Origin of the sequence: Pseudoalteromonas sp. SG44-17 (genome assembly GCF_014164235.1) — a bacterium.
GTDB classification, from domain to species: domain Bacteria; phylum Pseudomonadota; class Gammaproteobacteria; order Enterobacterales; family Alteromonadaceae; genus Pseudoalteromonas; species Pseudoalteromonas rhizosphaerae.
In genome coordinates this window covers 57,672-147,556 of sequence record NZ_JACJEV010000010.1, presented here as the reverse complement: position 1 = coordinate 147,556, position 89,885 = coordinate 57,672, and the positions used below count along the sequence as shown (strand labels likewise).

General features: G+C 41.0%; 72 protein-coding genes, 2 tRNA genes and 1 pseudogene. 31 read left to right on the top strand and 44 right to left on the bottom strand.

Features of this window, described 5'->3' with window-relative positions:
- Window positions 1–87 precede the first annotated feature (87 nt).
- From H5182_RS09855 to H5182_RS09845, 3 genes are all read right to left on the bottom strand, one after another.
- Window positions 88–1,650, bottom strand: a complete 1,563-nt coding sequence (locus H5182_RS09855; RefSeq protein WP_182759948.1) for an AAA family ATPase — start codon at window positions 1,648–1,650, stop codon at window positions 88–90.
- A gap of 97 nt (window positions 1,651–1,747) precedes the next feature.
- Entirely contained in the window at window positions 1,748–2,074 is a 327-nt protein-coding gene (locus tag H5182_RS09850; protein ID WP_182759947.1) for a hypothetical protein, read from the bottom strand.
- A gap of 57 nt (window positions 2,075–2,131) precedes the next feature.
- Window positions 2,132–2,776 (bottom strand): hypothetical protein, encoded by a 645-nt coding sequence (locus tag H5182_RS09845; protein WP_182759946.1) that lies wholly within the window; start codon window positions 2,774–2,776, stop codon window positions 2,132–2,134.
- A gap of 256 nt (window positions 2,777–3,032) precedes the next feature.
- Here H5182_RS09845 and ylqF point away from each other — a divergent pair, with 256 nt between their 5' ends.
- The gene (gene ylqF / locus H5182_RS09840) at window positions 3,033–3,986 is read left to right on the top strand and encodes a ribosome biogenesis GTPase YlqF (RefSeq protein WP_145240293.1); all 954 of its coding nucleotides are present in this window, start codon (window positions 3,033–3,035) and stop codon (window positions 3,984–3,986) included.
- Between the two features lie 419 nt (window positions 3,987–4,405).
- Here ylqF and H5182_RS09835 read toward each other — a convergent pair whose 3' ends face one another.
- The 6 genes from H5182_RS09835 to H5182_RS09810 all read right to left on the bottom strand — a co-directional run bounded on the left by H5182_RS09835 (window position 4,406) and on the right by H5182_RS09810 (window position 14,672).
- A complete protein-coding gene (locus H5182_RS09835; protein ID WP_182739460.1) occupies window positions 4,406–7,354 on the bottom strand; it encodes a DUF3857 domain-containing transglutaminase family protein in 2,949 nt (982 codons plus the stop codon).
- An 88-nt stretch (window positions 7,355–7,442) separates the two neighbouring features.
- Window positions 7,443–8,726: a PAS domain-containing sensor histidine kinase gene (locus H5182_RS09830; RefSeq protein ID WP_182759945.1), complete on the bottom strand. Its 1,284-nt coding sequence runs from the start codon at window positions 8,724–8,726 to the stop codon at window positions 7,443–7,445.
- The gene (locus H5182_RS09825) at window positions 8,727–10,121 is read right to left on the bottom strand and encodes a sigma-54 dependent transcriptional regulator (RefSeq protein ID WP_182759944.1); all 1,395 of its coding nucleotides are present in this window, start codon (window positions 10,119–10,121) and stop codon (window positions 8,727–8,729) included.
- A 66-nt stretch (window positions 10,122–10,187) separates the two neighbouring features.
- Window positions 10,188–12,641 (bottom strand): ABC transporter permease, encoded by a 2,454-nt coding sequence (locus H5182_RS09820; protein ID WP_149982235.1) that lies wholly within the window; start codon window positions 12,639–12,641, stop codon window positions 10,188–10,190.
- A 1-nt stretch (window position 12,642) separates the two neighbouring features.
- The gene (locus tag H5182_RS09815; RefSeq protein WP_182735021.1) at window positions 12,643–13,398 is read right to left on the bottom strand and encodes an ABC transporter ATP-binding protein; all 756 of its coding nucleotides are present in this window, start codon (window positions 13,396–13,398) and stop codon (window positions 12,643–12,645) included.
- Window positions 13,395–14,672: an efflux RND transporter periplasmic adaptor subunit gene (locus H5182_RS09810; RefSeq protein ID WP_145240305.1), complete on the bottom strand. Its 1,278-nt coding sequence runs from the start codon at window positions 14,670–14,672 to the stop codon at window positions 13,395–13,397. The genes H5182_RS09815 and H5182_RS09810 overlap by 4 nt, the downstream gene beginning before the upstream one ends.
- A 303-nt stretch (window positions 14,673–14,975) precedes the next feature.
- On the opposite strand from H5182_RS09810, the gene H5182_RS09805 reads away from it, so the two are divergent.
- From H5182_RS09805 to H5182_RS09775, 7 genes are all read left to right on the top strand, one after another.
- Window positions 14,976–16,622: a methyl-accepting chemotaxis protein gene (locus H5182_RS09805; protein WP_182717510.1), complete on the top strand. Its 1,647-nt coding sequence runs from the start codon at window positions 14,976–14,978 to the stop codon at window positions 16,620–16,622.
- 279 nt (window positions 16,623–16,901) lie between these two features.
- The gene (locus H5182_RS09800; RefSeq protein ID WP_145240101.1) at window positions 16,902–18,143 is read left to right on the top strand and encodes an OprO/OprP family phosphate-selective porin; all 1,242 of its coding nucleotides are present in this window, start codon (window positions 16,902–16,904) and stop codon (window positions 18,141–18,143) included.
- Between the two features lie 12 nt (window positions 18,144–18,155).
- A complete protein-coding gene (locus H5182_RS09795; RefSeq protein ID WP_182759943.1) occupies window positions 18,156–19,139 on the top strand; it encodes a tripartite tricarboxylate transporter substrate-binding protein in 984 nt (327 codons plus the stop codon).
- Between the two features lie 11 nt (window positions 19,140–19,150).
- Window positions 19,151–19,618 carry a tripartite tricarboxylate transporter TctB family protein gene (locus H5182_RS09790; RefSeq protein ID WP_145240097.1) on the top strand — a complete coding sequence of 156 codons (468 nt, stop codon included), beginning with the start codon at window positions 19,151–19,153 and terminating at the stop codon, window positions 19,616–19,618.
- Between the two features lie 3 nt (window positions 19,619–19,621).
- Window positions 19,622–21,163 (top strand): tripartite tricarboxylate transporter permease, encoded by a 1,542-nt coding sequence (locus tag H5182_RS09785; protein ID WP_145240095.1) that lies wholly within the window; start codon window positions 19,622–19,624, stop codon window positions 21,161–21,163.
- Between the two features lie 12 nt (window positions 21,164–21,175).
- The gene (locus H5182_RS09780) at window positions 21,176–22,798 is read left to right on the top strand and encodes a sensor histidine kinase (RefSeq protein ID WP_182759942.1); all 1,623 of its coding nucleotides are present in this window, start codon (window positions 21,176–21,178) and stop codon (window positions 22,796–22,798) included.
- 93 nt (window positions 22,799–22,891) lie between these two features.
- Complete coding sequence (locus H5182_RS09775) at window positions 22,892–23,614, top strand: response regulator (RefSeq protein ID WP_149982231.1); 723 nt, start codon at window positions 22,892–22,894, stop codon at window positions 23,612–23,614.
- Here H5182_RS09775 and H5182_RS09770 read toward each other — a convergent pair.
- From H5182_RS09770 to H5182_RS09760, 3 genes are all read right to left on the bottom strand, one after another.
- Window positions 23,611–24,903 carry a DUF3472 domain-containing protein gene (locus tag H5182_RS09770; protein ID WP_182735022.1) on the bottom strand — a complete coding sequence of 431 codons (1,293 nt, stop codon included), beginning with the start codon at window positions 24,901–24,903 and terminating at the stop codon, window positions 23,611–23,613. The two genes, H5182_RS09775 and H5182_RS09770, sit on opposite strands and share 4 nt — an antisense overlap.
- Window positions 24,904–25,008: 105 nt before the next feature.
- Window positions 25,009–27,846 carry a TonB-dependent receptor gene (locus H5182_RS09765; RefSeq protein WP_182759941.1) on the bottom strand — a complete coding sequence of 946 codons (2,838 nt, stop codon included), beginning with the start codon at window positions 27,844–27,846 and terminating at the stop codon, window positions 25,009–25,011.
- 96 nt (window positions 27,847–27,942) lie between these two features.
- Entirely contained in the window at window positions 27,943–29,316 is a 1,374-nt protein-coding gene (locus H5182_RS09760) for a Gfo/Idh/MocA family protein (RefSeq protein ID WP_182730721.1), read from the bottom strand.
- A 263-nt stretch (window positions 29,317–29,579) separates the two neighbouring features.
- Between H5182_RS09760 and agaR the strand changes: the two genes are divergently transcribed.
- The 7 genes from agaR to H5182_RS09725 all read left to right on the top strand — a co-directional run bounded on the left by agaR (window position 29,580) and on the right by H5182_RS09725 (window position 37,989).
- On the top strand, window positions 29,580–30,350 hold the full coding sequence (gene agaR, locus H5182_RS09755; RefSeq protein ID WP_145240083.1) for a transcriptional repressor AgaR: 771 nt from the start codon (window positions 29,580–29,582) through the stop codon (window positions 30,348–30,350).
- Between the two features lie 42 nt (window positions 30,351–30,392).
- Entirely contained in the window at window positions 30,393–31,676 is a 1,284-nt protein-coding gene (locus H5182_RS09750; protein ID WP_149982228.1) for a D-tagatose-bisphosphate aldolase, class II, non-catalytic subunit, read from the top strand.
- A 17-nt stretch (window positions 31,677–31,693) separates the two neighbouring features.
- Window positions 31,694–32,830: an SIS domain-containing protein gene (locus H5182_RS09745; RefSeq protein ID WP_182759940.1), complete on the top strand. Its 1,137-nt coding sequence runs from the start codon at window positions 31,694–31,696 to the stop codon at window positions 32,828–32,830.
- Complete coding sequence (locus H5182_RS09740; RefSeq protein ID WP_145240076.1) at window positions 32,823–33,752, top strand: ROK family protein; 930 nt, start codon at window positions 32,823–32,825, stop codon at window positions 33,750–33,752. Before H5182_RS09745 ends, H5182_RS09740 begins: the two co-directional genes overlap by 8 nt.
- Window positions 33,749–34,912, top strand: a complete 1,164-nt coding sequence (nagA, locus tag H5182_RS09735; RefSeq protein WP_145240074.1) for an N-acetylglucosamine-6-phosphate deacetylase — start codon at window positions 33,749–33,751, stop codon at window positions 34,910–34,912. The genes H5182_RS09740 and nagA overlap by 4 nt, the downstream gene beginning before the upstream one ends.
- 165 nt (window positions 34,913–35,077) lie before the next feature.
- A complete protein-coding gene (gene fusA / locus H5182_RS09730) occupies window positions 35,078–37,162 on the top strand; it encodes an elongation factor G (RefSeq protein WP_145240072.1) in 2,085 nt (694 codons plus the stop codon).
- Between the two features lie 398 nt (window positions 37,163–37,560).
- Complete coding sequence (locus tag H5182_RS09725; RefSeq protein WP_145240070.1) at window positions 37,561–37,989, top strand: hypothetical protein; 429 nt, start codon at window positions 37,561–37,563, stop codon at window positions 37,987–37,989.
- Between the two features lie 79 nt (window positions 37,990–38,068).
- Here the strand turns inward: H5182_RS09725 and H5182_RS09720 are convergent, their stop codons facing one another.
- From H5182_RS09720 to H5182_RS09665, 12 genes are all read right to left on the bottom strand, one after another.
- Window positions 38,069–40,807 (bottom strand): ExeM/NucH family extracellular endonuclease, encoded by a 2,739-nt coding sequence (locus H5182_RS09720; protein ID WP_145240068.1) that lies wholly within the window; start codon window positions 40,805–40,807, stop codon window positions 38,069–38,071.
- Between the two features lie 142 nt (window positions 40,808–40,949).
- Entirely contained in the window at window positions 40,950–41,957 is a 1,008-nt protein-coding gene (gene hemB / locus H5182_RS09715; RefSeq protein ID WP_145240066.1) for a porphobilinogen synthase, read from the bottom strand.
- A gap of 9 nt (window positions 41,958–41,966) precedes the next feature.
- Entirely contained in the window at window positions 41,967–43,817 is a 1,851-nt protein-coding gene (locus tag H5182_RS09710; protein ID WP_182759939.1) for a diguanylate cyclase, read from the bottom strand.
- A gap of 2 nt (window positions 43,818–43,819) precedes the next feature.
- The gene (locus tag H5182_RS09705) at window positions 43,820–44,602 is read right to left on the bottom strand and encodes a TatD family hydrolase (RefSeq protein WP_182759938.1); all 783 of its coding nucleotides are present in this window, start codon (window positions 44,600–44,602) and stop codon (window positions 43,820–43,822) included.
- Entirely contained in the window at window positions 44,602–45,120 is a 519-nt protein-coding gene (locus tag H5182_RS09700) for a hypothetical protein (protein ID WP_145240061.1), read from the bottom strand. The genes H5182_RS09705 and H5182_RS09700 overlap by 1 nt, the downstream gene beginning before the upstream one ends.
- Window positions 45,121–45,864, bottom strand: coding sequence for a twin-arginine translocase subunit TatC (gene tatC / locus H5182_RS09695; RefSeq protein ID WP_145240059.1), 744 nt, complete (start codon window positions 45,862–45,864; stop codon window positions 45,121–45,123).
- A gap of 47 nt (window positions 45,865–45,911) precedes the next feature.
- Window positions 45,912–46,244 carry a Sec-independent protein translocase protein TatB gene (gene tatB / locus H5182_RS09690; RefSeq protein ID WP_182759937.1) on the bottom strand — a complete coding sequence of 111 codons (333 nt, stop codon included), beginning with the start codon at window positions 46,242–46,244 and terminating at the stop codon, window positions 45,912–45,914.
- Between the two features lie 5 nt (window positions 46,245–46,249).
- Window positions 46,250–46,489, bottom strand: coding sequence for a Sec-independent protein translocase subunit TatA (gene tatA / locus H5182_RS09685; RefSeq protein WP_064666784.1), 240 nt, complete (start codon window positions 46,487–46,489; stop codon window positions 46,250–46,252).
- Window positions 46,490–46,569: 80 nt separating this feature from the next.
- Complete coding sequence (ubiB, locus tag H5182_RS09680; protein ID WP_145240055.1) at window positions 46,570–48,174, bottom strand: ubiquinone biosynthesis regulatory protein kinase UbiB; 1,605 nt, start codon at window positions 48,172–48,174, stop codon at window positions 46,570–46,572.
- Window positions 48,175–48,191: 17 nt separating this feature from the next.
- Window positions 48,192–48,797, bottom strand: coding sequence for an SCP2 domain-containing protein (locus tag H5182_RS09675; protein WP_145240053.1), 606 nt, complete (start codon window positions 48,795–48,797; stop codon window positions 48,192–48,194).
- 40 nt (window positions 48,798–48,837) lie between these two features.
- Window positions 48,838–49,593 carry a bifunctional demethylmenaquinone methyltransferase/2-methoxy-6-polyprenyl-1,4-benzoquinol methylase UbiE gene (gene ubiE / locus H5182_RS09670; RefSeq protein ID WP_145240051.1) on the bottom strand — a complete coding sequence of 252 codons (756 nt, stop codon included), beginning with the start codon at window positions 49,591–49,593 and terminating at the stop codon, window positions 48,838–48,840.
- 108 nt (window positions 49,594–49,701) lie between these two features.
- Complete coding sequence (locus H5182_RS09665) at window positions 49,702–50,688, bottom strand: diguanylate cyclase domain-containing protein (RefSeq protein WP_145240114.1); 987 nt, start codon at window positions 50,686–50,688, stop codon at window positions 49,702–49,704.
- A 356-nt stretch (window positions 50,689–51,044) separates the two neighbouring features.
- On the opposite strand from H5182_RS09665, the gene H5182_RS09660 reads away from it, so the two are divergent.
- Both H5182_RS09660 and H5182_RS09655 read left to right on the top strand, forming a co-directional pair.
- The gene (locus tag H5182_RS09660) at window positions 51,045–52,820 is read left to right on the top strand and encodes a DUF885 family protein (protein WP_145240049.1); all 1,776 of its coding nucleotides are present in this window, start codon (window positions 51,045–51,047) and stop codon (window positions 52,818–52,820) included.
- Window positions 52,821–52,950: 130 nt separating this feature from the next.
- Window positions 52,951–54,332: pseudogene (locus H5182_RS09655) on the top strand (FMN-binding glutamate synthase family protein).
- A gap of 89 nt (window positions 54,333–54,421) precedes the next feature.
- On the opposite strand, the gene mtnK reads toward H5182_RS09655, so the two are convergent.
- Window positions 54,422–55,639, bottom strand: a complete 1,218-nt coding sequence (gene mtnK / locus H5182_RS09650; protein WP_145240045.1) for an S-methyl-5-thioribose kinase — start codon at window positions 55,637–55,639, stop codon at window positions 54,422–54,424.
- A gap of 132 nt (window positions 55,640–55,771) precedes the next feature.
- Between mtnK and mtnA the strand changes: the two genes are divergently transcribed.
- The gene (gene mtnA / locus H5182_RS09645; RefSeq protein WP_145240043.1) at window positions 55,772–56,797 is read left to right on the top strand and encodes an S-methyl-5-thioribose-1-phosphate isomerase; all 1,026 of its coding nucleotides are present in this window, start codon (window positions 55,772–55,774) and stop codon (window positions 56,795–56,797) included.
- Here the strand turns inward: mtnA and H5182_RS09640 are convergent.
- From H5182_RS09640 to H5182_RS09625, 4 genes are read right to left on the bottom strand one after another with little or no spacing between them, the layout of a single operon-like run.
- Window positions 56,794–57,132, bottom strand: coding sequence for a gamma-glutamylcyclotransferase family protein (locus tag H5182_RS09640; RefSeq protein ID WP_182759936.1), 339 nt, complete (start codon window positions 57,130–57,132; stop codon window positions 56,794–56,796). The genes mtnA and H5182_RS09640 overlap by 4 nt on opposite strands.
- A gap of 24 nt (window positions 57,133–57,156) precedes the next feature.
- Window positions 57,157–57,699 carry an acireductone dioxygenase gene (locus tag H5182_RS09635; protein ID WP_145240039.1) on the bottom strand — a complete coding sequence of 181 codons (543 nt, stop codon included), beginning with the start codon at window positions 57,697–57,699 and terminating at the stop codon, window positions 57,157–57,159.
- Complete coding sequence (mtnC, locus tag H5182_RS09630; RefSeq protein WP_145240037.1) at window positions 57,696–58,382, bottom strand: acireductone synthase; 687 nt, start codon at window positions 58,380–58,382, stop codon at window positions 57,696–57,698. The genes H5182_RS09635 and mtnC overlap by 4 nt, the downstream gene beginning before the upstream one ends.
- Window positions 58,379–58,996 carry a methylthioribulose 1-phosphate dehydratase gene (locus H5182_RS09625; RefSeq protein WP_149982209.1) on the bottom strand — a complete coding sequence of 206 codons (618 nt, stop codon included), beginning with the start codon at window positions 58,994–58,996 and terminating at the stop codon, window positions 58,379–58,381. The genes mtnC and H5182_RS09625 overlap by 4 nt, the downstream gene beginning before the upstream one ends.
- Before the next feature lie 90 nt (window positions 58,997–59,086).
- Between H5182_RS09625 and H5182_RS09620 the strand changes: the two genes are divergently transcribed.
- Together H5182_RS09620 and H5182_RS09615 are read left to right on the top strand one after the other, a co-directional pair.
- Window positions 59,087–60,229 carry a methionine aminotransferase gene (locus H5182_RS09620; protein WP_145240033.1) on the top strand — a complete coding sequence of 381 codons (1,143 nt, stop codon included), beginning with the start codon at window positions 59,087–59,089 and terminating at the stop codon, window positions 60,227–60,229.
- Complete coding sequence (locus tag H5182_RS09615) at window positions 60,217–61,005, top strand: amidohydrolase (RefSeq protein ID WP_182759935.1); 789 nt, start codon at window positions 60,217–60,219, stop codon at window positions 61,003–61,005. The genes H5182_RS09620 and H5182_RS09615 overlap by 13 nt, the downstream gene beginning before the upstream one ends.
- 1,333 nt (window positions 61,006–62,338) lie before the next feature.
- Here the strand turns inward: H5182_RS09615 and H5182_RS09610 are convergent.
- From H5182_RS09610 to H5182_RS09600, 3 genes are all read right to left on the bottom strand, one after another.
- Window positions 62,339–62,431 (bottom strand) — tRNA-Ser (locus H5182_RS09610).
- 51 nt (window positions 62,432–62,482) lie between these two features.
- A tRNA-Ser gene (locus H5182_RS09605) sits at window positions 62,483–62,573 on the bottom strand.
- Between the two features lie 211 nt (window positions 62,574–62,784).
- Window positions 62,785–62,925: a hypothetical protein gene (locus H5182_RS09600; protein WP_169019719.1), complete on the bottom strand. Its 141-nt coding sequence runs from the start codon at window positions 62,923–62,925 to the stop codon at window positions 62,785–62,787.
- A 323-nt stretch (window positions 62,926–63,248) separates the two neighbouring features.
- Here H5182_RS09600 and H5182_RS09595 point away from each other — a divergent pair, with 323 nt between their 5' ends.
- Window positions 63,249–64,103, top strand: coding sequence for a diacylglycerol kinase family protein (locus H5182_RS09595; RefSeq protein WP_220494565.1), 855 nt, complete (start codon window positions 63,249–63,251; stop codon window positions 64,101–64,103).
- 77 nt (window positions 64,104–64,180) lie between these two features.
- On the opposite strand, the gene H5182_RS09590 is transcribed toward H5182_RS09595, so the two are convergent.
- The gene (locus H5182_RS09590) at window positions 64,181–65,116 is read right to left on the bottom strand and encodes a DMT family transporter (RefSeq protein ID WP_145240025.1); all 936 of its coding nucleotides are present in this window, start codon (window positions 65,114–65,116) and stop codon (window positions 64,181–64,183) included.
- Window positions 65,117–65,232: 116 nt separating this feature from the next.
- Between H5182_RS09590 and H5182_RS09585 the strand changes: the two genes are divergently transcribed.
- Window positions 65,233–66,675, top strand: coding sequence for a PLP-dependent aminotransferase family protein (locus H5182_RS09585; protein ID WP_145240023.1), 1,443 nt, complete (start codon window positions 65,233–65,235; stop codon window positions 66,673–66,675).
- Between the two features lie 83 nt (window positions 66,676–66,758).
- On the opposite strand, the gene H5182_RS09580 is transcribed toward H5182_RS09585, so the two are convergent.
- Window positions 66,759–67,556 carry a YggN family protein gene (locus tag H5182_RS09580; protein ID WP_145240021.1) on the bottom strand — a complete coding sequence of 266 codons (798 nt, stop codon included), beginning with the start codon at window positions 67,554–67,556 and terminating at the stop codon, window positions 66,759–66,761.
- Window positions 67,557–67,962: 406 nt separating this feature from the next.
- On the opposite strand from H5182_RS09580, the gene H5182_RS09575 reads away from it, so the two are divergent.
- Entirely contained in the window at window positions 67,963–68,151 is a 189-nt protein-coding gene (locus tag H5182_RS09575; protein ID WP_145240019.1) for a PA3496 family putative envelope integrity protein, read from the top strand.
- A gap of 49 nt (window positions 68,152–68,200) precedes the next feature.
- On the opposite strand, the gene H5182_RS09570 is transcribed toward H5182_RS09575, so the two are convergent.
- The gene (locus H5182_RS09570; protein WP_145240017.1) at window positions 68,201–68,692 is read right to left on the bottom strand and encodes a glutathione peroxidase; all 492 of its coding nucleotides are present in this window, start codon (window positions 68,690–68,692) and stop codon (window positions 68,201–68,203) included.
- Window positions 68,693–68,787: 95 nt separating this feature from the next.
- Window positions 68,788–69,660: a LysR family transcriptional regulator gene (locus H5182_RS09565; protein ID WP_182730733.1), complete on the bottom strand. Its 873-nt coding sequence runs from the start codon at window positions 69,658–69,660 to the stop codon at window positions 68,788–68,790.
- A gap of 173 nt (window positions 69,661–69,833) precedes the next feature.
- On the opposite strand from H5182_RS09565, the gene H5182_RS09560 reads away from it, so the two are divergent.
- On the top strand, window positions 69,834–70,988 hold the full coding sequence (locus H5182_RS09560) for an iron-containing alcohol dehydrogenase (RefSeq protein ID WP_145240013.1): 1,155 nt from the start codon (window positions 69,834–69,836) through the stop codon (window positions 70,986–70,988).
- A 27-nt stretch (window positions 70,989–71,015) separates the two neighbouring features.
- On the opposite strand, the gene H5182_RS09555 is transcribed toward H5182_RS09560, so the two are convergent.
- Both H5182_RS09555 and H5182_RS09550 read right to left on the bottom strand, forming a co-directional pair.
- Window positions 71,016–71,315, bottom strand: a complete 300-nt coding sequence (locus H5182_RS09555) for an AzlD domain-containing protein (protein ID WP_145240011.1) — start codon at window positions 71,313–71,315, stop codon at window positions 71,016–71,018.
- The gene (locus H5182_RS09550) at window positions 71,315–72,019 is read right to left on the bottom strand and encodes an AzlC family ABC transporter permease (protein WP_145240009.1); all 705 of its coding nucleotides are present in this window, start codon (window positions 72,017–72,019) and stop codon (window positions 71,315–71,317) included. The genes H5182_RS09555 and H5182_RS09550 overlap by 1 nt, the downstream gene beginning before the upstream one ends.
- 123 nt (window positions 72,020–72,142) lie before the next feature.
- On the opposite strand from H5182_RS09550, the gene H5182_RS09545 reads away from it, so the two are divergent.
- Window positions 72,143–72,799: a cytochrome b/b6 domain-containing protein gene (locus H5182_RS09545; protein WP_182730734.1), complete on the top strand. Its 657-nt coding sequence runs from the start codon at window positions 72,143–72,145 to the stop codon at window positions 72,797–72,799.
- 68 nt (window positions 72,800–72,867) lie between these two features.
- Here H5182_RS09545 and H5182_RS09540 read toward each other — a convergent pair whose 3' ends face one another.
- Entirely contained in the window at window positions 72,868–73,320 is a 453-nt protein-coding gene (locus tag H5182_RS09540) for a cytochrome c (RefSeq protein WP_182730735.1), read from the bottom strand.
- 125 nt (window positions 73,321–73,445) lie between these two features.
- Entirely contained in the window at window positions 73,446–73,916 is a 471-nt protein-coding gene (locus H5182_RS09535) for a DUF2721 domain-containing protein (protein WP_145240002.1), read from the bottom strand.
- A 248-nt stretch (window positions 73,917–74,164) separates the two neighbouring features.
- Here H5182_RS09535 and H5182_RS09530 point away from each other — a divergent pair, with 248 nt between their 5' ends.
- From H5182_RS09530 to H5182_RS09510, 5 genes are all read left to right on the top strand, one after another.
- Window positions 74,165–78,220, top strand: a complete 4,056-nt coding sequence (locus H5182_RS09530) for a S8 family serine peptidase (RefSeq protein WP_145240000.1) — start codon at window positions 74,165–74,167, stop codon at window positions 78,218–78,220.
- Window positions 78,221–78,424: 204 nt separating this feature from the next.
- Entirely contained in the window at window positions 78,425–82,822 is a 4,398-nt protein-coding gene (locus H5182_RS09525; RefSeq protein ID WP_182759934.1) for a S8 family serine peptidase, read from the top strand.
- A gap of 168 nt (window positions 82,823–82,990) precedes the next feature.
- Window positions 82,991–85,171 (top strand): S9 family peptidase, encoded by a 2,181-nt coding sequence (locus H5182_RS09520; RefSeq protein ID WP_145239996.1) that lies wholly within the window; start codon window positions 82,991–82,993, stop codon window positions 85,169–85,171.
- A 185-nt stretch (window positions 85,172–85,356) separates the two neighbouring features.
- The gene (locus H5182_RS09515; protein WP_145239994.1) at window positions 85,357–85,728 is read left to right on the top strand and encodes a DUF4870 domain-containing protein; all 372 of its coding nucleotides are present in this window, start codon (window positions 85,357–85,359) and stop codon (window positions 85,726–85,728) included.
- Window positions 85,729–85,794: 66 nt separating this feature from the next.
- Window positions 85,795–86,229, top strand: a complete 435-nt coding sequence (locus H5182_RS09510) for a YqaA family protein (RefSeq protein ID WP_145239992.1) — start codon at window positions 85,795–85,797, stop codon at window positions 86,227–86,229.
- On the opposite strand, the gene folX is transcribed toward H5182_RS09510, so the two are convergent.
- The 3 genes from folX to folM are packed head-to-tail and all read right to left on the bottom strand — an operon-like array spanning window position 86,226 to window position 87,883.
- Complete coding sequence (gene folX / locus H5182_RS09505; RefSeq protein ID WP_145239990.1) at window positions 86,226–86,585, bottom strand: dihydroneopterin triphosphate 2'-epimerase; 360 nt, start codon at window positions 86,583–86,585, stop codon at window positions 86,226–86,228. The genes H5182_RS09510 and folX overlap by 4 nt on opposite strands.
- Window positions 86,586–86,589: 4 nt before the next feature.
- Window positions 86,590–87,144, bottom strand: coding sequence for a GTP cyclohydrolase I FolE (gene folE / locus H5182_RS09500; RefSeq protein ID WP_145239988.1), 555 nt, complete (start codon window positions 87,142–87,144; stop codon window positions 86,590–86,592).
- Between the two features lie 19 nt (window positions 87,145–87,163).
- Window positions 87,164–87,883: a dihydromonapterin reductase gene (gene folM, locus H5182_RS09495; protein ID WP_182735035.1), complete on the bottom strand. Its 720-nt coding sequence runs from the start codon at window positions 87,881–87,883 to the stop codon at window positions 87,164–87,166.
- A 218-nt stretch (window positions 87,884–88,101) separates the two neighbouring features.
- Between folM and H5182_RS09490 the strand changes: the two genes are divergently transcribed.
- Window positions 88,102–89,022 carry a sulfite exporter TauE/SafE family protein gene (locus tag H5182_RS09490; protein WP_259398269.1) on the top strand — a complete coding sequence of 307 codons (921 nt, stop codon included), beginning with the start codon at window positions 88,102–88,104 and terminating at the stop codon, window positions 89,020–89,022.
- Here the strand turns inward: H5182_RS09490 and nadE are convergent.
- Window positions 89,019–89,855, bottom strand: coding sequence for an ammonia-dependent NAD(+) synthetase (gene nadE, locus H5182_RS09485; protein WP_182759933.1), 837 nt, complete (start codon window positions 89,853–89,855; stop codon window positions 89,019–89,021). The two genes, H5182_RS09490 and nadE, sit on opposite strands and share 4 nt — an antisense overlap.
- Window positions 89,856–89,885 lie beyond the last annotated feature (30 nt).

Sequence of the window (89,885 nt, the reverse complement as noted above, 5' to 3'; positions counted from 1 at the left end):
GAACATCATCACATTGAGATAATGCTTTTTCAACAGCTTGAACTTTAAATTCTTGAGTAAATCGACGTCTCATTTTATCTGCCTCTATTAAAAGTTAGAGGCGACAACTATCCTGACACAGGGGGGTTTTCGCTTATTATAATCATTAAAAACATACCCTGTTATCGTATCCAGTGAACCGCCAAAAGTTTCTATTTCGGGTTTAATTACTTCACAATTACCTCTAATGATATTTACGTACTTACTTCTAACTTCTCTAACAATAATTGCAGAGTGGGTTGCTATAATAGCAAAAGATAAGGTTTCTCTTAGAATCAGATCTAGCATTGAGATCAAGCCAACCTCTAACTCTGGATGAAGATAAAGCTCAGGTTCATCAATTAATATTATAGATTCATTAACTATCTCGCTAGCTATTTGAGGTATCATTAATGAGTATATCTCTTGGCCAGAACTAAGATTCATTGGTTGGTGGTTTTGTGCTGATAGTAATACTATTTCTAGCTTTGGTTTGTCTAGTTCTGACATCGAACTAAACTTACTTGCAAATTCAGGAAGCTCTATAGTTTTTATTACTTCTCCAGAATTGAGCCTTATCGCAATTTCTTTAAAGTCGATAGCCAGCTTTAATGTCTTAAATATTAATTCAAACCTTTCAAAATTTCTTGACCAGCTATTTTCGAGATCATCTAGAATTGATTCTAAGATCGCAATAGCACTTTTGTGTCGGGCATTTTCGAAATCAATTCTAGATTCATCTGATTTTAAACCAATGTAGGAATAGCCATTGATATAATCAGAGCGTTCACTTCTTTCTTTTTTTTCTTCTTCACTATAATCGAGATGAGATTCGAAGTTTGATCTTCTTTTCTCAAAAGCTTCCTTTTCGGTTAGAAAGTTTTCAAAAGGAGAGAACGAAACTACGATCAGTTTCGTACGAAATGGTAAGTTTACTGCTTTGTTATTAAGCGATAAGAAGTCATTAGTTAATGATTGAAGAGTTTTTGTTTTTCCTTGACCATTTTTACCAACGAGAATATTAATTCTACCATTAAGGGGATCCTTTGTGTTGAAGTGAAAATTAATACGTGACTCTTCCGACAGCTTAGTTTCAAGGTCAAAGATAGTTAGCTTCTCATAAGTTCCATTAGCTGTAGGAAACCCATGCTGTAAAATTGAACTTTCACTCGCGTCTCTTAGCAAGGACTCCGAAAATCCTGGCCATTGACTGTAGTCATTCTTTTGAGCTATTAAGTAGCTTGCATCGCATAAATTACTTAATAAATCTCTAACGGTACTTTTATTTTTTATAATAATATTTAGTTTATTGTAATATTCTAACTTCTCACCTAGAGAGATGAATGGGTTATCTCCAGCTTTATTGATTTTGTATAAATTACTTTTTTTTGATTCTTTAAAGCTTTTCTTAATGTAATCATGACTATTGTTAATTCCCTTGAAGAGAAGTTTTATTTGACCTAATGAATGCTTTTTATTTTTGAAAAATAAAAAAGCCTTAAAGGTTGTTTTAAAATCATAATCATCCCATAGGTATGTATATGAAGTGCCATAGTAATCAGGCGTGAGTATTAGTGTGTTATCCAAATCGCTAGGTAAGGTGGAGTTTGAATCGCAATAAAATATTTTCATTAGAGAATAACAATTTTATAAAATTATATTTCTTAACATTACCAATTTTTTTTACTTATTACACATTAATTCGCGGCTCAACATTTTCTTGAGAGCTTTATCGAATCAGAGCTTTTTGTAAATATAGCTTTAAATCAGTGTAGCCTTCACACTCAAAAGTGATTTCATCATTATCAGCATAAATTTCTGGTTTTTCATTACTTCCTTCATTAATTGCTTCTAGAATTACATATCTAGCTGTATCTTCCTCTCTCTGCTCTATTTCAGCATAATCAACCCATAATACATAAAACTGTTCGCCTACTTTAAAATAGAAGCTAGGGCATTGATCATTGTGCCAGCTTTTATCTATTAGATAAGGGTGATTTTTTAAGTCAAAGCCTAGGTCAAAGTTTTGACCAAATTCTTGTTTGTATAATTCCATGTTGCTTCTCTTTAAAGTTAATAAGCCGATGCTTCAGCATCGGCTTTATGCCGCAATTTATAAACTAATACCTAAATCTTCTTCAGTTAGGTAGTAGCAGCTATCATCAGGTTCAAATCCACATTCATTCGCGTAAGTAGGCACGCCATTTTTAAAACTAATAGCCAAATGAGGTGTTGGGCTATCGTGACGAACTATCTGAGTTTCATGCTTAATCATTTGTTTATATGGAATATTTAGTGCAACGTTCACTGCTCTCAGTATGTGATTGCTTATACCAATGGTTTTTTCTATCACAGAGTTATAAGTGTTTAATTCGGCCTTGATAATTTTCTCCTCCTCCCAATCACTTAGATACTCAGACCACAAGTGCGCTCTCAAATCAGAGCTTTCATTAAAGTGTGAGGCATTCCATACATTTACCTTATGGCTACCATCGCGATAATGTATAACTACCTCTGCCATTTTTGATTTGATAAGCTCTTCTTTAAACTCACTCTCCGAATTATGGTGAAATGATAGTTCTGGTTTATTAGGCTTTTGTATTTTGATGTTTGTATCGTTAAGGTTCTCTATGAGGTCTAAGAGGCGAACAATTGTTTTATCAGGCGTATCATCAAAGCCTACAGCATACTTTTCAATACGCTTATAAGTGGTTTTAGTGATCGGAAAATCGATTAAGTCAGTTTCATATTCTTTCATGCGAGCTTTCCTTTGCTATGTATTTTCTTAAGTAGGTATGCGTAAAGTTATTATTTTTAATACATATATGATTCTAAAATGATTAATGGCTTTGGCTGGCATCGTTAAACATCTAATAACACAAGCACCTGCAATAACTTCAAGTAATGTAGTAAACTTACATCAATATCGAAAAGTACAAAAGCATAGTTTTACTTTTAGTACCCACATTAGTACCCATGGCCTACGGCCTGAAATTAAAGGTCATATAAATCAAATGAGTAGAGCAGGAATACAGTGGTTCCCTGGGCATATGAATAAAGCCCGTAATGAAATTAAAGAAATAATGCCACAAATGGATGTGATTATTGAAGTGCTTGATGCGCGCATTCCTTACAGTAGTGAAAACCCGATGGTGGCGACGTTGCGTGAAGGTAAGCCGGTCATCAAAATTTTGAATAAAGCTGATTTAGCCGATCCTAAAATGACGCAAACGTGGAAGGATTACTTTGAGCAAGAAAATGGCGTAAAAGCGATTGCGTTTGGTAATGATAAAGCGGCTGAAGTTCATCGTATTAATGAACTGTGTAAAAAATTAGTGCCGCATAAAGTTGGTGCTGATAAACAAATTAAAGCCATGATCATGGGTATTCCTAACGTGGGTAAATCTACGTTAATTAATGTGTTAGCGGGTCGTATTGTTGCGAAAACAGGCAACGAACCGGCGGTTACTAAAGCGCAGCAACGTATTAAGCTTGAAGACGGCATCATGCTTTACGACACACCGGGTATGTTGTGGCCAAAAGTTGAAAATGAAAACTCAGGCTACCGTTTAGGTGCTACAGGTGCGATACGTGATACCGCACTTGAATATGAAGAAGTCGCTAGTTACACCGCTGAATATCTATTGCGGGCGTATCCTGAACTTTTAAAAGCGCGTTATAAAATTGATGAATTACCTGAAAATGATTGGGAATTTGTTGAAATGGCGGGTAAAAAGCGTGGTTGTATTCGTGGTGGTAACCAAATTGATACTTATAAAATGTCAGAAATTCTAATTAATGAATTACGCGATGGCATAATTGGTCGTATCACTATGGAAACTCCAGCTATGCGTGAAGAAGAAGAAGTGATGGTTGCAGGGCTTCGTGCTGCGGCTGAGGCTAAAAAAGCCGCTAAAGAAGAAGAGAAAAAACAACGTCGAGCACGAGCACGTAAAAACCGCCGGTAATTGTTTTTCCACTGGTTAGCTCACTAAATTAAAGACATAAAAAAAGCCCGTAAGGGCTTTTTTAGTTTCATATCTACCGTCACCGATATGAGCAATGTAGCAAGTAAAATAGTAGGGCGGTTACCTGTCACCAACATCAAGGGGCGTTGCGGTTAGTAACAGGTAACCTTAGCTGTTTACGTGCGCCACACGTGTTTCAGGGTCGAGAAACAAATCAGTTTATTCCGTACAAGTCGTTGTGCTTTGCGTCTTGTTGATATTGATTATCAGTTAGATCTTATGATCTGTCAACACCCATTTGCAAATAATTCTCATTTATTTTATTTGCTGATAAAAACAACAAATAAAGCACTTTGTTGGCATTAATATTACACAGCCCGACTTCTTGCTGATATTAGATTATTTTGCATTGCTAATGCTTATGGCGTCTTATTACTTGCAATGCGGTTATTTATTTGTTCTACCAATTCTTTATCTTTGCTTCCTTCGCTATTAACTATAAGTAAAAAGTGCTCGCCTTGTTTGTCGATAACTTTAATCACTGTATTATCAAGTTGTGTTCTGCCATAAGTGACTTCGACGCTAGTAACATCCTTAAAGTGTTTTAAGTTTGATTCAAGTTGGCCTTGTTCATTTTGCCAATAGCTAAAAATGTAGTTGTCGCTTATACCATTGCCGTCGTTACGAAAATCTACCCACGCATCGCTGTAAAAATATAAAACATCTTCATCAATAGGTACTAATTGATGGCGTTTTAAGAATTGCATTTGAAATGACCACAATTTATCGCCTTTTACGATAGCGGTACTCGGTAATAAATAGACTTCTTCCAGTAAGCTTAAAAATAAAATAGGTACCCAGATTATGGCGATAACTATATTTCTTACTCGCCATTTAGAATTGTATGCAAGTGCGTCAGATGATTGGTTTAGGTGTTGAATGTAATTAACTAATGGCAGCCATAAAAATGGCAGGATACAAATAGCTATAGTAGTTGCTTCGTCAATACGGGTCATGAGACTTGCCAAAATAACCAGTAACCACGCAATAATTGCCAAGACGTTTGGCATGATTTTATTTTTATTGTGCTGCGTTTGGCTGTGTGCAACTAGCTCTAAATATAAAGAGTAATAAAAAAATATCGCGAAAATCCCGCGAGCAATCGGCATGATATGACTATTTTGCTGTATTTTAATTGCTTTCCAGTTGCGATAACTCCAGTAGTTAATAAAAAGTCCTAAAGTAAAAATACTATAAAGAATAAACTTTGCATTAGTAACTGGGTAAAACTGCGCATCACTAAATGTTGGGCGCTTTGCTGACTCGATACGCCATGCCACAATAAAAAATATCAGTGCGAGCAGGTAAGCAAGTAATACTACAATGATCCAATTATCGTTTAAATCAAAACTGCTAGTGGTATCTGCAGTTACATATTTAACAATGCCAAACTGCGCATTGTCGATTAGCTTGTCTCGTTCGCTCAGGTACAGTTTAATCTGATCAGCTGGAATATGATCTTGTTTGGCGCTAAATGAAAAATCGAGTGTTAATATATTGTCCGTAAAGTGGATATTCTTTTTGAAATTAAAGAACGCATTATCAATTTCACTTTGCTTATTATCAAAGTGCCAATTTGGTTCTTCAAATTTTATTTTAATCGTTGTTTCAATATTATTTGGGTACTTAAAATACAGCGGCGTTGTGCGATTAATTTGATCGGGTTCGTAAACGCTATTTTGTATCTCTGAGGCATAAAAGTCAGCTCTGAGTCCTTCGTCGTCAGGTTGCCAAAAATCATTAATAAGGTAAAACTCGTCACTTAACAGCTCGCCGTTATTTGTATTCTCAGTTACCGTCATCGGCTTATCAATGGTTATGCCTTGAAAATAGCCTTGGTAATATTCTAGGTAATCTTTCGCTATTTTATCGAGTCCATTGCGGGCTAATGAACTGCGTCTATTTACAGCATCAAACTGGCTATATATGTAACTAGTTTGAAATGTTGTTGGCTGTTCAGGTTTAAGAGCTATGGTGTAGTTATCATGCGTTTTAATTGTAATACCATCGACAGGGGGACTCATTTTTGTAAGCTGTTGCTCAAAAGGTTTAACAATCAATGCATAACCATAATTTGGTTGTGCTAAATGCGCTAAAGTTCCGGTTTGATAGTTTATTGTTGGATCTAGCCAATAACGTTGACCTGCATGCTCAAGCGTGACAATGACATGATCAAATATTTGTGCTGAGGCTGGTAGTTCAATTAACCGTTTACCTTCGTCAGTGTTCACTAATGCAGGATAGGCTTTGATCCCCATTGCTTTAAGTAATGAAATTAGCAGTACGGTTTTGTCTTTACAATCACCATAACGAAGTGCCAGAGTTTCAGATGCCGACGTTGGTTGGTGGGAGTTAGTACCCATCTCCAAGCCTAAATAACGAACCTCGTCTTGACTGAACTTTAATGCAGCGGCGATACGATCGGAGGCTTGTGGATTACGCATGGCTATTTCATCGGCAATGAGTGTTACAGGATCTGTTACTTCTATTGCGGATTGATATAAAGGGGCTGCCCAGTTAGCAACTTCCTGCCATGATTTTAATTCAGAGAAAAAAACCTGTTTATACGGGTTATACCAATATGGTGTTTGGCTTGAAGATGTGATTGTTGCTTGATTGTGTAAGCTGATTTGATAGTCATGACCAACAGCGAGCGGGGTGTCTTTTATGTCAACCTCGCCGTTAATTGTATTGATATAAAGTGGTGTGGGTTTTTGCCATAACACACGCATAAATTGTTGCGCCACCGGTACCGACCAGTTTAATGTGCGAGACGCGCTAAAATGTTGGTAAATAGGGTTGCGGCCAGTAATCGTAAAGCTGTAATCGAGCTGGTCGTTAATGCGCATATCATCAACAATAATATTTAAACTTAGGCTGCCGTTGTAAATTCCATTGGCTAATTCGGTTTCTCGTTGTAAGACCTTAAATTGTGCGCTAGCGAGTTTATTTATGTATTGCCCATCTCGGATAAGGCCAAGACTATTGAGTGTGAGGGTTTGATAACTGGGATCAAAGTCTAAATTAAGTTGGCTAATGTAATCGATGCCAGTTTGGTTCACCGCCTGCATCACAGTACGCGTGTAGCGCTGCTGAGGATGTTGAGCAGATACTTTTATTTGGGTATCAAGTAATCGGTAATAAGTACCATCGACGATTTGGTTGACTGGGATTTCCGTTTTAATCAGTGGCTGTTGTTTCACCCAATCATCTGCAGCTTGGATTTGGTATTCTTGGCTGGTGCTATAAAAACTTATAACTAAAAAACACACACTGAGTGTGAGGCTCGTTAATTGAGTCCATTTCATTATTGTTCTTCTTTTTGGCTGGTTTTAAGTGTCCCTATTGTTGTTAGATTACCAAGCTATGGCTTATAAGCCAATAAAATACAGGGCATTATCTTGGTAAGGTAACTAATACACGAGTACCTTGACCTTCAGGATTGGCTAATAATTGTAACTGACCACCTTGATTACGAATGAGTTCGCGGCTGATCACTAAACCGATCCCTGCGCCTTGCGCTTTTGTTGAATAAAAAGGCACAAATAGGTTTTCAGGATTTGTAATACCAGTGCCGCTATCGAGCAGCTTAATAACAACTTTATCTTTATGTTGTTGCCAGCTAAGAGTAGGTGCGCTTCTACCTCCGGCTTCAAAGGCATTTTTAATTAGGTTGATCAGTGCTTGTTCTAACTGGCCTAAATCTACATTGAAGTGCTGAGGTTCAGTTGCTTGAATAACTAACTGTGGAAATAAGGCATGTAATCTCAGATTGATTTGTTCTGTGGTTACGGCTTGCTTATTAGCGGCAGGCAGCTGTGAAAAGGCACTGTAACTGGCTACAAAGTCGAGCAAGTGCTGGGCGCGTTTTTCAATCACTTGTAGCATGTCGCTGGCTAAATCAGGTGCATTACTGATCTGTCCTTGCTGCTTCATGATCTGAAGAGACTGACTCATTGAGTAAATCGGTGTGAGGGAGTTTCTAACTTCATGATTAAGTACGCGTATTAATCGCTGCCATACTTGTTGCTCGTTGCTACGTAGTTGTTGCTCAATCGAAAATAATGTCAGTAATTCGTAGCTTCGCCCTGCACGCCAAAATGTTTGTGATGAGATATGAAAACGCTGCTCAAAACATGAATCATCATGTTGTTGCCACATGCCTTGGTTATATATGAGGCCGAGATTATTTGCTGTTAAACCTGCAACGTCAGGAGTGGTTAAACTATTTAAGAATGCTTGATTAGTGAAATAGACTAATCCGTGCGGGTCTAAAATAACAATGGGTAAATCAAGCATGCCAACAAACTCAAATACAAACTCTTCGGTTTGTATGTAATGACGTTTATTTTTAGCAATTTTGTTACTGAGTTTATTAAAGTCGGCTTTTAAGCTTGTAATGCGCCCACCTTGGTATTTGGCTAAGTGCCAGCTATTGCTTTCGTTATTCGCAAGGGCATCAAGTTGTAAGCCAAACCGATCGAGTACATCAGTAACTAGCCGATAACTTTTTAGCGCCGCAAGTACCGTTAGAGTGATCAACGGCAATAATATACTGATACTGGCAAACCAATCTAAATCCCAGCTGATCGTAAGCAAAATACATAACGTCAGCAGGATAAAAACCATCAAATAAAGGTAGCGTTTAAGGTGCTGTTCAAGTGACTGGTTGGTTGGCATTTAACTGTCTGCTTCTTTTAAATCAAGCTGATGCTTATCGATGCGCCTGTAAATAGCTGATTTACTTAATCCTAAAAATTCCCCAGCAGCAATAACATTGCCATTAAATTCAGCCAGTGCTTTTTGGATCATTTGTTTTTCTAGCTCCTCCAGCGGTAATAGCGGTAATAGCGGTAATGATTGATTGGCTGCTGCGCTATGGCTGATGCTTGCTTCACTACTGGGTTGTGCAAGAATTAAATCACAGGCGCCAATATTGTCGTTGTCGCTCATAATCACGGCTCGCTCAACACAATGGCTAAGCTCTCTTACATTACCAGGCCAATGGTACTGGGTAAGCGCCAGCGTCGCTTCGCCAGTCAGTGTCATGCCGCTGCGCTGATATTTTTTACTGTGTGTTGCCAACAAGTGATTAGCCAGCTCAACGATATCTTCCGGGCGTTCGCGCAGGGGCGGAATGTGTAGTTCAATGGTGTTGAGTCGAAACAGCAAATCGCGGCGAAATTCGCCTTCTTCAATGGCTTTGGCAAGCTCTGCATTGGTTGCAGCAATAATACGAACGTCGGCAATTTTGGTTTGACTGGAGCCGAGCACTTCAAATTCTTGGCTTTCGAGTACGCGCAGCATTTTACTTTGCAACTCCAGCGGCAAAGTGGCTATTTCATCTAAAAATAAGGTACCGCTATTGGCTATTTCAAAGCGGCCTAAGCGGTCTTCTTTGGCATCAGTAAAAGCGCCTTTTTTATGACCAAATAATTCACTTTCAAATAATGATGGGGCAATAGCACCAATGTTTACGCTAACGAAGCGTTGCTCACTGCGGTTTGAATGTTGATGTATGTAATGTGCTAAGAGGCTCTTGCCAGTGCCATTTTCGCCAGTAATTAAAATGCTGGCATTGGTTTGGGCTGCGCGTTTAGCTCGGGCTAATAACTGTTGCATAGTGGCTGACAGGGCAATGTAATTAGCATCGCTGGTGCTATGCAATGCTTTTAAACAAGCATTGTCGTGGTTGGTTTTTTGTTGTTTCAGCTGCTGTTGTACCACCGCAGTTAAGCGCAGGTTGTTCCATGGCTTTTCAACAAAATCGACCGCACCCAACTGCATGGCTTTTACAGCAACATCAACGCTTGCCCATGCGGTCATGACTACCACCGGGATATTAGCGCTCAGGGTCTGCAGTTGCTGTAAAAATCGCAGTCCTTCAGCGCCGGATGTGGTGTCGAGTTTAAAGTTCATATCAAGCAAAATAAGGCTTATAGCTGTGCTGCTGATTATTTCCAGCGCCTGCTCTGGGCCTTGTGCTTCAATGCACTGATAGCCAATTTGATTTAATGCCACGATGGCCGCCATGCGTACATCGGCTTGGTCGTCGATAACTAAAATTGTGTCCATTTTGTTCTTCTTGTTTCAAGCAAAAGCAAATTGCTTTACTTTTGCTTGGTTATCACATCATATTGCTTAGTCGTTACGAAGCGCAGCCATGGGTTTTGCTTTAATTAACAGTAATAATGGCCTAAAACACGCGAACATGGCAATAATTAAGGTAATTGTCCATGCCATTAATTGCAGCCGGACATCCATGATTAGCCATGACATTAGCTGTTCTTGAAGTATAAAATAACCAGCTAACACGGTTATTATTGCAAGGGCAAAGCCAACCAGCACAGGGATCACCGCCTCTTTGCTCATTAATTTAAATAAGCGTATCTTTTTAGCGCCGAGCGCCATGCGAATACCAAACTCATAACGGCGCAGACCTAGGTTATAGCTCAGCACGCCAAAGATACCTATTGCTGCTAATAATAGAGTAAATAATGCCAAGGTACTACACAGTGCTACTGTTAGGTGGCTCATATACAATAAATCATCGTACTCTTGTTGTAAGTCTCTAAATTGCCATAAAGTTAAGTGACTATTGGCTTTTCTTAATAAACTTAAAACTTGCTTGCTGGTCAGCTCAACACCTTGCTCTGTTTCAATAACAAACATATAGCTCCAAGGCTGTGCGGGCCACCACATGTGCCGACCAAATGATTCGTCGTAGTATTTAGGGTGGTTAAAGTCCTCCGTTATACCGACAATTTCAAACATTTTATCTTCAAGGCCTTTGTAGCTTTTACCGATAACATTTGTGTACTCCTGGTCGGGTAATAGCCATTTAGCGACACTGATAGATACCAATAACTCGTTAGTTTCACCGCGCATTGCTTGCTCACTAAAAGTACGCCCAGCGAGTATTTTTGTGCCCACTAAATCAAAGTAATCAGGCCCGACCCACTGGCTTGGAAAGAAGATTGAGCTTTTACCTGCAACATCGGTTAGGGTATTGGCATTTTGTCTTGCGGATACTGGGCTTTGCCCAAGAGCAACATCTTTAATGCCTTCGCTATTTTGTAATACTTTTTGATACTGCTTAATTTGCTCGTAGCGCTCAGCCAGTGTTGCATTGTTATTGGTTTGAAATAACTGTGCAAAGTACAGGTTTTCAGTGTCGCTACCCAGTGGGCGATTAATGGTGTCGAGTGCTTTGCTAACAATCATAATTGAAAAGCTAACTAATAAGGCTGCCACAAACATTTGTGTGCCAATTAGTATACGCACAGTACGACCAGATACTTGCGACACGCCGCCTTTGCCACTGTTTTGCATTTGGCTATTTAAGGTTTTGTAGTTAACTAAACGTGCAGTGATCACTGAGAATATGTACGCTAAAGCAATACACATAACTACCGCTATCAGCACCAAATTAAGGTCAACAGCCAAGCTGTTCACCAGTGGCAAGCGTCCTTCTGCAAGTACTTTGAATAACCGAATACCCCAAATAGATAAAAACAGTGCAATGCTGACCGATATACTCATTAAAATGAGTGATTGCAGTAAAATGCTGCTAAATAAAGTTTTACGTTTTGCGCCCAGTACAGCTTGCAGCGCTAAGGTTTTATGCTGTGCTAACGCGCGTGAAAAAAACAAGGTGCTGACGTTTAGTACAGCGATGACCAATAGCCCCACCGCGCCTGCAAGCATCATTAAACTAAGTTGATCGTTATTGCCAAGCTCAACTTCACGATACGGTGTTACAACGGGCTTTACATCAGTAATGCCGCCATTATTGAGCCACTCAGATTTAATGTTATCAATTTGGGCTTTTAAGTCGGTTTTTACTTGCTCGTTAGTGACGCCAGGCTTTAATACTGCAATCAGTTTTAAGTTTCTAAACGTGTTGGTCCACGGGCTTTGCCAGTCATCATTATGGAAAAATCGACGGTCAGAACTGGTTGGATACCACACATCAACAGAGCCCGCTTTAATCATGTAAGGTGGGCTGAAATTAGCCGCTACAACCCCCGTTATTATATGCCCATCACCTTCAATCTCACTGGCTGTTTTTAAGGGCTTACCAATTACATCAGGGTCACTATTAAAATGTTCTTTCCAGAACTTCTCTGAAATGACCGCGCTATTATCAGCTTCTTCTAAAGTTCCGCCCTTTTTAAAGCCATGTCCGAGTAAAAAAGGAGTATGTAGGAGCTCAAAATATTCACCACCGACATACAGCACATCCTTTTTTGGTTGGCCGTCTAAGTATAAAAAAACATTTTCAGCGGCATTCATCATAAAAGCTTGCTCAAAGCTTTGATTGTTTTTAAGCCAGTGCACCATCGATTGATAACTTTGAAAGCCAACCGCATCGTAGTCGTCATAGGTTAGGCTTTGCTCAACCACCACCATGCGGGTTTCGTCAAATACATCAAGGGGTTTTAAAAAGTAACTATTTACTAGGCTTAGCACTACAAATAAGGTCGCGAGAGTGAGCGCCAAGGTGGCTACAACGGCGGTAACAAACCCCGGTGCGTTCATCAGTGATGCCCACGCCAAGCGCAGTTGACTACGTGTTTTAGTTAAACGGCTCATGTTAAATCACCTCGGCAGTATCAGCGGATACAGCGCTGGTATTTTCAGTGTGCGTATCTTGGCGTGCTTGCGAATACGAGATAATTTCGCCATCGAGTAGTTTTAGCTGAGTTTTTGCGCGTCCTGCGTAACGTAAATCATGGGTTACCATACAAATGGTAGTGCCTTTTTGATTCAGTGCGTCGAGCAAGTCCATCACTGCATCACCATTTTTAGAGTCAAGGTTACCGGTTGGCTCATCAACCAATAAAATACTGGGTTTACCGGCAAGGGCGCGGGCAATAGCAATACGTTGTTGTTGCCCACCAGAGAGCTGATTAGGTTTATGTTGGGCGCGGTGCCCCATTTCAACCTCATCAAGAGCATGCTTTACTGCGCTCTGAATATCAGCTTGGCTCATAGCAGGCTCACGATAGGTCAGCGGCAATGCTACGTTATCAAACACCGAAAGTTCATCTATTAAATTAAATGACTGAAAAATAAAGCCAATATGTAAATTACGCAGCTCTGCCTGTTGGTCCATGTCGAGGGTGTTGGTATCGACGTTTTTAATAAAATATTGCCCCTCGGTAGGGCTGTCTAGCAAGCCAAGTAAAGATAACAGCGTTGATTTACCACAACCTGATGGGCCACTAATGCAAATATAATCGCTTTGATTTATTTCAAGGTCGATATTTTTGAGGGCGTAGGTTTCAACATTTTGGCTGCGATAAACCTTGGCGATATTTTTTAATGAGATAAGTGTATTGGTGTTCATAAACTTTCCTGTTCTATTTTTATAGTTGCCAAATGCTGCCATTTAGAGAGATCTGAAATGATCAGCTGTTCACCCACTTTAGCGCCGCTCAGCAGTTGAATTTTGTTATCACTGAGTGTACCAAATTCAATTTGCGTGGGGTGTGCTAAATGGGTAGTCGGGTTAAGTTTAAAAAGCGTAGCGTCAGTATCGGCTTGCACTTTGGTGGGTAAGTTAACGGTGAGTGCATTGGGTATGACGTGGCTTATTACATACCCTTCAATACTTAAATCTGGGCGTGCGTTAGCTGGCAACGAACCTGTTAAATCAAGTTCAATCATCACGCGGCCATCACTGACGATAGGGTCAATACGGGTGACAGTTGCGATTACTTCGCCACTATTACCCGTGCTAAACGTGTTTACTCTTGCTGGCATATTTAAAGCTATTTTTTCTGCATCGCTTTGTTGCACACTAAGCTCAGCCTTGAGAGCGGTATCTGAGCCTACTATGGCGAGGCGTGTACCTGGTGTAAGGTTTTGACCAAGCTCTACATTAAGCTCTTGCAGCATGCCGTCAATGCCGGCGGTGACCTGTAAGTCATCAAAGGCTTGCTGTTGTACTTGATAGTTCAATTCAAATTGGCTTAATAGCTCTTGTTGAATTTTACTGCGCTGATGGTGCATATCGGCTAATTGGACTAAGCGTTGCTTTTCAATATCAACACGTTGCTCTAGTTGCTTCACGGTTAATAAACTGCGCTTGTAATCAAGGCTTGAAACAATGCCTTGCTCGATTAATTTACTTTCGGCCTGTGCACGCAGTTGGGCACTTTCAAGCTCGCTTTTTAAAATAGTCAGGCTTGCTTGGCGCTCTAATAGCTGACTCTTTTGATTGATTATTTGTTCGTTAGCGCTGGCTTTTTGTCTTGCCAATTCGAGCCGTGCGACTGATAAACGTTGCGCTTGTAGTGGATTTACCAGGGTTAAAATAACGGTGTCTTTATTGACGCGGGTGCCGGGGTATACATGAATAGCTTCGACCATGGCGCTATCGGTATTGGTTAAATAACGCTGATACTTTGATTTTAAACGGCCAAAGCCACGTATTTTTATTACAAAATCAGCTTGAGTTACGGTGGCTATTTGCAGTTGATTAGCCGCCAATGTGGTAGGTGCTAGCCATGAGTAAATCAGCCAAATAATAAGCGCTATGCTAATAAGTAAGGTGCCAAATATGAGTTTTTTACGCTGACTCGGTTTGGTGCTGCGTTTTAAGGTGCTATCTATATCCATGGCATTGGTAATTTGTTGTTAAGGCAATTGAATAGCCTAAAGCGAATAACATGCCAAACTATAAGTGATTGAAATTGCTTGGTTTGCTTTTTTATTGTTAGAAGCAGTTTCCCAGCTTTGGGAAAATAAAATTAAAAGTGGGAGTGTGGCTTATAGGGCTTAATAAATATACTTGGAATGGTCGTGGCTATTAGGTTTTTTAATTCTTTTTGTTCATTTAGTTTATTTGTTTTTTCAGGTACATAGCGCTATTTTTCTTTTAAACACACCCTCCCATTGCCCGCAAACTGATAAGTGATAAAAATGAGCCAATTTATAAATAACCTTAGCTTTCGAGTTAAATTTGCTATTCCTGTCGTCGTCGCCTTAGTTATTTTTTCGGTGTTGTCGGGTTACGTGTTGTATACGTTTAAAGAGCAAGCTCGACTTAACAGTTTTATAAGCTTAGAGGTGCGAACGGTGCTGGACGATCTTGAAGACGGCTATCGTGATCTCTTTCAGGTGAAAACGGCAGGTTTGAGCATGGTGCTAGGACAAGGCGACAAACAAAACTATATAGTACAGCTTGCAGAGTACCGAGATAATATAGTCCGTATCGACGCGCGCCTTTCTAGCCCATTAAAGCTGGTGAAGTCTGGCTACATTGATGCGATCAATGCACAGCGGGTTACGAATATCAAAGCCGATGTCGCTATTTGGTCTCGTTACTACCAAGCACTTTTTAGTGATCACCAGCTTGCGGCTAGTTACTTAGCTGAGCATAAACAAGATATGGAAGCAGTGTTAGCGCGTATTCGCAAAAATGTTACTAGCATGCGTGATGAAATAGATGCCAAACTTACAAATTCTTTAATTGAAGTAACCGCTAATCAAGAGTCTGCTAGCTTTGCTTTGCAGTTTGGTATTGTATTGAGCTTTGTTTTATCAATAGCTGCAACTTGGCTGCTGTCTACCGTTATTTTGGCGCCGTTAAAGAAAATGCAGTTAGCATTAGAAAACATAGCTAGTGGCCAAGGCGATCTCACGCAACGGTTAAACAGTGAGTCAAACGATGAAATGGGTGCGCTTGCGCGTTCGTTTAATACCTTTATCAGTAAAATTCATAACACAGTATTGGCGGTTGTCGGCTCGGCTGAACAGGTGCGCAATGAAACTGAAAGTTTGCGCATTATTACTGCAAGTGTATTAAGTGAAGCCAGTAATCAGCAAATAGAAAGTGAGCAAGTGGCAGCTGCGGTAAATGAAATGAGCACGACCAGTGATAACGTAAGCCAAAACGCTAATGATGCGGCCAGTGCCACAAGTACTGCTAATAATGATGCCAATGTAGCAAAAGCCACAATTGAAGAAACCATTTCGTTAATTAATCAACTGGTGACCGACATTTCGGCATCGAGCGACGTAATAAACACCTTAGAGCAAGATGTAATGAATATCGCCACTGTGCTTGATGTTATCCGTGGTATTGCTGATCAAACAAATTTGTTAGCGCTAAATGCGGCCATTGAAGCCGCGCGCGCGGGTGAGCAGGGGCGAGGCTTTGCGGTCGTTGCTGACGAGGTGCGTTCATTAGCGAGTCGCACGCAAGATAGTACCGGAGAGATCAACGCCATGATTGAAAAGCTCCAACAAGGCACCAATCAAGCGGTTGGTGCAATGCAAGCCAGTACCAAAAGCGGTCAACAAACGATTGAGCACTCTCGCGGTGCCGCGCAATCGGTGCAGCGTATTAATGACGCAGTTACCATTATTAACGATATGAACATGCAAATTGCCACTGCTGCCACGCAGCAAAGCCAAGTGAGTGAAGATGTGAATATCAATGTGCAACGTATCGCGACATCAAGTGGCAATATGCTAGACAAAGTGGATCAGGCTGAGCGTGCATGCCAAGCATTGGCACAGCAGTGTCAACAGTTAGACAACCTAGTAAGCAACTTTAAAGTATAAGTATTATCAAGGGGGTGAATTATTTATCACCCCTTAAGATGCCTCTTTTAGCTAAACCTCAATAAATAATCAATTACAATCAACGAGTTATTAAACTGTAGTTTTGTGCATATTGTGCGTGATTTTTATGCGCTAAATGCATTTTAAGCAGATCAATGCAGCTTAAATTCTAAACATTTCGTTAATCTGACGTTAACACTATGCTCGAAGACAGATAGCAGTGTGTAGTCGCTCATCTAACGACAACAAAATCATCAACAGGTGTGGAGAGAACAACCAATGAAAGCAAGTAACACACAATTGGCTTTAGCCATTGCAGCAGCGCTAGCAAGTACCTCAGCATTCGCTGCCAATGACACTGAAAAATTACAGCAGCAACTAGATGAACTACAAAAAGAAGTCGCTGCGCTGAAGAAGTCTAGCGGCTTTAATTTGGAATTTGGTGGTCGAGTGCAACTTGATTACAACTATTTTGATGGTGCATATAACGCGAATAATGACGGTGATGCGGGCGGTGATTTTTTTGCGCGTCGTATCCGTACTTATGTTGAAAGTGAGCATGGTAACTGGGATCACAAGTTACTGCTTGAATTTGCCGAAGGTACAGCAGAAATCGTGATGGCGCGAGTTCGTTATAATTTCGATAATGGTCTAAAAATTAAAGCGGGTAAAATCCGTGAAGACATCACTTTAAATGGCTTAACGAGCTCTAAGCATACCAATACTATAGAGCGCAGTACGCTAGCCAATACTTTTTCGCCGTTCTTCCGTTGGGGAGCGTCAGCGTCTCAATACTTTAAAGACAGTGGTTTTCGTTATGCCGTTGGTGTTTATAAAAATGATGCCTTTGGTGCGACGGGTCATGACGAAGATGATCAACTAACACTCGCTGCAACGGGACGTGTTACTTGGTCAAGCGCAGCCCCAGGCGATGTGATTCATTTAGGTGCGTGGCATTCATACCGTGATATGGGTGGTAACGAGTTAGGTGCGCGCTTTGCCCGTGGCGAAATACGTGAAGCCAATGTACGTCTTGTTGATTATGCGGTGGGTGGTAATGCCGTGGCATTGGATAGTTTGTCGCAAAGTGGTCTTGAGTTTGCGTATCAAGCTGATGCATTAACGCTAGAGGCTGAATACGCAAGCCGCACACTCGATGCTGTTAATGGCGCCGACCCGCTTGATGGCGAGCGTTATGATGGTTTTCATGTATCAGCGAGCTACTTCTTAGGTGGTGAGCAACGCAGGTACAAAGCCGGTTCAGCATTATTTGTACAACCTAAAGGCATTAAAGATGCGTGGGAGCTTGTCGCCCGAGTATCACAAATGGATGCAACAAGTAGCACGCAAGGTACTGAAGTAACTACTTATACCCTAGGCACATCCTATTATATCAGCAGCGATATCAAATTTATGGGCAACTTGATCTACAGCGATGTAGAGGGTCCAGGCGCAACTGCGTTAGTGGGTGATGAAGACTCAGGTATGGGCTTTAGTGCGCGCATGCAGTATTTATTTTAGGAGTAAATTGAGATGAACTTACTTAAAAAATCATTTAAATCATTTAAAACTACGGTACTTGCGGCATCGTTAGTACTAAGCAGTCCGTTTGCTATGGCTGACATTCACTTTTTAGTACCGGGCGGCCCTGGTGGCGGCTGGGATACCACAGCACGCGGTGTGGGTGAAGGTTTAGTGAAAGCGGGTATTGAAGATAATGCGTCTTTTCAAAATATGTCGGGCGGCGGCGGTGGCCGTGCAATCGCTTATCTGATTGAGTCTGGTACTAAAAAAGGCGATATCTTAATGGTTAACTCAACACCTATCGTGTTGCGGGCACTAACCGGTAAAATTCCTTACAGCTACCGTGATTTAACTCCCGTTGCCAGTATGATTGCCGACTACGGTGCGTTTGTAGTACGTAACGATTCGCCATTTAAAACCTGGCAGGATGTGATCGCAGCAATGAAAGAAGATTCAGGCTCTGTAAAAGTAGCTGGTGGCTCTGCACGTGGCAGCATGGATCACTTAGTTGCAGCGCAAGCAGTTAAAGCGGCAGGCCTTGACGGACGTCGTTTGCGTTATATCCCTTATGACGCGGGTGGTAAAGCCAAAGCAGGGATGTTATCTGGCGAGGTTAACTTACTTTCTACCGGACTTAGCGAAGCGTTAGAAGTCGCTAATGGCGGTCAAGCCCGCATTCTAGCTGTGACCTCTGGTGAGGCACTACCAGATTATCCACAAATTCCAACCTTAAAATCACTTGGTTATGATATGGAGTTTGTTAATTGGCGTGGTTTCTTCGCGGCACCTAATTTACCGGCTGATAAACTTGCAGAATACACCGAGAAGTTACGTAAATTACAAACCACTCCAGAGTGGGAAGTAGTCCGTGCACGTAACGGTTGGTTAAACCTATTCCAAGAAAAAGATCAATTTATAAAGTCACTTGAACAGCAAGAAGCACAGCTTAAAGTTGTTATGGAAGAACTCGGCTTTATTCGTACGTCACGTTAATCGAGGCTTTTATGTTGAATCGCGAACTACTAGGGCCAAGTTTATTCTTGGCGCTATTTACCCTCTACGCCATTGTTGCATGGCAAATTCCGTTACTCCCATTTGAAGAGTATGAAACGGTTACTTCTGCCACCTTACCTAAAGTATATGCGGCATTTGGTATTATCGTTTGTCTGCTTTCTATCGGGGCTACTTTACTTAAACCAACTGCAGCCGTTGATGAAGATAATGCGCTCGAAAAGTCACATGTATTGCGAACAATCGGGTTGCTTATATTGATGGTGATATATAGCGCAGCGCTTGAGCCTATTGGCTTTTTAATCTCAACCAGTGCGTTTTTATTAGTTGGCTTTTTTGTTATGGGTGAGCGCCGCAAGGCTATTCTCTTATTGGCCTCTATCCCTGTTGCTGTAGTGTTTTGGTTTTTAATGACCCAAGTGCTCGGTATTTATTTGGTTCCTGGCAACCTGTGGAGTTAAGTTATGTTTGATGGAATTATGCTGGGCTTGTCGACCGTACTCGACTGGAACAATTTATTGTATGTCATAGTGGGTTGTTTTGTTGGTACCTTTATCGGCATGCTTCCGGGGCTTGGGCCAATTACTGCTATTGCGTTAATGATCCCAATTACTTATAGCATCGGTGCCGATTCGGGGATGATTCTGATGGCGGGGGTGTATTACGGTGCAATTTTTGGCGGTTCAACATCATCTATTTTAATTAATGCCCCAGGGGTGGCGGGTACAGTTGCGTCCTCCTTTGATGGCTATCCGCTGGCTAAACAAGGTCATGCTGGCAAAGCATTGGCGATAGCCGCTTACTCCTCCTTTATCGGCGGAACCATAGGCGCAATTTTATTGATGGTTGCAGCCCCCTTGTTGGCAAAAGTATCGCTGAGTTTTCAATCTCCAGATTACGTTGTACTGATGTTTTTAGGTTTAACAGCGATCGCGGCGTTTTCTAATAAAGGGCAATTTTTAAAAGCCATGATGATGACAGTATTTGGCTTAATGCTCGCGACTGTGGGGATTGATCCATCATCTGGTACTGAGCGTTTTACGTTAGGCCAAGCTGACTTACTTGATGGCATTAGCTTTTTATTAGTGGCAATGGCTACTTTTGCACTGGCTGAGGCGCTTATTAATGTAGTGCGTCCAGAGAAAAAAGAAACTAAGAGTATTAATGATTCAGACACACCGCAAATCGGTTCAACTAAATTGACCAAAGAAGAGATCAAAGACATTGCGCCAGTTATTGGCCGCTCGTCTATACTTGGTTTTATTGTTGGCGTATTGCCGGGTGCAGGTGCCACTATCGCTAGCTTTATGGCGTATGCGACGGAACGTAACTTAGCGCCTAAAGGCTTAAAAGAAAAGTTTGGTAAAGGTTCATTACGAGGCTTGGCAGCACCGGAGTCAGCGAACAATGCTGCATGTACCGGTTCATTTGTACCATTATTGACATTAGGTATTCCAGGCTCGGGTACTACGGCTATTATGTTAGGTGCCTTAATTGCTTACGGTATTCAGCCAGGTCCAATGCTGATGCAAGAAAACCCAAGTGTATTTTGGGCGGTTATCGTTAGCATGTACTTTGGTAACATCGTATTGCTGATTTTGAATCTTCCTTTGATACCATATTTTGCAAAAGTATTAGCGATGCCAAAATCAGTATTAACGATAATGATTTTGTTCTTCAGCTTAATTGGTGTGTATTTAGTTTCCTTTAATACCTTTGATTTATTTATGATGGTTGGCTTTGCTGTGGTGGCGTTGGTATTACGATTACTGGCTTTCCCAATGGCACCATTACTACTAGGCTTTATTTTAGGCGACATGATTGAGCGTAACTTCCGTCGTTCAATGATGATCTCGGATGGTTCATTAAGCTTCTTATGGGAACGCCCACTAACATTGAGCATTTTTATTATCTCAATATTAGTGTTGTTATTTCCATTAAAAGACTTTATAACCCAACGCCGGGCAGATAAAGCGGCGCTTAAAGTGAAGCAAGAGCATGCATAATTGAGGTAAAAAATGAGCTACACCAAGACGCAAAATCCGCTGCAAAACATAGTTAAAAAGCCTAAGCGTTTAGAAACGCGGTTAATAATTTGGGTTACAGGGCTGTGTGTATTACAAGCGGTGTTATTTGGCGGTTTGGTGTATCGAATTACCGCACAAAGTTTGCATGATCACATTGGTGACAAAGCACTCGCTGTGGCGACGAGTATTGCATCAAGCGATGATGTCGTTAAAGCTTTAAAGAACCCTAGTAACTTGGTGGCAATCAACCAAGAAATAGAAAATCTGCGCCAGCTAACTGGCGCAGATTTTATTGTTATTGGTGATAAAAATGCGCATCGAATCGTCCATCCAGATAGCAATAAACTCGGTAAAAAAATGGTTGGCGGTGATAGCCAAGACGCGTTACACGGCGAGCGTTATATTTCAGTGGCGCAGGGCAGCTTAGGTGAATCCATTCGCGGTAAAGTGCCGGTATACGATGAGCAACAAAATATTATTGGTTTGGTCTCGGTCGGTTTTTTAGTGCAATCGGTTGAGCCGTTGATCCGTGAGCGGATTGTTGAAATTATGATTTGGGGTTTGTTGTTAGTTGCTTTGAGTATTATTGCCGCTATCTTTATTGGTCAGCGAGTAAGAAATGCCATCTTTGGTTTGCAACCAGATGAAATAGCGAGGTTGTTTTCAGAGCAGGACGCTATTTTAAATACCATGCGTAGCGGTGTTATTGCACTTGATCCCGACGGACGAGTACGCAAACTGACTCAGCGTGCTTGCGAAATTTTAGATAAACCAGTTGTCTGTATTAATCAGTCATTAACTCTGAAAGATTTACTGCCAGAGCATGCTGAGTTTTTATTACGAAATCAGCGTCGTAAAATGGTTGGCTTTGAGTTGTTTGCTGCGGATAAACGTTTGGTGTTGTCGCGTTTTTCATTGCAAGTGCAAGGGCAGGCGGATGGTATTTTACTCACTCTGCGCCCAGCTGATGAGCTTGAATACTTGAGCCAGCAACTTACTAAAGTACAAGCATTTGCCGAGTTGTTAAGGGTGCAAACCCATGATTATTCGAATAAGCTAAATCTAATTGGGGCGCTTATTCAAATGGGTAAAAATGAGCAAGCAATCGAATTGATCGGCCAAGAAAGCCAAGGTTCACAAGCACAGATCCACCATTTATTAGAACGTATTCAAGATCCTGTGTTAGCCGGTTTGCTGGTGGGTAAATACCATAAAGCCCGCGAGTTAAACGTAGTATTGGAATTAAACCCAGAAAGTTTACTTGGTGCCATCGCACGTACTGAAATGTTAGAACGAGTAGTATCAATCTTGGGCAACTTAATTGATAACGCCATTGATGCGGCGATCAGAGCCAGTAAAGATCGAGAACCTCATGTACGAGTCACGGTTGATGAAACGAGTAAGACATTATTGTTTGATGTCGAAGACAGTGGTTTTGGCTTGGGTAACGACCATGAAGTGATATTTACCCCACAATACAGTTCAAAAGCAGGGGCAGAGCATGGCATTGGTTTATATTTAGTGAAAACTAATTTAGATTCGTGTGGTGGTAGTTTAGAAATTGGTGAGTCAGATTTAAAAGGCGCGAGATTAAGCGTCTATATTCCTAAATAACCCTAAGGTAATTTAGGCTAATAAGCAGTGGCCAAGCAAACAATAATAAAAGTAAATGGGCTAACATTGCAACGCTAAAATGAGTAATAAAAAATGACATATTCAGTAGTTATCATCGAAGATGAGCTCGAAGTTGCACAACTTCTTGCTCAATACCTGCTTTTACCGAATGGGGTTGCGGGGAATCAAACTGCCCGACAAAGCTTGCGTCAAGGTCAGTATCAAGTAGTTGGTATTGCAGCAAACTTAAGTACAGCTACCGCACTATTACAGGCGATAGAGCCCGATTTGATCTTACTTGATATCCATCTACCAGATGGCAATGGCCTTGAGTTATTAACAGACTTGCGTCGGCGCTCAATTAAAAGCGAAGTGATGCTACTGACTGCCGCCAAAGAAGTCGAAACTCTTGAAAAGGCAATGCAGTTAGGGGCGTGTGATTTTTTGGTTAAACCTTTGATGCTTAATCGACTTGATCAGGCGTTAGCGCGATTTGAGTCACGCCAGCAGTGTTTGTCTGATGCTAACGAGGTGACCCAATCTATGGTCGACACTTTATTTGGCTCAAGCGAACAAAGTAAAGCACCGGTTAGACTGCCTAAAGGGGTTGATCAGCTTACTTTAAAAAAGATTATTGATGCATTTAAAGAGCACAAAAAAACGCCTTTTACAGCACAGCAAATGGGCGATCTTGTAGGAGTAAGTCGCTCAACTGCACGCCGTTACTTAGAATATTTACTAGAGGCAGAGCAAGTCAGTGCCGACCAAAGCTACGGCAGCATAGGTCGGCCAGAGCGCTGTTATAAAATGGCTTAGTTATCTGGCAAAGCGCTTAAGTCTACCTCAGGCGCTTGACCAACTGGGCGTTCAAATTCACTGTGTAATTTAGTTGGGCCTGTAAAAAAGCCAGTGTTGCGTAAGTAAAAACCTGCGTTTTCAGTGCCTCCTTGATAATCCATTCTCGATTGCTTGGCAGCCGTTGCATCATAAGTAAATTGTGCTTTATCAAGCGAGTGCCATTGGCCTTGAGTATCTCTGAGCCACTGATTACTGTATAGCGCTTTGCGCTCGAATTGCCCTGCATCAGGGATGAAGTTTTCTAAGAAGCTGTGTGGCCTTGCCACATATGTATCTGTACTAGGGCGTCTAAATGAAGCAATGAACAGCCACTTTGCGGCGATAGGATCATAAAAATATGCGCTGTAGTCGGTATGATTAGCAAGGTTTTCAGTCGGATTTACTTTCAATAAAAAGCGGTAGGTTTGTTCTGCTTGCCAAGGGAATACTAAATAGCTTTGCCCGCCAGAACCTTCATTACCAAACTTACCGGTATACACATCATGTCCTTTAGCTAATTGCTGAATACGCATTTCCACAGGAATAGCAGCTGGATCATCGGTCTGAAAAGGACTCCATACTGAAAATAATACTCGGCGTTCAGTGTCAGAGTTTACTTGCATACCAAAGTAACCCTCAGCAAAACCATTGGCCATAAAATACGAGCCTTGATGATCATACCCTTGTGGTACGCTCAGCTCTGAATAGAACCATTGATAGTTTTTAGTCTTGTCAGGTATGGGATAGTTTAAATGCACGGAAGGCCCGCGACGACCCCAATAAATATCATCTTTTACATATAAAGGCGCCGCCGACTCTTTATCTAGCGTGACAATAAGACCTTGAATATCAGCAAAGGTGTCAGCTGTTTTAGCGATACCGGTAAGTTGCAATTGTTGGTATCCGATTTGATCTGGCAGAAACTCGCCAAGATCGATATCTTGAAATTGCTGATTAGTGAGCGTAATTAACTGACTCTGTTGATTAAAGTCGACTTTAAGCTGGCTGCGATCGCCTGCAACTTTTACGCGCAACTTTAAATTAAAAGCCGCTTTTGTTGGCAGGTAAAAGTAGTGATTAACTGGTATTGCAGAGTCTTGCCAGTGCGTGATCCCCACATCACTAATCAGTTTTTTATTTGCTGCGATACTATGGCTAGTAGCACTATTGCCATAACTGGGAATAAAGTAATCCGTGGTTTGGTTTGCCACTGCAAATGGCGAAAATGAAGTCCATAATAATGAACCAATAAATAGTAAAACTCTCATAGTGAGCTCCATAAAAAGCGCCGACAAACGGCGCTAATATAAGAGGGTATACCCAAGCCTCCTCAAGATGTGAATTCTGCATCTTGAGGTGGTTTGGGTATAAGCTTAAAATGATGCTGAAAAGCCAAGGCTAATCGAGCGACCATAGCGCGCTAAGCGACGAATTTGTTCTTCTGTTTTTACGTATGACCACTGTCTTTCATTGGTTAAGTTGGTTACGCTTAAATCAACTCGCACTTTCTCAGTGATATTGTAACTGGCACTGAAATCGTATTGGCCGTAGTCTGCCGCCCATTCTGGTCCGCCCCATGCATCAGGATAGACTAAGTAGTCGTCGCGCCAGTTATAAGCAATACGGGTTTGATAATCACCTTTTTCATAATAAATAACCGCGTTATACGAGTGCTCAGACATCCCCACAAATGGCAGATCATTTAGCTCTTCGTCGTCATAGCTGCTGTCTGTGAAAGTATAGTTTATTTGTACACCCAGGCCATCGAATGGTGCTGGAAGTATTTCGTCAAAAGACTGCTGATAAGCTGTTTCAAAGCCTAAAATTGTTGCGCCTTTTTCCGATGTAGGTGAGATTTTTGTAAAAACTGGGCCTTCTACAGCCACTCCATCTTTAAAATAATTACCCACTTGCGCAGTGCCTACTCGGCCGCGGGCAATCACTGATTCGATGTCTTTATAGTAGGCTGCAAAGGTTAGTGCACCATAGTCAGAGAAATACCATTCAATCGTCGTATCTATTTGATTGGCTCTTAGTGGCTTAATACCCGGGTTTGAGGCATGGTATTCGGCATTATTAAAATCTAAGTAGCTATAAGGCGATAGATAATCTAAGTTTGGCCGTGTGATTACTTTAGCCGCACTAAAACGATAGAGTAAGTCATCACGTAGATGCAATTTAAAGTTTAAGCTCGGTAGTACGTCGGTGTAGCTTTCTTCAGTGGTGGAGCGGGTGTAATAATCTTCAATTTCACCCTCAACGCGATAGCTTAATGCGCCATCTTTTTCGGTTATATTGTAACGAACATTATCAACATCAAAGATGTAACCATCTGATGTGACATCGGTTTGTATTACACGGACGCCCATGTTTAGTGCAAAAGGCAGTTTAGCAATATCGCCTTGTAGATTTGCTTCAACAAAAGCCGCTAAGGTCTGCTCAGTAAGGGCGAATGAATCCTTTGGGCTGTTCTTTGCGACAATTTTATCTTGCGCCGCTTGTGGATTAATTGATTCATAAAAAGCATACAGTTTGTCGTAATTAAAGCTTGCCCATGGATCCGGATGTTTACCAGGCTCACCATCTAAGAAGTTATCAAAGTTAGCTGGCACGAGTACATCTGCTGGTAAACGAAATAGGTTTAAGCCGCCTAGCTCTTCAACACTTGAGTCGTCAAAACTGTCGTATTCTGAGTTTTTAAAATAAGCGCCACCATTACTGAACATTGATGCATTTTTTGATTTATAAACACTGCGTTCTTTGGTTTGTTTGCCGTAATGAACGCCAAATTGAATATCTTTCACTAGTTCAAAAGAGGGAATATAGGTTGCTGCTAAGCGCACCTCTTCTATTTGGTCTTTCACATCGGTGCCTGAATTGTAGCTGTAATGCGCACCAAAAGGTTGTTCTGCACTCAGTGCTGGGGTCATGGTCACATCTGGCAGCATATTACTACCGGTTTGGTCGATAGTGATACCATCAACAAAACCACGTGCAACAATAAAACGATTGTTACCATTGCTGACATTTTTAGCTTGTGACTGTGAAATATCTAAATCAACCGTTAAGCTCTCAGTGGCATACCAAACCGTATTAAAACCCCATTGCCAAGTATCTGTATTACGTGGCACAGACACATTTAACAGCTCAGCCATTGCGCCATCAACTAGTTCTACATAATTAGCATTACCATCTTCATTGAACTTTACTTCACCGATAGCGGGGATCCCCGGTGTCCAAGATTCATCATAGGTTACAAATGAAATTTGATATTGCTCACCATTGGTTTCGTATTGTGAGTACATGCTGTCAAAGTTAACATCTATACTATCTGACGGGCGCCATTGCAGCGCTAAGCTTGCACCCAGTCGCTCACGCGTATCCTGCCAATTTGAATAACGTACGTAGCCTGGAATAATCGATGGGTATGATTGCTCATTATCTTCAAGCTTGCCGTTACCGTTACTATCGATTGGGATACGTACATCAACATTCTCGTCTGGATCATAAAAACCTTCACCTTCATAAGAGTCTTCACGCTGTGTACGTTCAGAATATACCGCTGTAAACAGCGCTCCAAAGGTATTATCAAAAAAGGTATCACTAATTAAAAACGAAGCTTGTGGATTGGTGTCGCCAGTACGTTCTTCATAAATGCCTTTGGCACTGCCTGATAAAGTGAAACCATCTAAATCCAAAGGTTTGCGGGTTTTGATATTGATAACTGAGCCAATGCCGCCTTCTTGTGTTTTACTTTGTGGGGATTTGTATACTTCGAGGGATTGGACTATTTCGGGGGCGATTAAATCAAAATTAAAGTTACGGCTAGAATGCTCTGATGCCATGCGTCGGCCATTAACGGTGGTAACGTTGTAGTCACCACCTAAACCTCGCACGGTAACATTTTGGCCCTCGCCGCCGTTACGCGTAATTGCAATCCCCGTCATCCGTTGCAATGCCTCGGCAATGTTTTGGTCGGGAAACTTACCGATATCTTCAGCAACGATAGCATCCATAACCCCCACAGCTTGTTGTTTTAAATACAGGGATTCTTTAATACTCGAGCGAACACCTCTAACTTCAATTATTTCGACTTGCTCTGCTTCGGCTTCTTTTTCTTTTTTTTTGTCTTCATCAGCTGCCAGCGAGGTGCCACTGAAGATGGCGCTCATAGACAAAAACAGTGTGGACAGTTTTAGTTGTGCTTTCATAATAGTTACCTGTATTTTACTTGTTGATGGTTGTTTTTTTATTGAGTTATTGCCACGCGTGTTGAGTGTATTTTTCTCCAACACGCGTGAGGTTAATTACGAAATAATGCCAAGTGGTTTTGCTTGCTGCCAAAGACCACGGGTGAAATCTGGGAAGTCTTTGCTGTTACTTCTATCGGCTACAGAATCAACAGATAGCGGGAAAACAGCTGACCATGCGGCTGCGTCATACACATCTTGATCAAGTGGTTCGCCATTGCGTAGGCAAAAAATAATCCGCCAAAACATCAAGAAGTCCATGCCACCATGGCCGCCGTTGCGTTCAGCCTCAGCGCCCATTTTTTGCCAGAGCGGATGATCGTATTTGTTATACCAATCAGCCATGTCGTAATCCCACTCGTGATAGCTTTTACTGCCACCTTGCTCAAGTGCGATCCTATTTGGAAAGCCAGCAAACACACCGTTAGTGCCTTGAATTAAGTTATGACGAGAATAAGGACGTGGGGTGGTGGTATCGTGTTGCACCATAATGCTGCGACCTTTAACCGTTTTAATAATGCTGGTATTCATATCACCCGCAATATAGTTAAGTTTGTTGCGGCTATGATCTGCGGGGAATTCTTTTTTAGCGTAGGCTGCACGGCCTAATGATGGCGAGCTCATCGAGCTTATATAGTCAAAACGATCGCCACGATTGATATTCATGTATTGTGAAACAGGGCCTAAGCCATGAGTTGGGTATAAATTACCATTAACCGCTGCATGCCATGGTGTACGCCAAGAACCTGTTTTATGGTCAATTTCTTTCATTTGCCAGCGTAGCTCATGGATATATGCTGCTTCACCATGCAACAATTCACCAAAAACGCCTTGGCGAACCATATTAAGAACCATTAATTCGTCGCGTCCGTAGCAAACATTTTCCAACATCATGCAGTTTTTTTGAGTTCGCTCAGAGGTGTTTACTAGTTGCCATGCCTCTTCTACAGTCACTGCTGCTGGTACTTCAACAAAAGCATGCTTGCCGCTTTCCATGGTATCGACAGCCATCGGCGTATGCCACTGCCATGGTGTTGAAATAATAACAATATCAATATCTTGGCGTTCTAGCATGCGACGGTAATCGTGATCGTTTTTGCCATAGGTATCTGGTTTTTTAAAACCTTTATCAACGACAATCTTCACGGCCCTGTCTACAACGGCCTGGTGGGTATCGCAAATTGCTTTAATTTCAACGCCATCGAGATGACAAAAATGCTTAACAGCACCAACACCACGTTCACCCACGCCAATAAAGCCAACCCTTACTACGTCCATTTTTGGCACTGTTAAGCCAAGGGTTGAACGTCCTTGTTGTGCGGTTCTTAATATTGATTTGGAATTGGTGGTAGAGGTACAACCCAAAGCCGCGCTGGTTGCTGCAATTGCGGCCATTGATTGTAAAAATCGTCTACGGTTGAGATCGCCCATAACATTGCCCTTATTGTTTATTATTTGTAAATTTGTTTTCGCAGGCTTTTATTTGTACACACAATGAAATGTCAATGCAAGATAAAAATCTTTCATTCACTTTCGTTTTGGTGGTGTTGTTTTTTATTTTTTATTTTAAAGTCTTTATTTACAATGGCTTAATTTCACTTTTTAATGTTTAAAGATAAATGTAAAAAAATTGAATTGAAAGTAAACGAAAGCTGCGTACAATGAATGAAAGTTAACAATGAAAGAGAGCGGGCATGCTTAACACTATCGAAAGGCGTCATGAGATTGTGCAATTGGTCTACAAACAAGAGCGGGTGCAGGTTCCTGAGTTAGCTCAGTTGTTTGGTGTTTCAACGGTAACTATCCGTAACGACTTAAATGAGTTGGATGAAAAAGGATTGTTGGTACGGTCCCGTGGTGGTGCAGTTGCCAGTAATCGCTTAACTCAAGAATTATCATTAAAAGAAAAACACGATGCAAATCGCGGTATTAAAGAGCGCTTAGGTAAATTTGCAGCGAGTCTAATTAAGGATGGTGAATCGATTATTTTAGACTCAGGGACAACAACTGAAGAAGTCGCTAAAAATCTAACCAGCCACCACGGCGTAGTTGTGATGACCAATGGCTTAAATGTGGCGCACTCACTACTTAATGCGCCATCGGTTGAAGTGTTAATGACTGGTGGCACGCTACGTAAAAAATCACTGTCATTTTATGGCCGCCAAGCTGAACAGCACTTACAACAATATCACTTTGATAAGTTAATTTTGGGTGTTGATGGCTTTGAAAAAGATATTGGTATTACAACGCACTTTGAGCTTGAAGCTCTGCTAAATCGGGTGATGTGTGAAGTATCGCGAGAGATCATAGTAGTAACAGATTCTAGTAAATTTAATCGTAAAGGCGTGCATAAGATTATTGCCGCCAGTGAAATAAACGTACTGGTTACAGACAGTGGAATTCCAGCAGAGATAAAAACCGCGCTCGAAGATGCAGGTGTGCGGTTACATATTCTCGATCTTTAACTTTCATAACTAAACAAAGATTATCTAACGAAGAGGCTTGCAATGACGATATTACAGCAATTAATCGCAGCGAATAAACGCGGCGAAAAACAGGGTATTTATGCCGTTTGTTCCGCTCATCCATTGGTGCTAGAAGCTGCCATATTGCAAGCCAAACAAGATAATAGTTATTTATTAATCGAAGCAACCGCTAATCAGGTCAATCAGTTTGGTGGTTATACGGGTATGTTACCTGCTGATTTTATGGCATTTATTGAGCAGCTTGCGACAAAGCAAGAGTTTGCAATTGATAAGCTGATCCTTGGCGGTGACCATTTAGGCCCTGTGTGTTGGTGTGATGAAAGCGCTGAATCGGCGATGCAAAAAGCTGAGCAGTTGATCGCCAGTTATGTTGGTGCAGGATTCAAAAAAATTCACTTAGACACCAGTATGCGCTGCGCCGATGATGAATTAATTTTAGCAGATGAAACAGTTGCAACACGTGCGGCGCAGTTGTGTGCAGTGGCTGAACAAACAGCATTAGATACCTTTGGCCGCAGTGACTTAGTCTATGTTATTGGTACTGAGGTGCCGCCGCCCGGTGGTGCCGATGAGCAAATAGATACGCTTGCAGTCACAGAAACTGACCATGTTGCTAGTACATTGGCATTGCATCACGATGCATTTTTACAGCAGGGGTTATCATCGGCATGGCAGCGAGTAGTTGGCTTGGTTGTACAGCCAGGTGTGGAATTCGATAACACGCAAGTATTTGATTATGATAGCGCTAAAGCGCAACGGCTAAAGCAATATATAAAGGCCGTTGATGGCATTGCCTTTGAAGCACATTCAACTGATTATCAAACGCCCATTGCGTATCAACAATTAGTAAATGATCATTTTGCGATTTTAAAAGTGGGCCCAGAGCTTACCTTTGCTTTGCGTGAGGCATTATTTGCATTAAGCCATATTGAAGATGCGCTAATAGACACCGAGCAATGTTCACATATACGCACTGTTATTGATGCCGATATGCAGCAGTTTCCGAAAAATTGGCAGCGTTTTTATCAAGTTGATAAATCAGTGCAGCAGCTTTATCGTCGCTTTAGTTTTAGTGATCGAATCCGTTATTACTGGGGACAACAAGGCAATCAAGCTGCCGTTGATAAGCTATTTTGTAATTTACAAAAACAACCGATACCACTGCCGTTACTAAGCCAATATATGCCATTGCAGTATCTTGCAGTGCGAAATAACACCCTGCAAAACAGCCCTAAATCTTTGGTACTTCATCACATAATGCAAGTAACCAGTCGCTACGCAGATGCGTGTTTTAAACAACAATAGACGTAAGTGAGGTAGTAATGTCTAGTTATTTAGCAATTGATGAAACCCTTTTAGAAGCTAAAAATAGTTTATGGACTGCAAAAGAAATTATGCAGCAGCCCGATTGTTGGCGAGCAACGCTCAGTATTGTAAAAGCTGCGCGAGCGCAGCTAGATAGTTGGCTTGCAGGCGTATTAGATAAGCCAAATGCGCAAATAATTTTTACCGGTGCCGGTACCTCAGCTTATGTTGGTGAGGCGGTTGTTGGTTATTTGAATCAACAATTGGATATTGCTTGTCGAAGTGTTAGTAGCACAGAGCTTGTTGCCTGCCCAGAGCAGTATTTACAGCCAAATAAGTCAACTTTATTAGTGTCATTTGCACGCTCGGGCAATAGTCCTGAAAGTGTTGCCGCTGTTGATGTAGTGAATAACTATGTAAAACACTGCGCGCATCTATTTATTACTTGTAACCCTGATGGAGCACTGCATAAACAAGCAGCGCAAGATGAAAACTATTTCTCGTTATTGATGCCTACGCAAACACTTGATCACAGCTTCGCTATGACCAGTAGTTTTACCTCAATGTTGGTGGCAAGTGTGGCAATATTTAGTGATGCAGATAACGCTGTTTTAACTATTGCAGAAGCGGTTGAAAAAAATATTGCTGGTAAATTAGCTGAACTAAAAACATTGGCTGAACTGCCTATGCATCGCTTAGTGTATTTAGGCGCAGGATCCTTAAAAGGCTATGCGCAAGAATCAGCATTAAAATTATTAGAATTAAGTGCGGGTCAAGTTATGGGGTATTTTGAATCCCCGCTTGGTTTTCGTCACGGCCCAAAATCATTGGTTGATGATAAAACTTTAATTGTTTTATTTGGCTCAACTAATACCTATACCAAGCAGTACGATATTGATTTGTTGAATGAGTTACGTCGCGATAATAAAGCTATTGATGTTCACGCCTTGACGCTGCCAGATGACGCGGTGATGCAGCAATTAGACGATGTATTTAATGGCTTATATTATATGGTCTGCGCGCAAATAATGTCGTTCTATAAAGCGTGGCAACTAGGCATTACAGTAGATAACCCATGCCCAACTGGTGAAGTAAACAGAGTGGTGCAAGGGGTGACGATTTACCCGCTAAAACAAGGTGATATTAATGACTAAGCAGTATATTTATGGCATTGATATTGGCGGTAGTAAAATTGAACTTGCTGTATTTGACGCTTCATTAAAGCAACTTGAATCATGGCGCATTGCGACTCCGCAAAATAGTTATCAAGACTTTCTAAATGCGTTAGTAGGTATGATTTTAAGTGCCGATCATAAATATCAATGTCACGGTGCGGTCGGTATTGGTATGCCTGGCATTGTTAATGCGAACCAACAAGTACTGTCGGCTAACGTGCCTCATGCGACCGGTAAAAATGCCGCGCAAGATTTAGCTCAGTTAATAAATCGCCCGGTTGCGATCGAAAACGATTGCCGCTGTTTTGCACTCTCAGAAGCGCGCAGCAGCGTTGGTTTGCAACATACCCGGGTGTTCGGTGCAATTCTTGGTACTGGTGCGGGTGGTGGGCTGTGTATTGATGGTCAATTGTATAAAAGCGCCCAAGGAATTGCAGGTGAATACGGTCATTACGCACTTTCTGCAGTGTTACAGCAGAAGTACCAGTTACCTATTTTAAAATGTGGCTGTGGTTTAACAGGGTGCATTGAAAGTTATATTGCAGGCCCTGGCTTGGCGAGAATTTACCAGCACTTTTCTGGCGAAGTATTAACTACTTTTGAAATTGTTGAAGGGTTGAGAAAAGGCGACGTATTTTGCCAACAAAGCTTTGCCTGTTATTTGGATTTAATTGGCAGTACTTTTGCGGCAATTATTATGGCCTATGACCCTGAGGTGATTGTAGTTGGTGGGGGTATGTCTTTAGTTGATGAACTAATGAGCAAGCTTGAAGAGGCAATCGTACCGTATGTATTTGCTGATATTCGGGTGCCAAAAATAGTGCTTGCTGAATTTGGCGATGCCAGTGGCGCTCGCGGTGCCGCTATTTTGGCCAAAGAACAAGTGGGAGCGCTGGCATGATTGGATCCGTGTTTTACGTCAAAGCTGATGTAATTTATTGTCAAGAACGAGTACTTAAAAATCACTTCATGTTAGTTGAAAATGGCATTATTAGTCATTTTACGCAAAACCCTACAGCCGGTGTGCCTATTGATGATTATGGTAATGCTGCAATTATTCCAGGCTTAATTGATTTACACATTCATGGTCGCGAAGGTTGTGATGTGATTGATTGTAAAATGAGTAGTATTGAAACGATTTCATGCTCACTTGCAGAGCATGGAGTAACAGGCTTTTTAGCAACGACTGTGACCACCGATTGGCAACAAACACTTAATGCTATGAGTGTAATTGGTCAGGCATACACGCAGCAACCTAGCGGTGCACAGGTGCTAGGTGGCTATAGTGAGGGCCTGTTTTTCAGTGAAGTTCATAAAGGCGCGCACAATCAAGATTACTTTTTAGAGCTATCGCAGTCGCATCTAGAAGCGATGATTAATGCAGCCACGGGTAGCTTAAAAGTGGTTGCGTTGGCGCCAGAAAAGCCAGGCGCAAATGTATTAATTGAATACCTGACAGCGCAAGGAATTAGGGTAATGCTTGGTCACTGTGATGCCAATTATGAACAAACTCAAAGCGCGCTTGAGCATGGCGCATGCGGTGGGGTGCATGTTTTTAATGGGATGCGTGGCATTCATCATCGTGATCCAGGTTGTGCCGGCGCGGTATTGATGAATGATGACGCACTTGTTGAAGTGATTGCAGATGGTGTACATCTTCATCCTACAATTTTAAAGCTGATCTATAAGCTAAAAGGTCCACAAAAAATCGCTTTGATCAGTGATTGTATCAATGCCGGTGGACTAAATGATGGTGAGTATAAATTGGGTAAAATGGATGTTGTTGTGCAACAAGGTGTGGCGAGAACTGCCTCCGGCTCGTTAGCTGGCAGCACTTTAACGCTTGAGCAAGCAGTTAAAAATATGCATCAATTAGGCAGTGTTGAGCTACGTGAGGCGATAAATATGGCCAGCATTGTGCCCGCGCAATTTCTTAATATTGCCAGCCAAGTTGGTTCTTTAGCGGAAGGTAAGCATGCGAATTTTGCTATTTTAAACAGCGATTTTAGTATTCAGGCGACCTATGTGAAGGGTCAGCGGTGCTTTTTTAAAAGTGCATAAAATGGCTAAAGCGCTCGGCTTTAGTGTGGCTATGCGCTTCAAAACCCATAGAAAGTAAAATATTATAAAATTGATTGCATTTTAAGCGACATGTATGGTGATGTTCGCTATAAGTAATGCTATACTCCCGCCGAATAATTTTTCGACTTTATTAAGAGTAAAATAATGGCAGATTTATCGAAGTACAGAAACATTGGTATTTTCGCGCACGTTGATGCGGGTAAAACCACGACTACTGAGCGTATCCTAAAGCTTACTGGTCAAATCCATAAAACTGGTGAGGTTCATGATGGTGAATCAACAACTGACTTCATGGAACAAGAAGCTGAGCGCGGTATTACTATCCAGTCTGCGGCTGTAAGCTGTTTCTGGAAAGATCACCGTTTTAACGTTATCGATACTCCTGGACACGTTGACTTCACAGTTGAAGTATACCGTTCATTAAAAGTACTTGATGGCGGCATCGGTGTATTCTGTGGTTCTGGTGGTGTTGAGCCACAATCAGAAACTAACTGGCGTTATGCTAACGAATCAGAAGTTGCACGTGTTATTTTCGTAAATAAATTAGACCGTATGGGTGCTGATTTTTACCGTGTAACAGAGCAAGTACGTAAAGTACTTGGCGCAAACCCACTAATCATGACGTTACCAATCGGTATCGAAGATGAGTTCTGTGGTGTTGTTGATGTTTTAACTAAAAAAGCATACATCTGGGACGAAACTGGTCTTCCAGAGAACTACACGATCGAAGACGTTCCAGCTGACATGGTAGACAAAACTGAAGAATACTATGAAATGCTAGTTGAAACTGCTCTAGAGCAAGACGACGAACTTCTTGAAGCGTATATGGAAGGTGAAGCGCCTTCTTTAGAAGATATCAAGCGTTGTATCCGTAAAGGTACTCGTGACCTTGCTTTCTTCCCTACATACTGTGGTTCTGCTTTCAAGAACAAAGGTATGCAATTAGTACTTGACGCTGTTGTTGACTACTTACCATCTCCTACAGAAGTTGATCCTCAACCTCTTATGGATGAAGAAGGTAACGAAAATGGTCAATTCGCAATCGTATCTACTGACGAACCATTCAAAGCGTTAGCGTTTAAGATCATGGATGACCGTTTTGGTGCATTAACTTTCGTACGTATTTACTCAGGTAAACTTAATAAGGGTGACACTATCCTTAACGCGTTTACTGGTAAAACTGAGCGTGTTGGCCGTATGGTTGAGATGCAAGCAGACGACCGTAACGAATTAACTAGCGCACAAGCTGGTGACATCATTGCAATCGTAGGTATGAAAAACGTGCAAACTGGTCACACTCTTTGTGATCCTAAGCACCCAGTAACACTTGAGCCAATGGTATTCCCAACTCCAGTAATCTCGATTGCTGTACAGCCTAAAGATAAAGGCGGTAATGAGAAAATGGGTGTTGCTATCGGTAAAATGGTTGCAGAAGATCCATCTTTCCAAGTTGAGACTGATGAAGATTCAGGCGAAACTATCCTTAAAGGTATGGGGGAGCTTCACTTAGATATCAAAGTTGATATCCTTAAGCGTACTTACGGCGTAGACCTTATCGTTGGTCAACCACAGGTTGCTTACCGTGAAACTATCACTCGTGAAATCGAAGATAGCTACACGCATAAGAAACAATCAGGTGGTTCTGGTCAGTTCGGTAAAATCGACTACCGCATCAAGCCAGGCGAAGTTGCTTCAGGCTTCACGTTTAAATCATCAGTTGTTGGTGGTAACGTACCTAAAGAATTCTGGCCTGCAGTTGAGAAAGGCTTCAAGTCAATGATGAGCGAAGGTGTGCTAGCTGGCTTCCCAGTGCTTGACGTTGAAGTTGAACTTTTCGACGGTGGCTTCCATGCCGTGGATTCATCTGCAATCGCATTCGAAATCGCTGCTAAAGGCGCTTTCCGTCAATCGATCCCTAAAGCGGGCGCACAACTTCTTGAGCCAATCATGAAAGTTGACGTGTTCACTCCAGAAGATCACGTTGGTGATGTAATCGGTGACCTTAACCGTCGTCGTGGTATGATGAAAGACCAAGAAGCTGGTTTAACAGGCGTTCGTATTAAAGCTGACGTTCCGTTATCAGAAATGTTCGGTTACATCGGTTCATTACGTACAATGACATCAGGTCGTGGTCAGTTCTCTATGGAGTTCTCACACTATGCACCATGTCCACAAAACGTAGCTGAAACTGTAATCGCTGCAGAAAAAGAGAAAAAAGCTGCTAAGTAATTAGCCTTTAAACTCTTAAAAAAACCCGCTCTTGTTGCGGGTTTTTTATTGCCAGAAATATTATCCCTCCAACAATCGAATACTTTTTTGTTGTTATGCTAGCAATGAGTCGTTAGCACTCTTAGTCGCTATTGAAGCAAACAGTTAAATAATAGAAAAGAATCAACTATTTATTACTGCAGCTTAAACGTTATTCCACTCATAAGTTGTAGTTTAAAAGCTGGCTGTCTTACTAATTAAACTAGTTATTTATAACTAGGTAAAAAGTAGTGCAATTACTTGAATCTTAGTTACTAATACAGGTAGAATACCCGCTTATGCCACCCATATACGCATATTAGAGAAATGGAAGTCTCTCGAATAAAGAGACATATATGTGTACTTTTTAGGACGTTTATATGAATTCAATTAAATTGAGCCCAAACTGGCTGTTGCAGTTAGTTATGATACTAACCCTTTGTGCTGTTGCTTTTTTGCTAACAATCATCTTTGCTGTAAATCAGACTTTTTTAGCCCTAATTATTGTTCCTGTTATATTTATTATCTCAATTTTGAGCATCATCAATTTACGCTTTTTACATTGTTATAAAGCGGGCATTTATTACTCTCAGGGGTTAGGTAAAAAATATATTAATGCAGATGAAATTATTGATATTCAATTTAACTCATTAAAATTACTGACTGTATTATCGGTTTCTTTAGAAGATAGCAAAGTAATCCACTTTTATAATTGGCAGTTTGATGATCAAGCTCAGCAGTCAATTATGTATTGGTATAGTAAGAAGAATAGCTGTAATAATTCACAGCATACCCAATGTAATGCATAAAAAAGGCCGCAGTTTAGCGGCCTTTTTACTAATCTGAACTCTGCTGAATAAACTTATTACAAGCAGAGTTTAGTTTATGCTACGCTTTTTTACGGCGTAGGAATGTTAGTGGTAACGCCAGTAACGTTAACCAAAATAATGAACCTGAGTCATCGTCTTCGTCATCAGTCTCATCATTAGCGATATTAATGTAAACAAGCTGCGCATTTGATAAATTACCAGCACTGTCTTTTGCTTGTACCATTAATGTGATTTTTCTTTCAAACTCATAGTCTAAATCACCAGCAACGATTAGTTGCCCTTGCTCATTTATAGTTACTGCATCGTGGCCAGATACAATGAAGCCAATAACGGGTGTGTACTGTGCATCGGCATCACTAAAACTCAATTGACCAATGACAGTGCCAATTGGACTATTTTCACTGATGCTAAAACTCTGCTCAGGCTCTAGAACTGGAGCTTGTGGCTCAGGAATTGGCTCTACAGCAGGGGCAGATTGAATATCAATAATTACAGGATCATGATCAGAGGCACGATAAGCACTCTCTGAATACAAGCTAGCAACTTGAGAATCAGATTTAAACTCTACGTTATAATCCAGACTGATCGGCTCATCAGCATTGATATGCCAATCTGTCGCTGCAACAACCTTCGCGAGTAAGCTTGGGCTGGCAACTGCATGATCTAGGCTGCCCATACGTCCAGAAAAACTATATGAATAGCCAAGAGTGTTACCATCTAATTCTGCAACGACATTTTTAAATCCTTTGTCTGCAAATGCACGTATTGGATCTTCCATCGCATAGGCATTCATATCACCTACTAATATGATGTCCTCATCGTCTATGCCTGTTGGCTTGCTATCAAGCCAGTCTGCAAAGCCATTAGCACCAGCAACGCGGATCTCATTCCAACATGCTTGCCCATCACCTAAATCGGCATTGTTGCCATCGGCACTGCCACAGCTACCTTTGGATTTTAAATGTGCTACAGCAACAGTAAATACTTCTTCTGATTCAAGTGATTTGAAGCTTTGTGCGATAGGTGTACGGTTACTATAGTCAAATGGATATTGGGTTGTGATAGCTGCGGTGCCAACTTGTGCGACTTTATTTGCACGGTAGATAAGTGCGGTGGTAATTTCATCAGTACCAATTTTATCTACGTTAAAATTAACAAAGGCGTATTCATTATTGCTATCTTCATCGTTTAACGCATTAACTAGACTAGCAATAGCGCTATTTGCACCGAAACCATCGTTTTCGATTTCCATTAAGCCGATAACATCAGCTTCTATAGCAACAAGTGCACTGACAATTTTCGCTTGTTGGCGAATAAATTCAGCTTCACTATCAGCGCCACGACTGGTTGGGAAACCAGCACCTTGACCATCACCATTAAAGTAGTTAAGGACATTAAAACTTGCAATTCGAATATCTGCATCAGCGTGCAGTTCTGGCGCATTTGTACGTGGGTTAGTTGCAACAAAAGTTGGTTGTACTGTTGGGTGAATACGATAGCGATCAAAGCTGTAACCCATTACACCAGTGATTGCGTTTACAGAATCACCTAAACGTAATGTGTTATAAGCGTCTAAGCCAGTACCAGGGTAAGAAACTGGGTCAAGGTTTTGCTTCGTTGAACCATCATCAAGTAAGATTTGTTTTTTTATGTTTTCGGCTTCAACAGCGTTAGCAGCATCACCAGGAAGGGCTATTTGTGTACCTTGATATAAGCGTTCTGTGGCAAGACCTACTTCACCATAACGGCCTAAACCATAGTTGTTGCTAACAACCAGCGGTTGTTCTAGTGAAACCAGCATGCCTTCATAAGCTTCTAAATCGGTTACATTATTAACAGGGAGAGTGATACTTGTTGCTGTTGGCGTTAAGCCTGTAGCACATACTTCCACTTGACTAACATCACCAATTTGGGTGGCATTAAAGTATTCTGCGACACTGCCTTTAACTCGCACGTGATCACCAACATTGACATCGGTATTAGCAAAATAAACAAAGATACCTTCAGAAGTAAGTGGGTTTGTATCAATATCTGCATCAAGTGATGTAATAAAGAAGCCACTTAATTGCTCACTACCTTGAAAATCAGCAGTTACTACGCCTTCCAGCTCAATTTCTGTGTTTAACAGAGGGCTATCACCACCTTCACCTTGTACTGCGCTGATAAGTGTTTTAGCTGCGCCGCATTCTAATGGAATAACTGGTTCTGGATCTGGGGTTGGCTCAGTACTCTCACCATGAAAACCGAGCCCTGAAAAGTCATCTTTATCAAATTGTAGCCATTGTTCACTTGGATCAAATGACGCAGTAGCATCGCTGCGACCTGCAGTAATACTTAGCTTGCGACGTAAGCTTTTGTCCTTGGTGCTAACACCTCCGGCTGACCATTCGCTACCAGGGTCAACGCCTAACTGACCAAAGCTATCAACAATAGTGCCGTCTTTCGTAAGTACCAATGCATCATCACCATTGAAATAAGTAACGGTTGCTTCAATATCAGCTTTAGCTTTAAGCTCGTCTACAGAGCCTGCATTTACGATTACATAGGTGCCATTGGCGGCTAAGCTACCGGATAGAGCAAGTGTATTATTTGGAGCTGTCAGGTCGCCATTGCCATTGGCGAAAAGTGAGATGTTATAGCCATCAAGCGATAGTGTTTCGCCAGAGGTATTAAAAAGCTCAATTGCTTTATTGTTACTACCACCTTCAACATATTCTGAAATTATTAAATTAGCAGAAGCTGGTGCACTGAGGCTTGCAATTACAAGCGCCAATGGCGTTATTTTTGTTTTAAACATTATTATTTTTTCCCGTGTATTGTGTCCCGAGTGGGACAAACAGTTTAAGGAAAATTTATGACAAAGAAAATACAAAATGTTAATAATATGGAAATAAAAAGGGCGCAGAATCGCCCTTTTCTAAATTAAAAATGTATAAGGCTTACCTTTTTAGCAGTTGTGCAGCCTGCTTTGCAAAATAGGTAAGAATACCGTCAGCGCCAGCACGTTTGAAAGCAAGCAAGGACTCCATAATTGTGGCTTCTTCAGCAAGCCAGCCATTATCAATCGCCGCTTTATGCATCGCGTACTCGCCACTCACTTGATAAGCAAACGTCGGCACACCAAATTCATCTTTAACTCGGCGTACGATATCTAAATAAGGCATACCGGGTTTCACCATCACCATGTCAGCACCTTCTTGTAAATCCAGCGCTACTTCACGAATGGCTTCATCGGAATTAGCTGGGTCCATTTGGTAGGTTTTTTTGTCCGCACCTTTTAAGTTACCAGCCGAACCGACTGCATCACGAAATGGTCCATAGTAACTTGAGGCATATTTAGCTGAATAAGCCATAATGCGTGTATGAATATGGCCTTCGGCCTCTAGCGCTTCACGGATCGCGCCAATGCGGCCATCCATCATATCTGAAGGGGCAACAATATCTGCACCCGCTTGTGCATGAGATATCGCTTGTTTAACTAATATTTCTGTCGTGATGTCGTTAATTACATAGCCATCATCGTCGATAATTCCGTCTTGCCCATGCACTGTAAAGGGATCAAGTGCTACATCGGTGATTACCCCTAATTCTGGATAGGCTTCTTTGAGTGCGCGTACAGTGCGTTGTGCCAGTGCATCATCATTGTAAGCTTCTTCAGCAAGCAATGATTTTTTGTCCGCAGGGGTGACCGGAAAAATAGCGATTGCAGGAATACCTAATTCAACCAACTCTTTTGCTTCAATCAGCAGTAAGTCAATCGATAAGCGCTCTATGCCTGGCATCGATGCAATGGCTTCTCGGCGATTGTTACCTTCAAGCACAAATACTGGGTAAATTAAGTCATTCACACTGAGTTGATTTTCAGCCATCAAGCGGCGAGAGAAATCATTGCGGCGCATTCTGCGCATGCGAGTATAAGGGAAAAGGTCGAGACCTGATTGGGCCATTATTTGCTCCTAGTCTAAAATTGGAAAACTAACTACACGATTACGCCCACTTTGCTTGGCATGATAAAGTGCTTTGTCGGCGCAGTCGGTGAATAATCCCGGATTGTGAATGTCTTCAGCGATGGCGCTATATACACCAGCACTAATAGTAAACTTTATCTCATTGTTTGCTACTGTAATTGTCGCATCCATGATTGCTTGGCGGATTTGCTCCGCTATTTCTACAGCACCACCGAGGGCGGTATTGGGGAGTAAGATAACAAACTCTTCGCCACCATAACGGGCTACTTCGTCAAGTGGGCGTTTTAAATGGCTTTTTATAATGTCAGCCACAGCACGAATAGTTTGGTCGCCAATTAAGTGCCCATAGGTGTCGTTAATGCTCTTAAAGTGGTCTATGTCGAGCATTATCACGCTTAAAGATGTTTGCTCCCGACGAGAGCGACGCAAGTCCATTACTAGCTTTTTATCGAAATAGCGGCGATTTTTTATTTGTGTTAATGGATCTTCCATATTGATTTGTTCAAGTGCGCGATTCTTTTCTTCAAGCTCACGCAGAGTGACCTGAAGTTCAAACGTTCGCTCTTCTATATTTGCTTCTAAATCTAACCTAGCTTGTTCTTGCAGCTCTAAACGTTCTTGTAAGATGGCATCTTGTGCTTCACTTTGGGCTATTTTACTCTGCTGTGCAGTAACTTGGGCATCGCGTTCGATTAAAAAGTGTTTGATGGTAGCAAAGCTTAAACTGAGTGAGCAGATTAAAAAGCTAAAAAATACAAACGGTAAACCACGCGCATTAAAATCATAGAAATTAAACACAACAATAATCATGTAAAGCTGTGCGGAAAAAAACATCAACGCTCCACATAGCAGCGCACATAGTGGCTGTGTTCGCTGTTGCTTAATATCGATCCCTAACGCCGCTATGTGTAATAACATCACTAGCGCGGGCAAGAGTAGACTGTAATAAAGCATGATATTTGTTGGTAATAACCAAATAAAAAATAGGCTGATAAAAAGTAACCAGTTACTCAATCTATGTAAGGGTTGCAGCCACATTTTCGTGGACAGTCGTAATTGTTCAAATAATAGTTTGAATAAGCAAGTGGTTAATATCAGCATGCTTGGAACTGCAAGCTGCTGCAGACTAGGCAAAGACGGGTGAAAATAGCGATAGCCAAAGCCATATAAGTAAATCAGTAATAACCATAAAGTCATTAAAATAGTGCCACAGAGTGCAAAGTAGCGCTTTCGTGAAAAACCAAACATAACCAAGCAAGTGATCGCTAAAGATAAAATAAACCCGACTAGCAAGCCATACATTAAATTAAACTTACTTTTATATTTTAAATATTCATCATATTGCCAAAGACTTAACGGCACTCTGACACCATCTAGACTTTTAATATGAAGTAGTAATGTTGAGTTACTTTTCGGTGGGAGTGTTAGCTTTACTAATAATGATTCTGTTTTAATTTGTCGGTTATTGAGTGGTAATGCATCACCAATTTCTTTAAACAATAATCTGTTTTGCTTAAAGTAATGGTATACAGCCACTTTATCTAATAACGGATTATCAATGGACAGTAAAATTTGTAGACCTGAATCCTCAGCGTTGACCAGTTGTAGGCGCAGCCATACGGCTTGATTGGTTAGTCCTAAATTGAGCGATTGCTCAGGAAGTTGTTGCCATTGCTGAGTAGGGGCTAGCTTAGCTTGCTCTATTGTTAAAGGTTGTTGAGAATATTCAAAAGGAATATTTAATATATGTTCAAAATGCTTATCTAAGGTGATCTGCGTTGCATTGGCTGAGAATGAAATAAGTACAAAGCTATAAAGCAGCAACCAAACACGCTTCATTATCAGCCCTTGTGGTTGAATAACTGTTGGAAGTTAAGTGTAGTTTGCTTTGCAACAGTTGCAAACTCTAGACCTTTTAAGGACGCAATTGTTTGGCATATATGTGGTAAATAGCTTGGTTCATTGCGATGCGATTTTGGTTTTGGAGTTAACGAGCGTGGGATCAAAAACGGCGCATCTGTTTCAATTAATAGACGCTCTAATGGCAGCATAGGCACTAGTTGTTGTAGTGATTTACCACGACGTTCGTCACAGACCCAACCAGTAATACCAATGTATAAACCGAGTGATAAGTATTGCTCTAAGGCGTGTTGATCACTGGTAAAACAATGTAATACTCCTCGCACCGAATACTGTTGCAGTATCGCCAGCATATCTTCGCTCGCATCTCGCTCATGTAAATATACCGGAAGATTTAACTCTACCGCTAAAGCGAGTTGTCGGTGTAACACAGAACGTTGAGTTTCACGAGGCGAAAAGTCGCGGTTGTAATCTAACCCGCATTCACCAATTGCTACAATCTCAGGATTTGCAGCAAGAGCGCACAATTGTATTTCTAGTTTTTCATCGACTGATTTTGCGTCATGGGGGTGAACACCGGCGGTAGCAAGTAGGTGGTACTGTTGTGCTAAGTGAAGAGCTTGCTGGCTGGAGTTTATATCGCAACCAATTAACAGCATCTGGCTAACATTTTGCGCTTTTGCACGAGTAATGATAGCCGAATGTTGAGCATCAAATTGATGATTGGTAAGATTTACGCCAGCATCAATAAGTGATGTGGTCATTAATTAGTGCGCTTAACGCGGATTGAGCGATTCTGACCTGCTTTTTTCAATAAAAATGAGTTGAACATACCGCGCTCAATAATTACAGTATCATCTTGGTCGATACGCAAGCTATCTGAGCCAATTTGGCGCCATTGTTGGCCGTTATTTAAACTAATTATTAACTCACCGTAAGGTGCTTCTTTTACGTTAGTCACGACGGCAGTAATTTCATTGTCGTTTTCTTTTACTAGTTCTTTATGCTCTAAGCCAAAATCTTCATTTTTAACTTTAACTATTTGCTTACTAGCAACAGCTACATCGGCTGTTGCGGTGACTGAACTTGCAGGTGGAGTTAAGGTTTTTGTTGTTTCTGGTTTAGTTAATGACTTGCCTGCCATGGTATTGTCGTAACAAAGCAAGCGATTGAAGTCATTTTCAATAAATGTACAGGCTTGTAAAGCTTGTAAGTTAACTTCATTGGCATGAACAGTTGGAATGCTTAACAAGGCAAGTATTGGTAAAAGTTGTTTTTTCATTTATTCCTCTGATTCATCTTGTTGAGGTTTAGCCTTATAAAAGGATGCTAAGATTAAACCCAATTCAAATAACAGCAGCATTGGAAATGCTAATAAAGATTGTGATAGCACATCAGGTGGCGTTAAAAACATTGCTACAACAAAAACCCCGACTACAATATAAGGGCGTTTCTCTTTTAAACTTTGTGTTGTGGTAGCGCCACTAAAACATAACAGCATAATAGCTACCGGAATCTCAAAAGCGACCCCAAAGGCAAAAAAGAGCTTCAATGCAAAACTTAAGTAGCTACTAATGTCTGGTGCCAAGGTCATCATTTCTGGACCAACGCTAGTAAAAAAGCCAAGAATAATGGGCAGCACTACAAAGTAACAAAATGCGATACCACTATAAAAAAGAATAATGCTTGATGCCAAAACAGGCATTAACATACGTTTTTCATGTTGGTATAACCCTGGCGCAATAAAGCCCCAGATTTGGTGTAAAATTAACGGAAACGCTGCAAATAAAGCGACAAATAAGGTTAACTTAAACGGCGCAAAAAACGGTGCAGTTACATCTGTAGCGATCATGGTTGCTGTACTTGGTAAGTGCGCAACTAATGGAGCCGCTACAAAACCGTAAATATCGTTTGCAAAGTAAACCAGCGCAATAAAAAATACTAATATGGCTAATAAGGCTTTCATGAGCCTATTTCGCAATTCAATTAAATGACTTACAAAGCCTGATTTAACTTGTTCAGTCATAATTTAACTCGTTACCGATATATAGACCATAGCTAACAAAAATAATTTCATTTTTGTTCATCAACATTCACTTTATCTGCTTGCTCAGGAGGATTTCTTTTATAACTATGGGTGACCGAGTCCGCAGCCTTTTGCAATTCGCTGACTGAATCTTTTATTGCAGGACTTAAGTTCTGCATGCCTTGTTGTTCGGCTTTTTTTAAATTTTGGTGTAACTCATGCACTCTTAATTCTTCATTAACTTCAGCCTTAACCGAATTAGCCAGCGATTTTATAGTTTTTATCCAACGGCTAACAGTACGAATAGCAACTGGCAACCGCTCAGGGCCAAGTACCACTAAGCCGACGATTAACACCACAACAAGTTCCCACATACCCATGCTAATTAAGCCTTATGGTCTTCTTTACTTTTATCAACAGACTCTTTGTTTTGTATTGGGTTATTTGCTTGTTCAATTGGTTCTGCTGGTTTATTTTGCTCATCTTCAGAGACTGCTTTTTTAAACCCTTTTACAGCGTTACCTAAATCACCGCCAATACCACGCAATTTTTTCGTACCAAAAAGTAACACTATGATTGCCAAAACAATTAACAATTGCCAAATACTAATGCCGCCAAAACCCATGATGTTCTCCACTTAATTAAATACTGTGAATTAAAATTATTGTACTGATTATACTCACCGAGCACTAAATAGCACTTAGTTTATGCAGCGCTGCGCCAAGCAAGTATAAAGCCGCTTAAAGAGCATATCGCAGCAATACCTGCAGCGACAAGGTCATGCTGCAAATAACATAACCCTGATACTATCATTGCTGAGCCAGCAAAAAGACCAAGTAATAATGGCTTGTGCGATGGCTGTGGCAGTGGTGCAGGACTGTTGCGCTGTTGTTTTAAGTTGTGGTAGATCAAATCAGGTAACTCGGGCATTTTTTCTGCCCAAAATGGTAAATTTGCGTATACCTGTTTAAATACCGACCAAGGACCAACCTGTTGCTTTACCCAGTCTTCTAAAAAGGGTTTAGCTGTTTTCCATAAATCTAGTTGCGGATATAGCTGACGCCCAAGGCCTTCAACATACAACAAGGTTTTTTGTAGTAGAACTAATTGGGGTTGAACTTGCATATTAAAGCGACGAGCGGTATTAAATAGATTAACTAAGACATGGCCAAATGAAATCTCTGCTAATGGCTTATTAAAAATCGGCTCGCAGACAGTGCGAATGGCAAACTCAAATTCTTCCACGCTGGTGTCTTTAGGTACCCAGCCAGAATCGACATGTAATTGTGCGACTTGACGATAATCGCGATTAAAAAAGGCAATAAAGTTTTCGGCTAAGTAACGTTTGTCTTCTTTGTTTAGCGTGCCCACGATGCCACAATCGATACCGATAAATTTGGGGTTTTCAGGGCTTTCATAGGATACAAATACATTACCAGGGTGCATATCAGCATGAAAAAAACTATCACGGAACACTTGGGTGAAAAACACCTCCACACCGCGTTCAGCCAGTAGTTTCATATTGGTGTTTTGCGCAACTAATGCCTCAGTATCAGACACTGGAATGCCGTAAATTCGCTCCATGACTAGTACATTTACGCGACTATAGTCACTGTAAACATAGGGAATATAAAGCGAATCAGAACCTTCAAAATTACGCTTTAATTGAATGGCGTTTGCGCCTTCACGCATCAGATCAAGTTCATCAAGTAAGGTTTTCTTATACTCTTTGACTACTTCAACAGGGCGTAACCTTTTCGCTTCATTGATTAACTTGGCCACTATTTTAGAAAATTGTTCCATTAATGCTAAATCAGCGTCAATTTGTTCTCTGATATCAGGGCGAATGACTTTGATAACCACCTTTTGTGGTTGATTATGCTCATCCACTAAAGTGGCTGTATGTACTTGGGCAATGGATGCTGAAGCTAAAGGGGTTTGCTCAAAATCACTAAAGTATTCACTGATATCATCGATTTCGAGTGCATTTTCAATTAGTTGTTGTGCTAACACACCATCAAATGGCTGTACTTGATCTTGCAGCAAGGCTAGCTCTAAAGCGATATCTAGTGGTAATAAATCGCGCCGAGTAGATAACATTTGGCCAAATTTGATCCATACTGGCCCCAATTGTTGTAATGCTAAACGCAGTCTTAACCCTGCTGGTTTTTCTGGGTGCTTATTGGTTAGCCAAAATAGACATGCACGGCCAACTTTGCCATACCAAGGTATTTTTTGTGATGGGATCAGTTCATCCAAACCATAGCTAAGGAGGGTTTTTGTGATGTTATAAAGCCGAGCAGCTGACACAGATAATCCTTACTGATTCATTTTGCTTGAAGTAGTTGGTTGATACGTAACTCAAGTTGCGCAACATGTGCTTTGAGTTGACGCGTGTGTTGCTTAAATTGCTCAAGCTCTAAAGGATGAATGGTCACTTTGAGCTCGTCTTGGCATAAAGTAGTTAGCGTTGTAGAGAGTTTCTTGTTGGCTTTTTGACTTTGCTGTTGAGTTTGTTTAACTAACTGCCATAGTTGCTGTGCCGCTGCGTCACCAAGATAATCAGATAAGTGTTCAGGCCAATCGATATTAAGCGCAGCGAAAGCATTACTAAACCCTTGTGCAATATTTAGATCACCTTGCAAATCGAGTTTATCTTGGCGGATTAACTGAGTCAGCATTGCAGGGTTTTTAAGTGCCATTAAAGTATTAATATCGGCGCTTATCATGCAGTCATATTGCGTTTCGGTAGTGTTGTATAAATGCAGTTGTTGGCCAGTAAACACCACTAAAAACTGCTGTTGCCAATCGCGTATATCAATTAATAAACGTTGTTGGGATATTGACGACAGTCTATCGCTAAGAGTGGGATCGAGTTTAAGCGCCGTATTTAAAACCCTTTCGACGAGTGCGACCATGAAATTATTTAACATACAATACCTTAGCAATAAACTTTACTAGCTAGTGTGACGCTTAATATTTAAAGCCACGATGTAATGCTACAATACCACCGGTGAGATTTTGATAGGTGGTTTGCTCAAATCCAGCCTCGTTCATCATTGCTTTTAGTGTTTCTTGATCTGGGTGCATACGAATTGATTCAGCTAAATATTTGTATGATTCACCGTCGTTAGCAACTAACTCACCCATTTTAGGTAGTAAGTTAAATGAGTAAAAATCATAGGCTTTACTTAATACTTGATGCTCTGGTTTGGAGAACTCCAATACCAGCAGACGACCACCAGGCTTTAAGATTCGGTACATCGAGCGAAGTGCTTTATTTTGATCTGTAACATTACGTAAACCAAAGGCAATGGTAATTAAATCAAAACTATTATCAGGGAAAGGCAGTGCTTCAGCATTCATTTGTACGTAGTCAATATTACCGACAAGACCTAGGTTATGTAGCTTTTCGCGCCCGACTTTAAGCATTGATGAGTTAATATCACCTAATACTACTTGCCCAGTATCACCAACTAGTTGACTAAACTTTGCCGTTAAGTCGCCGGTGCCACCGGCTAAATCCAGCACATGATGGCCTTTACGCACACCTGAACTAGCAATGGTTTGACGTTTCCATAAACGATGAATACCAAACGACATGAGATCATTCATTACGTCATATTTAGTAGCAACGGAATGAAATACATCGGCAACCATAGAAGCTTTTTCGGTTTCGGCAACGGTTTTATAACCAAAATGCGTGGTCTTTTCAGGATTCTCGTTCATGATTAATCTCTATCGTGGTAATAAAGACTAGTGTACTTGATTGTTACGCCATGGTGCAATTTGAATCTGGGGAAAATTGCTTGTGGATCAAGCTTTATGAGTTACGGCTCACTGTCCGGCAATAAAGCTGCTTTGGCCAAGCGATCTGGCTTTATGTGCTGCATTGGAGGCTTTACGGGCAAGATTATTAAAATCTTTTTCGTCTAAGTGCTTGGCAATCCCTAATGAAAGGTTGATTGCTGGAAGTTTAATACCGTTTTTAGAACTAACGAAACGTAATTTTTCGACTCCATTACGGACTTTTTCAGCAATTACATTCGCAGTTTCAGGGTCGATATCAGCCAGTAATACAGTAAAAGCATCTTTGCCTGTTCGCCCTGGTAGGCCACTTTCAAATACATATTTTTGAATTTGTTTAGCTACCTTGCTTAAAATTACTTCACCAATGATATCGCCGTAGTTATCAATAAAGTGATCTAGGTTATCTATTTGAATGGCAATCGCGCACACAGATTTTTTTTGGTCTAACCATAATTGTGTTTGCTGGTTTAAATAATGACGTTTAAAAAGGCCTGTTTGTTGATCGGTGATGTGTTGTTTGCGTAATTGTACGAGTTGTTGTTGAGTTTTTTCTTGTCGTCGCTTTGCTTTGATCAGCTCTTGTTTAAATTGTTTATGTTGAGTGAGCAAGTGAGCAGTTTGCTTATTTAATGTCTCAAGTGCGAGGCGAGTTTGGGCAATATTATTTTCATCTAAAGAATGTACACAGTCGCTGACTTGACTTGCAAAGCGGATAATATCTTTTTCGGTTGAGTGCGCGCTACGTGATAATGAATTAATAATACCATCAACATTACGAACCATATTGGTTTCAGCTTTATGGGCTTGATCCATGTAATCGAAATAAAGTTGTTCTACATAAACACAGTCAATTTCTTGGCCTTGGGCAATTGCACGATCGATAGTGGTATTTAAATCAGAATTAACTTGGCTAACGTAGGTGTAGACAACGTGATAATTAAGAGGAGTCGGTGGTAATATATGATGTTCTAAAAAGATACATACCTTGGTCATTTTTTCTTGAGCAATAGCCATGGAATCATGGAACATCATTGTATACACCAATTAAATACACGTAACAGCGAAATTAAATAACTCTCTCCGTGAGGTCTTGACGCAATCCTAGCGTATGGGATTGCCTTACATTAATCTGTATCGGGGATATTTAAAAGCAAAAATATGTAATTTGATAGCGAAATTTCTATTTTTATCGCTCAATAGCTGGTTTTCTCGACAATCTTATTAAGCAATAAAAAGTGCTGATTAACTACTAGTCAATAGTCGCGGTTAATTTAACCTTGTATTTATTGCCCTTGGTCGCATTTTTTTGGTTATTGTAGCAGTCTAGGTTAGGTTAACCCTCACGTTTTCAGTAGCAGATCCCTATTATTATGAAAAAATCACCTTCATCGGTTATGCGTCATTCTCTGTTAAGCATCGCCTTGGCATGTACATTAAGTGCTTGCCAAATGACCACCGTAGATAGCGATCAACAATTTACGCAAGTTGCGCAATCAATTGTTGATTATCGTAAAAGTATTAGCACGTATAGCAACCCCGAGGGTGTTGATGGTTATTTGTTAACTAATTTATCTGCTGAGTTTCTTGAAAAGAAATATCAACATAACACTGAATTATTAGCGCAGTTAGATGCAATAGATAAAGATAAACTCAGTGATGAAAACCGTATTAATCTCACTATAATTCGTGGACAAGTACAAAATAGTATCGATGAATATGTATTTAACAGCCACTACATGCCGCTTACTTCTGAATATGGCTTTCACTCTAGTTTATCTTTTATGGTGTCGAGTTCAGATTATAAAAAATTAGCTGATTACCAGCTTTATTTGCAACGTTTGCAGCAAGTTCCTCGATTTTTTCAGCAAAACATCGGCTGGATGCGCAAAGGTTTAGAAGTTGGTTTAACGCAACCGAAAGCGGTGCTTGTGGGTTATCAAGACTCTATCAGTGCATATATTGTTGATGACGCTACTGAGTCTGAGTTTTATAAACCATTTTTAAATAATACCGCTGGTTTGAGTGATGGTGAGTTTTTTGCTTTACAACAACAAGCAAAGAAAATTATTAAAGAGCAGGTGATTACTGCTTATCAAGATTATTTAACATTTTTTAATGAAGAGTATCAGCCAGGTGCGCGTACTGAAATTGGTATCTCTGCAACACCTAATGGTGCTGCGTTTTATGCCAATCGCGCCAAGTATTATACCACCACAGATATGACGCCAAAAGAAATCCATGAACTGGGGTTAAAAGAAGTGGCACGTATTCGTGCTGAAATGGATAAGATTATTGAGCAAGTTGGTTTTAAAGGCACGTTTGCTGAATTTGTGCACTTTTTACGTACTGATCCGCAATTTTATGCTAAAACACCGGAAGAGTTATTAAAAGAAGCATCGTACATAGCTAAAAAGATGGATGCACAATTACCTAAGCTATTTCATACCTTACCACGGATGCCTTATGGTGTTGCGCCGGTGCCAGCAAGCATAGCGCCTAAGTACACGACTGGCCGTTATTCTGGTTCGAGTCGTGATGATCAAGCGGGTTATTACTGGGTAAACACTTATGCACTTGATAAGCGCCCTTTATACGTATTAGAAGCTCTCACTTTTCATGAGGCTGTACCAGGGCATCATTTACAGATCTCCCTTAATGCTGAATTAGAAAACTTACCAAGCTATCGTCAGAATGCATACTTATCGGCATTTGGTGAAGGGTGGGGGTTATATTCTGAGTATTTAGGAATTGAAGCGGGTTTTTACCAAGACCCATACAGTAACTTTGGCCGTTTAACTTATGAAATGTGGCGAGCAGCTCGTTTAGTGGTTGATACTGGCATGCATATGTATGGCTGGAGCCGAGATCGCGCGATGAAGTTTATGAGTGAAAATACGGCATTGTCACTACATAACGTGAAAACCGAAACTGATCGTTATATTTCATGGCCAGCACAAGCACTATCATACAAAATTGGTGAGCTGACTATTAAGCGCTTACGTAAAGAAACCGAGCAAGCGCTTGGTCAAGATTTTGATGTACGTGAGTTTCACCATCAAATACTTCGCCACGGTTCTGTGCCAATGTCAGTATTAGAAGATCAAATCCATCAATATATTGAAACTGAGCTGGAAAAGCGCGGCTAAATTACAACGTTCAATTTATCTCGGTTCGTGCTGATTAGCGTGTAACCGAGCTTTCCTTACAAAACATTTGCTTGAAACTTGTTCTGCTTATATTCTCAAAGCTGGAAAAACAACCAGCAAGGGGCGCTGCATGAGTAATTTAATAGTTTTTAGCATTGATGTGTTTGCCAGCTTATTTATAGTGGTATTTGGGTGTTTAGTTTTAGTTGTTATTTATTTTTATATCAGTGATGTAACTCAATCTAAACAAGCGATTAGACGTAATTATCCGGTAATAGGTCGGTTTAGATACTTTTTTGAGCGCCAAGGTGAGTTTTTTCGTCAATACTTTTTCGCTATGGATCGCGAAGAAATGCCATTTAATCGCGCCGATCGTAGTTGGGTTTATAAAGCGGCTAAAAATGTTGATCGTACCACCGCCTTTGGCTCAACTCAGAGCCTAGAAGTTACCGGGACCGTGATGTTTATGAACTGCGCGTTTCCTACCTTGGACGAAGAAGCGCTTGAACCTAGTGCAGTTACGTTAGGGCCGCATTGTCGAAATCCTTATATTACTAAATCGCTATTCAATATTTCAGGTATGAGTTTTGGTGCGTTATCAAAACCTGCTGTACGTGCGTTATCGCAAGGTGCCAAACTCGCTGGTTGTTGGATGAACACTGGTGAAGGTGGTTTAAGCCCTTATCACTTAGAAGGAGGTGCCGACATTGTGTTTCAAATTGGCACAGCTAAATATGGTGTGCGCGATGAACAAGGTAAATTAAGTCATGAGAAGCTCAAGCAAATAGCTGCGCATGAACAAGTAAAAATGTTTGAAATTAAAATGAGCCAAGGTGCTACACACCAAAAGTTAAAAACCCTGCAGATTTACTTGATATGATTGCCTCGGTGCGCGAAACGACTGGCAAGCCAACCGGCTTTAAAGCGGTTATTGGCGCTTATGCATGGCTGGAAACCTTGTTTGCTGAGATCAATCATCGTGGTATTGAATCTGCGCCCGATTTTATTACTATCGATAGTGCTGATGGCGGTACCGGTGCTGCACCACAACCGCTGATGGATTCGGTGGGTTTACCACTGAAAGAAAGTTTACCTTTGGTTGTTAATATGCTCGAAAAGCATGGCCTGCGAGAGCGAATTAAAGTTATTGCGTCAGGCAAACTGATTGTGCCGTCTAAGGTTGCATGGGCGCTCGCGCTGGGCGCAGACTTTGTTGTATCGGCACGTGGTCATATGTTTGCTTTGGGTTGTATTCAAGCGCTGCAATGTAATAAAGACACTTGCCCAACAGGGATAACCACACACAACGAGCGGTTGCAACGTGGCTTAGATGTCGCCGATAAAGCGCAGCGCGTAGCAAACTACAATAAGTACATTCATTATGGTGCGGGTTTAATTGCTCACTCATGCGGGGTATTTAGTGCCCGTGAACTTGGCCGCCAGCATGTGCGCGTTGTGCAAGAAAATGGTTTATCAGAGCCGCTTGATAAAATGTATGAAAATTACCAGTAATTTAAAAGACTAGGTAATAGAAGCTAGGTCCCGCCCAAATAGGTTGATAAAAGGCACTAAATAAAGTGCCTTTTGCTATTTTTATAAATTTAATTTAGTTGGCTTATCAATAAAGAGAAAAACTCTTCTTTGTTATTGCAAGTGTGGGCGTTGAGTACTAACTGCTCACCCAGCGCTAAAGTGTGGCGTTGTACGTCTAAACGCGCCTGCGCATCTTCAATGCCATCAATGTCAGCAACGTGTGCTAAGCCGATAGTGCGGCGTATCAGTTCTGTCCCACAGTAACCAATCGCGTCTTGTAATACTTGTTGCATAAAATACTCGCCATAACCAGCGGCTTTTAAATTGTTATCTGTGGTTTGCTCTGCAATAAATGTCAGCCACTGTTGTTCAAACAAAGAATAACTCTCTTGCAGGCAAGTCAGTAAATGGGTGTGATAGTTACGGCGTGTAACAAATTCACTAATACGAGCATTTTGCGCGCAGTAGTTTAATAATAAATTGCCGATAAATGAGCCGATATCAAAGCCAACTGGGCCAAAAAAGCCAAATTCAGGGTCGATCATCTTAGTGGTTTTTTGATCGACAAAAATACTGCCGCTATGCATATCACCATGTAATAGCGTCTGCGGGCATGATAAAAACTTAGCTTTTAGTTTTGCGATCGCTAAATGTAATGCGGTGTTATTTTGTAGTTTATTGACTGTACTTTGCAACTCGCTTGGGTAGTTATTACGCTCATGTTCACGCAAGATATCGTTGAAAAACAAATCTTCAGTAATTTGGCACAACTCTGGATTAGTAAACTGACTGACTTTGGCTTTTTTATCTTGCGCGGTTAGGTAAAAGTCTGAGTTATAAAAACCAGTATGGCTTAAGTAGTGAGCCACATGTTGACCTAATAGCGGAAATTGCTCTGCGTTTATTTGTGCGCTACGCAAAATTTGTAAGTGACCAAGATCTTCTAAAATGGTCAGTGCTTGCTCTGGATTATGATGCAATACTTTTGCTGTGTAGTCAGGGCTTAATGCGCCGTGATTGAGTAAAACCTCAGCTTCAATGCGTGCTCGGTCAAGCGTTAATGGCCATGACTCACCCACACAGCGCGCATAAGGTAAGGCTTGCTTTAAAATAACGCTATTACTTTGCTCGTCGCTTATTCTAAAAACGAGATTTAAATTGCCATCTCCAAACTCATACGCCGATAACGTTTGGTCAGGATCAAACAAATCATACCCATCTTTAGTTACAAGATTTTTAATATAATCAATCGCATGCTGTGCATTAAAGGCAACGTATTCGGCCATCGGCGTACTCTCAGAAAATGATAAACAATAGCATTCTATACCTTCAACCGTTTAGATGTCTACACTTCTGGGTTGTGCGTTTTAAAAACTACTGTAAAATAACCTCAGCCTAACGATTATTCAGGATCAATCATGCAAGACCTCATAGCGAGCAGTTTAAAATATCAAAACAATACACTAAGCGTGTTAGACCAATACCTACTGCCGCATCAGCAGGTATGGCACGAATGTGATGATGTAGCCAGTATGAGGGATTTAATTCTAAGCTTAAAAATACGCGGCGCACCGCTGATTGGTTTAGGAGCAAGTTTGCTAGTTGCCCATTTGGCAGAGCAAGGCACAGCTAAAGTAGCATTAGCGCAGGCGATTGATGATTTAGAAGCCACTCGGCCAACTGCGGTTAATTTAATGCATTGTATGGCAAAGTTACGTATTGCATTACAACAAGATGATTATGTAACGGCAATTGTAAGCGCTGCTGTAACATTGTTTAATGAAGATATCGCCTTGTGTGAAAGCATGGCAAATCATGGTGCTGCATTGGTTAGCAGCGGCGATAATATTCTCACACATTGTAATACTGGTGCCTTAGCAACCGCAGGTATTGGTACTGCTCTTGGTGTTATTTATAAAGCGCAGCAACGTCATGGCGATATTCATGTATGGGTGGATGAAACGCGGCCATTATTGCAAGGCGGGCGTTTAACCGCGTTTGAACTTGAGCGCTGGCAAGTACCTTACACCTTAATTTGCGATAATATGGCAGCGAGTTTAATGGCTGCTGGCAAGGTTGATAAAATTTTTGTCGGTGCAGATCGTATTGCTGCAAATGGTGACTTTGCTAATAAAGTAGGCACTTATAACTTAGCAGTACTGGCGCATTTTCATGACATCCCATTTTATGTAGTAGCGCCGCTAACAACCCTCGATGTAAACACAGCATGCGGTGCAGACATTGAAATAGAACAACGTAACAGCGCAGAAGTGCGCGGTGTAAGCGGAAGCTTTGGTGAAGCGCTATGGGCACCTACAAATGCTAACGTATATAATCCCGCATTTGATGTAACCCCCGCTAAGCTTATTACCGGCTGGGTACTCGATACTGGCGTTTATGACCAACAACAAGTTTTAGTTGGTGAATTAAAAAGGCTGGTTTAACAGCCTTTTGCCACATACACCCATGCATTAATGCCGCTGCTAAATGACTCTTCAATACGGATGTAGTCATTAACTTCGTAGCTATCCGCGTTAGCAAGTTCCTCTAAGGTGATAGTAAAAATAGTGCCAGTTACTGTATCTGTTGGCAGGCCTGTTTTAATTAATGCTGGATGAAAACGCTGGCCGCTGCTTTTCAGCACGGCGGCGTCGGTGACCTCAACTTCGCCTACTACGTAACCTTGTAGTGTATCGGCTTGGCCTTCGAGCAAGCGGCCAAAGGTATCAAGCTGTACTTGCTCTAATTGCAGTGTGCCGTATGAAAACAACTTTTCCATTTAAACTCCATTATTAACAGATATCTAGTCCAATAAAGGAAACTGCTTAGCAATCTCAGATTCGGTGCTTTGTGCCACCCAGCCTTCGGTATTATTGAATAAACGGATCGCAGTAAATTCAGGATCGCTGCCCATATCAAACCAATGGGGAGTAAGCTCTGGTACTGAAATTAAATCACCCTGCTTGCAAAGTACTTGGTAAACCTTGTCGTTAATATGCAGGCAAAATAATCCTTGGCCTTTTACAAAAAAGCGTACTTCGTCTTCACTATGGGTGTGCTCAAATAAAAACTTAGCACGTAATTCTGCAGCGTTCGGATTGCCTTTTGCCAGCGAAATAACATCTACAGTTTGATAACCACCTTGTTGCTTTAAGCTTTCAATATCAGCGTTATAGGCGGAAATAATAGCTTCATGGCTAGTATCAGCAGTAATCATTTTTGTTGCTTGCCACTGCTCAAATCGTACATTTACTTTATTAAGCTCGGTGGCAATTTGTGCTGTATCTTGAGTGTTTAATAAAGCATTATTGCCGTTACAGTCAGCAAAAATAGTCAGTTGGCTCATGCTAAATGCTCCACAGTGAATTGGCTAAAATCGTTAATATAGTTATGCGCAGGCGAGCTTGCTTGACCATCACGGATCAGGTGCAAGGTTTTTAAACCTGCGGCTTTGGCGGCATCAAGCTCGGCTGCCACATCACTTAAAAATAACACTTCATTAGCGGCAAAAGGTAGTTGCTCAATAATATTGTGATATGAACGTTGCTCTTGTTTAGCGCCGACTTGAGTATCAAAATAATCAGTAAATAAGGAGCGAATATCACCAAAGTCAGAGTAGTTAAAAATTAAATGCTGTGCTTTTACTGACCCTGATGAATACACATACAACTGCTGGCCGGCTTGTTGCTGTGCAACTAAAAAGTGGTAGGCATCTGGGTATAAATGGCCGGTAAAATCGCCATTTTCATAGCCAGTTTGCCAAATCAAACCTTGTAACTGTTTTAATGGAGTGATTTTTTTATCGTCACGGATCCATTCAAGTAAAGTGTTAATTACGACATCAATACTGGCATCTGGCTGTTCAATAACCGCTTTTACGGCATAAATTTGTTCAGCTACAGCGCTTTGCTCTTGATGAGTTTTTACAAATTCGGGGAGCTGCTTTGCGGCATATGGAAATAGTACGTCTTTAACAAACGAAATACGGGTAATAGTGCCTTCAATATCGGTCAGCAGTGCTTTGATCATGATTCTAATCCTACTAATTTTAAGCGTTCTATCTCACATGCAAATAAAAACTCAAGGCCTTCTAATTGACGGCGTACTTCACCAATAGTGCGACCCACTACATACAAACCGTGGCCGCGAATAAGCACGCCGTGCTCAATAGGCGTGTGTAAGTGGTGATCGCTCACTAATAAACTCAAGCGATCAATATCTTGGTCGTTATCAAAGATTGGAATACTCAAGGTGTCTAAATGTGAAGTAATGCCGGTTAGTGACTTTTGCATTTCGTAGCCGTGTAAGTCTAGGCTGTGACCTTTAATAACCCGAGATAATACCGTCGCAGCAACGGAATGAGTGTGCAATACATAATTAGCAGCAGGAATAAGTTTATACATGCACAAATGCAATTCGGTTTCAGCTGAGGGTTTGGCGGCGCTAGCGCTACGATTACCGACATGATCCAGTTCAATAAAGGTATGCGACCCTAATTGACCTTTGTCAAAACCGCTGGCAGTAACCACAAAACCGGTGTTAGTTCGCGCTGAAAAATTACCACCCGTAGCTGGCACCCAACCACGTTGACTGATCCACTTTCCTGCTTCTATAAGTTCTGAAATAGCGGTATTGTTATGCATACATTCCTCATACTTTTTTAGACGGCTATACATCTGTTAACAGCAATGATAGCATCGCTTTGGGCGCAAAACCATCATTAAGGGTAACCAGTGTTTGAAAGTAAATTGCCAAATTTAGGCACCAGTATTTTTAGTCAAATGACTGCTTTAGCAAATCAATTCGAAGCGATTAATTTATCGCAGGGGTTTCCTGAGTTTGATGCGCCTGAGCTACTTAAAAAACAGCTTAATCATTATGTGCTTGAAGGAGTTAATCAATATTCACCTTCATCTGGTGTGCCGCGCCTGCAGCAACAAATTGCCCAGTTAGCAAAACGAAAATATGCAGCTGAAATAGATGCCGCGCAGCAAGTAACGGTAACCTCTGGCGCGACCGAGGCCTTGTTTGTTGCCATTCAGGCGCTGGTGCGCGAAGGTGATGAAGTCATTGTGTTTGACCCCGCTTATGATTCATACCAGCCAGCGATTGAATTGGCCGGTGGTAAGTCAGTCAATATTGCTCTGCATGCTCCGAGTTATGCAATTGACTGGCAAACGGTGGCTGCGGCTATCAATAGCAAAACGCGGGCTATTATAATCAACACCCCACATAACCCAAGTGGTAAAACGTTAAAACAGCACGATATTAATGCTCTAAAAGCCTTAGTAATTAAGCATGACTTATACCTGATAAGTGATGAAGTATACGAGCATATTACTTTTGATCAGCAACCGCATTTAAGTGTGCTGCGTGATAACGAATTGTTTGCTCGCAGCTTTGTGATCTCAAGCTTTGGCAAGACTTTTCATAGCACAGGCTGGAAAATGGGTTACTGCATCGCACCCGCTGCACTTGCGGTCGAGTTTCGTAAAATTCACCAATATGTGACTTTTTCAAGCTTTACGCCGGCACAACATGCATTAGCCGATATGTTAGAACAGCAAGGTGAGCATGTGGATGAGCTCAGTGAGTTTTATCAACAAAAGCGTGATGTACTTAGTAAAGCACTAAAAGATAGCCGCTTTACCATTTTACCAAGTGAAGGCACCTACTTTTTACTGCTTGATTACAGCGATGTATCGGATTTAAATGACGTAGAATTTTGCCAGTGGTTAGTAGAACAAGCAGGCGTTGCAGCCATTCCACTAAGCGTGTTTTATCAGCAACCAAGCAACGATAAAGTTATTCGCTTATGCTTTGCCAAAAATGACGCCACGCTATTACAAGCCGCGGAGATTTTATGTCAACTTTAACCATAGCACTGATACAAACATCGCTTAATTGGTTAGATAAAGACGCCAACTTGGCACACTTTGGCAATAAAATAGCTGATATAGATAAATCAGTAGAGCTTATTTTATTGCCAGAAACCTTTGCCACCGGCTTTGCTATTAACCTTGATTGCGCAGAGCCGGATCATCAGTTAAAGCAAGGCAAAGTGCTTGATTGGATGATCGCGTCGGCAAAATCAAGCAATGCGGTAATTGCAGGCTCGGTATTGGTAACTCAAGGCGATAAAAAAGCTAATCGCTTTTATTGGGCATGGCCCAATGGCGAAGTGAAATATTACGACAAACGGCATTTATTTTGCTTGGGCAAAGAGGGCGATTTTGTAACCGCAGGGCAGCAACGTGAAGTGTTCACCCTTAATGACTTTAGAATTCTACCGCAAGTTTGTTACGACTTACGTTTTCCGGTCTTTCAGCGCAATCGCAATGACTACGATGTGATGGTTAATGTCGCCAACTGGCCTGCTGCAAGGCGCAAAGTATGGGACACCTTACTAATGGCGCGGGCGATGGAAAACCAGTGTTATGTGATTGGCGTTAATCGTATTGGTGATGATGCTAATGGCGTCGCGCACAATGGCGGCACGGCAGTGTATGACTTTATAGGTGATACGTTAGCAGCCGCTACTGATAACAAAGCTGATGTTGTTATTATCACTTTGGACAAACAGCCGCTTGAGCTCTTTAAGCAAAGTTTCCCGGCGCATTTAGATGCCGATGGGTTTAGTTTGGGTTATTAAGATAAAGAGACTGTTTAGCCTCTTTACCCGTTTTACGCAGAAGCACTGTAGGTGAGTTTGATCGCAGCGAAACCCGACAACATACAACAAAAAAATAATCTACAGGCTTGTATCAATACAAGACCATTTATCTGCGATGAATTTTTACCTGCTCACCCAATCGTTACGAGAGAATACCTAGACTAGGTTAAAGTATTGATTTAATAGGTAGCAACCTATTGCATTACTATGATGTAACAGTTAGTTATCCGGTTTTTTATCTGCATTGTGATTATATGGTTGGCACAATATCTGAATTTCGTGATGCCCATCATATAATTTAAATAACTCATCGCCCCCAGTTTTGTTAAAAAATTGAGATAGGGTTATTTTGTCCTGCTCATACTCCATTAGTAACCAAAAGCCGTAAAAACCTTTAAACCAAAAATAATAGAATATCGCTGCGAAAAAAAATACTAGATAGGCTGCTTTACCTACTTTCTTTTTATATTTTAAACAACTAAGGAACAACCAAATACAACTCAACATTGCTAAAATTAAGAATGCTGAAAAAGGAGTAATAACTACTTCAATGTTGTCCCAGCGAGAGCTTAGACAAGGGGCATGTCGGTCTGAAACTATTGTGTAAATTAAAGTGATTTTGAAAAGGAAGTACAATAATACAGTTGTAAAAACTGCATATAAAATACCACTTTCTTTGTCCTCACTGTTATACCAATCGACTTAAATATTTAACCATTCTAGCGAGCTAAATAAAGCGCTAACTGCGTTATAATTTTTTTAAGTAGAACAACTACATGTCAAAATTTACGCCTTGTTATCACTCCATTTATCTGTCGCTATAAATGGTCAGTAACTTAACACGATTGGTATTATTCAACTTGTAGCCTTAGAAAATATTTTGGTGTTTTTAAAAAGAAAAGTCAGAACGATTTTTGAATTTGGTTTAAGAGCTGACTTATGTGTTCTATTTGATATTACATTACACAACTTAGCGGAAGGGATCTAGAGTTTAGTTTTCTGGCCGCACTGCGTGCGTTTAACTTTGTTCCAGACAAAGTTTGGTCGAACCCTAGTCGAGGGTTCTCACCCGCCTTCATTGGTGTAAAGGTTACGGACATAAAACAATAGGCTTTTCATTCTGAAATTTGTGTCAAACGTGGGGATGGGCTTGCTTACGTCCATGTAACTAATCGCTTCGCGACGCTTGCAGCGGCCTAAAATGTTCCTGACATTTTATCGAACCCTGGTCGAGGGTTCTCACCCGCCTTCTGCCATTTTTAACAACAAAAAAAGCCCCACAATAAATTGCGGGGCTTTTTTCGTTATTAAATGGCGGAGAAGGAGGGATTCGAACCCTCGATAGAGCTACAAACCCTATACTCCCTTAGCAGGGGAGCGCCTTCGGCCACTCGGCCACCTCTCCGGCGCATAAATTGTCATTTTGATAATCGAGTGAACCACCAAAACGTAATAATGGTGGAGAGATAGGGATTTGAACCCTAGAGGGGCTATAAACCCCTGCCGGTTTTCAAGACCGGTGCATTCGACCACTCTGCCATCTCTCCGTTGGGAAAGAATAATACGCAGGTGATTGGGGTGTGTAAATAGGAAAAAGATCGTTTGCTGTTTTTTTGTTCTAAAAAAGAGGTTTTTTTATAAAAAAGGAGTTTTTAGGGAGTTTAAAGAAGGGGTTGCAGCAAACGAGGGAGCTAAATAAGTAGTTTCATTTAGTGGTTGGGTATTTGCTGCACCGCTAAAGTAATCATGGTTGGGTGATTACTTGTATTGAACTGCGCCGCCAAGAGCTAGCTTTTTGCCGAAACGGTTAAGTCTGGCAAGCATTTTTGCTTTGCGGTTGGTCGGTTTTACTGCAACATGGGTAGCTGCATTTTCGTTTAATGTATTTACTGGGTTCATTACTTTGCTCCGGGTTATGTCTGTTTTGACAACACGGCTATTCTGAGCTTTTTTTGCACAAAAATAAAACGATAAAAATTAGGGTGGTCGGATAGAAATAACTAATCCGAATTGTTTTTATTAAGGTATGATTCAGATAGTAAGTACTGAGTATTATGCATGGTTATGAAATTTAAAGTCGCCTAAATCACTTGTTTAAAAGCAATATTACACTGCCGCTGATATTTTAATGCATTAGATGATAAATAAAGTGACTAATTATTCAGATTAATTTATTTTTTGAAAATGTCTATTTCCCTACTTTTGAATAGGCTGGTATCCAGATGCTAATAATTATTAAACCAAGTACGCAAAAAAAACATAAAAAAAATTGCACTTGGTTATTAGAGCAGTGTCAAAAACGTCAAATTAGTTACACTGTTTTTTACACCACAGGACATTTTACCAATGATTGCCAAAAAATAACGGTTTTGGCTCAGTCACAAAAGCGCGTTGTTGTGCTCGGTGGTGATGGCAGCCTGCATTTGGCTGTAAACGCATTGATGGGATTGAGTTGCTCGTTGGCGTTATTGCCTCAGGGGACGGGTAATGATTTTGCACGCGGCTTTGGCTGTTCAAACTCAGCTTGGCGTAATGCTATTTTTAGTGAGCATCAAGTAAAAATCGATATTGGCCAAATAAATAGCCGTTACTTTATTAATATTGCGGGGGTTGGCTTTGATGCGCATGTAGTACAGGCATTGCAAACCAAGCCTGCATTATCCGCTTTAAGTTATAGTTTAGCTGGCTTTAAGTGTTTATTCGTTTATCAGCCTTCTCGCTTGGCTGGGAGTTTTGCAGGGCAGCAATGCGAATATGGTAATTTGATTACTGTATTTGCAAATCATCATTATTTTGGTGGGGGGTTGATGATAGCGCCAAAAGCACAATTGAATAGTGGCTATTTAGAGTGCTATCGCGTGCCTACGCGTGGTTTGTTAGGTAACCTCTACAGTTTTGTGCGCTTATTGCTACGTAAGCACCACGGTATGAAAGAGCTCAACTACCAGCGCTTAGAAATTGCTTATATAAATACGCCTGATTTACCAATCGAAGCAGATGGTGAGTTGGTAGGCGTTACCCCAGCGGTGGTGACTATTCATCCGCTCGCGTTGCGTTTTTGTATGCCGCAATGTTAAATGACGAGTAATATGTTAGTAATAAAAAAGCGCCTAACAAGTAGGCGCTTTTGGCGTTAGTTGCGTATATACGCATTCTAACTGGGGATGGAGCGTTTATTAGCAAATGATGCTTTATTAGACTCAATAAACGCTTTAATTCTTTTTGTTGGAGTCAGTACAATAGCATTACCAAGCAGTACTAAACTAAAGCCGATAAACGTATTGGCTTGCCAACTAAAACCTTCAAATAATGTACTTAAAGTCACTGCAACTAATGGAAATAACACAATCACATAGCTGGCACGTTCTGGGCCGATATTTTTTAGTAGTGCAAAGTAACATGCAAATGCAATAACCGTCCCAAACACCGATAAATAAACTAATGAATACCAGTAGCTTGCTGGGGCCGACAGGCTAAAATCGGCACCGCTGATGATTACATATACAAATAAACCAATAGCGCTGTATAACATGCCCCATGCATTGCCCTGCATGACGCCAATACGTTGTTGAGAGTTACGTACGCTGATCATATTCCCTAATGAAGCCACAAAGGTGCCAGCTAAGGCAAGTAGCAAACCGACCAACGCCCCATTACTCAAGTCGAACTGCTGTAATTGTGGCCAAAACAGACTGATGATGCCCAATACCCCTATCAATGCACCCGTATAAATACGTTTAGCGATGGGTTTACCAAAAAATAATCGGGTATTTACAATGTTCATTAATAACAACATTGAAAAGGCGATTGATGCCATGGCTGACGTTAAATAATGTTGTGCCCAGTAAAGTACTAAGTAATTAAGGCCAAAGTTACACAGTGCTAGTAATACGAAAAAGCCATGATCGCGACGACTATAATTCATCGGTAATTTTTTAATATTCACCCATACCCACATTAGAATTGCAGCCAAACTAAAGCGATAAAATAGTGAAACTTCAACGGCGATATCGCCAAGTTGAAATTCGATTGCGAGCCAGGTAGAGCCCCAAATTAAAACGGTTAGTGCATAAAGCACGATACTTTTCATGGCCTTGGTCCATTATGTCGATTAAGTGTTTATTTTAAGATACTTCTGTATACTTAACATACACAGAAAACTATAAATGCAACCTATACAGATTGTACGGCTTTAAGGTGTCTACTATGTCGCTGGTGATCAGCAAAACCAACCATGACTTTTTATATCAGCAAGTAATGCAGCTGGTGCGTGAGCTGAGTGAGCAGGGGACACTATTACCAGGCGAAAAACTCCCCTCATTACGTAAAATGGCCACTAAGCTGAATGTCAGTATTCCGACGGTGAAATTGGCTTACCAATCACTTGAGGCACAAGGTTTGGTTGAAGCACGAGAAAAGTCAGGCTATTTTTTAAAAACGGCACATACCCAGTTAGCGCGGCCAAAGCGGGTTAAACTCAATCGTGAGCCAGTTTCGGTCAACATGCAGGTATTAATTGAGCAAGTGTATGATGCAATTCATCAAGCCGATGTCGTACCGTTTGGCATTGCTAATCCTGTTGCTGCCGCTCCAACTGATAAAATGCTAAGTCGTACGATGCGCCGGGTTATGTCGATTGCCGGCAGTCGCGCCATAAATTATGGTGCGATGGATGGTTTTGCACCATTGAAAAAGCAGTTAATCCATCGTTATTTAGATTTTGGCATTGGTGTTGACTCGCAAGAACTTGTGATCACCAACGGTGCTCAAGAAGCACTGGCGATCGCGCTAAAATGTGTCACTAAAGTAGGTGATGTGGTGGCGATCGAGTCACCTTGTTATTTTGGTATCATTGAATTGATCGAAAGCCTGGGCCTCAAGGCGCTCGAGATCCCGCTGTGTCCTGATGATGGGATCTGGCTTGATGATCTGAGCCAGGCTTTACATGATCACGATATTAAAGCCTGTGTGTTCTCTACTTCGATCAATAATCCTGTGGGTAGTTTTATGCCTGATCATAAGCGTAAACAATTAGTAGAGTTATTGGAATCTCAAGATGTGGTGCTAATTGAAGATGATGTGTATGGTGATTTACATTTTACCCCGCAGCGCGGTACACCCGCTCAGGCTTACTCAACAAAAGGGTTGGTATTAACCTGTGCATCGTTTTCTAAAACTGCGGCGCCGAGTTATCGTGTTGGCTGGTTGATTGCCGGAAAGTTTGCTGCCAAAGCGCGTCGCTATAAGCGTGCATTGAGTTGTTCTACTTCATTGATCAATCAATGGACGTTATATGAATTTATAGTTAGTGGTGATTATGATCGTAATATAAAACTACTGCGACAGCGTCTACGTTCTAATAAAGAACGAATGATCTGGTGTTTACAACAGGCCTTTCCGAGTACCGCTAGGATCAGCGATCCGCAAGGCGGATGTGTGATCTGGATTGATTTAGGTGCGGCTTACGATAGTGTAAAACTATTTCAACTGGCATTAGAAAGTGGCATTAGCATTACTCCTGGCTATATTTTTTCAGCCACTAATAAATATCGCAGTTGTATTCGATTAAGTTATGGTTTGCCATGGGGTGAAAAAATTGAACAAGCTATTATAAAGCTAGGTGAGTTAGTGCATTTAGCGAAGAAATAGCATGGCATAAAAAAGCAGCACCTTTAAAAAAGAGTGCTGCTAAAGGGATATCAAACTTTTAGCGTTTAGAACCTGAGTTCAAGTTAGTTATTTTGTTTATAACTAAATAATTGGTAGTCTTTCAATTCTGGAACTAGTTTAACTAATTGTTGCTCTTGATCAGCAATGGTTGAAAAATTACCGCACAGTGCATCAGCGCGTTTTTCAAGTTGGTTAGCTTGTTGCTCAACTTTGGCTTCAATTTCAGCTCCCATATTTTCCATGCGTTGTTCAAAGGCTTGCATATCGCCACCAGAGCCCATTAGTTCTGAACCTACAGCCATTAAAATACTACCCATCGATTGCATCATCGCAGCTTGTACAGCGCTTTCTATTTGCTCATCAAATTGGCTTTCAAAGTTTTCGCCAAATTGGCTAAAGCTTTGTTGGCCCATTACAAAAGCGCCTTGTTGGTAAAAGGTGTTTTGTACTTCTACCTGAATATCAGCCATTAATTCATTAATGCTATCTAGGCCATCGATATTAAATGCATTGGCGACTTCTTCAATGGCGACCCCGGCAATTTTAACGCCTTCAAGAGCAATGTTCGCGACTTCTGGTAATTGGCTACGCAGACTGTCTGAATAATTACTGATAGCTTGGTGTTGTTGACTGTTGAGTGTCAAAGTTTGGCCATCAATCATTAACTCGCCACTATTTATAAAAGTCATAGTGTGGTTATCAGCTGTAAAAATTTCTAATTCATTTGGCTTAATACGCACATCATTTTTAAATTCAACGTCACATGTGTCGCCGCTAAAAGAAATATTCGTCTCATTGTCATTGTGTGCCATTGCCCCTGTGGCAATGAATAAAGAACTTATTAATAGTAATTTTTTCATTTTTATTTCCTGCTAATTTGTTGATTATGACCAGTACGCATTTAACGTATTTAATACATATCAAGTTTAGTGCCAATAATTATTAGTAAATAAAAACAAAGGGTTAATTGTTTTTTACTATTTTTAAATTGTATTAGGATGTTATAAAAAAGCCATTTTTTAGTCATTTTGACTAATTTACATTGATACATAAAATATACTTATCGTTTCGATAAAAAACTCTCACTTTCCAGAACTCAAATTTAGCGCTATTTATTCACAATATCGACATAACACTATTTTAGAATCGCGTTATGGCTTTATTTTGGTGCTTTTTCATACGGTGAAATAGTGCTGAACATTTTTAATTTACCAATGATAGTGATAAAAATCCTTAATTGGTCTCAAACACTTTATGGAGTGGGTTGTGGGTAAGACATTTAGTTACGATGCGCTAGATGACGATTTTGTTGAAGACGAGTACGAAATGGTCGGGCGTAATCAACACGACAAGAATAAGCAAAAGGTTAAGAAAAAGTTGGAAGACTACCTTGAGCAAAAACGCTTGCGTAAAAACTTGGGCGATGATGACTTAGATGAGTATTTAAACGACTAAGAGATAATTTAAATAAAGAGGCAATTTGCCTCTTTATTGCTTTTAGAGTTTAGATATTACTGCTTTTAAGGGCTTTGATAATAGCACCTTCGATTTGCTGCGGTTTGGTAAATGGTGCAAAGCGTTTAATTGCCTCGCCGTCACGGCCAACTAAAAACTTAGTAAAATTCCATTTTATTTTGCGGGTTAAAAATCCAGGTAATGCTGATTTTAAATGCCTGAATACGGGGTGGGCGTTTTCGCCATTAACATCAATTTTACTCATCATCACAAAATCAACACCGTAGTTAATTAAACAACCTTGCGCTATTTCTTTTGCGCCGCCAGGCTCTTGTTTGCCGAATTGATTGCACGGAAAACCAATAATTACTAACCCTTGATCAGCGTATTTTGCATGTAATTGTTGTAAACCTTCGTACTGTGGAGTGAAGCCACATTTACTGGCAGTGTTGACAATTAACACAACTTTGCCTGCGAAATCTGAAAAATCAATGCTTTGGCCTTGCAAATTGCTGGCTGAAAGTTGATAGAAGTCGTTCATGTTGCTCTCTAGTTATTGTTGTTTGTTAAATTCTATCCTGAGTTGTGATAGACATACAGCTTAAATTATCATCACATTGCATAGACCATTTTATTTTAACTTGCATGATTAAAGCTTTTGAGTAAATGTTCAATCAATAATCGCACTCTGTATGGCATTAAATCTTTACGTGGATACACTAACCAAGAGGCATTGTCTGTTACCTGAAACTCATCAAGTAAGGTAATTAGTTGCCCGTTTTCAATATACTTATCAACAATATCAGTGGCTAAATGGGCAATGCCTAAGCCTGCTAATGTCGCAGATAATAGTGCGCGCGGATGGTTACTGCGCCAGTTGCCGGCAACTTTTACCTCTTTAATATCGCCGGCAAAATTAAATCGCCAACGTTTCCCCATGGCAATTAAGCAATTATGAGCGGTTAATTGTTGAGGCGTAGTTGGGGTTGGGTGATGTGCTAAATATTCTGGACTGGCAACGAGAGTCATGATTCGCGGGCTAAGTGGTCGTGCAATTAAGTTAGAGTCTTGCATGCGGCCAAAACGGATCGCTAAATCAAAACCTTCTTCAACTAAGTCGACATTACGATTGTTGAAGTCCATATCTACTTCGACCTCAGGGTAGCGTTTTACAAACTCAACAATTTTAGGTGCTACATGACATGCAACAAATTCACCAGCACCAGAAATTCTAATGACCCCTTTGGGTTTACGTTGCTCACCTTGCAGTTGATTATTAGCATCAATTAGCTCTTGTTTAATTGCTTTGAGCTTTACGGCATATTCGCGGCCGGCATCGGTGAGGCTTATTTTTCGGGTGGTACGTTGAAATAGCAATGAGCCTAAGCGGTTTTCAAGTTGCTGTACTTGGCGGCTGATATGGGAAGTTGATACTTCCATGACTTTGGCTGCTTTGGTAAAGCTGCCATGTTCAACCACATGTAAAAATTCATCAAGGCCATGCCACATAATTTAGTTCTCAAATATTAAGTAATTATAGTTTATACCATCTATTGTTGCAGCTGTGCAAAAGTGATTCTCTGAGCTTAGTCTTTAAATTAATGCTTAAATCCCTACAATTAGGTGGTCAGCAAATTTTAGCTCACACTAAATAATGAGCACCTCAAAGCAATGGAGCAAGCATGTTAAATTTCAGTTTTGCAAACCCAACCAAGATTCATTTTGGCGAACAGCAAATTGCCTTAATCAAAAATGAGATCCCGGCAGACGCAAAGGTACTTGTTACTTATGGCGGTGGCAGTATTAAAAGTAATGGTATTTATGATCAGGTGGCTGCGGCGTTAAGCGAACACACTTGGTTTGAATTTGCCGGTATTGAACCTAACCCAAGTTACCAAACATGTATGAAAGCCGTTGCTTTGGTTAAAGAAAAGCAAGTTGATTATATTCTTGCTGTAGGCGGTGGTTCGGTAATTGATGGTAGTAAATTTATTGCCGCAGCAGCTAATTATGACGGCGAGCCATGGGATATTCTAGCTAAAGGCGGTGAGGTAAAATCAGCAATAGCATTAGGTGTTGTATTGACTTTGCCAGCAACGGGTTCTGAATCAAATTCTTTTAGTGTGGTTTCAAACCTTGATAGCCACGATAAACTGCCTTTTGCGAGTCCATTAGTACAGCCACAATTTGCAGTACTCGACCCTGCGGTGACTTACTCATTACCAAAACGTCAAGTGGCAAACGGTATTGTTGATGCGTTTGTACATACCATGGAACAATACTTGACCTATGACGTAGGTGCAAAACTTCAAGATCGTTTCGCTGAAGGTATTTTAATGACCTTACTTGAAGAAGGACCGAAAGCGTTCAGTGAGCCAGATAATTACCAAGTACGCGCTAACATTATGTGGTCAGCAACCATGGCATTGAATGGTTTAATTGGTGCTGGTGTGCCACAAGATTGGTCAACGCATATGTTAGGCCATGAGATGACAGCGGTTTATGGTCTTGATCACGCACAAACCTTGGCAATTGTACTACCGCGCATGATGGCGGAGCAAAAAGACACTAAGCGCGGTAAAATCTTACAATACGCAGAGCGTGTTTTAGGCCTTGATATTAGCGATGAAGATACGGCTATTGAGCAAGCGATTGCAGCAACAGAAGCGTTTTTTCATAGTGTTAATATGCCAACGCGTTTAAGTGATTATAACTTAGGTGAAGAAGTCGCAGACAAAATTGTTGCGCAACTAGAGCGCCATGGGATGACGGCACTCGGTGAGCGAGAGCAAGTCACGCTTGATAAGAGTCGTGCAATTTTATTAGCCAGCGTTTAAGGCTACTTTTAGCGCATTACAAATGCGCTAATTTAAGATCAAAAATAAACCCATACCAACCAGTGTTGTGTAGTAAATGTTATGCGTTTTATATGCGACAATAATAGCTGCTATTGCCGCACTGAGGTATGGGTTTTGCCAATCTAAATTTATCCCCTCGTCTGTTACAAACACAATAGGTACCCAAATCGCGGTAAGTACCGCCGGTGCGCTAAAACTTAAAAACTGCTGCATTTTCGGGCCAACTTTAAATGGTAGGTCACGATGTAAAAATAAGTAACGGGTAAAAAAGGTAATACATGCCATAAGTAAAATAGTTGTTATCATCAATTATGCTCCAATTTACCTTGGATACGGCTAATAAGGTAACCGATAGTCATCGCCGATAGTGCCGCAGCTACTAACCATAATTCAAACCCCTGGCTTTTTAAAACGGTAGCCACAACACCAGCGCTTACAACCGTTGCCAATGTAGCTAGATTTTTAATACCAGGAATTACTAATGCAATAAAAGTTGCAGCAATAGCAAAGTCTAAGCCTAAATTAGTGAGATCAGGTAGCAGACTGCCCGCTACGATGCCAATTAATGTCCACAAGTTCCAAGTAATATAAAAGCTAAAGCCGGCACTGAGCGCGTAGATCAAGCGAGTTTTAGTTCGATAAGCTTTGCGATGATGGGAAAACGCAAACAGCTCATCAGTGAGTACAAAGCTTACCGGTAAGCGCCAGCGTAGCGACTGATCAATCACTTTATGACGCACCGCTAAGCCGTATAAAAAGTGCCGTGAGCTAATTATGAAGGTGGTGAATAAAATAGTTAATAAAGGCGTATTGCCAGCCATTAGCTCTATAGCGACTAGTTGGGCGGAACCGGCAAACACTAATAATGACATGGCTTGGGTTTCAAATGCGCTAAAGCCATTTTGAATTGCCAGTGAACCACATAAAATCCCCCAAGGGATCACTGCTAAACACAGTGGTAGCATATCTAAAAAGCCTTTTAGGAGTGCGCGTTTGGTGCTAAGTGTCATTAATATTATTCATTACGGTAATTAATGCCCTTAGTCTGCCATAGATCAATTAACCCTGAACAGCAAAGATGCTAAATTAACAAAAGTTTGAAATAATAAGCTTTTACGCAAAAGAGGTTAAGCATGCATAAAATTAAAGTATGGGATGGGTTTATTCGCAGTTTCCATTGGTTGTTAGTTATTGCAATTGCGGCGCTGTATTTTAGTGCTGAAGAAGGCATGATGGAATTGCACTTTGTGGCTGGCTTTTTCACCTTAGCGCTACTAGTAACACGTCTTATTTGGGGCTTGATTGGTAGCAAAACAGCTAAGTTAAGTGCATTGTTTCATTCACCTAGCGCAGCACTAAAATCATTTAAACAAACAGATAATAAACCAGGCCATGGCGCAGCGGGCAGCTACATGGTGTTGGCATTTTTTATTTTATTACTGGCGCAGTTAGTAAGCGGCTTAATGACCACCGATGACATTTTGACAGATGGCCCATTAGTGCAGTATGTATCAAGTAATGTAGTTGAATGGGCCGGCTGGGTGCATCATAAGAACTTTGATTTATTGTTGTACGCGATTATTCTCCATATTGTGGCAATTGTAATTTATCGCATGAAAGGTAAAAATTTAGTCAAAGCAATGGTTACGGGCTATGCCGCTGAAAAAAATAATGATAGTAATGAAGAGCTAACAAAATCACCGTGGACTGCGATAATTATTCTTGTCGTTGTATTTGCGGCATTACTGATGACATGGGGCGCAGAGCCTGTGGCTTACTTGTTTAGTTAAACTGTTTAACAGATCAAAAACGGCGCTAATTTAGCGCCGTTTTAGTTTTAAGATGATCGCATTAAAGATTAGTCTTTAAATGATGTGTGGCAATCTTTACAGCCTTTAGCCCATGGGCCAAATGCTTTAGCAATTACTTTTTTATCGCCTGTTTGCGCGGCAACGGCTAGTTCGTCAGCATATTGTTGAAATGCTGCTGCTTTTTTCATAAAGGTTTCGTTATCGCTCCAAATAGCAGGTAATGCAGATGTGTCACCTTTATCACTGCCTGCAACGAATGCTTCCCATGGCATTTTTGATAATGCAGCAGCATTATTTGCACGATGCTTAAACTGTTCTGCGTCAAAAGGTACTTTGCCTTTTAGCATGTCACCCATATCACCAATTTGGACACGGATCATTGAAAATGCCGCTTGGCGGTACTCAATGGCGTCACTAGGCTCTTCAAATACAGAGTTTGCTGTTGCACCAAATGTTAGTGCACAAAGTGTTGCACCTAAAAATAATTGCTTTAACTTCATTCCTTTTGCCCCTTATATGTAATTCATTGCTTGTACAGTTGCTGTTGTATATCAGCAAGTCAGATTATTCAAGTATATTGCGGTTAAACTGAACTGTTATTGAATTATAAAACTAAGATTGTATCTTAATTATTGATATCAATATCAGCAAAGATCATTCCTCTGCGCATACTACGAGTAGCTAAAAACACCTCACCCAGTAAAGACATAAATGCACAAATAAGTAGTGCCATTGCGCCAACAAAACAACTGCCGATGGAAACACCTAAATTAACTGATTGAATATGAGACAAAAATAACAGCATGACCACGGCGCAAACAAGTACCGCACTTAATACACTTAAACTAAAGGCAATATGGATACAGCGAGAGCGTTTCAGCAGTGCTCGTAGCTCGGTTGTTAGCGATGAATTAAATTCTTCATCGGTACTTACCTTTAATTTTCGTTCAAGTTGACGAGCACGGTCGGTAATTCGAGCTAAGCGATTAGATAAAACCCCCAGCGTAGCAGCAATACCAGTAATTAAAAAAACTGGCGCAACGGCTGTTTGGATTACTTTTGCCATTGTTAGAATATTTATAACATCAGAGTTCATTGCTTTCCTTTTAGGTACATTGGTAGATTTTAATTATTCCGTTTACAAAGATTTACATTTATTTTTTTGATTGTTTTTTTATTTAAAACAGTCACTTAGTGTTGATTTGTTAATTTTCACATTGCTTTTTGTAATTTACATGTAATCGAATTGTTGTCATTTTGGGTGTTGAAGTTCTATATTAGTCTCGCACTTAATTTATGATCATCAATAAGTACAATAATACATAACATATCCCAGGGGAAATCATGTCTAAGAATCTAATAAAAAGAACGGCGGTTGCAACCGCTGTAACAAGCATCTTAGTTGCAGGTGCTGTAAATGCAAATACTATAAATAACAGCGCACTTAAGAATACTAGCTACACACCAGTATCACAGACCGATATTGTTAATAAAAATCAACCTTCAGCATACCTTGTTGTTTTAAAGGCAAAAACAGCAGCTGATATGATGGAGCAAGGCGCCTATAATGTTTCTGATGCTCGTCAAAGTTATGACCAAGTAGCAACTTTACAAAGCCAAGTTCAAGATAAGTTATTTACTCTTGATAGTAATGTAAAAGTACTTGGTTCTACTAAAATTTTGGCACCGACGTTAATTGTTCAAGCAAGTCAAGGTGCGCTAGATCGAATTGCAAAAGACTCACGCGTAGAGCGTGTTTTACCTATGTTTGATTACGACCTTCATGTTGCAGCAACCGCTGACTACATCAAAGCGTCGCCATTAGTAGTAAATGGTACAGTTACAGGTGCAACGCAAACTGTTGCAGTATTAGATACGGGTATTGATTATACTCACAAAATTTTTGGTGGTGAAGGAACCGTTGAAGCTTATGAGGCAGCTCAAGCAGATCCTACCACAGTAAATTGGCCACAAGGCCAAGTTATGGGTGGTTATGACTTCATACGTAATGATGCTGATCCAATTGAAAATGATCCAGCCGCTCCTACAGAAGAAGATGCACCAACAAGCCATGGTACATCTGTATCTCACTCAGTAACAGGTATTGCACCAGCGGTGGAGCTATACGTGTATTCAGTGTGTGGCGGCGGTTGTCCAAGTGCAGCACAGGTTTCGGCATTAGAAGCCGCTATGGATCCAAATGGTGATGGTGATTCAGAAGATCGTGTTGATGTAATCAATATGTCTTTAGGTGGAGAGTTTGGTGACACATACATCGGTGGCGGTGCGCAGTTCTTAATTCAAAAAGCGGTTGAGGCTGGTGTAAACGTTGTTATTTCTGCTGGTAATGATGGCGATAACCCATTCCGTATTGGTGGCCCTTCTACAACTCCTAACGCATTATCTGTTGGCGCGATGACGCATCCTACAAATGATGTTGGCGTTGCAACAGGCACAATTGAAGGCGCAGAGACCACAATTCAGCCGTCAGGTTTTGGTCCACAAACTGCGTTTGTAATGACAGATGCCGATGCTGAAGTTGTTTACCCTGAAGAAAACCAAAATGGCTGCGAGGCATTCTCTGCTGAAACTGACTTTACTGGTAAAGCGGTAATTATTGACCGTGGTGCATGTAATTTCACGGCAAAAGTATTAAATGCTCAAGACCGTGGTGCTAAGTTTGTATTTATAGCAAACAATACTGATGATGGCACGCCTGCTCCAATGGGTGGCTTTGATGCTGCAGTAACAATTCCTAATGTTGGCATTAACTTTGCTGCAGGTGCAGCAATGAAAGCTGCTTTAGCGGCCGGTGAAATGCCAACATATACCATAACGATTGAGCGTAAAGTGACTGCGGGTGCAGTTGCATCATTCTCATCTCGTGGTCCATCAATGGATGGTTTATTAAAACCTGAAATTACAGCGCCAGGTACTGATATTATGGTAGCGGCAACTGGTACACAAGATCAGCTAGCTCCAGCAACAGGTACTTCGTTCTCAGGTCCGATTACTGCCGGTGCTGTTGCATTAGTTCGTGAAGCGCATCCAGAGCGTAATGCGTTTGAAATAAAAGCGACAATCATGAATGCGGCTGATTTAAACGTAACCGTAGATCCTATTAGTATTAACCCAGATTCACCACTTGCACCAATTAGTTTAATCGGTGCAGGCTTAGTGGATGTTGAAAAGGCGGTTAATTTACCTGTCGCAGCATGGGTTGAAGATGATGAGTATGAAACTAAACAGGCTGCGTTATCATTCGGTTTAGAACGCATGACAGAAACAACCAGCTTTACAAAAACAGTGACGCTGAAAAACTTCTCTGATGCAGACAAAACATATGACCTTCGTATTGAAGAGCGTTATATGAATGATGTGGATACAGGTGCTGTTAGCTTTGATATTCCACGTAGTGTAACTGTTGCGGCAAATACGGTAACAACATTCGAAGTAACCATGACAGTTGATCCATCTAAACTTCATGAGTGGACATTAGAAAACCCATTTAGCCAAGATGATCTAGCTGCTCGTAGTCCGTCACTGACAATGGCTGAATTTGATGGCGCATTGGTATTTGATGATACTTCAACAGCCGATACGGATCACGACTTACACATTGTTTATCATGCATTACCTAAGGCCGGTGCTGAGTTAGAATTCTCTTTTGAAGATATCGATGGTTCTACGCAGTTAGTTGTTGAGAACGTTGGTGCGCTGGCTGTAGAGCCAACATCTGAGCAGGTCGTTGCATCTAGCCCTGAAAATGCTGAGATAGATTTTGACATTCTTAGCACTACATTTGCTGCTTATGCATCTGAAACATGTGATTCTGGAGTGTTTATTACCTCTTCAATTCAATTACGAGATGAAATTACCCATATGCGTCAAGTCGGTGTTCGTATGAATCTCGATATTGATAATGACGGTGTTTATGATCACTTTATGATGAATCTTAATGATGTTGGCCGTGATGCTGCAATACCTGGACGCAGCCGTACATTAATTGGTGAAATCGATGCGGCGGGTGAGGATGTATGGCAATGGGGTACACCTATGTATCATGCTGCTGGCGAAGATACAGTGACCTTCTCTGGATGTAGTAATCTGTTAGGATTAGATGCAAACATGCTGGGAGGAACAATTAATATTGCAGCTTCAGTTGGTTACCCAAGTTATCAGGCTGGTGTATTCTTCGAAACAGATAGTGCAGCTGGTTCTACTGTGTTTACAGCGAACCCTGCAGTAACAATGTATGCGACTGATAGCGTAGATAATGCAATCACTAAACTAGAGCCAGGTCAAAAAGCTGTTGTTAAATCTAGCGGTGCGTTTGCTCTTACATCACCTGCAGGAACGAAAGTTTATTTATCTGCGCCACGAGATATTCCTGGTGCACCTAAAGTACCTAACTTAGTAATTGAAGATTTTGCAATCGACGAAACAATGCTTACTGGTTTAACCATTGGCACAATCAAACTCGATGCTGAGGCAGCACTTGATATTGCTTATTTTGAAACTTTGAGTATGTCTGCTCCGGGTCTTATTGTTGATGCTGATACTGGTGATATCATTGTTGATAACACTGATTTAATTGACTCAGAAGCTGGTCTTAAAGAAATTACAATCACAGTAAAAGCTGTTGACGTTATTGGTACTGAGTCTGCACCAGTAACATTTACAGTAACAATCAATAACGTAGCTGATGAACTTCCGGTTGTTGCTGAAGGTCAAAAATTCAACGTGATTGAATCTGCAGCTGAAGGTACTGTTATTGGTAAACTAGCAGCGGAGCTTTTCGAAAGTTCAGCAACGATGATTGTTTCAGGCAGTGTTAAAGGTTCTGACGTAATTGCAATTAATGAAATGGGTGAATTAGTCGTTACTGGTAGCCTAAATCATTATGCAATGCCAACACTTGAGTTAGAAGTTACGCTAACTGATGATAGCGGTTTAGAGTCTGCACCTGTTACTGTAATGCTTAACGTGGAAATTGATCCTAATTCACATGCACCGATGATTGAGATGAATCAACGTTTCAGAATTGATGAAAATGTTGCTTTAGGAACAACTATTGGTACTCTTGCATTCTCTGACCCTGATTCTGATGTGTCACCAGTTGAACGCTTTATTGTATCAGGTAGCCATTTAGTTTCAGTAAATCCAGATGGAACAATTGTTACTGCTGGCGAAATTGATTACGAATTTGACCGTGAAATCGTATTCAGTGTTCAAGCTGAAGATAGCAAAGGTTATGTGTCTAAAGCCGTGAGTGTTGTTGTTGGTGTTAACAATCTACGTGCGAACGATGATGACGACAATGACAACTCTGGTTCTCTAGCATGGTTAACGCTGCTTGTAGCACCGTTTGCATTTATGCGTCGCCGTAAACAAAAGTAGTAATATAGCCTCTAAAGGCATATAGCTTTAGTTAAAATACCGCCATTGGGCGGTATTTTTTTTGTTTTAAATTTATTGTGATTACCTAAAACGGTTACACTTTTTGTTTCAATGTTGTTTTTTTGTTTCTTGCTGGTGTAGTATTCGGGACTTAATGTTTCTTTTTGGGGACATTTAATAACAATAATCTCATCAGAGGAATTTATGTCTAACAAGTTAATAACAAAAACAGCCTTATCAATTGCAGTATCATCAGCGCTAATGGCGGCATCGGTAAATGCACAAACAGTGCAAACAGCACACAGTATTACCGCTCTCAATAATTTCTCTACAGCTACATTTAATGAAACCGAAGTTAAAGAACAGTTACCATCAGCTCATATGATTGTGCTAAGAGCGACAACCGCCGCCGATCTAATGGCGCAAGGTATTTATCAAATAGGTGACAGCCGTGCAACCATTGCACAAATTGAGCAAGTGCAAAGTGAAGTGACAATTGAACTAAGTAGTCTAGATTTTGGTACAAAAGTAATCGGCCAAACTAAAGTGCTGGCGCCTACTTTGATTGTACAAGCAAGCCCTGAGGCGTTAGAAAAAATTGCCCGTGACTACCGAGTTGAGAAAGTGCTGCCAATGTATGATTATGAATTACATGTCGCCGCATCTGCAGATTATTTAAAAGCTTCACCATTGGTTGCAAATGGGGTTGTAACAGGTAAAGGTCAAACGGTAGCGGTACTGGATACAGGTGTTGACTACACGCACAACGTTTTTGGTGGTGCGGGTACCGTAGAGGCGTATGACGCAGCTCAAGCTGATCCTACTTCTGTAGCTTGGCCGCAAGGCATCGTACATGGTGGCTACGACTTTATTCGTGACGATGCTGATCCAATTGAACATGATCCTGTAGTCGTGATCCCCGATGTTGATGAACCGACCAGTCATGGTACGTCTGTTTCTCACTCTGTTACTGGAATTGCTCCTGAAGTAGAGTTATATGTGTACTCAGTGTGTGGTGGTGGTTGTCCAAGTGCAGCACAAGCATCAGCATTAGAAGCGGCAATGGATCCTAATGGTGATGGCGATATCTCTGACCGCGTAGATGTTATTAATATGTCTTTAGGTGGCGAGTTTGGTGGCACTGAAACTGACGGAGGTACTCAATACTTAATTCAAAAAGCGGTTGATTTAGGTGTAAATGTTGTTATCTCAGCAGGCAATGATGGCGATCATCCTTTTCGTATTGGGGGACCAAGTACCACGCCAAACGCACTTGCAGTTGGTGCGATGACGCATCCAACATTAGATATTGGGATTGCTTCAGGTACCGTACTTGGAGAAGAGGTTGTTTTTCAAGTTTCAGGTTTTGGTCCGCAAACCGCATTTGCTATGGCAGATACCTATGCTGAACTTGTTTACCCAACCGCAAATCAAAATGGCTGTGAAGTATTTTCAGAAGACACCGATTTTAATAATAAAGCGGTGCTTATAGATCGTGGTGTATGTAATTTCACGAAAAAAGTACTGCATGCACAACAGCGCGGCGCATCGTTTGTATTTATTGCAAATAACGAAGATGACGGTACTCCTGCTTCAATGGGTGGATTTGATGCCACGGTTACTATCCCAAATATTGGCATTACTTATGCTGCCGGGGCAGCGATAAAAGCGGAGCTTAAAGCATCAGGCAAAGCTGCATATAGCTTAGTTGTTGAGCGTAAAGTAACATCAGGTGCTGTGGCAACCTTTTCATCGCGCGGTCCATCAATGGATGGTTTATTAAAACCTGAAATCACAGCGCCAGGTACAAGCATTATGGTTGCAGCAACTGGTACGCAAGATCAACTAGCTCCAGCCTCAGGTACATCCTTTTCAGGACCGATTACTGCCGGTGCGGTTGCGTTAGTACGCGCAGCACACCCACAGCGTAATGCCTTTGAAATTAAAGCAACATTAATGAATACGGCAGATCTAAATGTGACTAATGAGCCGCTTAGCACAAATCCAGATTCTGAATTAGCACCAATTAGTATGATTGGTGCTGGTTTAGTTAACGTTGAAAAAGCGGTTAATCTGCCTGTTGTAGCATGGGTTGATAATACCGAGTTTAAAACTAAACAAGCGGCATTATCGTTTGGCTTAGAAAACTTTACTGGCGTTAGGTCAATCAGCAAAACAGTCACCGTGAAAAATTTCTCGACACAAGAAAAAACCTACAAATTACGGACTGAAGCACGTTACGCAAATGATAAAAACAGTGGCGCAATCAGTTGGGATATTCCAGCCAGCGTAACAATTCCCGCAGGTCAAACTACAGAGTTTGATGTAACGCTAACTGTTGATCCCAGTAAATTGCATCAGTGGAAACTGGAAAACCCATTTGATGCCGAATCGGTAGCTGCACGAAGCGCCGCATTAACGCTCGCAGAGTTTGACGGCGCCTTAGTGTTTGACGATGTGGATGACACTGATTCAGATTATGCGCTACATGTTGTTTACCATGCGCTACCAAAAGCGGCTAGTGAATTAAGTATTGCTCCTGAAGTGGTTGGTAATGAGATGCAACTTATCGTTGAGAATACTGGGGCAACAACAGTTTCAACAATGACAGAAAATATTGTTGCAACTGGTAAAGTTAAGTCAGCAGCAGAGGCTCCGTTCAATATTCTTGCAACTACATTCAATGCAATAGCAGCTGAAGGATGTGAATCTGGTGTATTAGTTACAGCATCGATTCAGTTACGTGATGAGATCACTCATGTATTCCAAGCAGGTTATCGTTTAGATATAGACACCAACAACGATGGTGCCTATGACTTCCTTATGCAGAACTACAATGACCGAGGTCGTAAAACGACTTCGCCAGGGCGTTCACGTACTGTTATTGGTACTATCGATGACGCTGGCGCAGAAACGCTTCGGTTTTTGACACCGTTATATCAATCAGCCGGTGCAGATACCATTACCTTCTCGGTATGTAGCAACACACTTGGGTTAACACGTGATAATTTAGGTGATCCGTTAAATATTAAGGCATCTGTAGGCTATCCATCTTATGGTGGCGGCGTGTACTTTGAAACAGATAGTCTAGTTGGCGCTACGACCTTTAGTTCTTCAGCGTCAGTGAGTTTAACTGCGGTGGATGGCAGTGATACAGTCGTAAATCAACTTGCGCCAGGTGAAAAAGCGATTGTGAATGCTAGTGCGCCATTTGCTTTTACAGCATCGTCATTACAAGATGTACTGAAACTAGTGACTGCTGAAGACTTAGTGTTACCAAAAACGCAGGCTCCTAAGCTTGCAAATGCATCATTTGATGTTGTTGAAAATGCGGAAAACGGCCATCTCGTTGGCACCTTGAGTGTTGTGGAATCAGATAGAGATTTAGCGATTGCTGAGTTTTATGTGCAATCGCAAACTCATCAAGGCTTTAGTGTTGATAATAAAGGGCAAATTCTTGTATCAAACAGCGAGTTAGTTGATTTTGAAGTTGGTAAGCACATCGCTGAACTAGTCGTTGTTGCCATCGATACTTTGGGAAATACATCAGAGCCAGCTGTTATTACTATTAACATTACCAATGTTGCAGATGAAGCGAGCGAAGTAACCCCAATTATAAATTCTGGCCAAGTATTCTCTGTTGCAGAAAACACCCCAGTAGCTACCGCATTTGCTCAATTAGCTTTCACAGATCCAGATAACAGTTCAATCACTATGTTTACTGTAGCGGGAAGTGATGCAATCACGATTGATAATACGGGGATGCTAACCGTTGCTCAACTACTTAATTTTGAAGAGCAAAGTACTATTACGTTAGAGATAGTCGCAATTGATGAAGATGGTCATCAGTCAGCTGCTGAAATTGTGACGATTAACGTGTTAAATGTCGCTGATGAAGGAGCAGAAGTTGCGCCAATTATCGAAGCCGGGCAAACTTTTAAAGTGCAAGAAAATGCCGTGGTAGGCACTGTGATTGGTCAAATACGTGCTATTGATCCAGATACAGCAGTAACACCAATTGTAAGCTACACAGTTGCAGGTCATAACGGTATTGCAATTGATGAACTTGGCCAAATCACAGTGGCGGGTGACGTTGATTATGATGCAACACCTGAGATAAAGCTGATGGTTAGCGCAACGGATAGTGTTGGTAATCAATCTGCACCAGTTGAAGTAACAATCACTGTAGCGCAAGACGCACTAGAAAACACGCCAGTTATTGTTGATAATCAACGCTTTAGTGTTGATGAAAATACAGCGCTTGGCACAGTGATTGGTAAACTTAACTTTAGTGATCCAGATGCTGATGTAAGTCCTGTTACTAAGTTTATTGTGTCAGGCACTGACTTAGTCATTGTTAATGCTGCGGGTGAAATTGTTGTTGCAGGTAGTATTGATTATGAATATGAGCGTAACTTTACATTTAGTGTTATCGCTGTTGATAGTGCGGGTAAAAACTCTAAAGCTGTTGCTGTTGAAGTACGAGTAAAGGATATTGTGGGCAAAGATGACGATAATAATGACGGTGACAGCGGTTCACTAGCATGGTTAGCATTGCTTATTGCACCATTTGCATTTATGCGCCGCCGAAAACAAAAGTAATTAATTGTTTAGTTAGTCATTTTAATTATCAGTGATTAACGAGCAAAGTTAATCAAACAAAGGGAGCTTAGGCTCCCTTTTTACATTGCTTTACAAACTAATATAGGTAATCAACAGCTAGTTAGATATATTGCTAGTAGTGGAATAATAATAACTCTAGGGAATACTATGAAAACACGTCAATCATTTGCGTTAGCGGCTTTGTCGTTAGCTATTTTAGCGGGCTGTAATAAAGCTCCAGAACAAAATAATATAAAATCCGAGGCTGTACAGAGTGAAGCTGCAGTGGTTAATGTAACTGCACCGGTAGCCAATAAGATCCCTTTCGAAATGACTATTCATGGTGATACGCGCACCGATAATTACTATTGGATGCGTGACGATGAACGAAAAGATGCAGCTGTCATAGCACACCTTAATGCAGAAAATACCTATACTGATGCGATGCTAAAGCATACTAAAGCTTTACAAACTACTTTGTTTGAAGAGTTAAAAGGGCGCATTCAAAAAGATGATGACTCCGTGCCAACTAAAAGTGGCGATTATTATTATTCATCGCAAACGCGAGGGGATAATGAATACCCGACTTATGTTCGCAGTAGCGATGATAAGGGCACTGATCAACACGTTATATTAGATGTAAATGAGTTGGCAAAAGGCCATGACTATTTCGCGGCAACAGGTTTATCTGTCAGCCCAAATGGTCACTTATTAGCATATGGTGAAGACACGGTAAGTCGACGAATCTACTCTATTTTAGTGAAAGATTTAAAGACCGGTAAATTACTAGAAGATAAGCTCGAAGGGACCGATGGTGATATCGTCTGGGCGAATGATAATAAAACTTTTTATTACATTAAAAAAGACTTACAGACATTGTTAGGTTATCAGGTTTATCGCCATACCTTAGGTACGTCACAAGCACAAGATGAGTTAGTGTACGAAGAGACTAACACAAGTTATTACACTGGCCTTGGTAAGAGTAAAGATAAACAAGAAATTTATATTTGGCATGGCAGTACTAACGCTTCAGGTGTGTCGGTAATTGATGCTAATGACGTCAAGGCACAGCCAAAGCGCTTAATTGAACGTGAAGAAAACCTAGAATATGATATTGCTAAACTCGGTGATACTTATTACATAGTCACTAACCTTAACGCAGTAAACTTTCAGCTAATGACGGTGGATAAAGATAAAGCGCACGACAAAGCGAATTGGCAAACACTGATCGCCGCGCGTGATGATATTAAGCTTGAAGGCATCGATTTGTTCACTGACCATTTAGTGTATAAAGAGCGTGAAATGGGGCAATCTCGTTTAACGATACGCAACTTAAAGTCGGGTGATGAACAGCAGCTGAGCTTTAATGACAGCAGTTATATGGTCAGTACATATGGTAATAATGAATTAGATAGCGAAAGCTTACGAGTATATTATGCCAGTATGACGACGCCTGGTTCATCGTATGATATCGATTTGAATAGCACAACGAAAACACTGTTAAAACAGCAACAAGTGATCGGTGATTTTAATGCCGATAATTATGCATCGGAGCGACTATTTATTACTGCGCGAGATGGCGTAAAAGTACCGGTGAGTTTAGTTTATCGCAAAGATAAATTCAAAAAAGATGGCACTAATCCATTGTTACAATATGGCTATGGGTCGTATGGGGCAACCATGGATCCAAGTTTTTCTAGTAGCCGTTTGAGTTTACTTGATCGAGGCTTTGTATTTGCTATCGCGCATATTCGTGGCTCGCAGATGCTTGGTCGTCCTTGGTATGAAGATGGCAAGCTACTCAATAAAAAGAATACTTTTAATGACTTTGTTGATGTAACCAAAGGCTTAGTTACCCAGCAGTATGGTGCGCAAGATAAAATATTCGCGATGGGCGGCAGTGCGGGCGGCTTATTAATGGGCGCCGTGGCAAACCAAGCACCAGAGCTTTATCAGGGGATGGTTGCGGCTGTGCCATTTGTTGATGTAGTGACCACTATGTTAGATGCGAGCTTACCATTAACAACCAACGAGTACGGCGAGTGGGGCAACCCAAATGACAAACTATATTATGATTATATGCTGTCTTACTCACCGTACGATCAAGTGAGTAAACAAGCGTATCCAAATATGTTGGTCACCACAGGTTTGCATGATTCTCAAGTGCAATATTTTGAACCAGCAAAATGGGTTGCAAAATTACGTGAGTTTAAAACCGATGATAATAAATTACTGTTTAAAATTGATATGGAAGCAGGCCATGGTGGCGCATCTGGGCGTTTTAAAAGCCTTCAAGATACAGCTCTAAATTATGCATTTATCTTAGATTTAGCTGGTATTAAAAAGTAATAACTGATTTTAGTGTTTTACAATTAAGGCGTGACTTAGGTTACGCCTTAATTTTTTGTCTAAATTAAGTGTTGTGGTTTTGCACACTTGCTCGAGCTTAGCAGTATCGACGACGCTGATTAAAATCTAGACATTAAGACTGAAAAAGGTCAGCATATAGGTATTAACGAAATAAGGAGATGGTAATGGAAGATAATCAACAGGTTGAACCAGTTATAACGAGTAAAGATGAGCGTATGTGGGCGATGTTATGTCATTTAAGCGCATTAGCCGGATTTATTATACCTATGGGTAGTATCATCGGTCCGCTGATTGTCTGGTTAATAAAAAAAGACGAAATGCCATTAGTGGCTGAACATGGGCGTAAATCGCTTAACTTTCAAATCACTATGTTCATAGCATATATAGTGTGTTTGATTTTGATGTTTGCAGTTATCGGGGTAATTCTATTACCTATAGTCGCTATTTTCTCGTTTATTATGGTGGTGATTGGCGCAATCAAAACTAATGACGGTAAAGAGTTTAACTACCCATTTAGCTTACAATTGATAAAATAAACTACTCTTCATTTTTATCAAACCCAGCAAATGCTGGGTTTTTTATATGCATTAATAAAGGCTTAGATGGCTTATTTAACTCTGTTCTTTACTGCGTTTATTTCGGCAACATTATTGCCAAGCTCATCAGAAGTGGTACTCACAGCAATGGTGACCAAAGGAGAATATTTACTTTGGTTGTTATGGCTCAGTGCCACAGTTGGTAACGTACTAGGTAGTTGCGTTAATTACTGGTTAGGCACGCAAGTCATACGTTTTAAGGATCGGAAATGGTTTCCCGTGTCACAGGCAAGTATCGATAAGGCTGCAGAGCGCTTTGAAAAGTATGGTGTTTATAGCCTGTTGTTGGCATGGCTACCAATTATTGGTGATCCGCTAACAGTTGTAGGAGGCATTTTTAAAGTGCGCTGGTGGACATTTTTATGGCTGGTTACCCTTGGCAAAGGCGCACGTTACTTGCTTGTACTAGCCTTTGCCGTTGGGCTGGATAAGTTGCTTTAAGCTTTACTCCAATCGAGTGTTAGCGATACTGAATCTGCAAAACGCAAAGCGTGAGGTTTATCAACTCGCACTTTTGCATAATTCACGCTGCTATGGCTATGGCAAACACTGAGTATTTCTGCCACTAGTTTTTCAAGCAATAAAAAGTGACCTTGCTCAACAATACTAATCACTTCTTTGGTGATCACTTTATAATTAAGTGCTTGTTCAACTTGATCCGTTTCACAGGCTTGCTCAGCAGGATAGTGAATTTCTAAATTGATCACTACATCCTGCTTTTTCTCACGTTCATCGGGATTAAAGCCAATAAAAGTGCGCAGCCGTAAGTTAGTTACATGGATAATTGCATTGGCCATAGGATTAGCCTTTTACAAGTTGTAAAAACTCATTGCGGGTTTTTGGATCGGCTCTGAAGTTACCTAGCATTACCGACGTACGCATACTTGAGTTTTGTTTTTCAACCCCACGCATCATCATACACATATGTTTTGCTTCCACTATTACACCAACGCCTTTAGCACCGGTGACTTCTTCAACCGCTTTAGCGATTTGATGAGTCAGTTGTTCTTGAATTTGAAAGCGGCGTGCAAACATATCAACAATACGCGCAAATTTCGATAAACCCAGCACTTTGCCGTTAGGAATATAAGCAATATGACAGCGCCCTACAAATGGTAATAAATGATGTTCACACATCGAATAAAGCTCTATATCTTGAATTAAAACCATGTCATCTGCATCAGAAGTAAATACCGCATTATTGGTAATTTCTTCTAATGTTTGACGATAGCCTTTGGTCAAATATTCCATCGCTTTGGCGGCGCGTTTTGGCGTGTCTAATAGGCCTTCACGTTGTGGATCTTCACCTACAGCAGTAATAATTTCGTGGTAACTATTTTTTAATTGATCGTGCATAAATTTCTCGATTAATCCGTTATTTTAAATGTCTGCCACCATCTACGGGTAAAGAACGTCCCGTGATGTAATGGCTGCTAAGCAATAAATCGACGCTGTTTATAATTTCGCGACAACCGGGCTCGATGCCCATTAATGATTTTTTAAGGGTTTTTTCTCGGTACTCATCGCTATCGTGATCATTAAAAATAATTAATGAAGGGGCGATAGCGTTCACTTTAATATTCGGGGCAAACTTAGCTGCAAATGATTTTGTCATATTTTCTAAGGCGGCTTTACTTGCGGCATATGCGATATGCTTTGGACTTCCTTTTTCAACAACATAATCAGTTAAATGAATGATATCAGCAGGGTGTTGCTGCTGTTGCTGAAAATTTAACAGTAACTCGCTAAGCGCTAAGTTAATTAAGTAAGGTGCTTTAGCATGGATCCGCATCATGTTATCAAATAGCGTACTGCTATCTGGATTATTCGCTTCGCAGTCCCAACTCGATGCATTGTGGATCACCGCCTTTAAGCTATTTGTGTGCAGCTTTAATTGACTGACAAACTCATTAATGCCGTTGTCAGTGCTAAAGTCTGCGTAAACACATACAGCACCATGGTCAGATAATTCATCAATAGCGGGATGGCGAGTTCGGTAAGTAACGATAATAGCTTGCCCTTGGGCTATAAAATGTTTTGCCAGTGCTAAACCAATACGTTGGCCGGCACCTGTTATTAAAATGGGCGATGTCATAACTAAATACAAATCCTTAGGTTTTTTAATGCGATGAGCTGGATTACCATGTGTTTACTAACAACTATAAACTAAATTACAGAACTATTTCATCTTTACTGCAAAGATATTGCACTCATATAACAATCTGTTTGTACGCCGTAACGAACAGTTGCGATCATTTGCTCTGCGATGATTGTCAGGCATAATAATAAAACTTCAATTTATGATCCGTAACTATGCAATCATCACCTAAACCCATCCATAAACTGCGTATGATCCCCTGGTTATTTATTGCTGGCGTGTATTGTTCATTTATTGCTGGCGTGTATTGTTCATTAATTGCTTGGCAAGGCGCAAATGCCGCGCTACAAAGTGTTATCGCAGAGTTTAGCATTGCTGTGACTATGGCTTTTGGGTCTTTTGTTGCTGGTGGCACTGCACTTGGTGGTGGCGCAGTAGCATTTCCTGTGATGACTAAGTTACTGGCAATAGATCCTGTAACGGCAAAAGTATTCTCGTTAGCGATTCAAAGTTTTGGTATGAGTGCGGCCGCATTAACCATTATTTTTACCGGTATTCCATATTATCGCCAAGTGGTATTAATCGCAGCTCCTGCTGCATTAGTTGGTGTATTACTAAGCCTTACTTTTATTGCCGATCAATTACCAAGACTGGTGGTTAAAGGAGTATTCAGCGTACTTTTAATATGCTTCGCATTAACTCTTTTATGGCGTATTTACTGCAGGGTGCAACATGTATGTAGTCAAACCGATATACACGTTAGTACATTTAAAGTTGCATTAGTTGCTGTTATTGGAGGTGTTGCATCTGGCTTAGTTGGTTCGGGAGCTGACATTGCTATTTTTGCGTTATTGATTATCGCCTGCAACGCTAATATTCAAAAAGCGACTGCAACCTCGGTGATTATCATGGCAATAACGTCAGTGGTGGCAAGCATTGCTAACGTATGGTTCTTCAATAGCTTAAGCAGCGAAATACAGTCGTATTTATTAGCGGCTATTCCAGTGGTTGTGGTCGGAGCACCGTTAGGGGCTTATGTTTGTGCTAAAGTGAAAAGCGGGCAATTAATCACATTTTTCTTATTGTTAATTGCCCTAGAAGTGTCATTTACGGTTTATGAGCTTATGACAGCCTAAAGATCGTCGTAAATGGTTGGAATAGCTTGGCGTTTATGTTGAGTGCGTAGATAAATTGCGATGAGTTTTTCACTTACCTCATCACTGACTTTTTTGCCTTCTAAAAAGTCATCAATTTGTTCATAGCTTAAACCAAGGGCTTCTTCATCAGTAAGGCCAGGGCGATCACACTCTAGGTCGGCGGTTGGGGCTTTATTAACGAGTAAATCGGGTGCACCTAACTGCTTGGCTAATGCGCGTACTTGGCGTTTTGATAAGCCAAATAATGGCGCTAAGTCGCATGCGCCATCACCAAATTTAGTATAAAAGCCAGTAATGTTCTCGGCGCTATGATCAGTACCAACAACGAGGCCTTGGCACAGTCCGGCAATTTCATATTGCGCGACCATGCGTTGGCGGGCTTTCACATTACCTTTTATAAAATCAATTTGTGCTTGTTCCGGCAGTGCATCACCGCAACCTACTACTGCCGCTAATGCTTGCTCATGCATGCCGTCTGCTGCGGGTTTAATATTCACTGTTAGGCGCTTATTTGGTTGAATAAAATCAACAGCCAATTGCGCTTCAGCTTCATCAGCTTGCACACCATACGGTAAGCGAACCGCAATAAATTGATACTTGTCGGTTTGTTGCTGCGCATTTAATTCGTTAACGGCGAGTTGGCATAAGCGACCACAGGTAGAGGAATCTACACCGCCACTAATCCCCAGCACTAAAGAGCGTGAATGTGCTGCCACTAAACGGTTTTTTATAAAGTTTACGCGGCGTGTGATCTCGTTGTTGACGTCTATATTTGGCTGGACTTTCATTTCTGCCACTATTTCAGCGCGCATGCTGAGCTCTCCTAATAATATTACTGGTTG

Coding starts and splice junctions, on each gene's coding strand:
- H5182_RS09510 (WP_145239992.1), top strand. CDS start 85,795: ATGGCTTATTTAACTCTGTTCTTTACTGCGTTTATTTCGGCAACATTA.
- H5182_RS09850 (WP_182759947.1), bottom strand. CDS start 2,074: ATGGAATTATACAAACAAGAATTTGGTCAAAACTTTGACCTAGGCTTT.
- agaR (WP_145240083.1), top strand. CDS start 29,580: ATGCTTAACACTATCGAAAGGCGTCATGAGATTGTGCAATTGGTCTAC.
- folX (WP_145239990.1), bottom strand. CDS start 86,585: ATGGCCAATGCAATTATCCATGTAACTAACTTACGGCTGCGCACTTTT.
- H5182_RS09515 (WP_145239994.1), top strand. CDS start 85,357: ATGGAAGATAATCAACAGGTTGAACCAGTTATAACGAGTAAAGATGAG.
- H5182_RS09570 (WP_145240017.1), bottom strand. CDS start 68,692: ATGAACGACTTCTATCAACTTTCAGCCAGCAATTTGCAAGGCCAAAGC.
- nadE (WP_182759933.1), bottom strand. CDS start 89,855: ATGCGCGCTGAAATAGTGGCAGAAATGAAAGTCCAGCCAAATATAGAC.
- H5182_RS09660 (WP_145240049.1), top strand. CDS start 51,045: ATGAAAAAATCACCTTCATCGGTTATGCGTCATTCTCTGTTAAGCATC.
- H5182_RS09760 (WP_182730721.1), bottom strand. CDS start 29,316: ATGGGCGATCTCAACCGTAGACGATTTTTACAATCAATGGCCGCAATT.
- H5182_RS09700 (WP_145240061.1), bottom strand. CDS start 45,120: ATGAAAAAACAACTTTTACCAATACTTGCCTTGTTAAGCATTCCAACT.
- H5182_RS09580 (WP_145240021.1), bottom strand. CDS start 67,556: ATGAAAAAATTACTATTAATAAGTTCTTTATTCATTGCCACAGGGGCA.
- H5182_RS09855 (WP_182759948.1), bottom strand. CDS start 1,650: ATGAAAATATTTTATTGCGATTCAAACTCCACCTTACCTAGCGATTTG.
- H5182_RS09560 (WP_145240013.1), top strand. CDS start 69,834: ATGTTAAATTTCAGTTTTGCAAACCCAACCAAGATTCATTTTGGCGAA.
- H5182_RS09490 (WP_259398269.1), top strand. CDS start 88,102: ATGCAATCATCACCTAAACCCATCCATAAACTGCGTATGATCCCCTGG.
- tatA (WP_064666784.1), bottom strand. CDS start 46,489: ATGGGTTTTGGCGGCATTAGTATTTGGCAATTGTTAATTGTTTTGGCA.
- H5182_RS09635 (WP_145240039.1), bottom strand. CDS start 57,699: ATGAGCCAACTGACTATTTTTGCTGACTGTAACGGCAATAATGCTTTA.
- fusA (WP_145240072.1), top strand. CDS start 35,078: ATGGCAGATTTATCGAAGTACAGAAACATTGGTATTTTCGCGCACGTT.
- H5182_RS09845 (WP_182759946.1), bottom strand. CDS start 2,776: ATGAAAGAATATGAAACTGACTTAATCGATTTTCCGATCACTAAAACC.
- H5182_RS09785 (WP_145240095.1), top strand. CDS start 19,622: ATGTTTGATGGAATTATGCTGGGCTTGTCGACCGTACTCGACTGGAAC.
- H5182_RS09675 (WP_145240053.1), bottom strand. CDS start 48,797: ATGTTAAATAATTTCATGGTCGCACTCGTCGAAAGGGTTTTAAATACG.
- H5182_RS09765 (WP_182759941.1), bottom strand. CDS start 27,846: ATGAAAGCACAACTAAAACTGTCCACACTGTTTTTGTCTATGAGCGCC.
- H5182_RS09550 (WP_145240009.1), bottom strand. CDS start 72,019: ATGACACTTAGCACCAAACGCGCACTCCTAAAAGGCTTTTTAGATATG.
- H5182_RS09595 (WP_220494565.1), top strand. CDS start 63,249: ATGCTAATAATTATTAAACCAAGTACGCAAAAAAAACATAAAAAAAAT.
- H5182_RS09625 (WP_149982209.1), bottom strand. CDS start 58,996: ATGCATAACAATACCGCTATTTCAGAACTTATAGAAGCAGGAAAGTGG.
- H5182_RS09835 (WP_182739460.1), bottom strand. CDS start 7,354: ATGAAATGGACTCAATTAACGAGCCTCACACTCAGTGTGTGTTTTTTA.
- mtnK (WP_145240045.1), bottom strand. CDS start 55,639: ATGGCCGAATACGTTGCCTTTAATGCACAGCATGCGATTGATTATATT.
- H5182_RS09665 (WP_145240114.1), bottom strand. CDS start 50,688: ATGGCTATTGCTCAAGAAAAAATGACCAAGGTATGTATCTTTTTAGAA.
- H5182_RS09530 (WP_145240000.1), top strand. CDS start 74,165: ATGTCTAAGAATCTAATAAAAAGAACGGCGGTTGCAACCGCTGTAACA.
- folM (WP_182735035.1), bottom strand. CDS start 87,883: ATGACATCGCCCATTTTAATAACAGGTGCCGGCCAACGTATTGGTTTA.
- H5182_RS09795 (WP_182759943.1), top strand. CDS start 18,156: ATGAACTTACTTAAAAAATCATTTAAATCATTTAAAACTACGGTACTT.
- H5182_RS09585 (WP_145240023.1), top strand. CDS start 65,233: ATGTCGCTGGTGATCAGCAAAACCAACCATGACTTTTTATATCAGCAA.
- H5182_RS09810 (WP_145240305.1), bottom strand. CDS start 14,672: ATGGATATAGATAGCACCTTAAAACGCAGCACCAAACCGAGTCAGCGT.
- H5182_RS09800 (WP_145240101.1), top strand. CDS start 16,902: ATGAAAGCAAGTAACACACAATTGGCTTTAGCCATTGCAGCAGCGCTA.
- folE (WP_145239988.1), bottom strand. CDS start 87,144: ATGCACGATCAATTAAAAAATAGTTACCACGAAATTATTACTGCTGTA.
- H5182_RS09775 (WP_149982231.1), top strand. CDS start 22,892: ATGACATATTCAGTAGTTATCATCGAAGATGAGCTCGAAGTTGCACAA.
- H5182_RS09590 (WP_145240025.1), bottom strand. CDS start 65,116: ATGAAAAGTATCGTGCTTTATGCACTAACCGTTTTAATTTGGGGCTCT.
- H5182_RS09805 (WP_182717510.1), top strand. CDS start 14,976: ATGAGCCAATTTATAAATAACCTTAGCTTTCGAGTTAAATTTGCTATT.
- H5182_RS09725 (WP_145240070.1), top strand. CDS start 37,561: ATGAATTCAATTAAATTGAGCCCAAACTGGCTGTTGCAGTTAGTTATG.
- H5182_RS09815 (WP_182735021.1), bottom strand. CDS start 13,398: ATGAACACCAATACACTTATCTCATTAAAAAATATCGCCAAGGTTTAT.
- H5182_RS09705 (WP_182759938.1), bottom strand. CDS start 44,602: ATGACCACATCACTTATTGATGCTGGCGTAAATCTTACCAATCATCAA.
- tatB (WP_182759937.1), bottom strand. CDS start 46,244: ATGGGTATGTGGGAACTTGTTGTGGTGTTAATCGTCGGCTTAGTGGTA.
- H5182_RS09710 (WP_182759939.1), bottom strand. CDS start 43,817: ATGAAGCGTGTTTGGTTGCTGCTTTATAGCTTTGTACTTATTTCATTC.
- H5182_RS09520 (WP_145239996.1), top strand. CDS start 82,991: ATGAAAACACGTCAATCATTTGCGTTAGCGGCTTTGTCGTTAGCTATT.
- ubiE (WP_145240051.1), bottom strand. CDS start 49,593: ATGAACGAGAATCCTGAAAAGACCACGCATTTTGGTTATAAAACCGTT.
- ylqF (WP_145240293.1), top strand. CDS start 3,033: ATGAGTAGAGCAGGAATACAGTGGTTCCCTGGGCATATGAATAAAGCC.
- H5182_RS09565 (WP_182730733.1), bottom strand. CDS start 69,660: ATGTGGCATGGCCTTGATGAATTTTTACATGTGGTTGAACATGGCAGC.
- mtnC (WP_145240037.1), bottom strand. CDS start 58,382: ATGATCAAAGCACTGCTGACCGATATTGAAGGCACTATTACCCGTATT.
- tatC (WP_145240059.1), bottom strand. CDS start 45,864: ATGACTGAACAAGTTAAATCAGGCTTTGTAAGTCATTTAATTGAATTG.
- hemB (WP_145240066.1), bottom strand. CDS start 41,957: ATGGCCCAATCAGGTCTCGACCTTTTCCCTTATACTCGCATGCGCAGA.
- H5182_RS09770 (WP_182735022.1), bottom strand. CDS start 24,903: ATGAGAGTTTTACTATTTATTGGTTCATTATTATGGACTTCATTTTCG.
- H5182_RS09720 (WP_145240068.1), bottom strand. CDS start 40,807: ATGTTTAAAACAAAAATAACGCCATTGGCGCTTGTAATTGCAAGCCTC.
- H5182_RS09540 (WP_182730735.1), bottom strand. CDS start 73,320: ATGAAGTTAAAGCAATTATTTTTAGGTGCAACACTTTGTGCACTAACA.
- H5182_RS09615 (WP_182759935.1), top strand. CDS start 60,217: ATGTCAACTTTAACCATAGCACTGATACAAACATCGCTTAATTGGTTA.
- nagA (WP_145240074.1), top strand. CDS start 33,749: ATGATTGGATCCGTGTTTTACGTCAAAGCTGATGTAATTTATTGTCAA.
- mtnA (WP_145240043.1), top strand. CDS start 55,772: ATGCAAGACCTCATAGCGAGCAGTTTAAAATATCAAAACAATACACTA.
- H5182_RS09790 (WP_145240097.1), top strand. CDS start 19,151: ATGTTGAATCGCGAACTACTAGGGCCAAGTTTATTCTTGGCGCTATTT.
- H5182_RS09555 (WP_145240011.1), bottom strand. CDS start 71,315: ATGATAACAACTATTTTACTTATGGCATGTATTACCTTTTTTACCCGT.
- H5182_RS09740 (WP_145240076.1), top strand. CDS start 32,823: ATGACTAAGCAGTATATTTATGGCATTGATATTGGCGGTAGTAAAATT.
- H5182_RS09535 (WP_145240002.1), bottom strand. CDS start 73,916: ATGAACTCTGATGTTATAAATATTCTAACAATGGCAAAAGTAATCCAA.
- H5182_RS09830 (WP_182759945.1), bottom strand. CDS start 8,726: ATGCCAACCAACCAGTCACTTGAACAGCACCTTAAACGCTACCTTTAT.
- H5182_RS09820 (WP_149982235.1), bottom strand. CDS start 12,641: ATGAGCCGTTTAACTAAAACACGTAGTCAACTGCGCTTGGCGTGGGCA.
- H5182_RS09780 (WP_182759942.1), top strand. CDS start 21,176: ATGAGCTACACCAAGACGCAAAATCCGCTGCAAAACATAGTTAAAAAG.
- H5182_RS09600 (WP_169019719.1), bottom strand. CDS start 62,925: ATGAACCCAGTAAATACATTAAACGAAAATGCAGCTACCCATGTTGCA.
- H5182_RS09750 (WP_149982228.1), top strand. CDS start 30,393: ATGACGATATTACAGCAATTAATCGCAGCGAATAAACGCGGCGAAAAA.
- H5182_RS09825 (WP_182759944.1), bottom strand. CDS start 10,121: ATGGACACAATTTTAGTTATCGACGACCAAGCCGATGTACGCATGGCG.
- H5182_RS09640 (WP_182759936.1), bottom strand. CDS start 57,132: ATGGAAAAGTTGTTTTCATACGGCACACTGCAATTAGAGCAAGTACAG.
- H5182_RS09545 (WP_182730734.1), top strand. CDS start 72,143: ATGCATAAAATTAAAGTATGGGATGGGTTTATTCGCAGTTTCCATTGG.
- H5182_RS09525 (WP_182759934.1), top strand. CDS start 78,425: ATGTCTAACAAGTTAATAACAAAAACAGCCTTATCAATTGCAGTATCA.
- H5182_RS09745 (WP_182759940.1), top strand. CDS start 31,694: ATGTCTAGTTATTTAGCAATTGATGAAACCCTTTTAGAAGCTAAAAAT.